Genomic DNA, 112,226 nt, shown 5'->3' with positions numbered 1-112,226 from the left:
ACGCGATGGGTGTCGACCTCGCCCTGCAACCGCACGCGGGTGGTCTCCGAGACAGGCTGGGCGGGAAAGTCGTCATCGTCGATCTCGACCCGGATTTCGCCTGTGTCGTCCGCGAAGAGGTATTCCTCGTCCGCCAGCTTGCGGACGATCCTGCCCTCGATCGTCGCTTTCATATCGTCCTTGGCATCGGCCTTTATGGCTTCGACGGTCATGGCCGGATATTTCGTATCGCCGCCCTGCTGCACGTCGGAAGGGCCGGTGAACTGCGCCAGGGCGGCGCCGGCGGGAAGAACGAGAAGGGTTGCGAGGGTGGCGAAGACGGATTTCGACATTTGCGACTCCTGGGTTTACCGGCAATCGGGCATAATGCCGGGCCGGGCCGTTCGGGTCCATGGCCTTCATGGTTCTGCCGCACATCGGCCGTTGCGTAACGCCGCGCGTCGCGCGAATATGGAAGACTTCGATTCTGTTTTGCGTATGCTCCGGCGATGGGTGCCGGGGGAAGGCCGCAAGTTCCGCGACAGCGCGGAAGACTACACTTCCCTTGATGGTTCGTCTGGTCCGGCGTGGGGTGGGGCACCCCGCAGCCGGGCTTGAAAAAGCGTTGAACGCACTCCACTTGTGGATGGAAAAGATCGCCGGCCCGACGCTTCCCGAGCGCCGATGGGACCGGTTCCCGGAAACGGGACGTTTGAAAGGAAATGACATGACGAAAAAGACGTCTGCGTCGCACGACTCCACGGCCTTCCCGGTCCTGCCCCTGCGCGACATCGTGGTGTTCCCGCACATGATCGTGCCGCTCTTCGTCGGTCGCGAGAAGTCGATCCGCGCGCTGGAAGAGGTCATGGGCACCGACAAGCAGATCATGCTTGCCACCCAGATCAACGCTTCCGACGACGATCCGGAGACCGACGCCATCTACCGCATCGGCACCGTCGCCAATGTTCTCCAGCTCCTGAAGCTCCCCGATGGCACCGTGAAGGTTCTGGTCGAGGGCCGCGCGCGCGCCGAGATCGACGGTTACACGGACCGCGAGGAGTTCTACGAGGCGATGGCCCACGTGCTGGCCGAGCCGGACGAGGACCCGGTGGAGATCGAGGCGCTGTCGCGCTCGGTCGTCTCCGAGTTCGAGAACTATGTGAAGCTCAACAAGAAGATTTCGCCCGAAGTCGTCGGCGCCGCGAGCCAGATCGAGGACTACTCGAAGCTCGCCGACACCGTCGCCTCGCACCTGTCCATCAAGATCGTCGAGAAGCAGGAAATGCTCGAGACGACCAGCGTCAAGCTGCGCCTCGAAAAGGCGCTCGGCTTCATGGAAGGCGAGATCTCGGTCCTGCAGGTCGAAAAGCGCATCCGCTCGCGCGTCAAGCGCCAGATGGAGAAGACCCAGCGCGAATACTACCTCAACGAACAGATGAAGGCGATCCAGAAGGAGCTCGGCGACGGCGAGGACGGCCGCGACGAGATGGCAGAGCTGGAAGAGAAGATCGCCAAGGTCAAGCTCTCCAAGGAGGCCCGCGAGAAGGCGGATGCCGAATTGAAGAAGCTGCGCCAGATGAGCCCGATGTCGGCGGAAGCCACCGTCGTGCGCAACTATCTCGACTGGCTGACGGGCATTCCGTGGGGCAAGAAGTCGAAGATCAAGACCGACCTAAACGCCGCCGAGAAGATCCTCGACGAGGATCATTTCGGCCTCGACAAGGTCAAGGAGCGCATCGTCGAATACCTCGCCGTACAGGCCCGCTCGACCAAGATCAAGGGTCCGATCCTGTGCCTCGTCGGCCCTCCGGGCGTCGGCAAGACCTCGCTCGCGAAATCGATCGCCAAGGCGACCGGCCGCGAATATATCCGCATGGCGCTCGGCGGCGTGCGTGACGAGGCCGAGATCCGCGGCCACCGCCGCACCTATATCGGCTCGATGCCCGGCAAGGTCATCCAGTCGATGAAGAAGGCGAAGAAGTCCAACCCGCTCTTCCTGCTCGACGAGATCGACAAGATGGGCATGGACTTCCGCGGCGACCCGTCCTCGGCTTTGCTCGAGGTGCTGGACCCGGAACAGAACTCGACCTTCATGGACCACTACCTGGAAGTCGAATACGACCTGTCCAACGTCATGTTCGTGACGACGGCGAACACGCTGAACATTCCCGCGCCCCTGATGGACCGCATGGAAGTGATCCGCATTGCCGGCTACACGGAAGAAGAGAAGCTGGAAATCGCCAAAAGGCACCTGCTGCCCAAGGCGATCCGCGACCACGCGCTGCAGCCGAAGGAATTCTCGGTCACCGACGGCGCGCTGATGGCGGTCATCCAGCAGTACACCCGCGAGGCGGGCGTCAGAAACTTCGAGCGTGAACTGATGAAGCTCGCCCGCAAGGCGGTCACCGAGATCATCAAGGGCAAGGCGACGAAGGTCGAGGTCACGGCGGAGAACATCCACGACTTCCTCGGCGTTCCGCGCTTCCGCCACGGCGAAGCCGAGCGCGAGGACCAGGTGGGCGTCGTCACGGGCCTTGCCTGGACGGAAGTCGGCGGCGAGCTGCTCACCATCGAAGGCGTCAGCCTGCCGGGTGGCAAGGGCCGCATGACGGTCACCGGCAACCTGAAGGATGTGATGAAGGAATCGATCTCGGCGGCGGCCTCCTATGTCCGCTCGCGCGCCGTCGATTTCGGCATCGAGCCGCCGCGCTTCGACAAGACGGACATCCACGTGCACGTTCCGGAAGGCGCAACGCCCAAGGACGGCCCGTCGGCCGGCATCGCCATGGCGACCGCCATCGTGTCCATCATGACCGGCATCCCGGTCTCGAAGGACATCGCGATGACGGGCGAGGTGACGCTGCGCGGCCGGGTGCTGCCGATCGGCGGCCTCAAGGAAAAGCTGCTCGCGGCGCTTCGCGGCGGCATCAAGAAGGTGCTGATCCCGGAAGAGAACGCCAAGGACCTGGCGGACATTCCGGATAACGTGAAGAACAACATGGAGATCGTTCCCGTCTCCCGCATGGGCGAGGTGATCGAACATGCGCTGATCCGCAAGCCCGAGCCGATCGAGTGGGATGCCACGGTCGCGGCAGCCAGCGTTTCCGCTGTCGAATCGACCGACGAAGGCACCGGCGCCGTGGCGCATTGAGCCCGCGCGCGGGGCCGGTTCCCGGCTCCGCGAATGGAAAAAACATGAAAGACCGGCCCCTCGGCCGGTCTTTTTCGTCGAAAATCGTGTGTAAACCCCGGATTCTCAGGGGATTGCGACGAAATATTCTTGCGGGGCGAGGGGCGATGCGTATTCTGCCCCCGACTTGTATGAGTCGTTTCAAACCGTAAGAAAGGGGTGGAAACATGAACAAGAATGAACTCGTATCCGCAGTGGCTGAAAAGTCTGGCCTGTCCAAGACGGATGCTGCTTCCGCGGTTGACGCCGTTTTCGAGACCATCCAGGGCGAACTCAAGAACGGCGGCGACGTTCGTCTCGTCGGTTTCGGCAATTTCTCCGTCTCGCGCCGTGAAGCTTCGAAGGGCCGCAACCTTTCGACCGGCGCCGAAATCGAGATCCCGGCACGCAACGTACCGAAGTTCTCGGCAGGCAAGGGCCTGAAGGACGCCGTCAACGGCTGATCCTCTGCTCGGGCAGAGCGGTTATCCACTCCGCCGCCAAACCTGAAAATCAGGATCGGGGTCCGGTTTGTCCGGGCCCCCTTTTATTTGCGGGGATGGGTGCGCGCCTGCGGCCGGATTGTCATCGGCCTGTAACAGGCAGGACGCAGAACCGCCGGGTTCCTTTCAACCGGAGTCCGGAGGATTTCATGAAGACCCGTTCGCTCACCGCCGCGCTCGCGGCGGTCCTCGCCGCATCGGTGGCCCCGGCCGCCGGCGCCGAGCCCGTGTTCAATCGCATCGCGTCCTTCGCCGTCGCCGACAATCTGCCCGAGGGCGTGGACACGGCGACGCCGACCTCGTCCGAAATCGTCGCCGCCTCCGAGGACGGCAACACGCTCGTCTATTCCGACAGCCCGAACAAGGCGATCGGCTTGATCGACATCACCGATGCGAAGGCCCCGAAGGCCGGCGGCTCTGTCGCCCTGGAGGGCGAGCCGACATCCGTGGCCATCGCGGCCGGCAAGGCGCTGGTCGCCATCAACACGCGCGAAAGCTTCGTCAAGCCGTCGGGCGTCCTTGCCCAGGTCGATCTGGCCGGAAAGAAGGTCGAGGCGACCTGCGACCTCGGCGGCCAGCCGGACTCCATCGCCCTCAACAAGGACAAGACGCTCGCCGCCATCGCCATCGAGAACGAGCGCGACGAGGAGGTCAACGACGGCGCGCTCCCGCAGATGCCGGCCGGCGACCTCGTGCTGCTCTCGCTCAAGGACGGCGTCGTCGATTGCGGCTCGATCAGGCATGTGGCCCTGACCGGCCTTGCCGACATTGCCGGAGAGGACCCGGAACCCGAATTCGTCTCCTTCAACGGCCTCGACGAGGTTGCCGTCACGCTGCAGGAGAACAACCACATCGTCATCGTCGACGGCAGGACCGGCGCGGTGAAGAGCCACTTCTCCGCCGGCACCGTCAGCCTCGAAGGGATCGACACGAAGAAGGACGGCGCGCTGAAATTCACCGGCAAGATGGAGGACGTTGCCCGCGAACCCGACGCCGTGAAGTGGCTGGACGACAACCGCCTCGTCATTGCCAACGAAGGCGACTGGAAGGGCGGCGCCCGCGGCTTCACCATCTTCGACAAGGAGGGCAAGGTCCTCTACGAGAACGGCGCGGCCTTCGAGCGCGAGATCGCGAAGATCGGCCATTATCCCGACAAGCGCAACAAGAAGGGCGTCGAGCCGGAAGGCCTGGAAGCCGCGAAATTCGGCGAGGACAACCTGTTCTTCGTGCTGGCCGAGCGCGCCTCCATCGTCGGCGTCTACAAGGATACGGGCGCGGAGCCAGAGCTTCTCCAGCTCCTGCCGTCCGGCATCGGCCCGGAAGGCGCGGTCGCCATCCCGCAACGCAACCTCCTCGTGACGGCCAACGAGACCGATCTCGTCGAGGACGGCGGCGCGCGCTCGCATGTCATGATCTACGAGCGGGCGGAAGGCGAGGCGGCCTATCCGCAGCTCGTCTCCACCGAGAAGGACGGCGAACTGATCGGCTTCGGCGCATTGTCGGGCCTCGCACCGATGAAGGACAAGCCCGGCATGCTCTACGCCGTGAACGATTCCTTCTATGCGTCGCAGCCGACGATCTTCACGATCGACGCGACGGCCAAGCCGGCGAAGATCGTCGACGCCCTGCGCATCACGCGCAACGGCGCCCCCGCCCAGAAGCTCGACAGCGAGGGCCTGACACCGGACGGCGAGGGTGGTTTCTGGCTCGCCAACGAGGGCAACGCCGACAAGCTCTATGCCCACGCCATCATCCATGTGAACGGCAAGGGCGAGATCGACAAGGAGATCGCCATTCCCGCCGAGTTGCGCGCCGGAGAGACGCGCTTCGGTTTCGAAGGCATCACCAGCATCGGCGAAGGCGACGACAAGGTGCTCTGGATGGCCGTGCAGCGCGAATGGGGTGACGACGAGAAGGGCTTCGTGAAGCTCGTCTCCTACAAGCCGTCCTCCGAGGAGTGGGGCGCTGTCCGCTATCCGCTAGAGAAGACGGAGAGCGGCTGGGTCGGCCTCTCGGAGATCACGGTGAGCGGCGACCACGCCTATATCATCGAGCGGGACAACCTGATCGGCGATGCCGCCAGGCTGAAGAAGCTCTACCGCGTCGCGCTGGCCGACCTGAAGCCGGCAAAGCTTGGCGGGGAACTCCCGGTCGTGAAGAAGCAGGAGGTCCGCGACTTCATCCCCGACCTCAAGGCCACGAACGGCTACGTCGTCGACAAGGTGGAAGGCTTTGCCATCGATGCCGCCGGCAACGGCTATGTCGTGACCGACAATGACGGCGTCGACGGCTCCTCCGGCGAGACGCTGTTCTTCGGCATCGGCCCGCTCAACGCGATGTAAACGCGCGGCCGGCGCCCTCTCTTTGTTTGGGAGGGCGTTGGTCTCCAAAGGCCACAAACGAAAAGGCCGGGATGCTGCGATCCCGGCCTTTTCCGTTTTCCTGCCGTCCGGTCTAGCCGACGGCCTGCAGGGAGGGAACCGGCGCCGCCTGGGCACCGCCTTCGGTCTTGTCTCTTTCCCGTTGCAACTCTTCGGTCTTCTCGCTGAGACAGCGGATGATTTCCTTCAAGTGCTGCTTCTGCTCTTCCGTCAGCACGTTGAAGATCGCCTCGATCGTCTTGTGCTGCGGCTGCTGGGCGGCCGAAATGACGGTGCGGCCCATATCCGTGATCGAAACGATCTTGGCGCGGCGGTCCTTCGGGTCGGGCTCGCGCTTGACGAGCTTGTCACGTTCGAGACCGTCGATGGCTTCCGTCACCGTACGGGGGGCGAAACCAAGAGCGCAGGCGATGTCCGTCGACCGCTGCGGGCCCTGGCATTCCAGAAGAAGCAGGAACTTGCTGCGGGCGAGCGAAACGCCTTCGTCCATCATGCACTCATTCACCAGGCGACTCACCTGATGGTAGAGTTTGAACATGCCTTGGGAGATTTCTATCGTGCTATTCATGAGGTGAAATATAGGTATTATGAGGGACCATGTCAAATGATCGCGAAGATTTTCGCTCTATTTGATCATAGATATTGAACGATGCCTGTAAATGCGAACGGTCAGGCGGTGGGCGCTTTTCCTTGCCTCTTCTCCGGCTTTTTCGGGGAGGGTCGATTTCTTTCCTGCATAACGCGCTGCGCGTTGCTGCAAGCATTGACCCGGAGGGTGGCGGGCGCGATTGTCCGGCCATGCCTTTCCGCTTCATCCACACCGCCGACCTGCATCTCGATTCTCCGCTGACGTCCCTCGCATTGCGCAATGCCGACCTTGGCGACCTCGTGCGCGGGGCGACGCGCAAGGCGCTGGAGCGCATCGTCGACCTTGCCATGACCGAGGCGGTGGATGCCGTGATCATCGCCGGCGACCTCTATGACGGCTCGCAGACCTCCATGGCGACCGCGCTCTTCCTGATGGGGCAGATGCGGCGGCTGGAGGCGGCCGGCATCCGCGTCTTCATCATCCGCGGCAATCACGATGCGCAGTCGCAGATCACCCGCGAGCTGACCTTTCCGCCGAACGTGCACGTCTTCGACGGCCGCGGCAAACCGGTGCGGGCGGGCGTGCTGTCGAACGGCCGCGAGATCCACGTCCATGGCGTCAGCTTCGCCAACCCGCACGCACCCGCCTCGCTCCTGCCCACCTACCGCGTGCCCGTGCCGGATGCGGTCAATATCGGCCTCATGCACACCAGCCTTGCCGGCGCGAGCCGCCACGATCCCTATGCGCCCGTCGGCATCGCCGACCTTGCCGCGCACGGTTTCGACTATTGGGCGCTCGGCCATATCCACCAGCGGCGGGTGCATCTGGAAAGGCCCTGGATCGTCATGCCCGGCAACCCGCAGGGCCGCGACATCAACGAGGGCGGGCCGAAGGGCGTGATGCTCGCCACCGTCGCCGAAGACGGCACGATCGCCTGCGAGGAGCGCACCGTCGCCGTCGCCGTCTTCGAGCGGCTGCCGCTCGATCTCTCGGGCATCGACGACTGGCGCGCCATGCTCGACCGTGCCGAAAGCGTGCTTTCGGCGGCGCGCGCGGCTGCCGGCGGCGCCCATCTTGTCGCGCGGCTTGTCGTGACGGGCGCAACGCCGCTCGCCTGGCGCCTGCGCCGCGACGAGGACCTTCTGCTCGCCGAATTGCAGAACCTTGCCGCCTCCCTCGGCGAATGCTGGATCGAGGCGGTGGAGCTTGCCGTTTCCGCGCCGGCTGCGGCGGCGGGGGCCGATGCCGGGCCGGTCACGGAACTGGCGCGGCTGATGCGCGAGGACGTCGTGGAAAACCATGCCTACCGCGAGGAATTGCGCGAGGCGCTCGGCGATCTCCTGCGCCAGCTTCCCAGGGAAGCGCGCAGCCTGCTGGCCGCAGACGAGGCGGCGGAGGAGACGCTGCTTTCCGAACTCGCCATGCAGGGCTCCGATACCGTGCTCGCCCGCCTCGGCGGAACGGGCGAGGGGGCCTGATACATGCGCCTCGACCGACTGGACCTCGTCCGCTACGGCAAGTTCACCGACCGCAGCCTCGATTTCGGCGTGGCGCAGCCGGGCAGGCCCGATTTCCACCTCGTCCACGGCCCCAACGAGGCCGGCAAGTCGACGCTGTTTTCCGCCTATCTCGACCTGCTCTTCGGCATCGAGAAGTCGAGCGCCTACGGCTTCCTCCATCCCTACGCGCTGATGCGCGTTGGCGGGCGGCTGTCCCTCGGCCCGGAACGGCACGAGGCCTACCGCCTCAAGCGCAACCAGGGCTCGCTCGTCACGGCGGACGACAGGACGCTGCCGGACGCGCTCTTCGCGTCGGTCCTCGGCGGCATGGATCGCAATGCCTATCGCACCATGTTCTCGCTCGACGACGAGAGCATCGAGAAGGGCGGCGAGGACATCCTCAAGAGCGAGGGCGAGCTCGGCGCGATGCTGTTTTCCGCCAGTTCCGGCCTCTCCGACATGGCGACGGGCCTTGCCGCGCTGAAGGCCGAGGCGGATGAATTCTACCGTCCCGCGGGCCGCAAGCACGGCCTGTCGATCCTGAAGGCGGAAATCGAGGCCCTCGCCGCCGAGCGCAAGGCGCTGGACGTCGCCGCCCGCGACTACGGTCTTCTGGTCCGCGAGCGCGATGCCGCCGCCGAGCGCCACGAAGAGGCGGCCGCCGCCCGCGCCGAGGCCCGTTCCGCGCTCGCCGAGGCCGAGCGCAGCCTTTCCGCGCTGCCGTCTCTGCGCCGCCTGCGGGCCCTCCGCACCGAACTCGGCGCCTTCGAACTCGGCGATTCCCCGCCTGCGGCCTGGCGCGCCCTTCTCGGCGAGCTCGCCCGGCAGGAGGCGGAGATCGGCGCACGCGGCACGCGGGTGGTCATGGAGCGCGAGCGGCATGCCGAGGAGCGCGCCGCACTCGCCGAGGACGACGCCGTGCTTTCGGCCGAGCCGGATATTGCGGCGCTTTCGGGCTCCGCGCTGGAAGCACGCTTCCGCACCGCAGCCATGGACCTTTCGGGCCGCGAGGCCGACCGCGACCGGCTGGCCGCGACGATAGCAGCCGGCCTGGCAACGCTCGGCCTTCCGGTGGAGACCGATCCGGCGGAGATACTGCTGCCGGAGGGCCTTGCCGACCGGCTCACCGCGCTCCTGTCGCGGCGGGCGGCGCTGGCCGAGCGCTCCGCCGCGACCATCCGGGAACGGATCGAAGCGGAAAAGGCGCTGGCGGCGACGGACACGAGGGTCGGCGAGGCCCCGGACGCGGAGGCGGAAGAGAACGCCCGGTCCGCGCTCGGCGCGATCCTGCGCGCCACTCGCTCCGGCGACCTTCCCGCCCGCCTGCGCGAAGCCCGGCGCCTTCTCGTGCTGGCCCGGCAGGAAGCCGATGGAGCAACGGCAAGGCTGGCACCGTGGACGGGCGCGACGGCGGCGCTCGTGGCCATGGCCGTTCCGGCGCCCGACGAGCTGGAGAGCCTGCGCAAGCGATACGATGCATCGGCCGAGGCCCTCCACCGCCAGCGCGAGCAGGTTGCGGCGCAGGAAACGGACGTCGCCGCCGCGAAGGCAACGCTCGATGCGCTCCGGACGACGACGGGCGCGGCCGGCGAGGAGCAGGCGGCATCCTTGCGCGCCGTGCGTGACGCGGCCTGGCAGGATCATCGGAGCACGTTGGACGAAAAATCCGCCTCCCTCTTCGAGAACGCCATGCGCGAGGACGACCGCGCGACCGATGCGCGGCTGCGCAATGCAGACCGGCTTTCGGAAATCCGCATCCTCGAGCGGACGGTCGCCGAGGGCTCGGCGCGCCTTCAAGCCCTCTGCGGCGACACGGTGCGGCTGGAACAGGCGAAGGCGGGCATCGAAACGCAGGTATCCGTCATCGCCGCGCGCCTCGGGCTTCCCGCGGAAACGCCGCTGGCGGAGATCGCTTCCTGGCTCGAACGGCGCTCCGCGGCGCTGGAAAAATCTGCCCTGCTTGCCCGGCAGGAGACCGAGGCGGCCCTCGTCGAACAGGATGCGCGGGACGTGCTGGCGCGGCTGTCGTCTCTCGTTCCCTTCGGCCTTGCCGAGGGGGCGACCCTCGACGAGGCGCTTTTCCTCGCGGAGGACCGGCTGGAGGCACTGAAGACCGCCCACGCCGAGCGGCTTGCCGCGGCCGAGCATCTGGCCCGCGCGAAACGCGATGCAGAGACGCGCGCCAGGGCGGCCGAGGATGCCGCATCGGCGCTCGCCGCATGGCATGCGGACTGGCAGGATGCGATCGCCGGCACCTGGCTTGCGGCCGGCGATGCACCGGGCGAGCCCGAACGGCTCGCGGCCCTGCTGCCGGCCCTCCAGACGCTCGCCGGCAATGTCGAGCGCCGGCGCGAGCTGGACCACCGCATCGATGCCATGCACCGCGACCAGCGGGATTACGCCGGCCACGCCCGCCGTCTCGCCGAACGCCTTGCCGAACCCTTCGATGCGGATGATCCGCTTTCCACCGTCGCGGCCCTTGCCGGCCGCCTTGCCGCGGCCCGCTCGGTCCGCGAACGCTGCGCGGCCATCGACAAGGCCCTCGTGCGGCTCGACGAGGAGGAAAGGGAGCTGGCGGAACGACGCGCGGTCCTTGCCGCGCGGCAGTCGGAAATCTTCGCCTTCCTCGGTTGCGACACGCTCGCGGAAGCCGAAATCCTGCTGGACGCCTACCGCAGGCGGGACGACGTGCTCTCCCGTGTCGGGGAGGCGGCGCGCGATCTCGTGCAGCAGATGCGGGCGGAGACGGTCGAGGAGGCCGAGGCGTTGCTTGCGGCGGTCGACGAGGACCAGCTTGCCGCGGAAAAGGGCGACCTCTCGGCACGTCTCGACGAGCTCGACCGTTCGGTGCAGGAACAGCACCTGGCAAGGGCGAGGGCCGAGGAGGCGCTGTCGCGGATCGCCGGCAGCGACGAGGCGGCGGCGCTGGAGGAGCGGCGGCGCACGGCGCTGGTCGAGCTTGCGGAGCGGTCGCGGCGCTATCTTTCGACGCGCGCCGGCATCCTGGCGGCCGAGCAGGCCCTGCGGCTCTACCGTGAGCGCCACCGCAGCGCGATGATGGAGCGCGCCTCGCGGACCTTCCGCGACATCACCGGCGGGGAATATGCCGGCCTGTCGACGGTGCTGGAAAAGGATGGCGAGTTCCTCGTCGTCAACGCCGCCTCCGGCGGCTCGAAGCTTGCGAGGGACCTTTCCAAGGGAACGCGCTTCCAGCTCTACCTCGCGCTGCGCGTCGCGGGTTATCACGAGATCGCCGCAAGCCGCGAGATCGTGCCCTTCATCGCCGACGACATCATGGAGACCTTCGACGACCGCCGGGCGCTGAACGCGCTTCGCGTCATGGGCGAGATGGCACGCGGCGGGCAGGTGATCTACCTGACGCACCACCAGCACCTGAAAGCGCTCGCACGGCAGGCATGCCCGGACGTGACGATCCATGAATTGTGACGGGCGGACGGCCGATGCCGGCCAGGCTTTGACGCCCTGAACTTGACTTGCGGGGGGTTAAGTGTTTCTTGGCGCACCATCGGCACCGCCCGCATGAACTGCTTCGCGCGGCGCGCCGCTCTGGCAATTCCGGAAACGCTCCGGGCAAACGGACAGGCATGAACATCAGGACCGGCAAAGAGACGGCGATCTGGGAGCGGGGCTTTGCGCCCGTCGGCTTCCTCGTGCTGCTCGTTACGCTGTTCCTCTCGCAGTTCGCGCTGCCGGGCGATACGGGCGCGGCGGGCCATCCGCAGCGCACGGCCGCCGAAGGCGGCGTCGCCCCGTCGCCGCTTTCCGCCGCGGGCGACGAGCTCTGGTTTCCGGCCGGCAGCCATGCGGAGCGGCGAATTGCCAAGGCCAAGACCGGCCTGCCGGAAGGCGATGCCGGCGGCAAGGCGCTCGTTGCGGGCGCGGGCGCGCTGCTCTATCCCTTCGAAACGGCCTCGTGCGAGGCTTTTCCCGCCGCTGGCGATGCGGCGACGGCCTCTGCCGGCCATGCCGCGTTCCGCAGCCGCGCGCCTCCGGCTTCCGCCGCCTAGGCCCTGTGGCGTCTGCGACGCCGCGCCATTCGATTGAAATCCCGATCCCAGCGGACGGCGCCGACTTCACCCGTCGCGTCCGTCCGGCAGTTGAAGTGGAACGACCCCATGAAAACCTCCAAATGGGCATTGTTTGTCTCCGCCGCCATCATCCTCTTCGGGATGCTCGCGGCCGTGCCCAACGTGCTGACGCCTGAGCAGCAGGCGAAATACGGGCGCTACCTGCCCGCCAATCCCGTGACCCTCGGCCTCGACCTCAAGGGCGGCTCGCACCTCGTGCTGGAGGTGGATTCGGCCGCGCTCCGCAAGGCGCGCATGGACGCGCTCCTCAACGACGCGCGCGCCATCCTGCGCACCGCCGGCGAGCGCGCCTCCGCCGCCCGCCTCAACGGCACGACGCTGACGATCACGCCGTCCGACCAGGCGGCGCTCGACAAGGTGCTGCCGGAAGTGCGCAAGCTCGCCACGCCCACCTCCACGCTCGGTTTCGGCGCCGGTTCCTCCGACATCGACGTCGCCACCAGCGGCAACACGATCAACGTGACCCTGACGGAAGCCGGCATCAGCGAGCGCATGTCGGCCGCCGTCGAGCAGAGCCTCGAGATCATCCGCCGCCGCGTCGACCAGGTCGGCGTTGCCGAACCGCTCATCCAGCGCGTCGGCGGCGACCGCATCCTCGTCCAGCTTCCCGGCCTGCAGGACCCGACGCGCCTGCGCCAGCTCCTCGGCTCGACCGCGCAGATGAGCTTCCACATGGTCGACCAGACCGTGGACCCGAACGGCGTCGCCCCGCGCGGCGTGCTGATCCTGCCGGGCGCGAACGACAACAACAAATATGCCGTGGAAGAGCGCGTCGCCATCTCCGGCGACCGCCTGTCGGACGCCAAGGCCGGCTTCGACCAGCGCACGAACGAGCCGATCGTCTCGTTCAGCTTCGATTCCACCGGCGCGCGCCAGTTCGCCGAGATCACGCAGGCCAATGTCGGCAAGCCCTTCGCCATCGTCCTCGACGGCAAGGTGCTGACGGCGCCGGTCATCCGCGAGCCGATCATCGGCGGCCAGGGCCAGATCTCGGGCAACTTCAACCCGCAGGAAGCGACCGTCCTGTCGGCGCTGCTGCGCTCGGGTGCCCTGCCGGCGCCGCTCACCATCATCGAGGAGCGCACCGTCGGCCCGAACCTCGGCTCGGACTCGATCCGAATGGGCCTTTATACGGGCTTCGCCGGCCTTCTCGCCGTCGTCATCCTCATGCAGGTGCTTTACGGCTCCTGGGGCCTCATCGCCAATCTCGGCCTCGTGCTGCACACGATCCTGACGATCGGCACGCTGGGCCTGCTCGGCTCGACGCTGACGCTGCCCGGCATCGCCGGCATCATCCTCGGCATCGGCATGGCGGTGGACGCCAACATCCTGATCAACGCGCGTATCCGTGAAGAGACGGCGGGCGGGGCAGGGGCCATGAAGGCGCTCGACGTCGGCTTCAACAAGGCCTACGCCACCATCGTCGACGGCAACATGACGACCATGGTCGGCATGATCCTGCTCTTCATGTTCGGCTCGGGCCCGGTGCGCGGCTTCGCCATCACCATGATCATCGGCCTTGCGATCTCGATGTTCACCTCGATCACCTTCGTTCGCTTCCTGATGCGCGAGGCGGTGATCGTCCGCAAGATGAAGAAGATCGAGATCCATTCGATCTTCGGCAAGACCTGGAGCATGCCGACCTTCTCCTTCATGCGCGGCCGCTACATCGCGATCGCCATGTCGGCCTTCATCTCCACGAGCTCGATCATCCTGTTCTTCACGCCGGGCCTCAACTACGGCATCGACTTCGTCGGCGGCATCCAGGTCGAGGCGACGTCCAAGACGCCCATCGACCTTGCGACGCTGCGCAAGAAGATGGAGGATCTCAACCTCGGCGAAGTGGCGCTGCAGGAATTCGGCCAGGGCACGTCCGTCCTCGTGCGCGTCCAGCGCCAGCCGGGCGGCGAGGCCGAGCAGACCGCCGCGCTTCAGGAGATCCGCAACGGCGTCGCGGAGATGATCCCGGACGCCAATTTCGAGCGCACGGAAGTGGTCGGCCCGACGGTCAGCACCGAGCTGGCCCGCTCCGGCTTCCTCGCCGTCGGCCTCGGCATGGTGGCGATCCTGCTCTACATCTGGTGGCGCTTCGAATGGCACTTCGCGGTGGGCGCCATCGTGACGCTGATCCTCGACATCACCAAGATGATCGGCTTCTTCTCGCTCCTGCAGATCGACTTCAACCTCACGGCCATCGCCGCCGTGCTGACGCTGATCGGCTACTCGGTCAACGACAAGGTGGTGGTGTACGACCGAATGCGCGAGAACCTTCGCAAGTACAAGTCGATGCCGTTCTCCGACCTGATCGACCTGTCGATCAACCAGGTGGTCATGCGATGCATCTTCACCTCGGTCGCCGTTGCCGCGTCCCTGCTGCCGATGGCCATCTGGGGCGGCGACACGGTCAAGCCCTTCGCCTGGCCGATGCTGTTCGGCGTCGTCGTCGCGACGACCTCGTCGATCTATATCGGCGGTCCGATCCTGCTCTTCCTCAGCCGCTGGTGGCGGGATCGCGACAGCGCCCGCGCCGCCGGCTCGGCCGGCACGCCGGCCGCGGAAGCGTAAAATGGAACGGGCGCCCACTGGGCGCCCGTTTCGTTTCAGGGGAAGCGCGCGGGGCTGAAGGTCCCGGCCCCGATGCCCTCGCGGGCGAGCGGCTCCGGCACCGGGCTTTCCGTGAGGAGCGCGGCGGCGAGGCTGCCGAGGGCGGGCGAGGTGAGGATGCCGTAGCCGCCCTGGCCGGCGAGCCAGAAGAAGGACGGCTCGTCCGTCGCCGGCCCGACGACGGGCAGGCGGTCGGCGGAGAAGCTGCGCATGCCGGCCCAACTGCGGAAGACGCGGCGCACGCTGAGTGTCGTCGCCTCCTCGACATAATGGGCGGCATAGGCGACGTCGATTTCCTCCGGCTGCACGTCGGCGGGCTCGCAGGGCGTGGCGTCGGCCGGCGAGGCGAGCAGGCGGCCGCCCTCCGGCTTGAAATAGAAGCTGTCCTCGATCTCGTTCATTTCCGGCAGGCTGCCCGCATCCACGCCCTCCGGCAGGTCGACCGTGACGGCGGTGCGCCGGTGCGGCACGATGCCGAGGGGCCTGACGCCGGACAGGCTGGCGACCGTATCCCCCCAGCCGCCCGCCGCATTGACCAGCACGCCGGCGCAAAGGGTTTCGCCACCAGCCTCGATCAGCCACTGGCCGTCCTCCCGGCGGGCGCCGGTGAAGGGGCGCCTTTCGAGGACCTGCGCGCCGTTGTGCCGGGCATGGCGTGCATAGGCCTGCAGGAGCGCGTCCACCTCGATGTCCCAGTAATCGGGGTCGAAATAGGCGGCCGCGACATAGGCCGGGTTCATGATGGGTGCGCGGGCAAGAAGCGCGGCCTCGTCCAGCCATTCGACGGCGACGCCGAGCGCCTTCGTCTGCTCAAAGCGTTCGCGCACCAGCGCCGCCTTGTCATCGGCCCCGAACATGATGCTGCCACGCGCAACGAGAAGCGGCACGGCGGCGAAACCTTCCGGCGGGTTCGACATGAAGGCATGGCTGGCGCGGGCCAGCGCGTTCACGAGGGGGGCGTTGTCGCGCAGGGTGAATTCGGCGGCCGAGCGGCCGGTGCTGTGGTAGCCGAGCGCTTCCTCCCGCTCCAGCACCACGACGGAGCGGTGCGGGCTGAGGAAATAGGCGAGCGACAGGCCGGCAATGCCGCCGCCGATGATCGCGATGTCGAAAGTCTGCATGGCCGCCTCCGTCTGTCAGGAGAGAAAGGCCTACGAAAGCTGCCGATATTCTTCAAATTTATAGTGCTGAAGGTGGGTATCATCAGGATTGATGCGGTTCGCCCCAGCGCCAGGCAGGCACGCCAGCGATATGGGCGAGGAAGGCGCGTTCGGCCGGGTTGAGCGCGGAGCCGGGATTGGTGATGCGGAAGGTCTCCGTTACCGGCAGGTCGTCATAGGGCGGCAATTGCCAGAGCTCGCCGGCGGCCAGCGCCGGCCCGGTGAGATGCGCCGGCAGCATGCCGATGCCGGCATTGGCGACGACGAGGCGCAGCACCTCCTCGACGTTGAAGGCCAGCGCGCGCACCTGCTGGCCGAAGGAGCCGACGGCGCGCACGGCCGTCACCGGCCCCATATGCGGGCCGCCGAGCACGTCGGCGAGGAAGCTCACATACGGTTCGCCCCGCAGGTCCTCCAGCCGCGCGTCGCGCCTGCCGAACAGCCGGTGCCCGCGGCCGCAATAGAGCGCATAGCGCTCGTAGCAGAAGGGCACCTTGTCCAGCCCCTCGGGAATGATGCCGTCCGAAAGGCCGAGCGTCGCCACGCCCCGCTCGACCGAGCGGATGACGTCCGTCGTCGTCTCGACCGTCACGCCGACGGTGACGCGCGGATGCAGCCGGAAGAAATCGGCGATCGCCCGGTCCCATTCCGGGTTCATGGCGTGGCTGACGGCGTGGATGGTGATGTGCCCGGCAATGTCCTCGCCGGAGGGCTCCATCGCCTCCGGCAGGCGCACGATGGCGGTGAAGATGTCGCGGCAGAGCGCATGCAGCCGCTCGCCGGCCTCCGTCAGCTCGAAGCGGCCGGGGCTGCGGTCGATCAGCCGGTGGCCGACCGATTGCTCCAGCCGTTTCAGCGCCATGCTGACGGCCGGCTGTTGCAGCAGCAGCCGGTTCGCCGCCCGCGTGATCGAGCCTTCCTCCACCACGACGACGAAGGTGCGCAGGAGGTTCCAGTCGAGATTGTGGGCGAAGCGTTCGAGGCGGTTGATCGGCATGTCCCTAGCTAGGACGGCGGGGCGGGGGAAGGCAAGGGCTCTTGCCCTGTGCGGCCGGGCTGCCCCTCATCCCGCTGCCGCGACCTTCGCCCCGCAATCGGGGAGAAGGGGGATGGTGCACTGCTTTCCCAAGCAACTCCGGCAGAGAGGAAGGAAAGCGGTTCCGCTTGTTTCCTTCTCCCCGCTTGCGGGGAGAAGGTGGCCGGCAGGCCGGATGAGGGGCGCGCTACGCCCCCACGCTCACTTCATCGTATAGATATCGATCGAGAAGTACTTGTCGTTGATCTTCTGATACGTCCCGTCCTCGCGGATGGCCTTCAGCGCGGCATTCAGCTTCTCGCGCAGGTCGTTGTCGTCCTGTCGCACGGCGATGCCGACGCCTTCGCCGACGAATTTCGGATCGGTGATGGGCTTGCCGATCAGTTCGCAGCAGGCCTTGCCGTCGTCGTTCTTGGTGACCCAGTCGAGCAGCGGGATCATGTCGCCGACCTGAAGGTCGAGGCGGCCGTTGGCCATGTCGAGGTTCACCTCGTCCTGCGTCGGGTAGAGCTTGATGTCGGCGTCGGGATAGACGGCGGCGGCGTAGTCCGCCTGCGTGGTGCCGGACTGGGCGCCGATGGTCTTGCCCTTCATGCCCTCATTGGTGAAATCAGTGATGCCGGAATTCTTCGGTGCGGCATGGGTCATGGCGGCGAGATAGTAGGGGTCGGTGAAGGCGACCTGCTTCTTGCGCTCCTCGGTGATGAACATCGAGGCGATGATCATGTCGTATTTCTTGGCGATGAGGCCCGGAATGATGCCGTCCCAGTCCTGGCCGACGACATCGCATTCGACCTTCATCTTCTCGCAGAGCGCAAGGCCGATCTCCACGTCGAAGCCGCCGAGATTGCCGGCCGAATCCTGGAAGTTGAAGGGCGGGTAGGCGCCCTCCGTGCCGATCTTCAGCGTCTCGGCGGATGCGGCGGCCGAAAGCAGGGTGGAGCTTGCGAGAGCCAGCGCAAGAAGCATTCTTTTCATGGTTGTTCCCCAGTTGTGATTGCGAGCAATGGGGAACGGTAGCGCGGGGCCGTGCATAAACGAAATAGATAGCCATGATGTCAGCTATCATTTCAGTTTATGCGCTTTGCCGGGTTTACCAGCGATGATGGACATGCGGCGCGACGAGGCGCTCATAGACCTCGCGCGTCGCTTCCATCACGTTTTCCGGGATGGGCGGCAGGCTCGCGGCGGCGGCATTGGCCTTCGCCTGCCCGGCGTTGCGTGCGCCCGGAATGACGACGCTGACGGCATCCGCCATCAGGATCCAGCGCAGCGCGAAGGCCGCCATGGTCTCGCCCGCCGGCACCAGCGCACGGATCTCCTCGACGGCCTGCAACCCCGTCTCGAACGGCACGCCCGCGAAGGTCTCGCCCACGTCGAAGGCGTCGCCATGGCGATTGAAATTGCGGTGGTCGTCGGCGGCAAAGGCGGTGTCCCGCGTGATCTTGCCGGAGAGCAGGCCGCTTGCCAGCGGCACGCGGGCGATGACTGCGACCTTGCGGCGCGCGGCTTCCTGGAAGAAGAGCCGCGCCGGGCGCTGGCGGAAGATGTTGTAGATGATCTGCACGCTGACGACGCCGGGATATTCGATAGCCTTCAGCGCTTCCTCGACCTTCTCGACGCTGACGCCGTAATCGGCGATCTTGCCGGCGGCCTTGATCTCCTCCAGCGCCTGGAACACCTCGGGGCGGTAGTAGACCTCGGTCGGCGGGCAATGCAACTGCACGAGGTCGAGGCGCTCGACGCCGAGATTCTTCAGGCTCCGGTCGATGAAGCCTTCGAGGTTCTCTTTGTTGTAGCCATCGGCGACATGCGGCGAGAGCCGGCGGCCGGCCTTGGTCGCCACCATCGGGCGCGCGCCGCCGCGTTCCTTCAGCACGTCGGCGATGATCTTCTCCGAACGGCCGTCGCCATAGACGTCGGCAGTGTCGATGAAGGTCATGCCGGCGTCGAGCGCGGCGTGAAGGGCGGCGCGGCCGTCTGCCTCGCTGACGTCACCCCAGGCGCCGCCGATCTGCCAGGCGCCGAAACCGATATCCGTGGTGGTGAAGCCCGTGCGGCCGAATGTGCGATGTCTCATGAAAATGTCTCCCGGCAAATTGATTGCGCCGGGAGGTAGCACTCAGAAGGCAGGCCGACAAGGAAATCGCTTCCGCCAATGGCTTAGGCGGGAGTGATTTCTACCAGATAGAAGGCGGCGCGGTTTCCTGCCGACACGACCTCGACCGTCTCGGAACCGTCGAGCACGAGCGCGTCGAGCGGCTGGAGCCCGGCGAGCCCATCCGGCGTGGAAACGCCGAGCGGGTCGAGCGCCAGCAGCAGGCGCCCGCCCGGGGAGGCCGGAAGCGCCTTCGTATCTTCGACGACGTGGCGGACGAGCGTGTGCCGGAAGGCGCCGCGCCGCGTCATCACGTTGAGGTCGGTGATCGGCCCGCCGGGAAGACGCGCCGAGGTCGGTGCATCGGCCGGGAAGGCGAGCGGCGTGGATTGCGGCGTCAGCAGCCTTTCGCCGAGCCCTTCGATGGAAAGTTCCATGCCGTCGCCCGAGAGCACCGCCAGCGTGCGGTCGATACCGGGGAAGACGGAGAAGGGACCGTCGCTCGCAACCGTTGCCATGCTGACGCGCCAGCCGAAATCCGAAAGGCCCGCGCCTTCCGGATGGACGATCACCTCGACCGTCTCGCCGCCGCCGTTCTTCCACGGCATGCGGCGATGGTCGCTATTGCGCAGCAACCGGCTCATCAGTTGCCGAGGATGCCGGGCAGCCGCAGGCCCTTTTCCTTCGCGCATTCGATGGCGATGTCGTAGCCCGCATCGGCATGGCGCATGACGCCGGTCGCCGGGTCGTTCCAGAGCACGCGGCCGATGCGCTCGGCGGCCTCGTCCGTGCCGTCGCAGCAGATGACGACGCCCGAATGCTGCGAGAAGCCCATGCCGACGCCGCCGCCGTGATGGAGCGAGACCCAGGTCGCACCCGAGGCGGTGTTGAGCAGGGCATTGAGCAGCGGCCAGTCGGACACGGCGTCCGAACCGTCCTTCATCGCTTCCGTCTCGCGGTTCGGCGAGGCGACGGAGCCCGAATCGAGGTGGTCGCGGCCGATGACGACCGGGGCCTTCAGCTCGCCGTTCTTCACCATCTCGTTGAAGGCGAGGCCGAGGCGATGGCGATCGCCGAGGCCGACCCAGCAGATGCGCGCCGGCAGGCCCTGGAAGGAGATGCGCTCGCGCGCCATGTCCAGCCAGTTGTGCAGGTGCTTGTTGTCGGGCAAGAGCTCCTTCACCTTGGCGTCGGTCTTGTAGATGTCTTCCGGGTCGCCCGAAAGAGCGGCCCAGCGGAAGGGACCGATGCCCTTGCAGAACAGCGGGCGGATATAGGCCGGCACGAAGCCCGGGAAGGCGAATGCGTTTTCCAGGCCCTCGTCCTTGGCGACCTGGCGGATGTTGTTGCCGTAATCGAAGGTCGGGATGCCCATGTCCTGGAAGGCGATCATCGCCTCGACATGCTCGCGCATGGAGGCGCGGGCGGCCTTCTCGACTGCCTTCGGGTCGCTCTCGCGTTTGGCCTTCCATTCGGCCATCGTCCAGCCCTTCGGCAGGTAGCCGTTGATCGGGTCGTGGGCGGAGGTCTGGTCGGTGACCATGTCGGGGCGGATGCCGCGGCGGACCATTTCGGGCAGGATCTCGGCGCAGTTGCCGAGAAGGCCGACGGACTTGGCTTCGCCCGCCTTCGTCCAGCGGTCGATCATCTCCATGGCTTCATCGAGCGTTTCGGCCTTGGCGTCGACATAGCGGGTGCGCAGGCGGAAATCGATGGAGTCAGGGTTGCACTCGACCGCAAGGCAGGAGGCGCCGGCCATGACGGCAGCGAGCGGCTGGGCGCCGCCCATGCCGCCGAGGCCGCCGGTCAACACCCACTTGCCCTTGAGGTCGCCGTTATAGTGCTGGCGGCCGGCTTCCACGAAAGTCTCGTAGGTGCCCTGCACGATGCCCTGCGAGCCGATATAGATCCACGAGCCGGCCGTCATCTGGCCGTACATGGCAAGGCCCTTCTTATCCAGCTCGTTGAAATGATCCCAGGTGGCCCAGTGCGGCACGAGGTTGGAATTGGCGATGAGGACGCGCGGGGCGTCCTTGTGCGTGCGAAAGATGCCGACCGGCTTGCCAGACTGCACGATCAGCGTCTCGTTGTCCTCCAGGTCGCGCAGCGAGGCGACAATCCTGTCGAAATCCGTCCAGGTGCGGGCGGCGCGGCCGATGCCGCCATAGACGACCAGCTCGTGCGGGTTTTCCGCGACATTGGGGTCGAGATTGTTCATCAGCATGCGCAGCGGCGCTTCGGTCAGCCAGCTCTTGGCGGTGCGCTCGGTGCCGGTGGCGGCGCGCACCTCGCGGATATTGTGGCGGGGATTGTCGGTCATGGCTGTTCTCCCGGATCAGCGTGTGAGGGTGGAGGCAAGCGCCTCGATACGATGCAGGATGTCTTTCAGATGGACGCGGAGCCGTGCGGCCTTTTCCGCATCCAGGGCGAAGGGCGGCGCCTCGGTGGAAAGATGGCTCGACTGTGCGAGCTCCATCTGGATGGCATGCACGCCGGTTTCCGGCCTGCCATAGTGTCGGGTGGTCCAGCCACCCTTGAAGCGGCCATTGAGGATGCTGGTGTAGCCATCGGCCTTGGCGCAGACCTCGAACGTCGCCGTCTCGATTGCCTTCGCGCAGGTGCGGCCCATGTCGGTGCCGACGTTGAAATCCGGCAGCCTGCCCCCGAAGAGGAAGGGGATCCGCGAGCGGATCGAGTGGCAATCGTAGAGGATCGCCACGCCATGGATCGCCTTCACCCGCTCGATCTCGGCCGCAAGGGCCGCGTGGTAGGGCGCATGGAAATTGGCGAGCCGGTGGGCGATGTCCGCCTCGGTCGGGGCCTCGCCCTCCTTCCAGATCGGCTTGCCGTCGAAATCCGTTTCCGGAACGAGGCCCGTCGTGTTCTGGCCGGGATAGAGGCTGACGCCGGCCGGATCCCGGTTGGCGTCGATGACATAGCGGTGGAACGTGGCGCGCACCGTCGTCACGTCGGGCAGCAGGCCGTCATAGAGACGCTCGATATGCCAGTCCGTATCCGCGAGGATGCGGCCGTTGTCGTTCAGGCGCTCCCATATATCGGCTGGAACCTCCGTGCCGGTATGCGGGAAGGCGAGAATGACGGGCGAGGTGCCCTGATGGGTTTCGAAGAGCGCCATGTCAGGCCTCCAGCACCGGCAGGATACCCTTGGTGACCGAGGCGGCCAGCGCGCCCGAGGAGACGAACGACCCGGCGGCGGCGAGGTCCGGCGCCATGTAGCGGTCTTCCTCCAGCGTCGGCACGACGGTGCGCAGCGCGGCGACGACCTTCTGCAGCTCCGGGCTGGTGACGAGCGGGGCGCGGAACTCGATGCCCTGCGCGGCCGTCAGCGCCTCGATGCCGATGATGGCGGCAAGGTTCTCCGTCATGCGCAGCAGGCGGCGGGCGCCGTGGCAGGCCATGGAGACATGGTCCTCCTGGTTGGCGGAGGTCGGGGTCGAATCGACCGAGGCCGGGTGCGCCATCTGCTTGTTCTCGCTCATCAGCGCGGCCGAGGTGACTTCCGCGATCATCAGGCCCGAATTGAGCCCCGGCTTTTTCGCGAGAAAGGCCGGCAGGCCGAAGGAGAGGGCGGGGTCGACCAGCAGCGCGATGCGGCGCTGGGCGATGGCACCGATCTCGCAGGTCGCGATGGCGATCTGGTCGGCGGCGAAGGCGACCGGTTCGGCATGGAAGTTGCCGCCGGAAACGACGCTGTTGTCCGAAAGGACGAGCGGGTTGTCGGTCACGGCATTGGCTTCGATTTCGAGCGTGCGGGCGGCCGAGCGCAGGAGATCGAGGCAGGCGCCGTCGACCTGCGGCTGGCAACGGATGCAATAGGGGTCCTGCACCCGCTCGTCGCCGGTGATGTGGCTTTCGCGGATGACGGAGCCGGCCAGCAGCGCGCGGAGCGCGGCGGCGGCGTCGATCTGGCCCTTGTGGCCGCGCAGCGTGTGGATGTCCGGATGGAACGGCGCGGAGGAGCCCATGGCGGCGTCGGTGGAGAGCGCGCCGGTGACGAGCGCGGCCTGCGCGGCGCGGTGGGCGCGGAAGAGGCCGGCCAGCGCAAGGCCGGTGGAGACCTGCGTGCCGTTGATCAGCGCAAGGCCTTCCTTGGCGGCGAGAACGACCGGCTTCAGGCCGGCCTTTTCCAGCGCCTTGCCGCCCGGCAGGCGCTCGCCGACATAAATGGCTTCGCCCTCGCCGATCATCACGGCCGTCATGTGGGCGAGCGGGGCGAGGTCGCCCGAGGCGCCGACGGAACCCTGTTCCGGGATGACCGGGATGACGCCCCTGGCCTGCATGGCTTCCAGAAGACGGACGATCTCGATGCGCACGCCGGAGGCGCCGCGGCCGAGCGAGATGAGCTTCAGCGCCATGATGAGGCGCACGATGTTCTCGGCAAGCGGCTTGCCGACGCCGCAGCAGTGCGACAGGATCAGGTTGCGCTGGAGCGTCGCGACGTCCGCCGGGGCGATCTTGATGGAGGCGAGTTTGCCGAAGCCGGTATTGATGCCGTAGACCGGTTCGTCGCCGGCGGCGATTTCCGCGATGCGCGCGGCGGCCTTCTCGATGCCGGCGTCGAAGGATGCGTCGAGCCGGGTGGCCTCGCCGGTCCAGTAGATGGTTTCAAGGGTTTTCAGGGGCACGGAGCCCGGGTGAAGCGTGATCGTCATGTTCATTCCCCATGCAGCAAAGGCTGCGACTTGACTTGATTCAGTGTCCGCTGCGGATACGGGCATGCATGGGATTGAAGCCCATGCGGTAGACCAGTTCCGCCGGCCGGCCGATGTCCCAGAGGACGAAATCGGCCCATTTCCCGGCCTCCAGCGTCCCCACTTCGTCGACAAGGCCAAGCGCCCGGGCGGCTTCGCGCGTCACGCCGGCAATGCATTCTTCGACGGTCATGCCGAAGAGGGTCGCGGCCATGTTCATGGTGAGGAGAAGGGAGGTGAGCGGCGAGGTGCCGGGATTGGCATCGGTGGCGACGGCCATCTTCACGCCGTGCTTGCGGAAGAGGTCGACCGGCGGCTTCTTCGTCTCGCGGATGAAGTAGAAGGCACCCGGCAGGATGACGGCGACGGTGCCGGCCTTCGCCATCGCGGCCGCGCCCGCATAGTCGGTATATTCGAGGTGATCGGCGGAAAGCGCACTATGGCGGGCGGCAAGCTCGGCGCCGTGCAGGTTGGAAAGCTGGTCGGCATGCAGCTTGACCGGCAGGCCATGCGCCTTCGCGGCCTCGAAGACCTCGGCCATCTCGGCCTTGGAGAAGGCGATGCCCTCGCAGAAGCCGTCCACGGCGTCGGCAAGCCCTTCGGCCGCGACGGCCGGCAGCATCTCGTTCACGACCTTCCCGATATAAGCCGTCTTGTCGCCGTTCATCTCGGGCGGCAGCGCATGGGCGCCGAGGAAGGTGGTGCGCACGGTGACGTCGCGCTCCTCCGCGATGCGGCGCGCGGCGCGCAGCGACTTCAGTTCGTTTTCCGTATCGAGGCCGTAGCCGGACTTGATCTCTACCGTCGTCACGCCCTCGGCGATCAGCGCGTCGAGGCGGGGCAGGGTCTCCCGCACCAGATCGTCCTCGCTCGCCGCACGCAGCGCCTTCACCGAGGAGACGATGCCGCCGCCGGCCCGCGCGATTTCCTCATAGGAAGCGCCGGCAAGGCGAAGCTCGAATTCATGGGCGCGGTCGCCGGCATGCACGAGATGGGTATGGCAATCGATGAGGCCCGGCGTGATCCAGCGCCCTTCGCAATCCACGATCTCGGCACCGGCGAATTCTACGGGAAGCTCGGCTTCCGGCCCGGCAAAGGCGATGCGGCCGTCGCGGACGGCGATCGCGCCGTCTTCCACGATGCCGAGGCCCGGCAGGCTTTCCTCAAGCGTCGCAAGCCGGGCGTTGCGCCAGACCCGAGGGCTGTCCTTTTCCTGTACCGTCATGGTGATTGCCTCTTCCCTGTGGTGGATATAATGTATATACATAATAACCGAGGGCGCAAGAGCCAATTTCGGGCTTCGCGCCGAGGCAAATCGCAAGAGGGAGGGATGGCCATGGCCGTCATTCATGCAAGGCAGGCGCTGCTGGCGGGCGGCTGGGCGAACGACGTCCGTATAAGCATCGAGGACGGCCGGATCGCCGCCGTGGAAAAAAATGCCGCCGCAGCCCCCGGTGACGAGCGCCACGACACCCTTGTCGCCGGCATGCCGAACCTGCACAGCCACGCCTTCCAGCGCGGCATGGCGGGCCTTGCCGAAACGCGGGGCCCCGGCAGCGACAGCTTCTGGAGCTGGCGCAACGTCATGTACCGCTTCGCGCTGTCCATGACGCCCGACGATGTCGAGGCCGTCGCAGCCCAGCTCTATGTCGAAATGCTGGAGGCCGGCTTCACCCGCGTCGGCGAGTTCCATTACCTGCATCACGACAAGGACGGCGGGCACTATGGCGATATCGCCGAAATGGCCGCCCGGATCGCTGCGGCTGCCTCCGAGACGGGCATCGCCCTGACGTTGCTTCCCGTCTTCTACGCCCATGCCGGCTTCGGCGGCACCACGCCGGGCGAGGGCCAGCGCCGCTTCATCAACGACCGCGATTCCTACGCCGCCCTGGTGGAACGCTGCCGCGCCCTGACGGATGCGCTGCCGGACGGCGTCACCGGCGTCGCCCCGCACAGCCTGCGCGCCGTCACGCCGGAAGAGCTGACAGCCGTCGTCGCCATGGCCGGCGACAGGCCGATCCATATTCATATCGCCGAGCAGGTGAAGGAAGTGGAGGACAGCATCGCCTGGTCCGGCCACCGCCCGGTGGAATGGTTGCTCGACAACCAGAAGGTCGACGGCCGCTGGTGCTTCATCCACGCCACCCACATGACGGAGGCCGAGACGCGGGACATGGCGAAGGCCGGCGCCATCGCCGGCCTCTGCCCGGTGACGGAAGCCAATCTCGGCGACGGCACCTTCCCGGCGCCCAATTTTCTCGCCGCCGGCGGCCGCTACGGCGTCGGCTCCGATTCGAACGTGCTGATCGGCCTGCCGGACGAACTGCGCCAGCTCGAATATTCCCAGCGCCTCCTCCATCGCGCCCGTAACGTGCTCGCCGCGCCCGGCGGCTCGACGGGCCGCGCGCTCTTCGAAGGCGCGCTGGCCGGCGGCGCGGCGGCACTCGGCGCCGGGTCGGGCATTGCCGTGGGCAACGCGGCCGATTTCGTCAGCCTCAAGGCCCGCCACGGCCTTAACCTTGCCGGCGACGGCCTGCTCGACGGCTGGATCTTCGCCAACGGCGCCGAGGTCGATTGCGTCTGGGTGAACGGCCGCAGGCAGGTCGAGGGCGGCCGCCATGTCGCCCGCGAGGCGGTCGGCCGCCGCTTCACCGCGGCCATGCAGGCGCTTGCCATGGCCTGAGGGCGTATTGAAAGCCGTCCGGGCCTTTCCTATGACTTTCCCAGGACCGGGCGAATCCGCGCCCGGAGCGGAGGCGACCATTTCCATCGACGGGGACAGAACAGAGGTCGAGGCCAAGGAGCCTTCGCTGCACCGGCGCATCCTCGAGGATGTCGAAGGCAAGATCCTGTCGGGCGAATGGCCGCCCGGCCACCGCATTCCCTTCGAGCACGAGCTGACCGAGCAGTATCAATGCTCGCGCATGACCGTGAACAAGGCGATCACCGATCTCGTCAAGCGCGGCCTCATCGAGCGCCGCCGCAAGTCCGGCAGCTACGTCACCCATCCGCACGCCCAGTCCGCCGTCCTCGAAATCCACGATATCCGCCTGGAGGTCGAATCGCTCGGGCTTCCCTATCGCTACGAGTGCCGCACCCGCCTCGACCGCGCGGCCAAGGCCGCCGACCGCCGCCTGATGGAGCTTCCCGAATCGGCCCGGCTGACGGAAATCTCGGCGCTTCACTTCGCCGGTGCGCAGCCCTTCTGCCTGGAAGACCGCCTCATCAGCCTAGAAGCCGTGCCCGAGGCCGCCGGGGAGGCGTTCGAGGACGTCGCCCCTGGCGCCTGGCTGATCAGCCGCGTCCCCTGGAGCGCCGCCGAGCACCGCATCCGCGCCGTCGGCGCCGATGCCCGCGCCGCCGAGCTGCTGGCGATCGCCCCCGGCACGCCCTGCCTCGTCGTCGAGCGCCGCACCTGGAGCGGCGGCCTCTACATCACCCATGTGCGCCTGACCTATCCCGGCGAAAAGCACGAGCTCGTCGCCGAATTCGCCCCGACGCATCCAAGCAGCCGGCCTGACGTGTAAGGGTGGACGGATACCGTCCGCTCTGTCACAAGGGATTCTGGAACGCGACTGCCGATAGTTCTAGATCGGGGTCGGGCGACCGATTGACGTCACGTCGCTGCCGCGAGATCACGCTGGCCGTTCCGATTTCACCATTTCGACCCTGCCGGATCCCGAATCCGGCCAGATGCCCGCAGGATCGCCGTCATGAACAAGAAGCCCAAACTGGAGCATTCCGAGCTTTCGGGAGAATTCACGGAAGACGGCGTCACCGTGCTCGTCGATATCTCCCGCCCCGCCGGCACGCAGAACGACTGGAAACTGGAGGTCGTCACCCAGAACGAAGACCTCTTCGAATGGGACGAGCCCTTCGCCACGGACCGCGAGGCCTTCGACGAATTCCTGGCGACGATCGCAAGGGACGGCATCCATTCGTTCCTGGAAGACGACGAGGAAGAAGAGCCGCCGACAACGCATTGACGAGGCGCCCCGGACCGGCCCGCACCAGCCGGTCCGGTTACGGCAGGGAAGGGCAGCGACAAAACGAAAAAAGCCCCGTTTTTACGGGGCCTGCGTGCAAATTCCGGAGGAAGAATGGTGGGCGATGAGAGACTCGAACTCCCGACATCCTCGGTGTAAACGAGGCGCTCTACCAACTGAGCTAATCGCCCGCCGCGTTGGTGGCTGTGATCTATGCGGAACCGGATCGAACCGCAAGAGGCAATCGCAAAGTTTTTCGCATTTTTTTGAACGGCCCCATGGCGATGGACAGGGGCGTGGAAACATTTCGCGACGCGTCATTCTTTTGTCTTGAAACCTGCTTGACACCCAAACCCGAACCCCGTAGTTAGCCGCTCATCGAACGGCTCAGGTCGCTCGGGACGGATGCTTCGTCATCCGGTCGCTTTCGAGGAATGCGGGTGTAGCTCAGTCGGTTAGAGTGCCGGCCTGTCACGCCGGAGGTCGCGGGTTCGAGCCCCGTCACTCGCGCCACTCGAAAGGCCGGACGACCATTCGGGGCCGCAAGGCCATCAAGATGCGCGGGTGTAGCTCAGTCGGTTAGAGTGCCGGCCTGTCACGCCGGAGGTCGCGGGTTCGAGCCCCGTCACTCGCGCCATTTCTTTCTTTCCAGATCGTTATCGGTTTTTCTTCACGCGGTGCGTGAAGTGCGTTTCGGTGAAAATTCTTCACCCTCGCGCCGAATGTTTCTCGCCGTTTTCCCGTCTTCGTATAGCCTGCCGATCGAAGAGGGGGATTCGCATGCGTTACGTCACGATGGCTTTGACCGGTTTTGCCGCGCTCGTCGCGCTCAGCATTCTGTTCGGTTCGTGGTTCACCATCGATCAGGGCGAGCGCGGGGTCATCCTGCGCTACGGCGCGGTCGCGGGCACCGCCGAGCCGGGGCTCGGCTTCAAGCTGCCGCTGATCGATTCGGTCGTGCGCATCTCCGTCCAGTCCAAGGCCGTCGTCTACGAGAAGATGGAGGCCTACAGCCGCGACCAGCAGCCGGCCGATATCCGCCTGTCCGTGAACTACCGCATTCCGGCCGATCGCGTGCAGGACGTCTATGCCATCTACGGGGGCGAGGACGGGCTGATGTCACGCCTCATCGAGCGCAAGGTCTTCGAGGAGACGAAGACGGTCTTCGGCCGCTTCAACGCGGTAACAGCCATCCAGGAGCGCGGGCGGCTCAATGCCGAGGTCGCGACGGCGATCCAGGAGGGCGTCTCCGGCCCCGTCATCATCGATAGCGTGCAGATCGAGAACATCGACTTCTCCGATGCCTACGAGGCGAGCATCGAACAGCGCATGCTGGCGGAGGTCGAGGTGCAGCGCCTGCGCCAGAACGCCGAGCGTGAGAAGGTGCAGGCGGAGATCACCGTGACGCAGGCGCGTGCCCAGGCGGACGCCCGCCGCGCCGAAGCGCAGGCGCAGGCCGACGCCGTGCGGCTGGCCGCGCAGGCCGAAGCGGAGGCGATCAAGCTGCGCGGGGAGGCGGAGGCCGGCGCCATCAAGCTGCGCGGCGATGCGCTGCGCGACAATCCCGGTCTCGTCTCGCTGACGCAGGCGGAAAAATGGGACGGGCAGCTGCCGCGCACCATGCTGCCGGGCGGCTCGATCCCCATGCTCAATCTCAATGCGAACTGAGGGAAGGGCGGGGCCGCGGCGGGCTTTTCCGCCGCGCCTGCGGCGAAACGTCCCGCACGCCGCCTTTCATCGAATCGTAACGATTTAAAGAGGCCTGTCCCCGGCCTTCGGGGCGACAGGGAAAAGAACACAATGATTGCGGCGAAAGCCGGACAAAGCCTTGCGCGGGGACGCTCACTGCGCTAACGACGTGGGCGTTGCAACATACTTTATCGGCTTGCAGGTCTTCGACCATCAGGCGTCTCTCTGGCGCCCCGAGCAGGCAGGATGGACGCCAATGACTGAACTTCTCGGTTCCTATATCCCGATCGCCATCTTCATCGGTATCGCACTCGTGATCGGCATTGCCTTGCTGGTCGCGCCGTTTGCCGTCGCATACAAGGCCCCCGATTCGGAAAAGCTTTCCGCTTACGAGTGCGGCTTCAATGCGTTCGACGATGCGCGCATGAAATTCGATATCCGCTTCTACCTGGTGTCGATCCTCTTCATCATCTTCGACCTGGAAGTCGCCTTCCTCTTCCCCTGGGCCGTCTCCTTCGGCGATATGGGCTGGTTCGGCTTCTGGTCCATGATGGTCTTCCTCGGTGTCCTGACCATCGGCTTCATCTATGAATGGAAGAAGGGAGCACTCGAATGGGAGTAGCTCATACGAACAACACGCTCGTCGCGCCGCAGCCCAAGGGGATCATCGATCCCAGCACGGGCAAGCCCGTCGGCAGCAACGACGCCTTCTTCGGCGAGATCAACAACGAACTCGCCGACAAGGGCTTTCTGGTCACGTCCACGGATGAACTCATCACTTGGGCCCGTACCGGCTCGCTGATGTGGATGACCTTTGGCCTTGCCTGCTGCGCCGTCGAGATGATGCAGCTCTCGATGCCGCGCTACGACGTCGAGCGCTTCGGCTTCGCGCCGCGCGCCAGCCCACGCCAGTCCGACGTCATGATCGTCGCCGGCACGCTGACCAACAAGATGGCCCCCGCGCTCCGCAAGGTCTACGACCAGATGCCCGAGCCGCGCTACGTCATCTCGATGGGCTCCTGCGCGAACGGCGGCGGCTACTATCACTATTCCTATTCGGTGGTGCGCGGCTGTGACCGCGTGGTGCCGGTCGACATCTATGTACCAGGCTGTCCTCCCACGGCGGAAGCGCTCCTCTACGGCGTGCTCCTGCTGCAGAAGAAGATCCGCCGGACCGGTACGATCGAACGTTAAGGGCAGGGGACTGACACGATGAGCGAAGCCCTCCAGGAGCTTTCCTCCCATATCGGCGAAGCGGCCGGCGGTCTCGTCGCTTCCGCCGATATCGCCTTTGGCGAACTCACCCTGAAGACGGACGGCGCCCGCGTCGTCGAGCTTCTGACCTTCCTGCGCGACGACGTGCAGTGCGGCTTCGTCAACCTCATCGACATCTGCGGTGTGGACTGGCCGGCGCGCGCCGAGCGCTTCGACGTGGTCTATCACCTGCTGTCACCGCGCCAGAACCTGCGCATCCGCGTCAAGGTCGCGACCGGCGAGGACCAGCCCGTTCCGTCCGCCTGCGCGGTCTATCCGGGCGCCGACTGGTTCGAGCGCGAAGCCTACGACATGTACGGCATCCTCTTTACCGGCCACCCGGACCTGCGCCGCATCCTCACCGACTACGGTTTCGAGGGGCATCCGTTGCGCAAGGACTTCCCGACGACCGGCTTCGTGGAAGTGCGTTATGACGACGAGGTCAAGCGCGTCGTGTACGAGCCTGTCGAGCTGAAGCAGGAATTCCGCAACTTCGACTTCCTCTCTCCCTGGGAAGGCACGGACTACGTGCTGCCGGGCGACGAGAAGGCGAAGCAGTAATTAGGCAGTAGGCCGTAGCCAATAGGCAGTGGAAGGAGCAGGCGGACGACGATCAACTCTTATCAGGATCTGAAGGTTTGGCAGCGTGCCATGGACTTGGCGGTCGAATGCTATGAACTGACGCGGCAATTTCCCCGCGAAGAGGTTTATGGAATGGTATCGCAGATACGCCGGTCGGCGGCTTCTATCGCCGCCAACATTGCGGAAGGTCATGGTCGAGATGCTACAGGACATTATGTCCAACATCTCAAGTTTGCTCAGGGTTCACTGAAAGAGTTGGAAACGCATCTGATACTTTCATCTCGTGTCGGCATCGCTTCACCCCAAAGGGTGCAGGTTTTGATGAAGTCGAGCGAGGAGGTCGGCAAGATGCTCAGGTCGCTGATCCGCAGTTTGCAGGATGGACGAAATGAACGCACAGAATGAAATAACCCCTACTGCCTACTGTCTATTGGCTAATTCCTTCCAGCGCGGAGCGCGCCAATGAACGAGCACAACGTTCGCAACTTCAACATCAACTTCGGCCCGCAGCACCCTGCGGCGCACGGGGTTCTGCGTCTCGTCCTCGAACTCGACGGCGAGATCGTCGAGCGCGTCGACCCGCATATCGGCCTCCTGCACCGCGGCACCGAGAAGCTGATAGAGACGAAGACCTATCTTCAGGCCGTGCCCTATTTCGACCGTCTCGACTACGTGGCGCCGATGAACCAGGAACATGCCTTCGCACTCGCCGTCGAGAAGCTGACGGGTACGGAAGTTCCGATCCGCGGCCAGCTCATCCGCGTGCTCTATTCCGAGATCGGCCGCATCCTCTCGCACCTCCTCAACGTGACGACCCAGGCCATGGACGTCGGCGCGCTGACACCGCCGCTCTGGGGCTTCGAGGAGCGCGAGAAGCTTATGGTGTTCTATGAGCGCGCCTGCGGCGCGCGCATGCACTCGGCCTATATCCGTCCGGGCGGCATCCACCAGGACCTGCCGCACGAGCTGGTGGAAGACATCGGCAAGTGGATCGACCCGTTCCTGAAGACCGTCGACGACATCGACGAGCTGCTTACCGGCAACCGCATCTTCAAGCAGCGCAACGTCGATATCGGCGTGGTGAAGCTGGAAGACTGCTGGGCCTGGGGCTTCTCGGGCGTCATGGTGCGCGGTTCGGGCGCTGCCTGGGACCTGCGCCGCTCGCAGCCCTACGAGTGCTATTCCGATCTCGACTTCGACATCCCGATCGGCAAGAACGGCGACTGCTACGACCGTTATGTCATCCGCATGATCGAGATGCGCGAATCCGCCAAGATCATGCGCCAGTGCGTTAACCGCCTGCTCGGCGACGCCAAGGTCGGCCCGGTCTCCTCCATCGACGGCAAGATGGTGCCGCCGAAGCGTGGCCAGATGAAGCGCTCGATGGAAGCGCTCATCCATCACTTCAAGCTCTACACGGAAGGCTACCATGTGCCGGCCGGCGAAGTGTACGCGGCCGTGGAAGCGCCGAAGGGCGAGTTCGGCGTCTACCTCGTCGCCGACGGCACCAACAAGCCCTACCGCTGCAAGATCCGCGCGCCGGGCTATGCCCACCTTCAGGCCATGGACTTCATCTGTCGCGGCCACCAGCTTGCCGACGTCTCGGCGATCCTGGGCTCCCTCGACATCGTGTTCGGCGAGGTTGACCGCTGATGCCGAACGCAGCCCCTGCCGTGACCGCCGCGATCCCGACCGCCGCCTTCGCGAAGGCCGCCGCTCGGGCGCATGCGTCCGCGGGCTGCGCACTCGTATTCCTTCAGAAAGACACGCCGGCCCATGCCCGCGTCTCCGCCGGCAAGGCGGACGCGCAGCGCCGGCAAATTAACTGAGACAAGGCGTTACAGAATGTCCGTTCGTCGACTAGCCGATGACAATGTCCAGCCCGCCAGCTTCGCCTTCTCCAAGGAGAATGCGGCCTGGGCGAAGGCCACGATCAACAAGTATCCGAAGGGCCGCCAGCAATCGGCGGTCATTCCGCTGCTGATGCGGGCGCAGGAACAGGACGGCTGGGTCACCAAGGCGGCCATCGAATATGTCGCCGACATGCTCGACATGGCCTATATCCGCGTTCTGGAAGTCGCGACCTTCTACACGCAGTTCCAGCTTCTGCCGATCGGCACGCGCGCCCATGTGCAGGTCTGCGGCACGACGCCCTGCATGCTGCGCGGCGCGGAAGAGCTGATCAACGTCTGCAAGAAGCGCATCCACCCGGAGCCCTTCCACCGCAACGAGAGCGGCACGCTTTCCTGGGAAGAGGTCGAGTGTCAGGGCGCCTGCGTCAACGCACCGATGATCATGATCTTCAAGGACAGCTACGAGGACCTGACGCCGACGCAGCTCGAGCACATCATCGACCGTTTCGACGCCGGCAAGGGCGCCGACGTCAAGCCGGGCACGCAGATCGACCGCATCTATTCGGCCCCGGCCGGCGGCCTTACCAGCCTCAACGAGCTGGAACCGGCTGCGAAGAAGACGACCCGCGCCCGCAAGAGCGAAGACGAGAGCGTCAGCGTTCCCCCGTCGAACGCCGCCCGTGCCAAGACGGATGCCGACGAGACCGATCCCAAGCTGAAGACGCCCGCGACCGACAAGGCGCAAGCCGCGGCCAATGCCGAGGTGAAGGGCGAGACGCGCGCCGAGGGCGGCGATGCGGCGGCCAGGCAGCCGCTCGCCGGCAAGCCGTCGCTGGAGGACAAGAACCGTCCGGCCGGCATCGAGCGCCCGGCAACGCCCGACGACCTCAAGCTCATCTCCGGCGTCGGCCCGAAGATCGAGGGCATCCTGCACGAGCTCGGCATCTTCACCTTCGCCCAGATCGCATCCTGGAAGAAGGCGGAGCGCGAATGGGTCGACGGATATCTGAATTTCAAGGGCCGCATCGAGCGCGACGACTGGGTCAAGCAGGCCAAGGCGCTCGCCAAGGGCGGCGAAGCGGAATACATCCGCGTCTTCGGCAAGAAGCCGCGGTAAAGGGGTGAATCATGCTTAAGGACCAGGATCGCATCTTCACCAATATCTACGGCACCAAGGACAAGTCGCTGAAGGGCGCCATGGCCCGCGGCCATTGGGACGGCACCAAGCAGCTTCTCGAAAAGGGCCGTGACTGGATCATCAACGAGGTCAAGGCCTCGGGCCTGCGCGGCCGCGGCGGCGCCGGCTTCCCGACCGGCCTCAAGTGGTCCTTCATGCCGAAGGAGAGCGACGGCCGTCCGCACTACCTCGTCGTCAACGCCGACGAATCCGAGCCCGGCACCTGCAAGGATCGCGACATCCTGCGCCACGATCCGCACACGCTGATCGAAGGCTGCGTGATCGCCTCCTTCGCCATGGGTGCGCATGCGGCCTATATCTACGTGCGCGGCGAGTTCATCCGCGAGCGTGAAGCCCTCCAGGCCGCCATCGACGAATGCTACGAGGCCGGCCTTCTCGGCAAGAACAACAAGCTCGGCTACGACATCGACGTCTTCGTCCATCACGGCGCCGGCGCCTATATCTGCGGCGAGGAAACCGCGCTGCTCGAAAGCCTCGAAGGCAAGAAGGGCCAGCCGCGCCTGAAGCCGCCGTTCCCGGCGAACATGGGCCTCTACGGCTGCCCGACGACCGTCAACAACGTCGAGTCCATCGCCGTCACGCCGACGATCCTGCGCCGCGGCGCAAGCTGGTTCTCCAGCTTCGGCCGCCCGAACAATGTCGGCACCAAGCTGTTCATGATGTCCGGCCACGTCAACAGGCCCTGCACGGTCGAGGAGAGCATGGGCATCTCCTTCAAGGAGATGGTCGAGAAGCACGGCGGCGGCATTCGCGGCGGCTGGGACAATCTGCTCGCCGTCATTCCCGGCGGCGCATCGTGCCCGGTCGTCAAGGCCGAGGACATGATGAACGTCACGCTCGACTTCGACGGCCTGCGCGAGGTGAAGTCCTCCTTCGGCACCGGCGGCATGATCGTCATGGATCGCTCGACGGACATCATCAAGGCGATCTGGCGCATCTCGGCCTTCTTCAAGCACGAGAGCTGCGGCCAGTGCACGCCCTGCCGCGAAGGCACGGGCTGGATGATGCGCGTCATGGAGCGCATGGTGCGCGGCAACGCGCAGAAGCGCGAGATCGACATGCTTTTCGACGTGACGAAGCAGATCGAGGGCCACACGATCTGCGCGCTCGGCGACGCCGCGGCCTGGCCGATCCAGGGCCTCATCCGCAACTTCCGCCCCGAGATCGAGGCGCGCATCGACCAGTACACCGCCAATGCCATGGCGCATGGCGCGGTACTGGAAGCAGCGGAGTAGGACGATGACGAAGCCGGTTGGACAGGATGCGAATGCGACCCACGTCCCGCCGGCTGAAGCTGCCGGCGACGACCTGTTCGGGCTGTCGCCGTGGCTGAAGCAGATGCCGGATGTGCCGCTGCATCCGCTGATGGCGCATCCGATGGCGGCGATGGCCGCCACGACCGCGATCGGCTTCGCCATTGCGGGCCAGATGGCCGGGGCGATGCTGGGCGTGATGCAGAGCGCGGCGGAGCGGACGAAGGCGATGCTGGACGAGGCGGCGGAACTGACCGCCAGGGCCGAAGCCGCGAAAGAGACGGCAGCGCCCGTGAAGGCGAAGCCGGAGCTGCGGGTGGTTCCGAAGACGGAAACGCCAGCGGCGGAACCGAAGGTCAAGGTGGCGCGCGAAAGGAGCGCGACGCCGAAGACGACGGAAGCGAGGCCGGCGCGCAAGGCGCCGGCGGCGAAAGCCGGGAAGGCCGATGACCTGAAGGTGATTTCGGGCATCGGGCCGAAGCTGGAGCAGGTGCTGAACGGCATGGGGCTCAAGCGCTACGCCGACATCGCGGCCCTGACGGACGCGGATGCGGCACGGATCGAAGCCGAGCTCGGCCTCGGCGGGCGCATCGCCCGCGACGGCTGGGTGGAGCAGGCAAGGACGCTGGCGAAGGGCAGGGGCTAGGGCCCGCCGGAACCGGCAGATGGAACAAAGGCCGAAGGGAAGGGCGAAGGCCCGGAGCGGAAGCCGGAGAATGGCGCTGGCAGGGCGGGGTTTCCCCGCGTCAGAAGCGGGATTGAGATATGGCAAAGCTGATAGTCGACGGAAAAGAAATTGAAGTCCCGGATCACTTCACGCTGCTTCAGGCGTGCGAGGAGGCGGGTGCCGAAGTTCCGCGCTTCTGTTTCCACGAGCGGCTGTCGGTTGCCGGCAACTGCCGCATGTGCCTCGTCGAGGTGAAGGGCGGCCCGCCGAAGCCGGCGGCCTCCTGCGCCATGGGCGTGCGCGACCTGCGTCCCGGCCCGAACGGCGAACCGCCGGAAGTCTTCACGACCACGCCGATGGTCAAGAAGGCGCGCGAAGGCGTGATGGAATTCCTGCTCATCAACCATCCGCTCGATTGCCCGATCTGCGACCAGGGCGGCGAATGCGACCTGCAGGACCAGGCGATGGCCTTCGGCATCGACAGTTCGCGCTACGCCGAGAACAAGCGCGCGGTCGAGGACAAGTATATCGGCCCGCTCGTCAAGACGGTCATGACGCGCTGCATCCACTGCACGCGCTGCGTCCGCTTCACCACGGAAGTCGCCGGCATCAGCGAACTCGGCCTCATCGGCCGTGGCGAGGACGCCGAGATCACAACCTATCTCGAACAGGCGATGACCTCCGAGCTGCAGGGCAACGTGGTCGACCTCTGCCCGGTCGGCGCGCTGACCTCCAAGCCCTTCGCCTTCACGGCCCGTCCGTGGGAACTGAACAAGACGGAATCCATCGACGTCATGGATGCCGTCGGCTCGGCCATCCGCGTCGATACGCGCGGCCGTGAAGTCATGCGCATCCTGCCGCGCGTCAACGAAGAGATCAACGAGGAGTGGATCTCCGACAAGACCCGCTACATCTGGGACGGCCTGAAGACCCAGCGTCTCGACCGCCCCTATGTCCGCAGTAACGGCCGTCTCCAGCCGGCAAGCTGGGCCGGGGCCTTCGGCGCCGTCAAGGCCGCCGTCGCCGGCAAGGCGGGCGAGCGCATCGGCGCCATCGCCGGTGATCTTGCCTCCGTCGAGGAAATCTTCGCGCTGCGCGAACTGATGACCGCGCTCGGCTCTGTCAACGTCGACTGCCGCCAGGACGGCTCGGTACTCGACCCGTCGCTCGGCCGCGCCAGCTACATCTTCAACCCGACCATCGAAGGCATCGAAGAGGCCGACGCGCTGCTGATCGTCGGCTCCAACCCGCGCCTGGAAGCGGCCGTGCTCAACGCCCGCATCCGCAAGCGCTGGCGCATGGACAACTTCCCGATCGGCGTGATCGGCGCAGACGGCGATTTGCGCTATGGCTACGAATATCTCGGCGCCGGCGCGGATACGCTCTCCGGCCTCCTCGACGGCTCGGTCAAGTTCGCCGCCAAGCTGAAGAAGGCCGAGCGCCCGATGATCATCGTCGGCCAGGGCGCGCTGTCGCGTCCCGATGGCCTCGCCGTCCTTTCGGCCGTTTCCGCCCTTGCGGAAAAGGTCGGCGCGGTGAAAGCGGGCTGGAACGGCCTTGCCGTGCTGCATACCGCGGCCGCGCGCGTCGGCGGCCTCGACCTTGGCTTCGTGCCGGGCGAGGGCGGCAAGACGGCAGCGGAGATGCTGACGGGCACGGACGTGCTGTTCCTGCTCGGCGCCGACGAGATGGACTTCGCGCAGAAGACCGCCTTCACGGTCTATATCGGCTCGCACGGCGACAACGCCGCCCATGTCGCCGACGTCATCCTGCCGGGTGCGGCCTATACAGAGAAGTCGGGCCTCTGGGTCAACACCGAAGGCCGCGTCCAGATGGGCAACCGCGCCGGCTTCGCTCCGGGCGACGCCCGCGAGGACTGGGCGATCCTGCGCGCTCTCTCCGACGTTCTCGGCAAGAAGCTGCCGTTCGATTCGCTCGCCCAGCTTCGCGAGAAGCTCTATGCCGCGCACCCGCATTTCGCCGCGATCGACGAGATTTCGCCCGGCGATATCGCCGATCTGTCCGCCCTTGCGAAAAAAGGCGGGACGATGGCGAATTCCGGGTTTGCGTCTCCGATCAAAGACTTCTATTTGACGAACCCGATAGCGCGCGCTTCCGCGGTCATGGCCGAATGCTCGGCTCTGGCCCGCAACAATTTCAAAGTCGCGGCGGAATGAGCGCGAAGGGATAAAGCATTATGGACGCTTTCGTTTCGACCTATGTCTGGCCCGCGGTGATCATGATCGCCCAGTCGCTTCTGCTGCTGGTCGCGCTTCTGGTCTTCATCGCCTACGTACTCCTTGCCGACCGCAAGATCTGGGCCGCCGTGCAGCTTCGCCGCGGCCCGAACGTCGTCGGTCCCTGGGGGCTCTTCCAGTCCTTCGCCGACCTTCTGAAGTTCGTCTTCAAGGAGCCGGTCATCCCGGCCGGCGCCAACAAGGCGATCTTCCTGCTCGCCCCGCTCGTCTCCGTGACGCTGGCGCTCGCCACCTGGGCGGTGGTGCCGCTCAACAACGGCTGGGTGATCGCCAACATCAATGTCGGCATCCTCTACATCTTCGCGATCTCCTCGCTCGAAGTGTACGGCATCATCATGGGCGGCTGGGCTTCGAACTCGAAGTACCCGTTCCTCGGCGCGCTGCGCTCGGCCGCGCAGATGGTCTCCTACGAAGTGTCGATCGGTTTCGTCATCGTCACGGTGCTGCTGTGCGTCGGCTCGCTGAACCTGACGGACATCGTCACGGCGCAGAGCGACGGCCTCGGTACGCGTCTCGGCCTGCCGCCGTCCTTCCTCGACTGGCACTGGCTGTCGCTGTTCCCGATGTTCGTGGTGTTCTTCATCTCGGCGCTCGCCGAGACGAACCGCCCGCCCTTCGACCTTCCCGAAGCCGAATCCGAACTCGTCGCCGGCTTCATGGTCGAATACGGCTCGACCCCGTACATGATGTTCATGCTCGGCGAATATGCCGCCATCTGCCTGATGTGCGCGCTGACCACGATCCTCTTCCTCGGCGGCTGGCTGCCTCCGGTCGACGTCTGGTTCCTCAACTGGGTCCCGGGCATCGTCTGGTTCGTCCTGAAGGCATCCTTCGTCTTCTTCATGTTCGCGATGGTGAAGGCCTTCGTGCCGCGCTATCGCTACGACCAGCTCATGCGTCTCGGCTGGAAGGTCTTCCTTCCGATCTCGCTGGCCATGGTCGTCATCGTTGCATTCGTGCTGAAGCTCACGGGTTGGTCCGCATGAGGACCGCCCTGATCTCCGGCAGCATTGGAGCTTGAAATGGCTAGTCTTTCGCAAGCCGTGAATTCGCTGTTCCTCAAGGAATTCGTCGGCGCGTTCTTCCTGTCGATGCGCTACTTCTTCCGCGCCAAGGCGACGGTGAACTATCCCTTCGAAAAGGGCCCGGTCTCCCCGCGCTTCCGCGGCGAGCACGCATTGCGCCGCTATCCCAACGGCGAAGAGCGCTGCATCGCCTGCAAGCTGTGCGAGGCCATCTGTCCGGCCCAGGCCATCACCATCGAGGCGGGCCCGCGGCGCAACGACGGCACGCGCCGCACCGTTCGCTACGACATCGACATGGTGAAGTGCATCTATTGCGGCTTCTGCCAGGAAGCCTGCCCGGTCGACGCCATCGTCGAAGGTCCGAACTTCGAGTTCTCGACCGAGACGCGCGAGGAGCTCTACTACGACAAGCAGAAGCTTCTGGAGAACGGCGACCGCTGGGAGCGGGAAATCGCCCGCAACATCGCTATGGACTCGCCTTACCGCTGATATGCAGCGGAAAGGTAAAATGAAAGCATGTGCCTGACGAAGGGTCGTCAGGCTTCGACGGGGCAGGGGGAACCTTCTCCGGGGAAGACGAAAAGGCACCAAAATGGGTCTGCAGGCTCTATTCTTCTATCTGTTCGCCTTCGTGGCGGTGGCGTCCGCCTTCATGGTGATCGCGTCGAGGAACCCGGTCTATTCCGTGCTGTTCCTGATCCTCACCTTCTTCAACGCGGCCGGCCTGTTCCTCCTGACGGGCGCCGAGTTCCTGGCGATGATCCTGCTGGTCGTCTATGTCGGCGCCGTCGCGGTCCTCTTCCTCTTCGTCGTGATGATGCTCGACATCGACTTCGCCGAGTTGCGCGCGGGTGCCCTCGACTATGCCCCGGTCGGCGCGCTGATCGGCGTGATCCTCGCGATCGAGCTTCTGGTGGTCGCCGGCGGCTGGGCCATGTCGCCCGAGATCGCCAAGACCGCCTCCATGCCGATCCCGCCCATCAGCGAGCGCACGAACACGGCCGCCCTCGGCGACGTGCTCTATACGAACTACGTCTACTTCTTCCAGATCGCCGGCCTTGTGCTGCTGGTCGCCATGATCGGTGCGATCGTGCTGACGCTGCGCCACAAGCCGCATATCAAGCGCCAGAACATCCCGCAGCAGGTCGCCCGTACGCCGGCAACCGCCGTCGAGGTGGTCAAGGTAAAGCCGGGGCAGGGCATCTGAGGCCGCGCGGACAAGGAAAAGCATCATGGAAATCGGTATTTCCCACTATCTCACCGTCAGCGCCATCCTCTTCATGCTCGGCGTTTTCGGCATCTTCCTGAACAGGAAGAACGTCATCGTCATCCTGATGTCGATCGAGCTCATCCTGCTGTCGGTCAACATCAACATGGTCGCATTCTCGCACTTCCTGAACGACATCGTCGGCCAGGTCTTCGCGCTGTTCATTCTGACCGTCGCGGCAGCGGAAGCGGCCATCGGTCTTGCAATTCTCGTCGTCTTCTACCGTAACCGCGGTTCGATCGCCGTCGAAGACGTCAATATGATGAAGGGCTGATCGGGTCATGGATACCATCATCAAGGCAATCGTCTTCCTCCCGCTGATCGGCTTCCTGATCGCCGGTCTTGGCGGCAACGCCATCGGCGCCAAGGCGTCGGAATACATCACGTCCGGCTTCATGATCGTCGCGGCCGTACTCTCCTGGATCGTCTTCTTCAACGTCGCCATGGGCGAGACGGAGATGATCAAGGTCAGCGTGCTCACCTGGATCCAGTCCGGCAGCCTCGACGTCGAATGGGCGTTCCGCGTCGACACGCTGACGGCCGTCATGCTCGTCGTCGTCAATTCGGTCTCGACGCTCGTGCACGTCTATTCGATCGGCTACATGCACCACGACCCGCATCGGCCGCGCTTCTTCGCCTATCTCTCGCTCTTCACCTTCGCCATGCTCATGCTGGTGACGTCGGACAACCTGCTGCAGATGTTCTTCGGCTGGGAAGGCGTCGGCCTGGCGTCCTATCTCCTGATCGGCTTCTGGTACAAGAAGCCCTCGGCCTGCGCCGCCGCCATGAAGGCCTTCATCGTCAACCGCGTCGGCGACTTCGGCTTCGCGCTCGGCATCTTCTCGGTCTTCGTGCTCTTCGGCTCGATCAACTTCGAGACGATCTTCGCGACGGCCGCGACCTATCTTCCGGCCGAAGGCGCCGCGGATGCCGCAGAGCCCGTCATCAACCTCTTCGGCATGAGCCTCGACAAGTCGCAGGCGCTCACCGCCACCTGCCTCCTGCTCTTCATGGGCGCGATGGGCAAGTCGGCGCAGTTCCTGCTGCACACCTGGCTGCCGGACGCCATGGAAGGCCCGACCCCGGTTTCGGCGCTCATCCATGCCGCCACCATGGTCACCGCCGGCGTCTTCCTGGTCGCCCGCATGTCGCCGATCTTCGAACTCTCGCATGACGCCCTGATGGTCGTCACGCTGATCGGCGCCATCACCGCCTTCTTCGCGGCGACGGTCGGCCTTGTGCAGAACGACATCAAGCGCGTCATCGCCTATTCGACCTGCTCGCAGCTCGGCTACATGTTCGTGGCCCTCGGCATCGGCGCATACGGCGCGGCGATCTTCCACCTCTTCACGCACGCCTTCTTCAAGGCCCTCCTGTTCCTCGGCGCCGGCTCCGTCATCCACGCCGTCGACGGCGAGCAGGACATGCGCTACATGGGTGGCCTGAGGAAGCACATACCGATCACCTTCTGGATGATGACGATCGGTACACTGGCGCTGACGGGCGTCGGCATCCCGGGCACCGTTATCGGCTTTGCGGGCTTCTTCTCGAAGGATGCGATCATCGAGAGTACCTTCGCCTCGCACAGCCCGGTCGCCGGCTTCGCCTTCGCGCTCCTGGTGATCGCCGCGCTCTTCACGAGCTTCTATTCCTGGCGCCTGGCATTCATGACCTTCTTCGGCAAGCCGCGCGCTTCCGCAGACGTCATGCACCACGTCCATGAATCGCCTGCCGTCATGCTGGTCCCGCTCTTCATCCTGGGCGCCGGCGCGATCTTCGCGGGCGTGCTGTTCGTCGAGTATTTCTACGGCCACCACTATGTCGAGTTCTGGCAGGGCGCGCTCTTCACGCTGCCGGAGAATGACCTGGTCAACGAGTACCACCACGTTCCGCTCTGGGTGAAGTGGAGCCCGTTCGCCGCCATGGCCATCGGCTTCGTCACCGCCTGGTACATGTACATCCGCTCGCCGGAGACCCCGAAGTACCTCGCCGAGCAGCACCGCGGCCTCTACCAGTTCCTGCTCAACAAGTGGTACTTCGACGAGCTCTACGACGCCATCTTCGTCCGTCCGGCGAAGGCGCTCGGCACGTTCCTCTGGAAGAAGGGTGACGGCACCGTCATCGACGGCTTCGGCCCGAACGGCATCGCCGCCCGCGTCGTCGACGTCACCAACCGCGTCGTCCGCCTCCAGACCGGTTACCTCTATCACTACGCATTCGCGATGCTGCTCGGTATAGCGGCACTCGTCACATGGATGATGCTCGGGAGTTCCCTCTGATGACCGATTGGCCCATTCTTTCAGCGGTCACCTTCCTCCCGCTCGTCGGCGTGGCGCTCCTGCTGCTGACCCGCGAGGACAGCCCGTACGGCCGCCGCAACATCCTCAACGTGGCGCTGCTGACGACGGTCTTCACCTTCGTACTCTCGCTCTTCATCTGGGTCGGCTTCGATTATTCGAACCCCGGCTTCCAGATGGTCGAGAAGCATGAATGGCTCGGCACCGGCATTTCCTACCATCTCGGCGTCGACGGCATCTCCATGCTGTTCGTCATCCTGTCGACCTTCCTGATGCCGTTCTGCGTGCTCGCGAGCTGGAACACCATCGAGAAGCGCCTGAAGGAATACATGATCGCCTTCCTGCTTCTGGAAGTGTTCATGGTCGGCGTGTTCGTCTCGCTCGACATCGTCCTCTTCTACGTCTTCTTCGAAGCGGGCCTCATTCCGATGTTCATCATCATCGGCGTGTGGGGCGGCAAGGATCGCGTCTACGCATCCTACAAGTTCTTCCTCTACACGCTGCTCGGCTCGGTGCTGATGCTGCTCGCCATCATGGCGATGTACTGGCAGGCCGGCACGACGGACATCACGGAACTGCTCGCCTACAACTTCCCGGCCCATATGCAGACCTGGCTGTGGCTCGCCTTCTTCGCCTCCTTCGCGGTGAAGATGCCGATGTGGCCGGTCCACACCTGGCTTCCCGACGCACACGTGCAGGCGCCGACGGCGGGCTCGGTGATCCTGGCGGGCGTCCTCCTGAAGCTCGGCGGCTACGGTTTCATCCGCTTCTCGCTGGCCATGTTCCCGCTCGCGTCGGACTATTTCGCGCCCTTCGTCTTCGCGCTGTCGGTCATCGCCATCATCTACACCTCGCTGGTGGCGATGATGCAGGACGACATCAAGAAGCTGATCGCCTATTCGTCGATCGCGCACATGGGCTATGTCACCATGGGCATCTTCGCGGCGAACACGCAGGGCCTCCAGGGCGCCATCTTCCAGATGCTCTCGCACGGCATCGTCTCCGGCGCGCTGTTCCTGTGCGTCGGCGTCGTCTACGACCGGCTGCACACCCGCGAGATCTCCGCCTATGGCGGCCTCGTCAACAACATGCCGAAATATGCCGTCGCCTTCATGGTCTTCACCATGGCGAATGTCGGCCTGCCGGGCACCTCCGGCTTCGTCGGCGAAATCATGACCCTGCTGGGCGCCTTCCGCGCCAATACCTGGGTCGCGTTCTTCGCCACGACCGGCGTCATCCTCTCGGCCTCCTACGCGCTGTGGCTCTACCGCCGCGTGATCTTCGGCGCGCTCGAGAAGGAAAGCCTGAAATCGCTGCTCGACCTTTCGGGCCGCGAGAAGCTGCTGCTCTATCCGCTCGTGATCCTGACGATCTTCTTCGGCGTCTATCCGGCACCGGTGTTCAATGTGACGGCGGCCTCGGTCGACGCGCTTCTCAACCAATATTCCGCGGCTCTGCAGGCGGCGCAGCAATCCGTTGCGCTCCTGGCGAACTGAGGACGGGACCCAAGACATGACTGCTGATACAATCCTTGCCAGCCTTCAGCTCTCGACGCCGGAGATCATCCTCGCCGTCGGCGGTCTGGTCCTGCTGATGATCGGTGTCTTCTCGGGCGAACGGTCGGGCACGACCGTGACCGGTCTCGCCGTCGCCGTGCTCATCATCGCCGGTCTCTGGCTGGTGCTGGCGACGGGCGAGGGGCAGGCCTATGGCGGCGCCTTCGTCTCGGACGCCTTCGCCAAGTTCATGAAGGTGCTGGCGCTGATCGGCTCCATCACCGCCATGGTGATGACGGTCGGCCATGCCCGCTCGGAGCAGCTCGACCGCTTCGAGTTCCCGGTTCTCGTCGTGCTGTCGACGCTCGGCATGCTGCTGATGATCTCCGCCAACAGCCTGCTGTCGCTCTATCTCGCACTCGAACTCCAGTCGCTCGCCCTCTACGTGCTCGCCGCGATCAACCGCGAGAGCCTGCGCTCGACGGAAGCCGGCCTGAAATATTTCGTTCTCGGCGCGCTGTCGTCGGGCATGCTGCTCTACGGCATGTCGCTGGTCTACGGCTTCACCGGCCATATCGGCTTCCAGGAGATCGCCGCGGCCCTGACCGCCGAAGGCCGTTCGCTCGGCCTCGTCTTCGGCCTGGTGTTCATCCTCGCCGGCCTTGCCTTCAAGATCTCGGCCGTGCCGTTCCACATGTGGACGCCGGATGTCTATGAAGGCGCGCCGACCCCGGTCACGGCCTTCTTCGCCGCCGCCCCGAAGGTCGCCGCCATGGCCATGCTGGTGCGCATCGTCATCGATGCCTTCCAGCCCGTCGTCGCCGACTGGCAGCAGGTCGTGGTCTTCATCTCCATCGCCTCGATGCTGCTCGGTTCCTTCGCCGCCATCGGCCAGCGCAACATCAAGCGCCTGATGGCCTATTCGTCGATCGGCCACATGGGCTATGCGCTCGTCGGCCTTGCCTCCGGCTCCATGGCCGGCGTTCGCGGCGTGGCGCTCTACATGCTCATCTACATGGTCATGACGCTCGGCACCTTCGCCTGCATCCTCGCCATGCGCCGCAAGGAAGGCGGCAATGTCGAGAACATCGACGACCTCGCCGGCCTTTCCTCGACCAACCCGTTCATGGCGACGGCGATGACGGTGCTGATGTTCTCGCTGGCCGGCATTCCGCCGCTGGCAGGCTTCTTCGCCAAGTACTTCGTCTTCATGGCGGCCATCGAGGCCCAGCTTTATGCGCTCGCCATCATCGGCGTGCTCTCCTCGGTCGTCGGCGCCTACTATTACCTGCGCGTCATCAAGGTGATGTGGTTCGACGAGCCGACCGGCGAGTTCGCCCGGACCTCGGGCGAACTGAAGCTGGTCTTCGGCCTTTCCGGCCTCTTCATGCTCGGCTACGTGCTGATCGGCGGGCCGATCGGCAATGCGGCCGAAGCCGCGGCGCGGACGTTCTTTTGAGCGGGTCCGCCAGTCCTCGCCGGATGTCGCTCGACGACTTCCGGCACGAGGCGCTCGCCGAAGTGGGCTCCACCAATACGGAATGCCTGGAGCGCGCCCGAAAGGGCGCGCTTTCCGGTCTCTGGATCACCGCCGGCCGGCAGACCGGCGGGCGCGGCCGGCGCGGGCGCGCCTGGTTCTCCGAGCCGGGCAATCTCTATGCCTCGCTGCTGCTGATCGACGCGGCACCGATGGACCGGCTCGGCTCGCTGCCGCTCGCCGTCGCCGTCGCCGTGCAGGACGCCATCCGCCGCATCATGCCGCTCGATGCGCCCGACGTCCTGATCAAATGGCCGAACGACATCCTTATCGACCGGCGAAAGGTCTGCGGCATCCTTGTCGAGGGCGAAAGCCTGCCCGATGGCCGGCACGGCCTGGTGATCGGCATCGGCATCAACGTCGCCGTGGCGCCTGACGCAGGGCTCTACCCCGTCGCGACGCTGCGCGACTTCGGTGCCACGGCCGCACCCGAGGAACTCTTCGCCTGGCTCTTCCAGTCCATGGCGCAGACGCTCTCGCTCTGGAACCGCGGCCGCGGCATCGCGGCGATCATGGAGCGCTGGAAGCAGGTCGCCGGCGGCATCGGCGAGACCATAACGGTCAATCTGCCCGACCGTTCGATTTCCGGGCGCTTTGCCGGAATTGATGATACAGGTCTCCTGAAACTGGAGACGGATGACGGCGGTACGCGACTGATCGCGGCCGGCGACGTGTTTTTTGGATAGGATTATTTGAACCCGATGGCAAAAGAAGACGAACTGGTGTTCCTGCCGCTTGGCGGCGTCGGCGAGATCGGCATGAACCTCGCACTCTACGGCTATGGGCCGAAGACGAACCGCCAGTGGATCATGGTCGATTGCGGCGTCACCTTCCCGGGGCCGGACCTGCCGGGCGTCGACCTCGTGCTGCCCGACATCCGCTTTCTCGCCGGCGAGCGCAAGAACCTCAAGGGCATCGTCATCACCCACGCCCACGAGGACCATTACGGCGCGCTGAACGAGCTGTGGCCGGGCCTCAACGTGCCGGTCTACGCCTCGCCGTTTACGGCCGGCATGCTGGAGGCCAAGCGCGACTACGAGCGCAGCCGCGTCGAGATCCCGGTGACGATCTTCAAGCAGGGCGACAGGATCAATCTCGGCCCGTTCGAGATCGAGGCCATCGGCGTCAACCACTCCATTCCCGAGCCGATGTCGCTGGCGATCAAGACCCCGCTCGGCACCGTCATCCACACGGGCGACTGGAAGATCGACCTCGATCCCTCACTCGGGCCGCTGACGGACGAGGCACGCTTCCGCAAGCTCGGCGACGAGGGCGTCCTCGCGCTGATCTGCGACAGCACCAATGCCGTGCGCGACGGCATTTCCCCGTCCGAGCACGAGGTCTCGGAAAGCCTGACGAAGATCATCGAGAGCGCCGAGGGCAGGGTGGGCATCACCACCTTCTCCTCGAATGTGGGGCGTATCCGCTCCATCGCCCAGGCCGCGGAAGCCGCCGGCCGCGAGGTGCTGCTGCTCGGCAGCTCCATGAAGCGCGTGGCGGACGTGGCGCGCGACATCGGCCTGATGGAGGGCCTGAAGCCCTTTATCGCCGAGGACGAATTCGGCTATATCCCGCGCGACAAGGTGGTCGTCATCCTGACGGGCAGCCAGGGCGAGCCGCGCGCGGCGCTCGCCAAGATCGCGCGCGACGAGATGCGCAACGTCGCCTTCACCGCCGGCGACACGATCATCTTCTCCTCGCGCGCCATTCCCGGCAACGAGAAGGCGATCAACGACATCAAGAACGGCCTGGTCGAGCAGGGCATCCATATCATCACCGACGCCGAGGCGCTGGTGCACGTTTCCGGCCATCCGCGCCGCAACGAGCTCCAGCAGATGTACGGCTGGGTGCGCCCCAAGATGGTCGTGCCCGTCCACGGCGAGGCGGTGCATCTGACCGCCCATGCCGAGCTTGCCGGACAGTCCGGCATCGCCGAGGTGCCGCGCGTGCGCAACGGCGACGTGCTGAAGCTCGCCCCCGGCATGCCCGAGGTCGTCGACCACGCCCCCTACGGCCGCATCTTCAAGGACGGCAATCTCATCGGCGATTACGAGGAGATGGGCATCGGCGACCGCCGCAAGCTCGCCTTCGTCGGCCACGTCGCCGTCAGCGTCCTGCTCGACAGCCGCTACGACTTCATGGGCGACCCGGAAGTCGAGCCCTTCGGCCTGCCGCAGTTCGACGACGAGGGCGAGGATATGGGCGACACGCTCTATGACGCCGTGCTCGGCGCCGTCGAAAGCATCCCGCGCGCCCGCCGCAAGGATCTCGAAATGGTGCGCGAGGCGGTGCGCCGCGCCGTGCGCTCCACCGCGAACGAGATCTGGGGCAAGAAGCCCGTCGTCACGGTGTTCCTGACGAAGGTCTGATTTGCGTTCCGGGGCTCGGGTGATATGGGGATGGCGTCCCCTTCATCCGGCCCGTCCGGGCCACCTTCTCCCATCCGGGGCGACCAAAGGAGAGAATGCATGCTCGGAAAGGTCAACCATATCGCCATCGCCGTGCCGGACCTTTCCGCTGCCATCGCGACCTACCGCGACACGCTCGGCGCGACGGTCTCCGCCGCCGAGGCGCTGCCGGAGCATGGCGTGACGGTGGCCTTCGTCGAGCTGCCGAACACCAAGGTGGAATTGCTGGAACCCCTGGGCGAAGCCTCGCCGATTGCCGCCTTCCTGGAAAAGTCGCCCGCCGGCGGCATGCATCATATCTGCTACGAGGTGGACGATATCCTCGCCGCCCGCGACAAGCTGGTGGCGAGCGGCGCGCGTGTCCTTGGCGACGGAAACCCGAAGACCGGCGCCCATGGCAAGCCGGTGCTCTTCCTCCATCCCAAGGATTTCCTCGGCACGCTGGTGGAGCTGGAAGAGGTGTGACAGCACGCCGCCCATTGTCTGTTTGAACTTCCGCGCCGACGGGCGTAAAAGGGCCGCTGCCGCACGAGGGACCGTCCATGCAGTTCTTTTCCTATTTCGCCGTCTATTTCATCGTCTGGTGGATCACGCTCTTCGCCGTCCTGCCCGTCGGGCTGAAGACGCAGGCGGAGGCGAACGACGTGGTGCCCGGCACGGTGGAAAGCGCACCTGCGCGCTTTCGCGGCGGCCGCGTCGTGTTGATGACGACGCTCGTCTCCGCCGTCATCTATGGCGCCTATATTTTCGCCATGCAGCTCGGCTACGGCATCGACGCCATCCCCCAGCTCGTCCCGATCCACGAATAGACGGCCGCCACAAAGGTTAACGAGCGTTAGCAGGCAGGAAGCAAGGCATTTCATTCCCGCCGGGACGCGGCGAAAAAGTCTTCCATTTGCCTCTTGTCAGATTCTGCGTCGGAAAAACGGTTATGCGGGCCCGCCGGGCGCCGGTGACGTAGCGTCAGCCATCGCCTGTCCGACCGTGCGTAAGCGTGGTGCCGCAATGCCTCATGTGGTGTGCGGCTTTGACGCATGGAATCCGCGGCCGAATTTTGCGAAGGGAGGAGGGCAAGTGAAAAAGGCAAAAAAAAACAAGGCCGAAAGCCTTGTTTTACAGGTATCGCGTGATCTTTATCCGTTGTGCGGTGGCAGCGTCTGCGCGCGCCAAAGATCTGATCCTCCCAAGACTTGACCGCGAAATTGGCTGGAATTTGTACTTCCTGCCTGTTTTGTAAGCCGAAACTAGCCCAAAGCTTGGGCGTTGTCATCCGCTTTTTTTGCATTTTTGCTACACTGGAATAAAATTTTTCCGTTGACAAGCTACGCGCAATTTCCGTTATAGGCGCCCCCATTTTTCTGCCACATTTGTCCGGGCCGCCGAGTCCGGTGGACAGTGCTTCGCGCCGACGCCCCCGTTCGGCCCTGCCGGGTTCCCTTCCTCCCGCGAAGCGTTTATGAACGCGTGAAAATCAACGTCATTTTGCCCGATTCCCGAAATAGGGCGGATCAGTCACTCCGGAACCCGATATGCGCCTTTCCCGCTTCTTCCTGCCCATCCTCAAGGAAAACCCCAAGGAGGCCGAGATCGTCTCCCACCGGCTCATGCTGCGTGCGGGCATGATCAAGCAGCAGTCCCAGGGCATCTATACCTGGCTGCCGCTGGGCAAGCGCGTCCTCGACAAGGTCAACGCCATCATCCGCGAGGAGCAGAACCGCTCCGGCGCAGTCGAACTGCTGATGCCGACGCTGCAGTCGGCCGAGCTCTGGCAGGAAAGCGGCCGCTACGACGCCTATGGCAAGGAGATGCTGCGCATCAAGGACCGCCAGGAGCGCCCGATGCTCTACGGCCCGACCAACGAGGAGATGATCACGGACGTCTTCCGCTCGTTCGTGAAGTCCTACAAGGACCTGCCGCTCAACCTTTACCACATCCAGCTCAAGTTCCGCGACGAGATCCGTCCGCGCTTCGGCACCATGCGCTCGCGTGAGTTCCTGATGAAGGACGCCTATTCCTTCGACCTCAACCGCGAGGGCGCCGTGCATGCCTATAACCGCATGTTCGCCGCCTATCTGCGCACCTTCTCGCGCATGGGCCTGCGCGCCATCCCGATGCGCGCCGATACCGGCCCGATCGGCGGCGATCTCAGCCATGAGTTCATCATCCTGGCCGATACGGGCGAATCCGAAGTCTTCTGCCACAAGGACTTCCTGAACCTCGACGTGCCCGCCGAAGACACCAACTTCGAGGACGTCGCGGGCCTGCGCGCCATCTTCGAGAAGTGGACCTCGCGCTATGCCGCGACCTCGGAAATGCACGACGCGCCCGCCTTCGAGGCGATCCCGGAAGGCGAGCGCCTGTCCGCCCGTGGCATCGAGGTCGGCCATATCTTCTATTTCGGCACGAAATATTCCGAAGCCATGGGCGCCAAGGTGCAGGGCCCCGACGGCAAGGAGCATACCGTGCACATGGGCTCCTACGGCATCGGCCCGACGCGCCTCGTGCCCGCGATCATCGAAGCCTCGCACGACGAGAACGGCATCATCTGGCCGAAGGCCGTCGCGCCCTTCGAGGCCATCGTCATCAACATGAAGTCGGGCGATGCGGCCTGCGACGCGGCCTGCGAGACGATTTACGGTGCGCTGCTGAAGGCCGGCGTCGACGTGCTCTACGACGACAAGGACGAGCGTGCGGGCGCCAAGTTCGCCACCGCCGACCTCATCGGCGCGCCGGTGCAGGTCATCGCCGGCCCGCGCGGCGTGGCGAACGGCGAGGTCGAGATCAAGGATCGCAAGACCGGCGAGCGAGAGACGCTGACCATCGAGGCGGCCATCAACCGCCTGACGTCCGGCAACTGACGCATGGCCGGCGGTAACGGGAGGAAACATGGCTGACGCAGCGAGCGGTGCATCCGCAACCGAGGCTCAGGCCTTCAAGAAAAGCCGCCCGTTCTCCGCTTTCGAGCGGATGGTCGCCTGGCGCTACCTGCGCTCGCGGCGCAAGGAAGCCTTCATCTCCGTCATCGCCGGCTTTTCCTTCATCGGCATCATGCTCGGCGTGGCCACCCTCATCATCGTCATGGCGGTCATGAACGGCTTCCGCACCGAGCTCATTTCCCGAATCCTCGGCGTCAACGGCCACATGATCGTCCAGCCGATCGACAGCCCGCTGAACGACTATTCCAAGCTGGCCGAGCGCCTTGCCGCGGTGCCGGGCGTGACGATGGCGATCCCGCTCGTCGAGGGCCAGACGCTTGCGCAGGGAACGGCGGGCGGCGGGACGGGCGCGCTGGTGCGCGGCGTGCGCGCCGACGACCTCGCCAGGATGAAGGCCGTCTCCGATCACATCAAGGAAGGCGACCTCGTCGGCTTTGCCACCGGCGGCGGCGTCGCCATCGGCGCGCGCATGGCCGAATCCCTCGGCCTCAGTGCCGGCGGCCAGATCACGCTCGTCGCGCCCGAGGGCGACGTCACGCCGCTCGGCGTGAACCCGCGCGTGAAGACCTATACGGTCTCCGCCGTCTTCGAGATCGGCATGTCGGAATACGACGCCTCGATCATCTACATGCCGCTGGAGGAAGCCCAGCTCTACTTCAATTCCGAGGGTGTCGTGCAGTCGATCGAGCTGTACGTCTCCAATCCGGACGCCGTCGACCAGCTTCGCCAGCCGCTGGAGGCCGCCGCCGAGCGGCAGATCTTCATCACCGACTGGCGCCAGCGCAACCGCACCTTCTTCTCGGCGCTGGAAGTCGAGCGAAACGTCATGTTCATGATCCTGACGCTGATCGTGCTCGTCGCCGCGCTCAACATCATCTCCGGCCTCATCATGCTGGTGAAGGACAAGGGCAGCGACATCGCGATCCTGCGCACCATGGGCGCGACATCGGGCGCCATCATGCGGATCTTCTTCATGACGGGGGCGGCGATCGGCACGGTCGGCACCTTTGCCGGCGTGCTGCTCGGCGTCGTCGTCTGCCTCAATGTCGAATCGATCCGCCAGTTCTTCTCCTGGATCTCGGGCACGACGCTGTTCAACCCCGAGCTCTACTTCCTCAGCCAGCTTCCGGCCGACATGAATGCCGGCGAGACGGTCTCGGTCATCCTCATGGCGCTGGCGCTCTCGTTCCTCGCGACGATCTTCCCCGCCTGGCGTGCCTCCAGGCTCGATCCCGTCCAGGCCCTCCGGTACGAATAGGAACAGAACGCATGACTGCGCGCGCGGCTTTGGAACTCAAGGGCATCGAACGGCACTACGGCCAGGGCGAGACGGTGCTGGCCATCCTCAAGGGGGCGGACTTCACGCTGAAAAGCGGCGAGACGGTCGCGCTGGTCGCCCCGTCGGGCACCGGCAAGTCGACGCTGCTGCACATCGCCGGCCTGCTCGAAAAGCCCGATGCCGGCGAGGTCATCGTCAACGGCCATTCCTGCGCCGAACTTTCCGACGACCAGCGCACGGCGATCCGTCGCGGCGAGATCGGCTTCGTCTACCAGTTCCACCATCTGCTGCCGGAATTCACGGCGCTCGAAAACATCATGATGCCGCAGCTCATCGGCGGCCTCTCCAAGGCGGAGGCGCGCGAGCGCGCCGCCCAGCTTCTCGACTACATGCGCATCGGCCACCGCGCCGACCATCGCCCGTCCGAGCTCTCCGGCGGCGAGCAGCAGCGCGTCGCCATTGCAAGGGCCGTCGCCAATGCGCCGCTCGTCCTGCTCGCCGACGAGCCGACCGGCAACCTCGATCCGGAGACCGCCGGCTACGTTTTCGAGGCGCTGGAAGCGCTCGCCCGCCAGTCCGGCCTTGCCTCGCTGATCGCGACCCACAACCACGAACTCGCCGGCCTCATGGATCGCCGCGTGACGATCGAGGACGGCCTCGTGCGCGAGCTTGCCTGATTAGCGGCCGGCTCCGCGCATCGCGCGGTCGCTCTCGCCCTTCCAGTCCATGAACCGTAGGAACCGCGCCTTTCCGGCGACAAGGCGGCCTTCGCCCTTGCGCTTGCCGGCCGGTGCGCCGAGGTCGCGGAACACCATGTTGTTTCCTCATCATCCTTCCTGATCGCGTCCTGGGAGAAATCCTCCGGCATCGCTCCAGATTGGCTGCGAAAAGCTGTTGACACGGGAACAAAAATCGAACAAATTAAAAACATAACAGGAAAGGTAGCCACATGACCGATTTTCTTCGCGATCTTGCTGCATTCACCTCCGTCGCCATGTTCGTCGCCAGCTTCTCCGTCATCCTCTTCGGCATCTGACGGCGGAATGTCGTCCGCCGCCATGGCGTCGATATGAACCATGCGTGGAAACCGGGTGCAAAGCCAAGAACCTTCTGGACGGGACGGGGTCGAATCCGCTTAAGCTCTCCATCTGATCGGAAGGAAGATGCGGATGGCCGGCGAAGCACCAGGGACGGATGACGAGAAGATCGCGCAGACGCCGGAATTCGTGCATCTGCGCGTGCATTCGGCCTTCTCGCTGCTGGAAGGCGCCCTGCCGATCAAGAAGATCATCGGCAAGGCCATATCGGACCGGCAGCCGGCGATCGCCATCACCGACACCAACAATCTCTTCGCGGCCCTCGAATTCTCGCAGAAGGCGATCGGCGACGGCATCCAGCCGCTGATCGGCTGCCAGCTGTCGATCGACATGGAGGACGAAGGCGAGGGGGAGCGGCGCGGCCCGCAGGCGCAGCTCCAGAAGCTGCCCTCGATCGTCCTGCTCGCGGCGAGCGACGCCGGCTATGTGCGGCTCGTCGATCTCGTCAGCCGCGCCTATCTCGGCGGTGAGGGCAACCAGTCGACCCGCATCGCCTTCAACTGGCTGGAGGAGGGCGCCGAAGGGCTGATCGCGCTTACCGGCGCGCGCGGCGGGCCGGTCGACATGGCCTTCCTCGCCGGCCAGCCGGCTGTCGCCAAGGCGCGGCTCGATGCATTGAAGCGCGTCTTCGGCGACCGGCTCTATATCGAGCTGCAGCGCCACGGGCGCTACGACCGGCAGCACGAGCGGCGCATGGTCGAGCTTGCCTATGCCGAGGACATGCCGCTGGTCGCCACCAACGAGCCCTTCTTCCCCGCGCCGGACGACTACGACGCGCACGACGCGCTGATGGCGGTGGCGCACAATGCGATGGTCTCGGACGACAACCGCTTCCGCCTGTCGCCGGACCACTATCTCAAGAGCCGCAAGGACATGGCGAAGCTCTTCGCCGACCTGCCGGAGGCCCTGGAGAACACGGTGGAGATCGCCCGGCGCTGCTCCTTCGTGCTGAAGACCCGCGGGCCGATCCTGCCGCGCTTCACCGGCGCGACGGACGATCCGGAAGAGGCGGAGCGCGCCGAAACGGCCGAGCTGCGCCGCCAGGCCGTCGAGGGCCTCGAGAGCCGCATGGCCTTGCTCGGCCTGACGCCTGGCTATGCCGAACAGGATTACCGGGAGCGGCTGGACTTCGAGCTCGGCGTCATCGAGCGCATGAAGTTCCCCGGCTACTTCCTCATCGTTTCCGACTTCATCAAGTGGGCCAAGCAGCACAACATTCCCGTCGGTCCCGGCCGCGGTTCCGGCGCGGGCTCGCTCGTCGCCTATGCGCTCACCATCACCGACGTCGATCCCTTGCGCTTCTCGCTGCTCTTCGAGCGCTTCCTCAACCCGGAACGCGTCTCGATGCCCGACTTCGACATCGACTTCTGCCAGGACCGCCGCGAAGAGGTGATCCGCTACGTCCAGCAGAAGTACGGCCGCGAGCAGGTGGCGCAGATCATCACCTTCGGTTCGCTGCAGGCCCGCGCGGCGCTGCGCGACGTCGGGCGCGTGCTTGAGATGCCCTATGGCCAGGTCGACAAGATCTGCAAGCTCGTGCCGAACAACCCGGCCAACCCGACGCCGCTTTACAAGGCGATCGAGGAGGAGCCGAAGCTGCAGGAGGAGGCGGAGAAGGAGCCGGTCGTCGCCCGCCTGCTCGACATCGCCCAGAAGATCGAGGGCCTCTACCGCCACGCCTCGACCCACGCCGCCGGCATCGTGATCGGCGACCGGCCGCTCTCCCAGCTCGTGCCGATGTACCGCGATCCGCGCTCCGACATGCCGGTCACCCAGTTCAACATGAAATGGGTGGAGCAGGCCGGCCTCGTGAAGTTCGACTTCCTCGGCCTCAAGACGCTGACCGTCCTCAAGACCGCCGTCGACTTCATCCGCAAGCGCAATATCGAGGTGAAGCTCGAAAGCCTGCCCCTCGACGATCCGCCGACCTACGAGATGCTCTCGCGCGGCGAGACGGTCGGCGTGTTCCAGGTGGAAAGCGCGGGCATGCGCAAGGCGCTGATCGGCATGCGGCCCGACTGCATCGAGGACATCATCGCGCTCGTGGCGCTCTACCGCCCCGGCCCGATGGAGAACATTCCGGTCTACAACGCCCGCAAGCACGGCGAGGAGGAGATCGAGTCGATCCACCCGAAGATCGACCATCTGCTCAAGGAGACGCAGGGCGTCATTGTCTACCAGGAGCAGGTGATGCAGATCGCCCAGGTCCTGTCCGGCTACTCCCTCGGCGAGGCCGACCTTCTGCGCCGCGCCATGGGCAAGAAGATCAAGGAGGAGATGGACAAGCAGCGTGCCCGCTTCGTCGACGGCGCGGTGAAGAACGGCGTCTTCAAGCCCCAGGCCGACCTGATCTTCGACCTGCTCGCCAAGTTCGCCAACTACGGCTTCAACAAGTCGCACGCCGCCGCCTACGCCATCGTCTCCTACCAGACGGCCTATCTGAAGGCGCATTACCCGGTCGAGTTCCTCGCCGCGTCGATGACCTACGACATGTCCAACACGGACAAGCTGAACGATTTCCGGCAGGATGCCGCGCGGCTCGGCATCGAGGTCGTCCCGCCCTCGGTGCAGACGTCGTTCGCCCATTTCGAGACGGGCGAGAACCGCATCTACTACGCGCTTGCCGCCATCAAGGGCGTCGGCGAGGCGGCCGTGCAGCACATCGTCGAGGTCCGCGGCGATGCGCCGTTCAGGAACCTGGAGGATTTCTGCGCGCGCATCGATCCGAAATTCGTCAACCGCCGCGTCTTCGAAAGCCTGATCGTCGCCGGCGCCTTCGATTGCTTCGGCCATGACCGGGCTGCCATGATCGCCGGCCTCGACCGCCTGCTCGGCGCGGCCCAGCGCGCCCAGGAGAACAAGACGAGCGGGCAGGGCGACATCTTCGGCATGGGGGCGGCGACCGGGCCGGAGGTCATCACGCTGCCGCCCTATACGCCCTGGCTCGCCTCGGAGAAGCTGCACCGCGAGTTCCAGGTGCTCGGCTTCTTCCTGTCGGCGCACCCGCTCGATACCTATGCCCCCATCCTGGCGAAGATGCGCGTGCAGACCTTCGGCGATTTCTCAGCCGCGGTGAAGCGCGGCGCCACTGCCGGCCGTCTTGCCGGCACGGTGACCTCCAGGCAGGAGCGCAAGACCCGCACCGGCAACAAGATGGGCATCGTCGCCTTCTCGGATTCCTCCGGCCAGTTCGAGGCGGTGCTGTTCTCGGAAATGCTGAACCAGTACCGCGATCTTCTGGAGCCCGGCAAGTCTCTGGTCATGACGGTGCAGGCGGAGGAACGCCCGGAGGGCATCGGCCTTCGCATCCAGACCCTGCGCTCGCTGGAGGAGGAATCGCTCCACACCCAGAAGGCGATGCGCGTCTATGTGCGTGATTCCGGCCCGCTCCGCTCCATCGCCGCCCATCTCAATACGAAGGGCGACGGCCTCGTGTCCTTCATCGTCATCAAGGACAACGGCCAGCGCGAGATCGAGGTGGAGCTCAACGACCGCTTCCGCATCTCCCCCGAAATCGCCGCCGCCATGCGTTCGACCCCGGGGGTTCTGGACGTGGAACTGGTATAGCGGGACATCCGGCTCAAGCCTTAGGCCGCCGGCTTTGCTCCGAGAGTGCGCCGTGACGGCTCGCGCCGATGAAGGTAGACGGCGAAGGTGTCCCAGGGCGGGGTGACGGAAGCCTGCGACAGCAGGCGGCCGGCTTCCCCGCGGTGGTAGCCTGCATGAAGCGCCACATGGAGCAGCATTTCCGCCCGCGTCATCGCGCCGTCGTCGCCATCGGTAAAGGTGAAGGCGATGGTCTCGGAGAGGTCCGGCGCCGGCATGCCGTGAAGATAGTCGAGATACCACCGGTCGGAGGCGGCGACCGCGGCGCGCAGGGCATCGAGCGTCGGCGTCTCGGCCGTGTTGTCGGAGAGATAGCCGTGCGGCCTGCCGGAAAGGTGGCCTGCGAATATCCGGGCGACGACATGGGAATGGTTGATCAGCCGGAGGGCGTCGTGAAGCGTGGCGGCCTGCCGCTCCGTATCGAGCGTTTCCAGCTTGTCGAAAAGATCGCCGTTCGCCCAGGCGTTATAGCCGAAGAGTTCCCTTAGCATTGCCGTCATCGTGCATCTCCTTCCAGGGCTTTGCGAATGCGAGTAAACTGCTCACATTCTGGCAGGGAGGAAGTCGATGTCTACTCGCATTGCGAACAGGAGCCTGGCGATGCGCAAGGAGCCGCGCCAGTCGCGCTCGCGGGTGACGGTCGAGGCGATCCTCGATGCGGGCGCTCGCATTTTGAGCGACGAAGGCTGGGCCGCCTTTACGACGAACAGGGTCGCCGAGGTCGCGGGCGTGAGCATCGGCTCGCTCTACCAGTATTTTCCCGACAAGCTTTCCCTGGTCGATGCGATCCGCAGCCGCCACCTGGGGGATAGCATGGCGGTCCTGCGCGGGGCGCAGGCGGATGCCCTTTCGCCGTCCGCCTTCGCGGTTTCCGTCGTGCGCGGGATGATCGCCGCGCACAGCCGCTATCCTGGCCTCCATCGGGTGCTTCTCGACGAAGCGCCCGCGACGGACGATTATCGCGATCCGGACAGCGAATTCGAAGTCGCATTCCTCGGCCTCTACGCGAAGGCTATTGCCTCATGCCGCAAGGGCGCGGTCACGACGAAAGATCGCGAGGCCGCGCGCATCCTGTCGGATGCCATCGACGGGGTCATCCACAACGCGGCCCGGCGGGGCACGTTGGGCGATCCCGCCGTCGCGAGCGGATTGGTGCGGCTCGTCAGCCTCTATCTCGGCGATGCGTCGGCATCGCCGCCCGGGCCGGTCGTCAATTGACGAGCGTGATCGACGATCTCTTTTTCTTCTTCTTGCCCTGCATGACCGAGGCATCCGCCTTCTGCACCTTGCGGGTCACGGTGATGAAGTCCGTGCCGTCGCCGGTTTCCGGACCGAGGCCGGTATCGGAGATGGACAGGGACGCGCCTTCGCTCATCAGGCCGGAAATGCGCATGCGCATCTCCTCGGGAATGTCGAGGCGGTCGAGGGTCTTCGCGGTGGCGTCGGGCGCCGACGCATCGGCCTCCGTGGTGATGCCGAGGCGCTTCATGGTGGCCTTCGGGAGCTGGTTGTCCATGCTCACGCCGTACCATTCGGCCGTGCCCTTGTCGGCATCGACATCGCGGGCGATGAGGAAATGCGTGCCGAGCGCGATCTCCGCGTCGCGGATGGTGATCGGCTCCTCGATGAGCGGCTTGAACTTCTGGCGCACCAGTATCCGGCCGTTCGGCGGCGTGCCCTTTCCGGCCTTCGCATAGACGGCGGCAAGCAGATCGGGTGTCGCCATGCCGTCCTCCTTGAGGCCTTCGGCAAGCTGGAAGGCGCGGATGGCCGAGACGGTCTGCCTGCCGTGGCGCCCGTCCGGCGTGCCGGCGTCGTAGCCGAGGGCGGTCAGCGCCGCCTGAAGGTCCATCAGCAATTCGCGTTCGCCGCGGCGGGTGACGAGGATGCGGATCGGGTCCTGCTCGGTCTTCTGGATGATGGGCTCGGCGATCGACGGCTTCGGATCGGTCATCGCCACCTCGACGCTCCTGCCGCCGGCCTCGATGAGGGCGGGGCGAAGGTCGGCGTCGGAAAGGAGCGGCGTATCCGGCACCACGACCGAGGGCCTGAACAGCGCGGCATGCGCGATGGGCTGCGGCGCGGTCTCGCGGTCGGTGATCAGCACATGGCCGCCGCGCCGGGTAAGGGAGAACAGCGTCTTGGCAAAATCGTTCGGCAGGCGCACGCAGCCATGCGAGGCGGGAAAGGACGGCACGCTGTTGGAAGCGTGCAGGGCGATGCCCGACCAGGTGAGCCGCTGCATGAAGGGCATCGGCGCGCTGTCGTAGATGTTGGAGAAATGCGTGCGTTTCTTTTCGAGGATGGAGAAGATGCCGGTCGGCGTCGAATGGCCGGCCTTGCCGGTGGAAACGCGCGAGGTGGCCACGACGACACCGCCGTCGTAGATCTTCAACTCCTGCAGGTCCTTCGAAACCATGATCTGGAGCGGACCCTCCAGCGTTCCACCGAGCACCGTGGTGCAGCTCAGCATCAGGCCCAGAACGCTCATGCCGGTGGCGAGGCGAAACTTCATGTAACCCATCCATACGCAATACAAACCGGCGGAAAGCGTACGGCATCGGGTTTAAGGAAGGCTTGATGCGCCGGGAAGCGGCCTCCGATCCGCGCCGTCCCGATGCATCGGGAAAGGCCGGCCGGCCGGGCGTTCAGTCGCCGGGCTCGCCGATTTTCCCCGCTGTCTTGACGGTCAATTTTCCGTGAAAACGCTCGGGGCCGGATCTGCCGAAGGTATAGCCGGTCTCCACGCTCTCCTTGCCGAACTTGTCGCGCAGCGCGTTCATCGCTGCTTCCGCGGCGGCGCGGCGTGCGGCGGCCGGGTCGACGAGGTCGGGCGGATCGGCCCGTTCGGGATCGGTAAGGTCGCTGACGCCGATGCCGATCAGCCGGTACTTCGTGCCGTCCGCCTCCTTGCGCAGAAGCTCCATGCCCGTGCGGAAGATCCGGTCGGCGAGCATGGTCGGGTCTTCGAGCTTGCGGTTGCGCGTGCGGCTCCTGAAGTCCGCCGTCTTCAGCTTGAGGACGACCGTCTGGCCGGCGATGCCGGATTTGCGCAGCCGCGTGGCGACCTTCTCGCTCAGCCGGCGCAGATGCGAGACGAGCTCGTCATAGCGCGCGATATCGTCGAAAAAGGTGGTTTCGGCCGAAACGCTCTTGGCCGGGTCGTTCGGGTGCACCTCGCGGTCGTCCTGGCCGCGCGACAGGTTGAAGAGCCGCTTGCCCATGATGCCGTAGCGCCGCATCAGGTCGGTTTCCTCCATCGTCTGGAGCTGGCCGACGCTGCGGATGCCGTCGCGCTCCAGCGTCTGCGCAAAGGCCTTGCCGACGCCCCAGATCAGCCGCACCGGCTTGTCACGCAGGAAATCCAGCGCCTCGGCCTCGCCGATGATGGAAAAGCCGCGCGGCTTGTTGAGGTCCGAGGCGACCTTGGCGAGGAACTTGCAGTAGGAAAGGCCGATGGAGATGGTGATCCCGACCTCCTTCTCCACGCGCTGGGCGAAGCGCGCCAGCACGCGGGCGGGAGGATCGTGATGCAGCCGCTCGGTGCCCTTCAGTTCCAGGAACGCCTCGTCGATGGAGATCGGCTGCACGAGCGGCGTGAGCTCTTGCATCATCGTGCGCACCTGGCGGCCGACGCGCACGTATTTCTCCATGTCGGGCTTGATCACGACGGCGTTCGGGCAGGCTTCCAAGGCCTTGAACATCGGCATGGCGGACCGCACGCCGTTGATCCGCGCGATGTAGCAGGCGGTGGAGACCACGCCGCGCTTGCCGCCGCCGATGATGACCGGCTTGTCGGCTAGCTCCGGATTGTCGCGCTTCTCGATGGCCGCATAGAAGGCGTCGCAGTCGATATGGGCGAGCGTCAGGCCGTAGAGCTCGTCATGATAGACGAGACGGGGGCTGCCGCAGGCCCGGCAACGGCGCAGGCCCGCAGGCTGCCCGGCAAGGCAGTCGCGACAGAAGCCCGGAAAATTCACGGCGATGCTCATGGTCTGGAACAAATGTTGAACATCGCGACATTACCGCTTAAACTCGCGAGTCTCAATAGTTGCGAGGGGCTCGACGCATGACCGTGAACAGCCATGCGAATGGCGGTCCGCCCGGGAAGGACGCTCAGACGTCGCCGCCGCCGAACGGTCCGGAAATGATCGAATGGGCGTTGACGACGGCCTCCGGCGCAATGCCCGTCGCCTCGCTGAAGGCGATGAGCGTTGGCTCGTGGCTCATCAGGAAGTCGAGGAGGCCGGCAAGGAAGCCGGGATCGTTCACGGCGTTGCGAACCTCGGCCGGCGAAACGCCGGTAAGCGCAAGGAAGCGCGAGAGCAGTTCCGGCTCGCCGGCGAGCCAGCCGAGGATGGCGACGGCGGTCGCATCCGCGTCCTGTCCCGCGGCTGTATCTTTTTGGCTTTTCATCGTCTTCCCTCGGGAAATTTACCTTTTAATCAACCAACTGACGCTAATGTGGCTGCGGTCGGGCTGGGTGATAACGGCTTTGCCGCAACTTATCTATCTCCCGGAAGCTTGCAAGGCCGGTGAGAGGAACAGGGACGCACGATGCCCAAGCAGGTCATGATTGTCGAGGACAACGAGCTGAACATGAAGCTCTTCCGGGACCTCATCGAGGCGTCCGGCTATACGACCATCCAGACCAGGAACGGGATGGAGGCCCTTGATCTCGCGCGCAAGCACCGCCCGGACCTGATCCTGATGGACATCCAGCTTCCCGAGGTTTCCGGCCTGGAGGTCACCAAGTGGCTCAAGGAGGACGACGAGCTTCACGTCATCCCCGTGATCGCCGTCACTGCCTTTGCGATGAAGGGCGACGAGGAGCGCATCCGCCAGGGCGGCTGCGAGGCCTATGTCTCCAAGCCGATCTCCGTCCCGAAGTTCATCGAGACCATCAAGACCTATCTGGGCGACGCGTGAGGCGGAGGGCAGCAGCATGACGGCACGAATCCTCGTCGTCGACGACATCCCGGCCAATGTGAAGCTGCTCGAGGCGCGGCTTCTGGCCGAGTATTTCGACGTGCTGACGGCCGAGAACGGCTACGATGCCCTGTCCATCTGCGAACGCACCCAGGTCGACCTCATCCTGCTCGACGTCATGATGCCGGGCATCGACGGGTTCGAGGTCTGCGAGCGGCTGAAGGCCAATCCGCGCACCGCCCACATTCCCGTCGTCATGGTCACGGCCCTCGACCAGCCGTCCGACCGCGTGCGCGGCCTGAAAGCCGGTGCCGACGATTTCCTCACCAAGCCGGTCAACGACCTGCAGCTCATGGCGCGGGTCAAGAGCCTCGTGCGCCTGAAGACGCTGACGGACGAATTGCGCCTGCGCGCGGCGACCGCCCATGCCATCTCCATGGAAGAAGGGCTCGACAGCAATCTCGGCGACGAGCCGGGCGACGTGCTGCTCGTCGATGCCCGCGCGTCCTCGCAGGAGCGCATCGCGCGTGCATTGAAGCCGGTCGCGGACGTTACCTGCATGTCCGATCCGCAGGCCGCGCTCTTCCAGGCGGCCGAAAGCAATTTCGAGCTCGTCATCGTCAACGCCAATTTCAACGACTACGACCCGCTGCGCCTGTGCTCGCAGCTCCGCTCGCTGGAGCGCACCCGCTTCCTGCCGATCCTGCTCATCACGGAGCAGGGGGACGACGACATCGTCGTGCGCGCCCTGGACCTCGGCGTGACCGATTACCTGATACGTCCGATCGACCCGAACGAGCTGATCGCCCGCAGCCTCACGCAGATCCGCCGCAAGCGCTGCAACGACCGCCTGCGCGCCAGCGTGCGCCAGACGATCGAGCTCGCCGTCACCGATGGCCTGACGGGCCTGCACAACCGCCGCTACCTCGACAACCACATGAAGCTCTTGATCGACCGCGCGACGGCCCGGGGCCGCCCGCTCTCGATCTGCATGACGGACATAGACCGCTTCAAGCTGGTCAACGATACCTATGGCCACGATGCGGGCGATGCCGTGCTGCGCCAGTTCGCCAACCGCGTCCGCTCCGCCGTGCGCGGCGCCGACCTTGCCTGCCGCTATGGCGGGGAGGAGTTCGTGCTGGTCATGCCGGACACGTCCCGCGACATGGCGGCCGGCGTCGCCGAGCGCCTGCGCACCATCGTCGAGCGCGAACCGTTCCGCATCCCCGGTACGGATGTCGTGCTGCCGATCACGGCCTCTCTCGGCCTCGCCTCCATCCTGCCCGAAGGCGACAGCCCCGAGGCGTTGCTGAAGCGCGCCGACGCCGCGCTCTACGAGGCCAAGCGTTCCGGGCGCAACCGGGTCGTCGCCGCGGCCGCCTGACCGGCGCGCGAAAAGGCATTGTCCACAGGCTTTTTCATATTTCGGACATTTGCTTTTGATTCCAGCCGCTTGCCTTCCGTTGAAGGTGTCCCGTCATTCCATGGGGCGCGGGACCGGATTCGGCGTCGAATCGTACTTTTCATTTTTGATGTTACTAATCAACGGCTTGCCTGGCGCGCAATCATTCCGTGTGCCTGTCGGGGAATTTCCTGGGTTGCAATGAGATCGCGTCTGGGTTGAGGAAGGGCGCGGCCGCGCCGTTGCCTTCCAGGACGCAAGCGCCGTCCGATGGAACAAAGCGGGACCCGGCGGTTAACTATGAGACAACGAGCCGGCGCGGGAGCGTTAAGAATTCGTTGATTTTTTTTCTTTTTAGCGCGATGCTCAACTCATGGGCGGGAAACGTTCCCGCACAACCGGTTACCCCATGATGCTAGGTCCGCCGCATCTCCTGGGTCGTGGGGTCGGTCGGTCAGCTACGACAAATACGGAATCCTCGTGCCGTCGTCGTATCTGGCCGACCCCAGTTCAACGCCGCTCCCGGAAACGGGGGCGGCGTTTCGATTCGCCCGGTTGCAGAAAGTTGCAGGGCCTGGCGCAAAAGAAAAGGCGCCGGACGTTTCCGTCCAGCGCCTTTGCGAACCTCAAAGGGCTCCCAGGATCACTTGATCTTGGTTTCCTTGAATTCGACGTGCTTCTTGGCGACCGGGTCATACTTGGTCTTGGTCATCTTGTCCGTCATCGTACGGCTGTTCTTCGTGGTCACGTAGAAGAAACCGGTGTCGGCCGTCGACAGCAGCTTGATCTTGATGGTGGTAGCCTTGGCCATGGTCGTCCTGCCTTTATGAAAAACGAAGCCGCGGACAGCCAGTCTGCTCCACGGCTTTAAATCTGGGCGGAAACTACAAATCGCGCCCGAAAAGTCAAGCCTGTTTCGGCCGGAAAACCATCCGGAGCAGAGAAAGTACGAGGTAAAAGCCGAAGAAGGCGACGATCGCCCAGGCAAAACCGTCATTGCCGGAGACGTCCATCGCCGCGCCGATCGCCTGCGGGCCGATCACCGTGCCGACCGCATAGCAGAAGATGAAGGCGGCATTGGCGGCGGCAAGGTCCGCCCCGACGAGTCGCGAGCCGAGGTGGCTGAGGCCGATCGTATAAAGGCCCGCAACGCAGCCGCCCCACACGAGCAGCACCCCGGCCATCAGCAGCCAGGTGTGCGAGATGACCGGCAGGGAGAGCGAGCCGGCAAGGCCGATGGCGGCCATGATCGTCAGCAGGCTCCGGCGGTCGCGCATGCGGTCGGACAGGAGGCCGAGCGGAATCTGGAAGGCCATGTTGCCGACACCCATGACGGTGAGCAGCAGCGCGGCCTGCGCCTCGGAAAAGCCGGCGCGGGTGGCGTAGATCGGCAGGAGCGAGAGACCGCCCACCTGCACCGCACCGAAGATGAAGACGGCCGCGGTCGCCGTCGGCACGAGAAGGATGTAGCGCATGAAATGCAGTTCCGGCTTCTCGTCGATGACGGGGCTCTCGCCGCGGGCGAGGAAGATGGGCACGGCGGCAAGCAGGATGATCATCGCGCCGAGCGCGAAGGGCAGCACGCCCTCGCTGCCGATCAGCGAGAAGAGGAGGGGGCCGGTGGCGAAGCCGAGCGAGAGCACCGTCGCGTAGATGCCGAGCACCAGCCCGCGCCGGCTCGGCGGCGCTGCCGCGTTGATCCAGAATTCCGAGAGGATGAAGAGCATGGTGGTCGCGCCGTGGAAGACGAGGCGCAGGGGAAACCACAGCCAGAAATTCTCGATGTAGTAGAAGCCGAGGCCGGAGATCGCGGCGAGCAGGATGGCGGCCAGCATCGTCGTCGAGGTGCCCCAGGCATGGGCGAGGCGCGTCGTGAAGGGCGCGGCGACCATGGCGGCGACGCCGGCCATCGCCGAGTTGATGCCGATCATCGTGGAGGAGATGCCGCGCTTTTCCATGATGATGGAGAGCAGCGGCAGGCCCAGCCCCATGGCGATGCCGACGGCGGAAATGGCGGCGATGGCTGCAACGAGAGACCGCCGGCGAATGTGTTCCCCCGGGCCGGCGGTACCGGATTGCGGCTGCGTCATATGCGATCGATCCTCAAAGCAGATCCCGGTGGAAGCGCCCGCGCCGGGCGTAGTAGAGCGGGGCGGTTCTTCCGAAGGGCAGAGATTCGTCTTCCTGAATGCTTTTTTGAAGCTCTTCAAGGATCAACACGGTTATGTCGGGCATCTGGATGCCCTTATGGTCGAAAATATCCACCCAGCGCAGGTCCTCCAGCTCGTGGCTGGCGGTGGCGCCCGAGGGATCGACGCGCGCCTCGTCGGCAAAAAGCGTGAAGAAGCGCGTATCGAAGCGCCGCACCATGCCGGCGGGCGTGATGGCCCGCGCGAGGAAGCGCAGGCTGGAGAGGTCGGGCCGGAAAGACAGCGCGCCTTCGCCGGGCTCGGCAAGCGGCGCTCCCACCGTGATGCCCGCCTCCTCGTGGAGCTCGCGAAGCGCCGCAACGCCAAGGGCGCGCAGGCGCGAATCGGAACATCGCGTGCCCGCGCGCATCGCAAGCCGCTCGCGGGCGAGCGGGTTCAGGGATCCCGCGACAGGCACCAGGCGATCGCCCGCATCCCGCCGTCCGCCGGGGAAGACGTAGAGATCCGGCATGAAGACATGTTTGCTGCTGCGCCGGCCGACCAGAACGCGAATGCTGCCTCCCGACCGATCGAGAAGCAGGATCGAGGCTGCGTCGACGGGCCGGATTGCGGTCATGCGCTTCTGTCGCCGTAGGCGGCTTCTTCTTCCGGCTCGTCGGGCTTGTCGCCGAAGCCGTGCATCTTCAGGGCCCATTGCAGGCCGATCGTGCCGCCCTTGACGGGCTGCAGCAGCAGGAGCGACAGGATGAGCGTGATCGGCGTCCATATGGCGAGATGCTGCCAGTTGGCAAGCGGCCAGACGAGGTCCGTCGCCATGTAGCCGCCAAGCACGATATGTCCCACGATGGTGATGACGAGATAGGGCGGCAGGTCGTCGGCCCGCTGGGGCGTGTAGTCTTCGCCGCAGGCGGCGCAGTGATCGACCGGCTTGACATAGGCGCGGAAGAGGCGGCCGGAGCCGCAGGCCGGGCAGCGGCTCAGCATGCCCCGCTTGATGGAGCGGCCGACCGGGCGTTCCGCCGGCGTCGCGGCCGCGGCGTCTCCGAAATGCACCGTGCTGCCCTCGTTCTCGTTCGCCTGCATCCTGTTTCCTTCCTGCGGTATCGACCTAGAGCATTTCCGCTTTTCTTCGAATCGCGAAAACGCTCTATCCTTTTGTTTCTACGCAATTCCGGACGCAAAACCGCTGCGCACTTTTGCTGGAATTGCTCTAGCGTCTTCCACGCGGTGGGCGCGTGCCCGGCTGGTGTCGCGGCGCGCCGCCCTTGCGCCGGCCCGACTTGTGGAAGGAGCGGACCGCCGTCGGCATCTTGCGTCCTTCGCTGATCATGTCGAACCGGAGCGAGCCGGCGAGCGGCACCGCTTCGGCGAGCCGCACGCGCACTTCGTCCCCGAGACGGTAGCCGAGACCGGTCTTTTCACCGGAAAGCGCCTGGTGGGCCTCGTCATAGATATAGTAGTCGCGCCCGAGCATCGATATAGGCACGAAACCGTCGGCACCATACTCCGGCAGGGTGACAAAAAGTCCCGCCTTGGTGACGCCCGAAACGCGGCCGTCGAATTCCTCGCCGACACGGCCGGCGAGGTGATGGGCGATCAGCCGGTCCACCGTGTCGCGCTCGGCCGCCATGGCGCGGCGCTCGAAGGTCGAGATTTCCGCCGCGATGTCGTCGAGCGCCGCTTCCTCGTCCGGCGTGATGCCGCCTTCGCCGAGGCCGAGCGAACCCACCAGCGCCCGGTGCACGATCAGGTCGGCATAGCGGCGGATCGGCGAGGTGAAGTGGGCGTATTTCATCAGGTTCAGGCCGAAGTGGCCGATATTCTCCGGGCTGTAGATCGCCTGGCTCTGCGAGCGCAGCACCATCTCGCTGACCATCTGCTCGAACGGCTTGTCCTTGGCCTTGGCGAGGATGCCGTTGAAATGGTTGGAGCGCATGTTGCCGCCCTTGACGAGCGAGATGTCGAGCGTCTGCAGGAATTCGCGCAGCACCTCCTGCTTGGCGAGCGAGGGCGCGTCGTGCACGCGGTAGACGAGGACCTGCTTCTTCTTCTCCAGCGTCTCGGCGGCCGAAACGTTCGCCTGGATCATCATCTCCTCGATGAGCTTGTGCGCATCGAGCCGCGGCGGCACGAAGACCCGGTCGACGGTGCCGTCCTCCTTCAGGAGGATCTTGCGCTCCGGCATGTCGAGTTCGAGCGGCTGGCGGCGGTTCCGGCCGACCGTCAGGATGCGGTAGGCCTGCCAGAGCGGCTTCAGGATCGTCTCGAGGATCGGGCCGGTCTTGTCATCAGGCGCGCCGTCGATGGCGGCCTGCGCCTGCTGGTAGGAGAGCTTGGCCGCGCTTTTCATCATGATGCGGTGGAAGGTGTGGCCCGCCTTGCGGCCCTCATGCGAGAAGACCATGCGCACGGCGAGCGCCGGGCGGTCGACGCCTTCCTTCAGCGAGCAGAGGTCGTTGGAGATGCGCTCCGGCAGCATGGGCACCACGCGGTCGGGGAAATAGACCGAGTTGCCGCGCTTCAGCGCCTCGCGGTCGAGCGCCGATTTCGGGCGGACATAGTAGCTGACATCGGCGATGGCGACGGTGACGATCACGCCGCCCGGATTGTCGGGCGAGGGGTCCGGCTCGGCATAGACCGCGTCGTCGTGGTCCTTGGCGTCGGCCGGGTCGATGGTGATGAGCGGCAGGCTGCGCCAGTCCTCGCGATGCGACATGGTGGCCGGGCCGGCAGCCTCCGCCTCGCGGATGACGGCGTCGGGGAAGACATGGGGAATCCCGTGGGCGTGGATGGCGATCATCGAGATCGCCTTTTCCGAGGCGACCGAGCCGACCACGCCCTTGATCTGCGCGCGCGGCAGGCCGTAGCGGCCCATGCGCACGACGTCGATCTCCACGAGGTCGCCGTCCTTGGCGCCCGCCGTGAATTCCGGGTCGACCTCCATCTCCTCGCCGCGCCGGTCGATGGGCATGATGCGCCCGCCGCCGGTCGTGGAGCGGAAGACGCCCATGCCGGAATTCTTCTTCTTGTCGAGAACCTTGATGACGCGGCCGGTATAGGCCGGCCCGCCGCGCTCCTTCGCCGGGAAGATCTTCGCCAGGATCCGGTCGCCGAGCCCGGCCACCGGCGCCTTGTCCTTGCGCACGCCGCCCGATTGGCGGATGAGCACGGCGGGGGCGACGCCCGCATCGTCTAGCCATTCGGCCGGGCGGCCGATGAGCTCGCCGTCGACGTCTCGCGTCGTGATGTCGAGCACGACGACGGGCGGCAGCGCGCCGGGGCGCACCAGCGACTTGCGGCGCTTTTCCAGCAGCCCGTCTTCCTCGAAGGATTTCAGGAGCGCCTTCAGTTCGACGCGCGCCTCGCCCTTGAGGCCGAAGGCCTTGGCGATCTCGCGCTTGGAGGCCTGTTCCGGATTATCGGCGATGAAGCGCAGGAGAACGTCGCGCGGCGGGATGACGCCGTGGATGATCGGGGTGTCGTCGGCGGGCGGCAGGTCACGGCCCGCGCGGCCGGACCGCCTCGTGTGTCCTGCCCGGCTGCGTGGTTCCTTCGTCATGGCAAAGCGATCCGATGGGAAATGAGACGTGAGCCGCATGCTCCCTTTTCCCCTCGGGGAGAAGGTGCCGGCAGGCGGATGAGGGGGCGTGAGGGTCGGGTTTGGTCGGAGAGCGCCGCGGCTTTCCCCCTCATCCGACCCTTCGGGCCACCTTCTCCCCGAGGGGAGAAGGAGAGCGGCGCCGTCTTGGCCGTCCACGCGAACCCTTGGCGAGCCATGGCGTCAGGCCTTCTTCGCCTTCGCGGCAGCCTTGGGCTTGGCTGCGGCCTTGGCTTTCGGCTTTGCCGCCTTGGTTTCGTCGGACTTGGCCTTCGTGGCCTTCGCCGTCTTCGCCTTGCCCTTGGCGGGCGTCTTGCCGGCCTTCTCGGCGATCAGCACCAGCGCTTCCTCCAGCGTCACGCTATCGGCGGCCTTGGCCTTCGGCAGGGTGGCGTTGACCTTGCCCCAGTTGACATAGGGACCGTATTTCCCGTCGCGCACCGTGATGGCGCCGCCGTCGGGATGGTCGCCGAGCGTCTTCAGCGCCGCCGGCGCGGAACGTCCGCGGCCCGGACCCTTGGACTGCTTTTCGGCGATCACGGTCACGGCGCGGTTGAGGCCGATGGAGAACACGTCCTCGACGGTTTCGAGGTTGGCATAGCTGCCGTCATGCAGCAGGAACGGCCCGTAGCGGCCGATGCCGGCCGAGATCATCTTGCCTGTCTCGGGATGCTGGCCGATGTCGCGCGGCAGCGAGAGCAGGGCGAGCGCCTTCTCGTGGTCGATGCTCGCCGGCGTCCAGCCCTTGGGCAGGCTGGCGCGCTTGGCCTCCTTGCCGTCGCCGCGCTGGACATAGGGGCCGAAGCGGCCGGAACGAAGGGTGATCTCCTCGCCGGTATGCGGATCCTTGCCGAGGCTCTGCGGCTCGTTGGAGGCCGAGGCTTCCGCGTCCGAGCCGCCATCGGCGGAAAGCTGGCGCGTGTAGTTGCATTCCGGATAGTTCGAGCAGCCGACGAAGGCGCCGAACTTGCCGAGCTTCAGCGAAAGCTTGCCGGTGCCGCAGACCTGGCAGATGCGCGGATCGCTGCCGTCCTCGCGCTTGGGGAAGACGAGCGGGGCGAGCTCCTCGTTCAGCGCGTCGAGCACATTGGTGACGCGCAGTTCCTTGGTGTCCTCGATCTGGGCGAAGAAGTCCTTCCAGAAATCGCGGAGAACCTGCTTCCAGTCGAGCTCGCCGGCCGAGATCTTGTCGAGCTTCTCTTCGAGGTCCGCCGTGAAGTCGTATTCGACATAGCGGGTGAAGAAGCTTTCGAGGAACGCGGTGACGAGCCGGCCCTTGGCTTCCGGGATCAGCTTGCGCTTGTCGATGACGATATATTCGCGGTCGCGCAGCGTGGCGAGCGTCGCGGCATAGGTCGACGGGCGGCCGATGCCGAGCTCTTCCATCTTCTTGATGAGGGAGGCTTCGGAATAACGCGGCGGCGGCTCGGTGAAGTGCTGCGTGGCGTTCACCTTCTGCTTGTCGAGTTTTTCCTGAGCATTGATCTCCGGCAGGCGGCCGTCGTCTTCGCCCTCGTCCGGCTGCTCGCCGTCTTCCTTCTGGTCCGTATAGGCGGCGATGAAGCCGTCGAAGCGGATGACCGAGCCGGTGGCGCGAAGGCCCGCCTTGCGGCCGCCGTTGTCGGCCTCGATCTCCACCGTCGTGCGCTCGATCTCGGCGGACGCCATCTGGCTGGCGATGCCGCGCTTCCAGACGAGGTCGTAGAGCCGGAGCTGGTCGGGATCGAGATAGCGCTTCACCTGGTCGGGCGTGCGGTCGAAGGAGGTCGGGCGGATCGCCTCGTGGGCCTCCTGCGCGTTCTTGGCCTTGGTGGAATAGAGACGGGGCTTTTCCGGCACGTAACGCGCGCCGAACTGCTCGCCCACGGCCTTGCGGGCCGCGTCGATCGCCTCGGGCGCCATCTGCACGCCGTCGGTACGCATATAGGTAATGAGACCGACCGTTTCGCCGCCGATATCGATGCCCTCATAGAGCCGCTGCGCCACCTGCATGGTGCGCGAGGCCGAGAAGCCGAGCTTGGAGGAGGCGGCCTGCTGGAGCGTGGAGGTGGTGAAGGGCGGGGCCGGGTTGCGCTTCGTCGGCTTGGCCTCGACGCTCTCGACGCGGTAGGCCGCGCCCTCGAGCAAGGCCTTGAGGCCGTTCGCCTCCTCGCCGTTGCCGATCGACCGCGCCTGCAGCCGCTTGCCTTCGGCCGAGACGAGGCGCGCCTCGAACTCGTCGCCGCGCGGCGTCTTCAGGAGCGCGGAGAGGTTCCAGTATTCTTCCGAGACGAAGCGCTCGATCTCGGATTCGCGGTCGCAGACGAGGCGCAGCGCGACCGACTGCACGCGGCCGGCCGAGCGGGCGCCCGGCAGCTTGCGCCACAGCACCGGCGAAAGGTTGAAGCCGACGAGATAATCGAGCGCGCGGCGGGCAAGATAGGCATCGACGAGAGCGATGTCGATGTCGCGCGGGTTGCGCATCGCATCGAGCACGGCCGACTTGGTGATGGCGTTGAAGACGACGCGCTGGACCGGCTTGTCGCCGATCACCCGCTTCTTCTTGAGCACGTCGAGCACATGCCAGGAAATGGCTTCCCCTTCGCGATCCGGGTCGGTCGCGAGGATGAGGCCGTCGGAGGATTTCACCGCGTCGGCGATGTCCTTCATGCGCTTGGCCGATGCGCTGTCGACTTCCCAGGACATTTCGAAGTCCTCGTCCGGGCGCACGGAGCCGTCCTTGGCCGGCAGGTCGCGCACATGGCCGAAGGAGGCGAGCACCTTGTAGCCGGGCCCGAGATACTTGTTGATCGTCTTGGCCTTGGCGGGCGATTCCACAACTACAACATTCATCGTCATTTCTCTGATACCGGGCGCCGCAGGGTTGGATGCGCGGCGAAAGGGCGTATATCCGCCGGAAAAGTCGTGTCTCGACATGAACAGGGAAAGCGTTCGGGTCAAGAGGTAGGGTTGAAATTAGTCGAATGCAACGCGATGCAACCAATGCGAGATTATTCAACTGTTGCAATTATAAATAATCGTTGTATCGTTTTCTGGGTATAGGAATTGCAACCTATTGGTGATTCTGAAAAATCGATGCAACGGAAAAGCCATGCACTCCAAACCGACCAAGCCCCCGCTCCCGCCCCATACGGCAGAGGAGAATATCGCCTACACCCGGCAGATGCTGGGAGAGCTGCGCGCGGTCGCGGATAATGAAGGCGCCGAGATGCTGCGCTACTTCATCGAGATGGCCTATGTCGAGGCAGGGGATATCCTTGCCGGGTTGCGCCCGCTCTCACTCCGGGGTCGCCGAGACCCCGCCACCGGCATGCCGCTGAAGCCGGCCGGCAAGGTCAAGTTCTAGGAGGACGAGATAAACCGTCGCCGCCGCGATGCCGGTGTGGCGGATGATCTCGTCGATTTCGGCCGGCACCTGGCTCAGCGCGTCCGCGATCCGCTCGCGCTCGCCATCGCTCGGTGGCAGCCGCAGGCCGGGCGGCACGTCTTCCGGCGGCTCTCCCGCGCCCGGGCGGGGCGTGAAGAGGTCCGGCTCCGAAAGCGGCCGCAGCGCCTCCAGCACGTCCTCCGCCGTCGTGGTGATCGTGGCCCCGTCCTTGAGCAGGCCGTTGGTGCCCTCGCAGCGCGGATCGAGCGGCGAGCCCGGTACCGCAAAGACCAGCCGGCCGAAATCGGCCGCATTGCGCGCCGTGATCAGCGAGCCGGAACGCACCGCGGCCTCCACCACCACAAGGCCCAGCGACATGCCGGCGATCAGCCGGTTGCGGCGGGGAAAGTCCCGCGCGCGCGGCTCCCAGCCGAAGGGCATTTCGCTGACGGCAAGGCCCTCTCCTTCGGTGAGTTCGGCGAGCAGGCCGATGTTTTCGGGCGGGTAGGGCTTGTCGAGCCCGCCCGCCATGGCGGCGATGGTGCCGGTATCGAGGCTGGCGCGATGGGCGGCCGTGTCGATGCCGCGCGCAAGGCCGGAGACGATGGAATAGCCGGTGCGGCCGATATCCCGCGCGAGCAGCCCCGCGAACTTCATGCCGGAGATCGAGGCGTTGCGCGCCCCGACGATGCCGACCGCCGGTGCCGCGGCGACCTTGCGGTTGCCCTTGACGGCAAGGAGCGGCGGCGCGCCGTCGATCTGGCGCAGGAGCGGCGGATAGTCCGGCTCGCCGATGCCGACGAAGCCGGCGCCGTGCCGCTCGGCGATCTCCAGCTCGCGTTCCGCATCCGCCCGGCTGGCGACGCGGATGCTGCGCGAAGCGCCGCCGCGCCGGGAGAGTTCCGGCAGCATCTCCAGCGCCGTCTCGGCGCTGCCGAAATGGTTGATGAGCTCGCGGAAGGTGACCGGCCCGACATTGTCGCTGCGGATCAGCCGCAGCCAGGCGATCCTCTGTCGTTCCGTCAGCGCAATTCCCCGTGTCCCTGCGCTGCCGTCGTCCATGGCTATCCCTTGCTGCCGATCCTGCTTTCGGTGCCGTTCATCAGGCGGCCGATATTGGCCCGATGCTTCCACCAGGTGATCACGGTGAGGACGGCGAAGAGCAGCGCCACCTTCTCGTGACCGAGGAACCACAATACAACCGGAGATACGATTGTTGCAACCAGGGCCGAGAGCGACGAATAGCGGGTGAGATAGGCCATGCCGATCCAGACGGCGGCGAAGACCGCGACCATGACCGGCACGAGGCCGAGCAGCACGCCGACATAGGTCGCGACGCCCTTGCCGCCCTTGAAGCCGAGCCAGACGGGAAAGAGATGGCCGAGAAAGGCGGCAAGGCCCGCCGCGATGCCGGCATCGAGCCCCCAGCGCGAGGCGATGGCCGCCGCCGCCGTGCCCTTCAGCGCGTCGAGCAGCAGCGTTGCGGCGGCGAGCTTCTTGTTGCCGGTGCGAAGCACGTTCGTCGCGCCGATATTGCCGGAGCCGATCGCGCGCACGTCGCCGAGCCCCGCCATGCGGGTGAGGATCAGGCCGAAGGGGATGGAGCCGAGAAGATAGCCGAAGGCGAGGGCGGCCAGCGTCGGCAGGGCGCCGAGCTGCCAGGTGAAGATGTCGGACACGTCGGTTTTCCCCCGTTCATATAGTCGCGTTCGCGGCCGTGGATCCTTGGGTCGAGCCCGAGGATGACGATGGAAGGGAGGTGAATGGACTTCGGGAAACCTTGCCGCATGCCGCATCGGTCGATGGACTCGGCAGCATTTCCTCCCCTACGTCATCCTCGGGGCCCCGCCCGAGGATCCACCATCCCCCCGGCCGCGTCCCGTCAGCCGAGCGAATGCACCCGTTCGCCGGCAACATAGGTGCTAACGGCGCGCCCCGTAAAGCGGGCATCTTCGAACGGCGTGTTCTTCGAGCGCGAAACGAAGCCGTCCTTGACGGCGAGCCACGGCTCGTCCGGATCGATCAGCACGATGTCGGCACGGGCGCCCGGCGCCAGCGTGCCGGCATCGAGGCCGAAGATCTTTGCCGGGCGCGTCGAGAGCGCGTCGATGAGGCGCATCAGCGGAACCTCGCCGCTATGGTGCAGCCGAAGCGCCGCCGCAAGCATGGTTTCGAGGCCGATGGCGCCGTCCGCTGCATCCGCGAAGGGCAGGCGCTTGGTGTCGACGTCCTGCGGGTCGTGGGAGGAGACGATGATGTCGATCTCGCCCCGGGCCAGCGCATCCACCATCGCCTTGCGGTCGTCCTCGCCGCGCAGCGGCGGGGAGAGCTTGAAGAAAGTGCGGTATTCGCCGATGTCGTTCTCGTTCAGCGTCAGGTGGTTGATCGAGGCGGCGCAGGTGACGTTCGCGCCGCGCTCGCGGGCGATCTTCACGGCCTCCGCCGATTCCGGCACGGAAATCTGCGCGGCATGGTATTTCGCGCGGGTGAGGCCGGCGATGCGCAGGTCCCGTTCGAGCGGGATGAGTTCGGCCTCGCGCGGCGTGCCGGAAAGGCCGAGCCAGCTTGCCAGAAGCCCCTCGTTCATGACGCCGCCGGCGCCGAGATGCCTGTCGCGGGTCTCCAGCGAAATGACGCTGCCGAATTCGCGGGCATAGGTCATGGCGCGGCGCAGCACCTGCGCATTGTGCATCGGGTTGCGGCCATTGGTGAAGGCGACGGCGCCGGCCGCCTTGAGCAGGCCGAATTCCGTCATCTCCTCGCCGGCGAGATGCTTGGTGAGCGCGGCCGCCGCGTGGATGTTCACAACAGCCTTGTCGCGCGCCGTCTTCAGCACGAATTCGACGAGCGCGATGTCGTCGATGACGGGATCGGTGTCCGGCATCATGATGAAGGTGGTGACGCCGCCGGCCGCCGCCGCACGGGAGGCCGATTCGATGGTCTCGCGGTGCTCCGCGCCGGGCTCGCCGACGAAGACCCGGGCGTCGACGAGGCCGGGAGCGGCGATCATGCCGCGCCCGTCGACGATCCCGGCGCCTTCCGGCGCGCCCTGGTTCTGCGCGCCGCTGCCGACGGCGGCGATCCTGCCGTTCTCGATGACGATAGAGCCCGTCTCATCCAGGTCGCGGGAGGGGTCGACGATGCGGAGATTCTTGAGGACGGTCGTGCGGGTCATGCGCGGGGTCCCTGGTTTTGCGAAAGAAGAAGCGTTTCCATCACGGCCATGCGGACGGCGACGCCCATCTCGACCTGTTGCTCGATCACGCTCTGCGGCCCGTCGGCGATCTCCGAGGCGATCTCGACGCCGCGGTTCATCGGCCCGGGATGCATGACGAGCGCATCCTCCTTCGCCGCCTTCAGCTTCTCGGCATCGAGGCCGAAATAGTGGAAGTATTCGCGCACGGAGGGCACGAAGGCGCCGGACATGCGCTCGCGCTGGAGGCGCAGCATCATCACGACGTCGGCGTCCTTCAGGCCCTCTTCCATGGAGTGGTAGACCTCCGCGCCCATCTCCGCGATGCCGGAGGGCAGCAGCGTTGCCGGCGCGACGACGCGCACCCGCGCGCCCATGGCGTTGAGGAGCAGGATGTTCGAGCGGGCGACCCGCGAATGCAGCACGTCGCCGCAGATGGCGACGATGATGCGCGAGAGCTTGCCCTTGGCGCGGCGGATGGTCAGCGCGTCGAGAAGGGCCTGCGTCGGATGCTCGTGCTGGCCGTCACCGGCATTCACCACCGAGCAGGAGACCTTCTGCGCCAGCAGCGCGGCGGCGCCGGCGGAGGAGTGGCGCACCACCAGCACGTCGGGATGCATGGCGTTCAGCGTCATCGCCGTGTCGATGAGCGTCTCGCCCTTCTTCACCGAGGAATTGCCGACCGACATGTTCATTACGTCGGCGCCGAGGCGTTTGCCGGCAAGCTCGAAGGAGGATTGCGTGCGGGTGGAGGCCTCGAAGAAGAGATTGATCTGCGTCAGGCCCCGAAGGGTCGACGTCTTCTTCTCCCGCTGGCGGGAGATCTTCACGGCCTCGTCGGCGCGGTCGAGCAGGAGGGTGATTTCCTGCTCGGTCAAACCCTTGATGCCGAGAAGGTGGCGATGCGGAAAGAAGTCCATGGGGGCTCCGCCTCAACTGTCGTGGATACGCGGGGTCTATAGAGCCTCGATCCGGCCCCGGCAAGGCGGAGCGGCCACGGCTTTGCGCATTCCCACGCTTTTGTGCGCGCAACCGCGCCTGCGGCCGCAAGGCCCCGTTTCGCACCGCCCCGACTTGGGATAGAACCCGCTCATGACTCGCGACACCGAACAGAAACTTGCCGATCTCAACCAGCCGCCGCTCTGGTCGGGTATCAACGCCTATCGCTCCGATCCGCTGCTGGTCGATGCCACCGATGCCATGCCGAAGCCTTTGCGCGACGAGTTCGACGCGATCGGCCGCTACGTGACCGCGCCGGAGGCGCAGGAGCTCGCCCGCATGGCGAACGAAGGCGTGCCGCAGCTTCGCACGCACGGTCCGCGCGGCGAACGGCTCGATGTCGTGGATTTCCATCCGGCCTGGCACGCGCTGATGCGCCGCTCCATGGCGAGCGGCCTGCATTCCTCGCTCTGGGAAAACGTGCCCGACGAGCAGGGCAGGGCGCACAAGGCGCGCGCCGTGCGCTTCTACCTGACGGCGCAGCTCGAATGCGGCCATCTCTGCCCGCTGACGATGACGAGCGCCTCGGTCGCCGCGCTTTCCGCCTCGCCGCAGGTGCAGCGCGAATGGGGCCGCAAGATCCTGTCGCGCAAATACGATTCCACCAACAAACCCGCCATGCAGAAGAGCGCCGTCACCATCGGCATGGGCATGACGGAAAAGCAGGGCGGCACGGATGTGCGCGCCAACACCTCGCGCGCCGAGCGCGTCGGCGAGGGCATCTACCGGCTGACCGGCCACAAGTGGTTCATGTCCGCGCCGATGAGCGACGGCTTCGTCATGCTGGCGCAGACCCGCGAGGGCATCGGCTGCTTCCTCGTGCCGCGCCTGCTGGAGGACGGCTCCAGCAACGGCCTGCGCTTCCAGCGCCTCAAGGACAAGCTCGGTAACCGCTCGAACGCCTCCTCGGAGGTCGAGTTCTCCGAGACCTTCGGCTTCCTGCTCGGCGCGCCCGATGCCGGCATCCGCACCATCCTCGACATGGTGACGCTGACGCGGCTCGACTGCGCGCTGGCCTCTTCCGGCATCATGCGCGCCTCGCTGGCCGAGGCCGTGCACCATACCCGCGGCCGCCATGTCTTCGGCAAGCCGCTCGTCGCCCAGCCGATCATGACGCGCGTCCTTGCCGACATGGCGCTCGACGTCGCGGCCGCGACCGCGCTTTCCCTGCGCCTTGCCGAAGCTTTCGACAAGGCGCGCGACAGTGCGGAAGACGCCGCCTATGCCCGCATCATGACGCCGGTCACCAAATACTGGTGCTGCAAGATCGCGCCCGCCCTCATCTACGAGGCGATGGAATGCATCGGCGGCAGCGGCTACGTCGAAGAGCGGCCCATCGCCCGGCATTACCGCGAGGCGCCGGTCAACGCGATCTGGGAAGGCTCCGGCAACGTCATGGCGCTCGACCTGATGCGCGTGATCGGCCGCGGCAAGGATCTTTTCGAGATGCTCTTTGCCGGCCTTGCGCGCGACCTCGGCCCGGCCGGCCGCAAGACGGTGGAGGTGCTGCGCGCCTGCCTGTCGCTCTGCGAGCGCGACGAGGGCGCGGCCCGCATGCTCATCGAGCAGCTGGCGCTTGCCGCCGCCGCCGCCGAACTCTACCGCGCCGGTGCCGGCCGCATCGCCGATGCGTTCCTCGAAACGCGCCTTGCATCCGGCTGGCGCGCGACCTACGGCATGCTCGATTCCCGCTTCGATTCGACCTATATCGTCGACCTGCTCTATCCGCCGGCCAGATAGGCCGTCGTCGCCAGCACCATCGGAATGGTGAAGAAGGAGGCGATCGTCTGGAGCGTCGCGACGGCGGCGTAGAAGGGCGCGTCGCCGCCCATCTGCTTGGCCAGCACATAGCCGTTCATCGCGGTCGGCACGCTCGCGCCCATGGCGATGGTGAGAAGCTGCTCGCCGCGCATGCCGAGCGCATAGGCCGCCCCCGTCATGACCAGCGGCATGAAGAGAAGCTTCAGCACGACGGGCAGCAGGGCGAGAGGGCGGGGCCGCAGGGCATCGGCAAGCTTCAGCCCGGCCCCCACCATGATGAGGCCGAGGCTGAGCGAGGTGTCGGCGACGAACTCCACCGTCTGCATCAGCGGCGCGTAGATATGGATTCCCGACAGGTTGACGAGAACGCCGAGCACCGAGCCGATGATCATCGGGTTGGTCAGGATCTTCTGCGCGAAGGTCTTCAGGCTGCGCGTGCCGCCGCCGAACCAGACGAGAACCGCGATATTGTAGAAATTGAGGGGAATGATGATCAGCGTCGCCACGAGCGCGACGAGGGCGAGGCTGTCCGTCCCGTAGAGCTTTTCGCCGATCGCCAGCGCGATGAAGGCATTCCAGCGCGTCGACGTCTGGAAGACGGATGTATACGAAGCGCCCGAAACGCCGGCCGCGCGAAAAAGCGGCCAGGAGAGGATCAATAGCAGGGCGATGAACGTTACCGAGCCGATGGACCCGAGCGCGATCGCGCCGGCCGCGATACCCGAGAACGTCGCATTGGCGAGCGTGGTGAAGAGGAGGGAAGGAAACAGCACGAAGAAGCCGAGCTGCTCCAGTCCGGTCCACATGTCGCGGTCGATCAGCCGCCAGCGCTTGAGCAAGGCGCCCAGCACCACGAGCAGGAAGACGGGCAGGATGCTTTCGAAGATGGCAGGCATGAGACCGGATATGCAGGGAAGGGATTGCAGCTCATTTCATGCCTTGCCAAGCCTTGCAAGGCCCCGGCGCGCGGGCAGCCATGTGGAAATTAACCTTAACGAAGGGTTTGCGTTGCGGCGGGAAGGTTAACGGGCAAGAGTGGCATTTACCTGGTGTTAACCATGCAAGCGAGTACCCACATGGCCAGAACGGCCCGGATTTCGGTCATGGCGACCGTGTTTTCATGTGCGGCGGTGGATATCGTCGTGCCGATGCTCGTGCTGGTCGCGGGCGTGGCGGTCAGCGAGATGATCTTCGCGGCCGGCGATCTTCTCGCGGTGAAGAGGAGGGCGGCATGAAGTGGTTCCTGATCCTGTGGGCCGGTCCCATCGCGCTGCTCGGAAGCTGGTACGGGCTTTCCTATTACGACATGAACTTCGGCATCTTCATGCTGACGCGCGATGCGCATGACCTCGTCTTCCGCATCTACGGCCATATCCTCGGCATTCCGCCGGAGAACCTGCCGCCGCTCGTGCTGCGCGCCATCGTCTTCGACAGTTTCCTCGTGCTCGGCCTCGTCGCCTTCCGCCGCCGCCGGCAGATCGCCGCCTGGTGGCGCGCGCGCCGTCAGGCGTCGGCAGCCCTTGCCAGCGACGAGAGCCTGTCCAGCGCCCCCTGAAGGATGAAGGAAGCGGCGGCCGAATCGATCCGCTCGGCCCGCTTCTTGCGCGACACGTCCATCTCGATCAGCGTGCGCTCCGCCGCGACCGTCGACAGCCGCTCGTCCCAGAAGACGAAGGGGATGTCGGTCTTGTCGGCCATCGAGCGCACGAAGGCGCGCGTCGCCTGCACGCGCGGACCGGCGCTGCCGTCCATGTTGACAGGCAGGCCGATGACGAAGGCGGCGACCTTCTCCTTCCCGGCAAAGGCGAGCAGCACCTCGGCATCCTGCGTGAACTTCACCCGTTTCAGCACCGGCCGCGGCGTCGCCAGCCGCCGGCCGAGGTCCGAGACGGAAAGGCCGATGGTCTTGGTGCCGAGGTCGAGGCCGGCGATGGGCTGGCCGGGGCCGAGGACCGCCGCCAGTTCTTCGAGGGTGAGCGTCGCCATGAAAAGCCCTCAGCGCTTGCGGACGAATTCGGTGCGCAGCACCAGCCCCTTGATGGCGTCATGCCGGCAGTCGATCTCTTCCGGGTTGTCGGTGAGGCGGATCGACTTGATGACGGTGCCCTGTTTCAGCGTCTGGCCGGCACCCTTCACCTTCAGGTCCTTGATCAGCACGACCGAATCGCCGTCCGCAAGCACATTGCCGCTGGCGTCGTGCACCACGCTCGTGGTGGCCTTTTCGGCTGCGATCTCGGAGGCCGGACGCCATTCTCCGGTGGCTTCGTCATAGATGTAGTCGTCGTCGCTCATGGCGGGGTTCCTTTCATTATGGTGTAAGCCACGCTTATAACGTTCGCGCTGCGGATGGAAACGGCCTTCGCGGTTTCTATATTGCCGGCAGGCAATCAATCGGGAGAACATGCATGAAAATCACCTGGCTCGGCCACTCCGCCTTTCGCATCGAGACGGCGAAGGCCAGAATCCTCATCGATCCGTTCTTCACCGGCAATCCCGCCTTCGACGAATCGACCCGCAAGGACGCCGTCGCAGGCCTCACCCATGTCCTCTTGACCCACGGCCACGGCGACCACGTCGGCGATACGATCGGGATCGCCAGGGAAACCGGCGCGACGGTTCTCGCCAATGCGGACCTAGCCGCCTGGCTCGGCGCGAAGGGCGTGGAGAAGGTCGACATGGGAAACACCGGCGGCACCGTGCATTTCGACGGCTTCTCGACCACCTTCGTCAATGCGCTCCATTCCTCCGCGCAGATCACCGAGGACGGCGTTTCCCATTCGCTCGGCAATGCCAACGGCCTCGTCCTCCATTTCGAGGACGAACCGACGCTCTATCACATGGGCGACACCGACATCTTCTCCGACATGGCGCTGGTCAATGAACTGCACCAGCCGGAAATCGGCCTGGTGCCGATCGGCGACCGCTTCACCATGGGCGGTGCCGTGGCGGCGCTCGCCTGCCAGCGCTTCTTCAAGTTCGACACCGTCCTTCCCTGCCACTACGGCTCCTTCGGCATCATCGACCAGACGGCCGACCTCTTCGTGCAGGCGATGGACGGCGCGTCGGCGAAGATCGAGGTGCCGAAGGTCGGCGGTTCGGTCTCGCGGTAAGACCCCTCCCAACCCCTCCCCACAAGGGGGAGGGACTTAACGGGCCGCGCCCTCTGCATTCCATTTCGAACGATGAGCAAGCCTCCTTCTTCTCCCCCCTTGTGGGGGAGATGCCGGCAGGCGGAGGGGGGCTTGTCGGAGATTGACCGCATTCCCCGTTGCGCCCCTTGGGCTTGGTCAGTATAGCGGGGAGGAAATTTCCTGTCGGAGACCACCCATGTCCGTAGATCTAGCCACCGTGAAGCGCGTCGCGCGCCTTGCCCGCATCGCCGTCAGCGAGGAAGAGGCAAGCCGCATGATGGGCGAGCTGAACGGCATCCTCGGCTTCGTCGAGCAGCTTTCCGAGGTTGACGTCGAGGGCGTCGAGCCGATGACGTCAGTCACGCCCATGGAGATGCGCAAGCGCGAAGACGTCGTCAACGACGGCAACAAGGCGGACGATATCGTCGCCAATGCCCCGGCGTCCGACCGCAACTTCTTCCAGGTGCCCAAGGTCGTCGAATAGCGCCCTTCGCCGCCAGAGCCGTCCGCTTCCGAAAGTAGTCCTCCATGACCGAACTCACCCGCCTCACCATTGCCGAAGCCCGCGAAAAGCTCGGCGCCAAGGAGATCACCGCCGTCGAGCTGACGGACGCCTATCTCGGCGCGATCGAGGCCGCGAACGGCGCGCTCAACGCCTATGTCACGGTCACGCCGGAAAAGGCGCGCGAGATGGCGAAGGCCTCCGACGCCCGCATCGCCGAAGGCAAGGCGGGTGCGCTGGAAGGTATCCCCCTCGGCATCAAGGACCTCTTCGCGACCGAAGGCGTGCACACGCAGGCCTGCAGCCACATCCTCGACGGCTTCAAGCCGAAATACGAATCGACCGTCACGCAGAACCTGTGGAACGACGGCGCCGTCATGCTCGGCAAGCTGAACATGGACGAGTTCGCCATGGGCTCCTCCAACGAGTCCTCCTATTACGGCCCGGTGAAGAACCCGTGGCGCGCGGCCGGCTCCAATGCCGATCTCGTGCCGGGCGGCTCCTCGGGCGGTTCGGCCGCCGCCGTCGCCGCGTTCCTGTGCGCCGGCGCGACCGCGACGGACACCGGCGGCTCGATCCGCCAGCCCGCCGCCTTCACCGGCACGGTCGGCATCAAGCCGACCTATGGCCGCTGCTCGCGCTGGGGCATCGTCGCCTTCGCCTCCTCGCTCGACCAGGCAGGCCCCATCGCCCGCGATGTCCGCGACGCGGCGATCCTCCTCAAATCCATGGCCAGCGTCGACGCCAAGGACACGACCTCGGTCGACCTGCCGGTGCCGGATTACGAGGCCTCGCTCGGCCAGTCGCTGAAGGGCATGCGCATCGGCATTCCGCGCGAATACCGCGTCGACGGCATGCCTGAAGAGATCGAGGCGCTCTGGCAGCAGGGCATCGCCTGGCTGAAGGATGCCGGCGCCGATGTTATCGACATCTCCCTGCCGCACACCAAATACGCCCTGCCGGCCTATTATATCGTCGCCCCGGCGGAAGCTTCCTCGAACCTCGCCCGCTACGACGGCGTGCGCTACGGCCTGCGCGTCGACGGCAAGGATATCGTCGACATGTACGAGAAGACCCGCGCGGCCGGCTTCGGCACCGAGGTCAAGCGCCGCATCATGATCGGCACCTATGTGCTGTCGGCCGGCTACTACGACGCCTATTACCTGCAGGCCCAGAAGGTGCGCACGCTGATCAAGCGCGACTTCGAGCTGGCCTTCAACGCCGGCGTCGACGCCATCCTGACGCCCGCCACCCCGTCGTCGGCCTTCGGCATCGCCGACGAGGACCTCGCCTCCGATCCGGTGAAGATGTATCTCAACGACATCTTCACGGTGACGGTGAACATGGCCGGCCTGCCGGGCCTGTCCGTTCCCGCCGGCCTCGATCACAAGGGCCTGCCGCTCGGCCTCCAGCTCATCGGCAAGCCCTTCGAGGAGGAAACCCTCTTCAGGACGGCCCATGTCATCGAGAAGGCCGCCGGCCGCTTTGCGCCGACGTGCTGGTGGTAAGGGGGCGTCCGGCCCCTTATCGGCTTCCGCCGCTTCATCATCTCCGTGGATAGCGGCCGGCGTCTCTCGCCAATCGCGCCGCGCGGTGCTTTGATGGCGGCGGAGAGAGCCGCATGATCACAGTTCGCAATGCCCTGGAGGAAGATGTACCGGCGCTGATCGACATCGGCGTCAGGGCCTGGGAACAGGCCGTCATCGGCGTGGCCGACCTTCAGGTGCGGCGCGATCATGCCCGCAATGCCTTCCAGCAGTTCCTTGCCGCCCATTGGCTGCGCGCCAGCGTCGCCGAATTCGGCGGCGTCCTTGCGGGCTGGGCCTCGCGCGAGGCGCTGGACGACGAGATCACCGATCTCTGGATCGATCCACCGCAGCAGAGGAAGGGGCTCGGCTCCGCCCTGCTTGCCGCCATGGAAAACGAGATCGTCGCGGCCGGATTGGAGGCCGCGCGCCTCCAGACGCATGCGCGCAACACCGCCGCCGTCGGCTTCTTCCAAAAGCACGGCTATTCGGTGAGCTGGCTGTCGGTGGATTATTCGCCGCGGCTCGACCGCAACGTCGAATCCATCGGCCTGCGCCGGCAGCTCGTTGCGGACGAGCCGATCAGCTACGGGCCGGGCGGTTTTTGAGGGAGGCGGGCCTTCGCCGCGCCTCCCGTCGAATCACTGCCCGTCGAATCACTGGTTGTCGAGCTGCGCGCGCACCAGTTCCAGGCCCCGCTGCGTGATGCGGTAGGGCCTGCCGCCGGAAGACGCGATGCAGCGCCGGCGTTTCAGCTTGCGGAAGAGTTCGAGGTCGAGGCCGCCCGCCCGCCAGCCGTCCCGCGTGATGCAGGCGACCGTCACGATCTTCCTGTTGTCGTCGTCTTTTTCGATATCGATCCTGCCGCCCTGGGCGAGCAGATGGAGGATGCGCTGTTCGGCGCGTGAAATGTCCATTGTCCTGAGAATCCGTCCGGCGTTCGAATGAACGCGAAAAAACGTTCCGCCACCGAAGGGTGGCAGGGCTCGTCGTTTTTCCGACCCTGCGCGCAAGCTTTCGCGGGCAGGGTCCTCAGCGGGCCTCAGAGCTAGACATCAAAACTCCATTGCGGATGCCCCGAAATAGCCGGGGCATCCATAAAGGTCAATGCGCGGGCCAGATCAGCGAATGGTGCAGGAAGACGCCGGTCTTCACGCCATTGGCCGAGGCGAGCGAGATATTGGCGGCGCCGAGCGCGATGTCGCCGGCGGCATAGAGGCCGGGCAGGGAGGTCTGGCCGGTATCGTCGGTTTCGAGGATGCTGCCGACGGGCGTCTCCTTCAGCTTCAAGCCGCGGTCGGCCGGAATGGCGCTGCGCACCCGCGCCTCCGGCATGACGAACAGCGCCTTGACCAGCGTCGGAATGCCGGGGCCGGTCTCGACGGCGAGCATGCCGTCAGGCCCATCCGAAATGGCCGTGACGCGGCCCGGCCGCAGCTTCACATCGCGCGCGGCGAGAACGGCAAGGGCCTCCTCGTCCGGCTCCGGCGCCTGATTGGTGAAGAGCGTGACATTGCCCCAGTCGGCGACCACCGCCGCAAAGCGCGCGGCCTCCGCCGTGCGCGCGAGCACCCCGACCGGCCCGCCGCCCACTTCATAGCCATGGCAATAGGGGCAATGCAGCACCGTCTTGCCCCAGCGCTCCGCAAGGCCCGGGATGGCGGGCAGCCGATCCTCGAAACCCGTCGCGAGCAGCACGCGCCGCGCCGCGATCCGCCCGCCGTCGCCGGTGACCACGGAGAAGGCGTCCCTTTCCCCTTCCAGCCGCTCGGCCGGCGCGTCGCGGAAGGTCACGGTCTCGTAGGCGGCAAGCTGGCGGCGGGCATCGGCGAGAATCTCGCCGCCCGGCCTTCCGTCCTGCGCGAGGAAGCCGTGCGAATGGGCCGCGAAGCGGTTGCGCGGCTCGCCGGTGTCGATGATGGTGATGCGGCGGCGGGCACGGGCGAGCTGCATGGCTGCGGAAAGGCCGGCAAAGCCCCCGCCGATGATGATGGCATCTTCGGTCATGGTTCATCCTTTCTATGGAGCGAGCGGCACCGTTCGGCCGGCCGGTGCCGCCCGCTCGATGCAGGTCTTGGGAATTGGTTGCCTTCAGCCGGTATCGGCCCGGCAGTGTTTCGCCGCCACCCGGAAATCGGCCGCGAGGTCGGCCAGCGTCGTGCCGGCGAAGCGCGCCATCAGGATCGCCTCGGCATCCTTCAGCGCGTCGCCGATCACCCGGTTGACGGATTGCTCGACCACGCAGCCCGGCATTTCCGTCGCCGGGCCGATCTGGAAGAGGATCGGCTCGCCGAGCGCATTGTAGATGTCGAGCAGCGAGATTTCGGCGAGCGGCCGGGCGAAATGCCAGCCGCCGCCATGGCCACGGCCGGATTGCACGATGTCGGCCTCGCGCAGCCCGGCCATGGTGCGCCGGACGACGACGGCATTGGTGTCGAGGCAGAGCGCGAGATCGTCCGAGGTCATCGGCTCCTCGCGCTCGGCCATGTGCATGAGTGCATGGAGCACGGCGGAAAGGCGGCTGTTTCTTTTCATGTAACAATAATAGTTACGAATCCTGCCGCATGTCAACACATGCCGGCAGGAGGCCGCTCAGCCGGCACGCAGCATATCGAGGAGGGCAGGGCCGAAGATCAGCGCCGCCGGCACGAGCGCCACATGCAGCACGAGGATCGCCATGAGCTGCGTGCGGAACGGCTCCTTGCGCGTCTTGTGCCGCAGCAGCCGTTGGGCGGCGACGGCGCCGAGACTGCCGCCGAGGAAGGCGAACTGCAGCAGCCGCGCTTCGGAAACGCGCCAGGTGCCATCGCGCGCCGCTTCCTTGTCCCACCAGTAGAGGCAGAACGTGATGACGTTGAAGAGAAGGAAGATGACGAAAAGCGTTGTTGTCGTGCCCATGGCATGCTTTTAGCCGATCATCCTTGCGGCTTGGCTAACGAGGGTGGACGGCACCCGCTGAAAACCTTGCGCCGCCTGCCCATATGTTCTACCGAGACAGCACCGAAGACACCACAAAAAGAGCCTGCAATGACCCTCGTCGACGTCCGCACCCCCGATCCGAAACGCTTGATCCCCGGCGCCACCGGCGACTGGGAAGTCATCATCGGCATGGAGGTGCACGCGCAGGTCCTTTCCAATTCCAAGCTCTTCTCCGGCGCATCGACCGAATTCGGCAAGGCGCCGAACGCCAACGTCTCGCTGGTCGACGCGGCCATGCCGGGCATGCTGCCGGTCATCAACATCGAATGCGTCAGGCAGGCGGTGCGCACGGGCCTCGGCCTGAAGGCGCAGATCAACCACCGCTCGATCTTCGACCGCAAGAACTACTTCTATCCGGACCTGCCGCAGGGCTACCAGATCTCGCAGTTCAAGGATCCGATCGTCGGCGAGGGCAAGATCACCATCTCGCTCGGCCCGGACCGCCAGGGCAATTTCGAGGATATCGAGATCGGCATCGAGCGCCTGCATCTGGAGCAGGACGCCGGCAAGTCGATGCACGACCAGCATCCGACCATGTCCTATGTCGACCTCAACCGCTCGGGCGTCGCGCTGATGGAGATCGTCTCCAAGCCGGACATGCGCTCCTCGGACGAGGCCAAGGCCTATATGACGAAGCTGCGCTCCATCGTGCGCTATCTCGGCACCTGCGACGGCAACATGGACGAAGGCTCGATGCGCGCCGACGTCAACGTGTCCGTGCGCCGCCCGGGCGAGCCCTTCGGCACGCGCTGCGAGATCAAGAACGTCAACTCCATCCGCTTCATCGGCCAGGCCATCGAATATGAGGCCCGCCGCCAGATCGGCATCCTGGAGGACGGCGGCAGTATCGACCAGGAAACCCGCCTCTTCGATCCCGGCAAGGGCGAGACGCGCTCCATGCGCTCGAAGGAAGACGCGCACGACTACCGCTATTTCCCCGACCCGGACCTCCTGCCGCTGGAATTCGACAACGAATTCGTCGGTGCGCTGCTCGCCGACCTGCCGGAACTGCCGGACGACAAGAAGATCCGTTTCGTCAAGGATCTCGGCCTTTCCGTCTACGATGCCTCGGTGCTCGTCTCGGAAAAGGCGATCGCCGACTATTACGAGGCCGTGGCCGCCGGCCGCGACGGCAAGATCGCCGCGAACTGGGTCATCAACGACTTGCTGGGCGCCTTGAACAAGGACGGCAAAGCCATTGAAGAGACTCCGGTTTCGCCCGCCCAGCTCGGCGGCATCATCGATCTCATCAAGGACGGCACCATCTCCGGCAAGATCGCCAAGGACCTCTTCGAGATCGTCTGGAACGAGGGCGGCAACCCGGCCGAGATCGTCGAGGCGCGCGGCCTCAAGCAGGTGACCGATACCGGCGCCATCGAGAAGGCCGTGGACGAGATCATCGCCGCGAACCCCGACCAGGTCGAGAAGGTCAAGGCGAAGCCGACACTCGCCGGCTGGTTCGTCGGCCAGGTCATGAAGGCAACGGGCGGCAAGGCCAACCCGCAGGCCGTCCAGGCCCTCGTCAAGGCCAAGCTCGGCATCGAGGAGTAACCCGGTGTTTTTTGTCCGCACGGCCACCGAACGCGATCTGGCCAAGGTCAGCACGCTTCTGGCCGAGACGTGGCACGCGACCTATGACGCGCTCTACGGCGCCGAGAAGGTCAGCGAGATCACCGCGCGCTGGCATTCCGTGCCGGCGCTGAAGGCCCGGCTGGAGCGCAAGGACAGCGAATTCGTCGTCGCCGACGACGGCAGGGAACTGGCCGGCATGGGCTATGTCGCCATGTCGAAGGACCGGCCGAAGGCGGCGCTCCTGCACCAGCTCTACGTGCTGCCGCGCTACCAGCGCCAGGGCATCGGCCGCGACATGTTCGCCGAGCTCGAGACCTGCTTTCCCGATGCCGATGCCATGCTGCTGGAGGTCGATCCGCGCAACGACGCGGCCGTCGCCTTCTATCTCGCGCACGGTTTCGTCAAGGTCGGGGATGCGAAGCATACGGCGGATGACGTCTCGGGCGTGCCGCTTCACGTCTACGAGAAGCCGCTTCACGCCTGACCGCGGCGAAAAGCCGTGTGCGAAGGCGCGGGAATCGCTGGACATTCCGGCGCTGCCGCGCCATAAGCGGAAGAAAATATCACCCGCGGCATGCGGGCAAACCAACAGTCTCGGGCCACGCTTCCCGCATGGCCCTGCCAAGGACGCCGGCCCATGAACCTTCTCAAGCAGATTTTCACCTGGTGGAACGGTCAGACGATCGGCACCCGCTTTCACACTTGGCGCTTCGGCACCAAGGTGGGCGAGGACGAGCTCGGCAACGTCTACTACCAGGGCGGCGCGAAGGATTCCGAGGGCCGCACGCGCCGCTGGGTGATCTACAACGGTTATGCCGACGCCTCGGCGATCCCGCCCGGCTGGCACGGCTGGATGCACCACCGCACCGATGTCTCGCCGGCCGACGAGGAATATCGCGCGCGCGAATGGCAGAAGCCGCACCGCCCGAACCCGACCGGCACGTCCCAGGCCTACCGTCCGCCGGGCTCGATTGCCGCTGCCGGCGAGCGTCCGCGCGTGACGGGCGACTACGACGCCTGGACGCCGGGCAACTGATACCGATTTGGCCACATTTCGCCGGTAGCCCGAAGCGCCCGGCGAAGGCCGGTTCGGATTGCAGGAGACGGCTTCGATGAAATCTCGGTTCTCACGGAAAAGCGCCGCAGGGCGGTTCCTCCCGGTCGCGCTTGCAGCGGCGGCCGCTGGCCTCGCCATGGCGCCCGTCGCGGCCAAGGCGGCGCGCATCGAAAACCCTGTCGCCGTCTTCTCCGGCATCGACAAGATCACCGGCCGCATCACCAGCTTCGACGTCTATATCGGCGAGACCGTGCAGTTCGGCGCGCTCCAGGTGACGCCGAAGGTCTGCTACAGCCGCGACGATACGGAAGCGCAGAGCATCACCTCTTTCGTCGAGGTCGACGAGATCACCCTCGACCGCAAGATCCGCCGCATCTTCACCGGCTGGATGTTCGCCGACAGCCCCGGCCTCAACGCCGTGGAGCACCCCGTCTATGACGTCTGGCTCACCGAGTGCAAGACGAAGTCGGACGTCCCGCCGCCGGAAGACGGCGAGGCGAAGGCGCAGTAAGGCGTTCTTTCTCGAAGATTGCATTTGCCGCCGTGGATCCTCCGGTCAGGCCAGAGGATGACGGAGGGCAGGAGAGGGGTTCCACCTCTCTGACGGCGCGACATGTCGAGCGGTTGCTTCGACGGTGCGGCATATCGAAGAGTTGCTTTGGATACGAACTCTTCTTCCTGCGTCATCCTCGGGCTTGGCCCGGGAATCCACCTACGCCGCCGTCCCCGGCCTAAAACGGCAGGTGCGGCGAGGCCAGCGCGTTCGCCAGCATGTCCTCATACTCGATCTTCGGCACGTCGATCGCTCCGAAAGACTTCAGGTGCTCGGTGGTGAACTGCGTATCGAGCAGGCGGAAGCCGCGCTCGCGCAGGCGTTCCACAAGGGCGACCAGACAGATCTTCGAGGCATCCGCGCGACGCGAGAACATGCTTTCGCCGAAGAAGGCGGCGCCGAGCGAGACGCCGTAGAGGCCGCCGACGAGCTGGTCGCCCTCCCAGGCCTCGACGGAATGGGCGTGGCCCATGCGGTGCAGGGTGCCGTAGAGCGACTTGATCTTCGCGTTGATCCATGTCGACGGCCGGTCCGGCGCGGCCTCGGCGCAGGATTTGACCACCGCGTCGAAAGCGGTATCGAAACGGATGTCGAAGGGGGCCTTGCGGATCGTCTTGGCGAGGCTGCGCGAGACGTGGAATTCATCGAGCGGGATGACGCCCCGAAGCTCCGGCTCGACCCAGAAGAGCTCCGGGTCATCGGCCGAATCGGCCATCGGGAAGAGCCCGATGGAATAGGCGCGCAGGAGCAGTTCCGGGGTGATCTCCGGGTGCTTTCTGCGACGCCCTGCCATCAGCGCGACGCCCCTCAGGCGTCGGTCTTGCTGGCCAGGTAGTCTTCCAGCCAGTGGATGTCGTAATCGCCGTTGGCGATGTCCTGGTTGCCGATCAGGTCCTGGAAGAGCGGCAGCGTCGTCTTGATGCCGTCGATGACGAACTCGTCCAGCACGCGGCGCAGGCGCATCATGCATTCGACGCGGGTGCGCCCGTGCACGATGAGCTTGCCGATCAGGCTGTCGTAATAGGGCGGGATGCGGTAGCCCTGATAGGCGCCCGAATCGACGCGAACGCCGAGGCCGCCCGGCGCATGGAAATGCGTGATCGTTCCCGGCGAGGGAACGAAGGTGCGCGGGTCCTCGGCATTGATGCGGCACTCGATGGCGTGGCCGGAAAAGACGATGTCTTCCTGGCGGACCGACAGGCCTGCGCCGGAAGCGACGCGGATCTGCTCGTGCACGAGGTCGATCCCGGTGATCGCCTCGGTGATCGGATGCTCCACCTGGAGGCGGGTGTTCATCTCGATGAAATAGAACTCGCCGTTCTCGTAGAGGAACTCGACCGTGCCGGCGCCGCGGTACTTCAGCTTCTTCATGGCGTCGGCGCAGATCTGGCCGATCTTCATGCGCTGCTCGACATTGAGGGCGGGGGAATTGGCTTCTTCCCAGACCTTCTGGTGGCGGCGCTGCAGGGAGCAGTCGCGCTCGCCGAGATGCACCGCGTTGCCCATGCCGTCGCCGACGACCTGGATTTCGATGTGGCGCGGCTTGCCGAGGTACTTTTCCATGTAGACGGCGTCGTTGCCGAAGGCGGCGAGCGCCTCGGAACGGGCGGTCGAGACCGCCTCATCGAGGTCCGCCTCGGTCTTGGCGACCTTCATGCCGCGGCCGCCGCCGCCGGCGGTGGCCTTGATGAGCACGGGAAAGCCGATCTTGCGGGCGACGTCCAGCGCGTTCTCCGGCTTCACCTCGCCCTCGGAGCCCGGAACGACGGGAATGCCGAGTTCCTGCGCGGTCTGCTTGGCGGTGATCTTGTCGCCCATGATGCGGATATGTTCCGCCGTCGGGCCGATGAAGGTGATGCCGTGCGCGTCGAGGATCTCCGCGAACTTGGCGTTTTCCGACAGGAAGCCGTAGCCCGGATGCACGGCGTCGGCGCCGGTGATCTCGCAGGCGGCGACGATCTGGTGGATGTTCAGGTAGCTTTCGCGCGACGGCGGCGGGCCGATGCACACGCTCTCGTCGGCAAGGCGCACATGCATGGCGTCGGCGTCGGCCGTCGAATGCACGGCGACCGTGGCGATGCCGAGCTCCTTGCAGGCCCGGAGGACCCGGAGGGCGATTTCGCCGCGGTTGGCGATGAGGACTTTGGAGATCATGGGATCCGCCTTATTCGATGACGATCAGCGGTTCGCCATATTCGACCGGGCTTGCATCCGAGACGAGGATTTCGGTGACCTTGCCCGAACGCGGTGCCGGAATCTGGTTCATCGTCTTCATGGCTTCGATGATGAGGATGGTCTGGCCTTCCTTGACGGTTGCGCCGACTTCCACGAAGGGACGAGAGCCCGGCGCCGGCGAAAGATAGGCGGTGCCCACCATCGGCGCCGTCACGGCGTTCTTGTTGTTGCGGGCGTCGGCGACGGGAGCGGCAGCGGCGGGCGCGGCGCTGGCGGCGGCGACTGTGGGCGCGGCGATCGGCGCCTGGACATATTGCGGCGTGCCGGCGCGCGAGACGCGGATGCGCAGGTCGTCCTGCTCCACTTCGATCTCGGTGAGGTCCGTCTCGTTGAGGATGTTGGCGAGATCGCGGATCAGAACCTGATCGATGCCGTGTTTCTTTTCAGCCATGGAAGTGAGCCTCTGGTTCTTTTTATTTCGTGATGGATGACAGCGCATGGAGCGCGAGGACATAGCTATATGCGCCGAAACCGCAGATGACGCCCTTCACGGCGGGCGCGATCATCGACGTGTGGCGGAATTCCTCGCGGGCATGCACGTTGGAAAGGTGCAGTTCGACGACCGGGATGTTCACGGCGCGGATGGCGTCGTGCAGCGCGATCGAGGTGTGGGTATAGGCACCGGCGTTGATGGCGATGCCGGCGGCGACATCGCCGGCCTCGTGGATCCAGTCGACCAGATCGCCCTCGTGGTTGGATTGGCGGAAATCGACGGCAAAGCCCAGCGTCTCGCCCTCGGCCTCGCAGAGCGCTTCGATGTCGGCGAGCGTCTGGCCGCCATAGATGCCGGGCTCGCGCTTGCCGAGTGCGTTCAGGTTGGGGCCGTTGAGCACGAAAAGGGGTAGAGCCATTCGCAATTCCGCATGCTGGATAGAGATTTACCTATAGACCGGCGGTTTCCGCAGGGAAAGCCCCAAGGGCAGGGGCTTCCCGGTCGAAAGGGGCATGTCCACAAGCCAAAGGCTCAACACGGCCAGCATGGCGAGAAGATGGCGGTTCTCAGCAGGTCGCCTTGCCGCAGGAGCGCACGTTGGCGATCTTCTCGCGAAGGTCGTCCGCGCCGACCGCGCCGAAGACCATTTCCTGGCCGAGCACGTAGGACGGGGTGCCGGTGATGCCGAGGTCGTTGGCCAGCGAATAGGCCTCGCGCACGGCGTCGTCATGCGGCTTTTCCGTCATGGTCTTGCGGATGTCCGCCTCGGAAACGCCAAGGCCGGAGGCGACGGCGATGGCGCTTTCCTCCGTGGCGCGGCCTTCGGCGCCGAGCAGCGCGCGGTGGAACTCGCCGTATTTTTCCGGCGCCAGGTCACGGAACGCGGCGCTCACCTTGTGGGCGGCAAGCGAATCGGGGCCGAGGATCGGCAGTTCCTTGAGGACGAAGCGGACGTTCTTGTCGTCCTTCAGGATCTCGTCCATGTCGGAGAGCGCGCGCTTGCAGTAGCCGCAATTGTAGTCGAAGAACTCGACGATGGTGACGTCGCCCTTGGGATTGCCGAGCGCGATGTCGTAGGGCGAGGTGAAGATCGTCTTCTCGTTGTCGGTGATGGCCGACTGGGCCTTGGCCTGCTGCTGTTCTTCCTGCTTCTTCTGCAGGGCTTCCTGCACCTCGATCAGGATTTCCGGATTCTCGACGAGGTATTCCTTGATATACGCGCCGATTTCCTTCTTCTGCGCGTCGTCGAGGGCAAGGGCAGGAAGGGGGGCTGCGACCGTGATGGCAAGGGCGATGGCGGCCGCGAGCTTCGTCTTGAATGTCATGTCTGTTCTGTCCTGTCCTCGTCCGTTATGCGGGGGAGAAGTGCCATTTGCGGCACCCGCGCGTCAATGCGCGCGAAACGCTTTCAACGACCTTATGGCTCGCCGGGTGCAAACGATAGGGCAAAAGCGGCGGATTTTCGGCCCTCGCGGGATTGTGAATGCCGGCATCTTGCGGCAGGAAGGCGGCATCCCAGGAACCGGCCAGGAACCGAAAGGCAAGCCCATGAAACTCTCCCGCCGCGGCGCCGTCGAACCCTTTCACGCCATGGACGTGCTGGCCGAGGCGACCAGGCGCCGTGCGAGCGGCCGCCCGGTGATCTCCATGGCCGTCGGCCAGCCGGTGCACCCGGCGCCCGAGGCCGCGCGCGCGGCGGCGCGCCGGGCGCTCGACATCGGCCGCATCGGCTATACCGACGCGCTCGGCCTCCTTTCGCTTCGCACCGCCATTTCGGATTTCTACGAGGCCCGCCACGGCGTTTCGGTCGATCCCGGCCGCATCGCCATCACCACGGGCTCGTCCGCCGGCTTCAACCTTGCCTTCCTCGCGCTGTTCGACGCCGGCGACCGCGTCGCCATCGCGCGTCCCGGCTATCCTGCCTACCGCAACATCCTCGCCGCGCTCGGCATCGAGACGGTGGAGATCGAGGTGAATGCGGAAAACGGCTTCACGCTGACGCCCGAGGCGCTGGCGGCGGCGGGACGCATCGACGGCGTGCTGCTGGCAAGCCCGGCCAACCCGACCGGCACCGTGACGGGCCGGGCGAACCTTGCGGCGCTCTCGGCCTATTGCCGGGATAATGGCATCGCCTTCATCTCGGACGAGATCTATCACGGCCTCACCTTCGTCGGCGAGGAGGCGACGGCGCTGGAATTCGGCGAGGAGGCGGTGATCATCAACTCCTTCTCCAAATACTATTGCATGACCGGCTGGCGGATCGGCTGGATGGTGCTGCCGGAAACGCTGGTGCGCCCGGTCGAGCGCATCGCCCAGAGCCTCTACATCTCCGCGCCGGAACTCTCGCAGATTGCCGCCGAAGCGGCCCTCGGCGCCGAGGCGGAACTGAACGTCTATCGCGACGCCTATCGCGTGAACCGCGATTTCCTGGTGAAGCGCCTGCCGGAACTCGGCTTCTCCATCGCCTCGCCGATGGACGGCGCCTTCTACGCCTATGTCGATGTCGGCCGCTTCACCAATGACAGCATGGCGTTTGCCCGCCGCATGCTGGCAGAGACGGATGTGGCCGCGACGCCCGGCATCGATTTCGATCCGCGCGACGGCCATCACACCATGCGCTTTTCCTATGCCGGCTCCTTCGAGGAGATGAGCGAGGCGGTCGACCGCCTCGCGCGCTGGCTCGCCTGAGGCCGGAAAGCGATTCCGCTTCAGCGGCTTGCGGCCGGAAGCGGAATCGATTCTTCAGGCATGTGATTCACTTTCTCAGGCCCGGTTGATCGAGACGCCGCCGTCGACGAGCATCGCCGTGCCGGTCGTGAAGCTGGAGGCCGGCGAGCAGAGGAACAGCGCGGCCTGTGCGATCTCCTCGGGCTCGGCGATGCGCTTGAAGGCGTTGAGGCCCGCGACGAACTGCAAGGCCTCCGGCGTATTTGCGACGTGGCGGCCCATCGGCGTATCCGTTGCGCCGGGCAGCAGCGCATTGACGCGAATGCCCCTCGCGCCGTATTCGCAGGCCAGCACCTGCACGAGCCCGACGAGGCCGGATTTCGACGCCGCATAGGCGGCAAGCCCCGGAAAGCCGGCCGTGTAGCCGACGAAGGTCGACGTGAAGACGATGCTGCCGCCGCCGCGCGCCTCCATGGCGGGGAGCTGGTACTTCGCGGCAAGGAAGCCGCTTGTCAGGTTGACGGCGAGCACGCTTTGCCACGCCGCCATGGAAAGCTCGGGGAGGGCGCCGACCGGCCCGGTGGTGCCGGCATTGTTGAAGGCGATGTCGAGGCCGCCGAATTCCGCCTGCGCGGCATCGACCAGCGCCGTATGATGCGCCTCCTCGCTGACGTTGCCCGGGACGGCCAGGGCCGCCCCGCCGGCCGCGCGGATCTCCTCGGCGACCGCCTCCAGCCGGTCGCGCCCGCGTGCCGAAAGCACGACGCTGGCCCCCTGCCGGGCGAAGAGCAGCGCGGCGGCGCGGCCGATGCCGGAACTTGCGCCGGTGATGATGGCGACCTTGGTATCGAGGCGTGTCATTGGTGGCTCCCTGCTGGTTTCTGACGACCGCGGGTGTCGCAGAAGGCCAGGGACGCAGCCACCCGATTCCGGCGCGCACGAAAAAGGCCCGGCGAAAACCGGGCCTCGTTCAATCCGACGATGCAGAGCCTCTCAGAAGAAGCCGCGGCGCTGCCACCAGCCGCCCTTCTTGGGCTTTTCGGCGTCCTCGTCCGTGGCCGCCTCCTTCGTCGAAGACGACTTGATCACCGGCTCCGAGGCGATCCTGGAGATATCGCGATTGGCCCGGGCGGGCTTGGCCGGCTCTTCGAGATCGGCGGACGCCTCGGCGACCTCCGGTTCGGCAGGCGCTGCCTCCGCCGCGGCGACGACCGGGGCCGGCTGTGCCTCGATCTCGCTGCGGGCGGCCTCGTCGGTCGTGGCGTCTTCGACGGCCTTGGCGCGGCTGCGGCGCGCGCGCTTCGGCTTTGCCGGCGGTTCTTCGGCAACGGGCTCGGCCGGGATTTCCTCGGCTGCAACCGCCACGTCCGTTTCGGCGACCTCCACCTCGTCGGCATCGCCGCCTTCGGCGTCATTCTCGCCATCGGCGTCGTCCGCTTCGGCGCCGGCTTCGAGCGAGCCGTCCTCGGGACGGTTGCGACGGCCGCCACGCTTGCCGCGGCGACGGCGCTTGCGGCGCTGCTCGGGCGTCTCGTCGGCCTGCGCCTGAGAGGCTTCCGCGCCCTCTTCGCCGTCCACCTCGTCGTCGTCGAGCACATCCTCGTCGCCGGCCTGTTCGCCGCCGAAGGATGCGGTATCGGTGCCTTCGCCGTTCTCGCGGCCACGGCCACGACGGCGACGACGGCGCTTGCGCTTGTTGCGGCCGTTCTCGTCCGAGGAGGTCGACGCGGAGCCCTGCGCGGCCGCAGCCGGACGGGCATCGTCCTCTTCCTCGTCGATCTCGTCCTCGATCACCACATCGTCATCTTCTTCCGGTTCCGGCTCGAAATGCAGGATCTGGTCGATCTTGACCGGGGTCTCGACAGGCTCGCCGCGGTCGATCGCGAAGTGCTGCGCGCCGACATGGGCATCCGCCTCGATGATGATGGCGACGCCGAAGCGGGCTTCGTAATCGATGATGGTGCCGCGCTTGTGGTTGAGCAGGTAGAGCGCGATGTCGGGCGTCGCGCGGACGGTGATGTTGTGCGTCGTGTTCTTGAGGAGATATTCCTCGATGCCGCGCAGGACATGCAGCGCGACCGACGACTGCGAGCGGATATGGCCCGTGCCGTTGCAGTGCGGGCAGGTCTGCATCGTCGATTCGAGAACAGAGGCGCGGATGCGCTGGCGCGACATTTCCAGCAGGCCGAAATGCGAGATGCGGCCGACCTGGATGCGTGCGCGGTCGTTCTTGAGATGATCCTTCAGGCGCTTCTCGACGGCCCGGTTGTTGCGCTTCTCCTCCATGTCGATGAAGTCGATGACGACGAGGCCGGCAAGGTCGCGCAGGCGAAGCTGGCGCGCCACTTCCTCGGCCGCTTCCAGGTTCGTCTGGAGCGCGGTCTCCTCGATGGAGTGCTCGCGCGTCGAGCGGCCGGAGTTGACGTCGATCGAGACGAGCGCCTCGGTCTGGTTGATGATGATGTAGCCGCCGGACTTCAGCGTCACCTGCGGCTGCAGCATGCGGTCGAGCTGGGCCTCGATGCCCGAGCGCGAGAAGATCGGATGCACGTCGCGGTAGGGCTGGACGACCTTCGCGTGGCTCGGCATCAGCATCTTCATGAAGGCTTTCGCCTCGCGGTAGCCTTCCTCGCCGGCAACGACGATCTCGCTGATGTCCTTGTTGTAGAGGTCGCGGATCGAGCGCTTGATGAGCGAGCCTTCCTCATAGACGAGGCAGGGGGCCGTGGAGGCGAGCGTCAGCGTGCGGACGTTCTCCCACAGGCGCATCAGGTATTCGAAGTCGCGCTTGACCTCGACGCGGGTGCGGTTCGCCCCGGCGGTGCGCAGAATGACGCCCATGCCCTGCGGAACTTCCAGATCGCGGGCGATCTCCTTCAGGCGCTTGCGGTCCTGCAGGTTGGTGATCTTGCGGGAAATGCCGCCGCCGCGCGCCGTGTTCGGCATCAGCACGGAGTAGCGGCCGGCAAGCGACAGGTAGGTGGTGAGCGCCGCGCCCTTGTTGCCGCGCTCTTCCTTGGCGACCTGCACGAGCAGGATCTGCCGGCGCTTGATGACTTCCTGGATGCGGTACTGCTTGCGCGGCTTGCGCTGCACGCGGTCCGGAACCTCTTCCATGGCGTCTTCGGCGCCGACGGACTCGATGATTTCCTTTTCCTCGCCGCCCTGGTCGTCGTCATCGTCGTCGTCATCGCGGCGGCGACGGCCACGCTTGCGCTCGGCCGGCTCGGAGATCTCGTCGGTGTCGACGGCCATGGCCATCGCGCCGCCGGGCGTCTCGTCGTCGCTGCCCTCGGTGGCGGCGGCGGCTTCTTCGGCGGCCAGCGCTTCTTCCTCGGTCTTCGCCTTGGCCTTGCGGGGGCGGCGCGGCTTCTTCGGCTTTTCGGCCGGGGCCTCTTCGGCGGCGAGATCGGCGGAGGCTTCGACGACTTCCGCCTCGGCGGGCGCTTCCGCCGGGGTCTCCTCGACGGCGGCTGCGGCTTCAGCCTCGCTCTCGCCTGAGGAGCGCGTGCCCGTCTCGATCGGCTCGATGTCGTCGTCGCGGCGGTGCTCCTCGGCCTCGGCCCTCAGGAGCGCCTGACGGTCGGCGAGGGGGATCTGGTAGTAATCCGGGTGGATTTCGGCGAAGGCCAGGAAGCCGTGGCGATTGCCGCCGTAATCGACGAAGGCCGCCTGGAGCGACGGCTCGACGCGCGTGACCTTGGCAAGGTAGATATTGCCGCGGATCTGCTTCTTGTATTGGGATTCGAAGTCGAATTCTTCTATGCGGTTCCCGCGTACGACGACAACCCGCGTCTCCTCAGCGTGAGACGCATCGATGAGCATTTTCTCTGCCATTTAATTTGAGCTCCTCGGCGCAGCCGCAATCCTGGCGGCGAGCCGGTCCCTGAAAGGGACGTGCCGGGGGAGGAGAGGGATGCGCCGGATAAGTAAGTTCCCGTCGGGCCCCGGTGAGGGGTGAGCGGACGGAGGGAGGCCGGAACGCATGCGCTCCAGTGCCGGTTACCCTCTGATAGAATCCGCCGTGACAACATCAACGTCCAACGAGAATGCCAGTGCCATAGACCTGATCGGTCCGATGAAATGCCCTTGGAAAGGGCGTGCGGTGGAAACCCACCTTGACTGTTCCGGCCACCGCCGGTTTACGCGATCTAATCGGCCGGGAAAAAGCAGTGCGACGGCGGATGAAGGCCCGGTTTGGCGCCAAGATCCCGAAGGGGTGGCTGCCTGCTCCAGACGATTCTATCCCGTCTATTCTTTTTCCCTGATTTTGCTTTTATGGCGGATATGTCACAATGGCAAGGGAAAAGCCGAAAGCGTCATAATGTCGTTGGATTTGCCGCTATGTGTGCGGCTGCTGCCGGGCATGCGCCCGCCAGCAAGCTTTGGTTAACCATATGGGGGCATCTATGGGCCGTGTCCAGCACCGCATCGCGCGGTTTCCACGCGTTTGAACGGACTGCCAGTGGTGATGCTACGCCTTCCGACCGACAATCCGCTTCGCCGCCTCGGGCGTGCGCTGTTTCTCGTCCTTTGTCTTGCGGCGGGCACGCCCGCTTGCGCGGCGGCCGCTTCCCCGGCGCCGCTGCTCGCCTTCGGCGCGCGCATTGCCGGTGACGATGCCCGCACGCGCATCATCATCGACTTCGACCGCAAGCCGGATTTCGCGGTCCATTACGTCGCCAATCCCTACCGCGTGCTGATCGACCTGCCGGAGACCGATTTCGGCATCAAGGCGGAGGAACTGGAGGCGCGCGGCATCTTCTCCGAGATCCGCTACGGCACGATGGCGGCCGGCCGCTCCCGCATCGTCCTGACGGCCACGCGCCCGGTCGGAGTGGTGCTTGCCGAAGTGCAGGAAGAGCAGGGCGCGGCAAGCTACCGCCTCGTGATCGACACGGCGATCGTCACCGGCGAGGTCTTTCAGGCCCAGATGGAAAAGCAGAGCTGGCAGGAGGCCGCGGTCCCGGCGGGCGGCGAGCAGCCCGCCGTCATGCTGCCCGGCGGCAAGGCGGACGGGCCCTTCGTCATCGCGGTCGACGCGGGCCATGGCGGCATCGACAACGGCGCGCGCGGCGGCGTCACCAAGACGGAGGAAAAGCACGTCACGCTCGCCTTCGCCCGAGAGCTTGCCGCCGAGCTGAACAGGCTGCCCGGCACGCGCGCGATCCTGACGCGCGACAAGGACGAGTTCCTTTCCCTCTCCCAGCGCGTGCAGCTCGCCCGCAGCGAAGGCGCGAACCTGCTGATTTCCATCCATGCCGATACCTTGAAGCAGAAGGACATCCGCGGCGCGACGATCTACACCATCTCCGACAAGGCCTCCGACAGCCTTGCCGCCAGCCTTGCCGAGCGCGAGAACCTTTCCGACCAGATCGCCGGCGTCGCCTTCGTCGACGAGCCCGCCGAGGTCGCCGACATCCTGCTGGACCTCACCCGCCGCGAGACCCAGGCCTTCTCCATCAATCTCGCCCAGAACGTGGTCGACAAGTTCAAGGACGAGGTGCTGCTGATCAACAACCCGCACCGCCATGCCGGCTTCCGCGTGCTGACCGCGCCGGACGTGCCGTCGATCCTGCTCGAACTCGGCTTCCTGTCGAACAAGGACGACGAGCAGTTGCTGGTCGACCCGGCCTGGCAGAAGAAGGTCGCGGGCCTCATCGCGGGGGCCGTGGAGCAATATCGGACCGCCATCGTCGCGAACGGCGGTTGAGGCGGGCCTGGCGGACGGCCGACAGGTTGTGCCGGCGTCTGCTGTGCCGGAAAAGTGACAGCGGCCGCCATTGTGCGGTGGCGAAGCCGCAACACATGCTGTAAGCCCTATTTTCCTCACATTCCGATCGCTAGACGGGGCGGGAAAACAGGACGACTCGTCTTCGACACGAAGGCGCAAAGGCCGGCTAGGCCGGGCGGCAGGTCCGCCCGATGAAAATTATAAGACATAGGGCATCGGTAACTGGCTCATGATCAGACTGATTGGATATTTCTTCGGGATTGGCGCCGTGTTCTTTCTCGGCGTGGCGGGGGCGGTCGCCCTCTATCTCGGAAGTGTGGCCAAGGATCTTCCCGATTATGAGGTCTTGAACAACTACGCGCCGCCGGTGACGACCCGCGTCCATGCCGGCAACGGCGCGCTGATGGGCGAATATGCCCGCGAACGCCGCCTTTACCTGCCCATCCAGGCGATCCCGGACCGCGTCAAGGCCGCCTTCCTCTCTGCGGAAGACAAGAACTTCTACCAGCATCCCGGCGTCGACGTGACCGGCCTTTTCCGCGCCATCGTGGTCAACCTGCAGAACATGGGCTCGGGCCGCCGTCCGGTCGGCGCATCGACCATCACCCAGCAGGTCGCCAAGAACTTCCTGCTCTCCTCGGACCAGACCATCGACCGCAAGGTCAAGGAAGCGATCCTTTCCTTCCGCATCGAGCAGGCCTATTCGAAGGACCGCATCCTCGAACTCTACCTCAACGAGATCTTCTTCGGCCTGAACTCCTACGGCATCGCCGGCGCCGCGCTCACCTATTTCGACAAGTCCGTCACGGAACTGTCGATCGCCGAGACCGCCTATCTCGCCGCCCTGCCGAAGGGACCGTCGAACTACCATCCCTTCCGCCGCACCGAGGCCGCCATCGAGCGCCGCAACTGGGTCATCGACCGCATGGTCGAGAACGGCTATGTCAGCCAGAGCGACGGCGCGGACGCCAAGGCACAGCCGCTCGGCGTCACGCCGCGCCACCGCGGCACCTCGCTCTTCGCCTCGGAATATTTCTCGGAAGAGGTCCGCCGCCAGATCATCGAGCGCTACGGCGACAACGCGCTCTACGAAGGCGGCCTGTCGGTCCGCACCTCGCTCGATCCGCGCATCCAGGTCGCCGCCCGCAAGGCGCTGCAGCACGGCCTGCTGAGCTATGACGAGCGCCGCGGCTTCCACGGTCCGGTCAAGTCCATCGAGATCGGCGGCGACTGGGGCGTCGAACTCGCCAAGATCGATTCGCTTGCCGATGTGCCGGAATGGAAGCTCGCCGTCGTGCTCGCCGTCGACGACGGCGGCGCCGACATCGGCCTGCAGCCGAGCAAGGATGCCTCCGGCAAGGTCGTCGCCGAGCGCGTGACCGGCCGCATCGAGGCCAAGAGCATGAGCTGGGCCTATCGCTCGGCCAAGGGCGACCGCAAGACGGCCAGGTCTCCCGCCGGCGTCTTCGGGGCCGGCGACGTCGTCTATGTCGAACCGATGGAAGGCGGCACCTACCGGCTGCGCCAGCCGCCGAAGGTGCAGGGCGGTCTCGTCGCCATGGACCCGCACACCGGCCGCGTGCTCGCCATGGTCGGCGGCTTCTCCTACGGCCAGTCCGAATTCAACCGCGCCACGCAGGCGATGCGCCAGCCGGGCTCGTCCTTCAAGCCCTTCGTCTATGCCGCGGCCCTCGACAACGGCTATACGCCCGCCTCGGTGATCCTGGACGCGCCGATCGAGATCGTCGCCGGCGGCCAGGTCTGGCGCCCGCAGAACTACGGCGGCGGCTCGGCCGGCCCCTCGACGCTGCGCCTCGGCATCGAGCGCTCGCGCAACCTCATGACGGTGCGCCTCGCCAACGACATGGGCATGAACCTCGTCGCCGAATATGCCGAGCGCTTCGGCATCTACGACAAGATGCTGCCCGTTCTCGCCATGTCGCTCGGCTCCGGCGAGACGACCGTGCTGCGCATGGTCTCGGCCTATGCGGTGCTCGCCAATGGCGGCAAGCAGATCAAGCCGTCGCTGATCGACCGCATCCAGGACCGCTACGGCAAGACGATCTTCCGCCACGAGGAGCGGACCTGCGAGAACTGCAACGCCAGCGACTGGGAAAACCAGGAGGAGCCGACGCTGGTCGACAACCGCGAGCAGGTGCTCGACCCGATGACCGCCTACCAGATCACCTCCATGATGGAAGGCGTCGTCACCCGCGGCACCGCCGCCGGCAAGATCAAGCTCGACCGCCCGACGGCCGGCAAGACCGGCACCACCAATGACGAGAAGGACGCCTGGTTCGTCGGTTATACGCCCGATCTCGTCGCCGGCCTCTATATCGGTTTCGACAACCCGGCCCCGCTTGGCCGCGGCGCGACCGGCGGCTCGCTCTCCGCGCCGATCTTCAACGAATTCATGCAGGCCGCCCTCGAAGGCACGCGCCCGACGAAGTTCATCGTGCCCGAGGGCATGAAATTCATCGCCGTCAACCGCAAGACCGGCATGCAGGCCTATGAAGGCGACCCGGACACGATCATGGAAGCTTTCAAGCCCGGCACTGGCCCGGCCGACGTCTTCTCCGTCATCGGCGGCGACGAATATGCCACGCCCGAGGAGATCCTGAAGAGCTCGCCGCAGGCCAACCAGGCGGTGACGGGCGGCAGCGGCGGCCTGTTCTGATCCAGCGGGATCCTTTTGCGGGCGGGCGCGGGCTTTACATCCGCGCCCGCCCTCTCTATTTCGGGGCCACCGAAACCTGAAGCATCGAAGAAACGGACATGCGCGCGGAAATCGAGAATATCGTCGACGAAATCAAGCAGGCCATAAGCCTGCTGAGGAGGCATCTTTGACTGGGATCAGGCAATAAGACGTCTGGACTGGTTGAACAACAAGGCGGAGGACCCCACCCTCTGGAACGACGCCCAGGAAGCCCAGAAGCTGATGCGCGAGCGCCAGCAGCTCGATGAGGGCATCAATGGCGTCAAGGCCATCGAGCAGCAGCTCAGGGACAATGTCGAGCTGATCGAGCTCGGCGAGGAGGAGGGTGACGATTCCGTCGTCAAGGACGCCGAGGCCGCGCTGAAGACGCTTGCCGGCGAGGCCGCGCGCAAGCAGGTGGAAGCCATGCTCTCCGGCGAGGCCGACGGCAACGACACCTATCTCGAAGTGCATTCCGGCGCCGGCGGCACGGAAAGCCAGGACTGGGCGAACATGCTCCTGCGCATGTACACCCGCTGGGCGGAGCGCTCGGGCTACAAGGTCGAGCTGCTCGAAGTCCACGACGGCGAAGAGGCCGGCATCAAGTCCGCGACCATCCTCGTCAAGGGCCACAACGCCTATGGCTGGCTCAAGACGGAATCGGGCGTGCACCGGCTGGTGCGCATCTCGCCCTATGACAGCAATGCGCGGCGGCACACCTCGTTCTCGTCGATCTGGGTCTATCCCGTCGTCGACGACACGATCAACATCGAGGTGAACGAGAGCGACTGCCGCATCGACACCTATCGTTCGTCGGGCGCCGGCGGCCAGCACGTCAACACGACGGACTCGGCCGTGCGAATCACCCATATCCCGACCGGCATCGTGGTCGCCTGCCAGCAGGAGCGCTCGCAGCACAAGAACCGCGCCAAGGCCTGGGACATGCTGCGTGCCCGCCTCTACGAGGCGGAGCTGAAGAAGCGCGAGGAGGCCGCCAACGCCGAATCCGCCTCCAAGACGGACATCGGCTGGGGTCACCAGATCCGTTCCTACGTCCTGCAGCCCTACCAGCTCGTCAAGGACCTGCGCACCGGCGTCGAAAGCTCGGCCCCGTCGGATGTCCTCGACGGCGAGCTCAACGAGTTCATGGAGGCCGCGCTCGCGCATCGCGTCAACGGCGGCGCGGATGCGGTCGTCGACGACCTGAACTGAGCCTAGCCGGATAGGATATGGTGAACGGGCGCTTCGGCGCCCGTTTTCAGTTCGTCGCCCGCTCGACCTTGATCTCGCCGAGATCGTCGATCAGCACGGTCCAGCTTTCGGGCTCGGCGACATTCGGATCGGTCTTCAGGTAGACGGTGGCGAAGAGGCCTGGCTGCGTGGTGATGCCGGAAGAGTTCTCCGGGCGGATGTCGGTCACATAGGGCTTCATGGCCGAGAACTCGTCCAGCACGGTGGAGGAGGCGACCTTCGGGCCACCGTCGGTCGCCTCGATCTGCTGCAGGTGGACCTGCGCCGTGCCATCGGGCTGGCGCACGGCGGCCAGCTTGTAATAGCCGCGGCGCATGGCGGCCTGCTGGCCGCTGTCCGGCCTGGCGCTCGCGTCGGTGTCGTCCTCGGCCGGTTCCTCCCAGAATCCGGTGCTCACCACGAAGGTCACCGTTTCCGGGACGGGCGATTCGTCCGCGGCCCTGACCGGAGAGCCGGCGAGGAGAAGGAAGGCGAGGGCGCTGGCAAGCATGTGCCGTTTCATGGCGAAGTCCTGTCCCGTTGCTGTCGCACCGTCAATAATCGAATTGTTCGGCGAGAATCCGGTCGGACCAGGAATGATCCGGGTCGGAGAGGATGCGCGCCGAAAGGCCGGCCGATTCGGCGATCCGCACCGTGGTGACGGACTTCACCTCGGTGTTGTCGGCGACCGCATTGACCGGCCGCTTCTCCGCCTCCAGCACCTCGATCTCCACCGTCACCTTGTTGGGCAGCAGCGCGCCGCGCCAGCGGCGCGGCCGGAAGGCGCTGACCGGCGTCAGCGCGAGAAGCGGCGCCTCGAGCGGCAGGATGGGCCCGTGGGCGGAAAGGTTGTAGGCCGTGGAGCCGGCGGGCGTGGCGAGCAGCAGGCCGTCGCAGATCAGCTCCTCCAGCCGCACGCGCCCGTCCACGCTGACGCGCAGCTTGGCGGCCTGGTAGGACTGGCGGAACAGATAGACCTCGTTGATGGCAAGCGCCCGGCGCTCCTGGCCGCTCGCATCGCCCGTCACCATCTCCAGCGGGCGGAAGGCGTTCTCCACGGCCTTCTCGATGCGGGCCGGCAGGTCCTTCGCATCGTAGCGGTTCATCAGGAAGCCGATCGAGCCGCGGTTCATGCCGTAGACCCGCTTGCCGGTATTCATCGTCGTGTGCAGCGTCTGCAGCATGAAGCCATCGCCGCCGAGCGCGACGATCACGTCGGCCTCTTCCGGATCCGTATTGCCGTAGATGGCGATCAGTTCGTCGCGCGCTTCCTGCGCTTCGGACGCCTGCGAGGCGACGAAGGAGAGGGATGTGAAATTACGCGTCATGCCCTGATCCGCATCCTCGCTGCAAAGCCTTGCCCGAACCGGTGCGTTCCACGCGCCGTTCGCCTCTGCGCTCCCGCTCCCTGTTTCCACGCAACGTTCGCGCTTCTGCCGGAATTGCGCCAGGCCGGTCTTTGTCGCATGCCTTTACGGCATGCGCACCTGAAAAATATGACGGCGATGGAAAGGGGAAGGCGGCTGCTCGCCTCTGCTCAGGATTTCCCGCCGCCGGCCTGCGCTTCGAGCTTCTTGAGCACGGCCTGCCCCGCGGCGGCCGCCTGGAGCGGATTGGGGAACGGGCCGTTCACCGGATAGGTGACGCCGCGATAGGTCAGCGCGAAGAAATAGCGCCCCTTGCTGTCCTTCTCCACCGTGACCTTGGAAACCGGGTCCTTGTCTGCCGCCACGTCCGTTCCTCCGCATGATCGTTTCGCACAGGCCCCATCGGCGGAGCCGAACCCGAAACGGGAATGATGGTGCCGCAAGGCACCGGTTTCGAGCTACAGACGCCTATAGGACAGTCGGCCGCGCGCGGCAATGGATCGATGCGGGAGGAACGGGCGGGCACGCCCTGGATGCCCGGCAACGTGACTGCTGATGATCACGAATTCCGGCCACGGTCCCGCTGCGGGAACGCATATCTGCGCGCCATGCCCAGCGTGGCGACCGCCAGCCGTTCCTCGACCGCGTCACGTTCGGCGATCATGGTGCGAAGGGCCTCCAGCGCATCGCCATTGTGAAGCGCGAGAATCTCGACCGCTTCCTCGCGGCCGGCAGGTTGCGTGCGGCGGCCGGACAATGTCATTGCAGTCGAAGCTCCAACTGCTTCTTGCTCTTCAGGACATAGAGCGGCTTTGCGACTGCCGCTGCCTTGCGCTGAAGCTCGAGGCGGTTCTGCATTTGCCGCTCCCTCAGAGACCGGCAGGCTTCCAGGATGGCATTTCCGCGTTCCAGCGTATCGTTCTGCATGGTCGCATCCTCCAAATGTTCTCATTATGTTCTTTTTCCGGATGAAGTCAAGCGCCGGGCGTGACAGCTTCAAAGCGTGGTGCGAACGAAATGGGACATGCTTCGAACCGTCTCCTGCGTGTAGGAGGCGTGATTTTGCGTGAAATCCCAGGCGATCGCGCAGACAAGTGCGAAAATGGCGATGACGTATCTCATTGGCACCCCGGACGACGAAGGAATGCACTGGTTAAGCGAGTACGAAAGCGCAGGCGGTCGAAGTGAACGGCGGACTGCGAGGATATGGTGGGCCTCGCCCCGGACTATGTCTAACGAATTTTAGATTTGCTGCATAAACACTGCAGGGATAGCTAGCGCGCGGTTAAGGCAGGGGCGGGAGTGTAACGAAATGCGTCACAGGCCGGCGAATGGATCGTTTCGGACCCATGCAGCCGCCTGACGGCGTGAGCTTGCGACCCTCGCACCGAACGCCCCGCACAAAGGCGGAGCGACGTTAACAAAGCCGTCACGGGATGGCTAACTCTGCCGGGCCGGGTTGTTCTGACGCCCTCAGATCGCGTGGAACATTTGCCAGATGGAGGGGTTGTTGGATCATGCGGATCAACCGCCGAAAGAGGAGATACAGATGTTTTTGAAACTGGCAACGGTCACGGCTACGGCCGCACTTATCAGCTTTTCCGCTTACGCCCAGACCCAAAGCGGCGACACGAATAATACCCAGGGCGGTGAAGCCGATCATTCCGCGGTGAACCAGGAAGCTGGCGATATGCACCAGGTCTGGTCCGGTGCGTCGGGTGACGTGTTCTTCAGCGACACCAGCACCCGCAAGATGCGCTCGGAAGCCGAATGGCCGGATCGCTGGTCCAAACTGTCGGACGACCAGCGCGCTGAAATCAAGCGCAACTGCGACGCCGCATCGCAGACCAACCGGGACGAAGCTGAAACCGGCGCCATCTGCACTTTCGTCGGCAAGAATTGATCCGACCGGTCATGAAAGAACAGCCGCGCCATGTGCGCGGCTGTTTCTTTTTGTGCACGTCCCCGAAGCACCTGGCACGCCGTCACATCGCCGAATCGGCGCACGTCATGGCGAACCGGCGAAACGCTCGCCCGCTTCCCAAAATCACGATTGAGAGAATAAGTGGTGCCCCCAGCAAGACTCGAACTCGCGACCCCCTGATTACAAATCAGGTGCTCTACCAACTGAGCTATAAGGGCACTCCGCGAGGGAGTTAGCATATTCTCCGCCGCTGTAAAGCAAAAAGGCCGGTCAGATCGACCAGTTGCCGTCGGAAGCGGCCCTCGGCACGATTTCCTGGCAGCGCTGCATGGAGTGCGGCAGGTTCTCCGCAAGGTGGTCGAGGAGGGCGCGCACGGCCGGCAACATGCCGTGACGCGAGGTGAAGACGGCGTGCACGGCAGACTCCGCGCTCGTCCATTCCGGCAGCACCGGCGTCAGCACGCCGGTGCGGAACCCGCGCTCGACGATCATGTCCGGCAGCAGGCCGAGGCCGACCCCTTCGATCGTCGCCCGCTCCAGCACGCTGAAATCCGAGCAGGCGAGCACGGGCGAGTGGGCGACGTCGCGCATCTCGCCATCGGCGTGGAAAAGCGTCCAGATGGCGCGCGGCGTGTTTTCCTGCATGGAGAGGGTGGGCACGCGGGCGATGTCGTCAAGGCCAATGGGCCCGTGACGCTCCAGGAAGCGCGGGCTCGCCGCGAGGTAGCGCCGCGTGCCGCCAAACCGGCGCACGATCAGCGACTGGTCTGTATCGTAGGTGTCGCGCACGCGCAGCGCGACGTCGATCCGCTCCTCGATGAGATCCACCGGCCGCCCGGTGGTGAGGATGGACAGGCGCACCCGCGGATAGCGCTTCATGAAGCCGGGAAGGATGTCGGCCACGAGAGGCGCAAAGCCTGGCGGCATCGACATGCGCACGGTCCCCGCCGGCTCGGCCTTGGCAACGGCGACCACGGCCTCGGCGGCCTCCACGCCGGAGAGCACCGCCTCGCAGCGCTCGTAGAAGGATTGGCCGATGTCGGTGACGGCGAGCTTGCGGGTGGACCGCTCGATCAGCCGCACGCCGAGCTGCTCCTCCAGCGCCGCGATGCGCTTGCTGATCTTCGATTTCGGCACCGAAAGCGCATTGGCGGCCGCGGTGAAGCCCTTGTGCCGCACCACGGCGGCGTAAAGCGCGAGATCGTTCAGGTCCTGCATGGCGTCATCTCCAGTGGTCGCCCGATTTATTGTTTCTCATTTGAAACGGTCAATTGGATTTTTGCCGTCTAATCATGCGATTGTTTTCGGAACATATGTCCTGCACCCCATTTCAACAAAGGTGCTGCCCCATGAACGTCCTCCATATCGATTCCGGCATTCTCGGAGACCATTCCGTATCCCGCCGCCTGACGGCCGCCGTCGTCGCCCAGATCAAGGCTGAACAGCCCGCCGTCGCCGTCACCTATCGCGACCTCGTCGCCAGCCCGTTGCCGCACCTTTCCGGCGCCCACCTGATGGCCGCGAATGCCAGGCCGGAAGAGATCGACGCCCAGATCGCGTCGGATGTCGAGGACAGCAAGACCGTGCTGGAGGAGTTCCTCGCCGCCGATACCGTCGTCCTCGGCGCCCCCATGTACAATTTCTCCCTGCCGAGCCAGCTCAAGGCCTGGATCGACCGCATCGCCGTCGCCGGCAAGACGTTCCGCTACACGGCGGAAGGTCCTGAAGGCCTTGCCAACGGCAAGAAGGTCGTCATCGTTTCCACCCGCGGCGGTCACTACAGCGCCGGCCCGGCGGCGGTGATGGATCACCAGGAAAGCTACCTGAAGGCCGTGCTCGGCTTCATCGGCATCACGGATGTCGAGATCGTCCGCGCGGAGGGCCTGAACCTCAGCGCCGATTCGAAGATCGAGGCCATTTCCGAGGCCGAGCGCGTCATTTCCGACCGCGGCGGCCTGAAGATCGCCAGCTAACGATCCTTCCCGGATTGAAAGGCCCGCCGGAAACGGCGGGCTTTTTGTGTTTTCACGCAGGCATTCAGCCGAACAGGTGCCGATGCGTCGCATAGAGCGCGATGGCGGCGGCGTTCGAAACGTTGAGCGACTTGATTGCGCCGGGCATGTCGAGACGGGCGAGCGCCTTGCAGGTGGCGCGCGTCTTCTGCCGCAGCCCCTTGCCCTCCGAGCCCATGACGAGCGCGATGCGCTGGCCGGAAAGCGTGCCTTCCAGCGGCGCCGGGCCTTCCGAATCCAGGCCGACCGTCAGGAAGCCGAGCTTGTGCAGCTCCTCCAGCGCGTCCGACAGGTTGGTGATCTGGATATAGGGAATGAGCTCCAGCGCGCCGGAGGCGGTCTTGGCCAGCACGCCCGATTCGGTTGGCGAGTGGCGCTGCGTGGTGATGACGGCGCCGGCGTTGAAGGCGACGGCCGAGCGCATGATGGCGCCCACATTGTGCGGGTCGGTGACCTGGTCGAGGACGAGGAGCAGGGGCGAATCCTTCAGCGCCTCGAGGCGCCGCACCGGCAGCGGGCGCGTTTCCAGCATCACGCCCTGGTGGATCGCCTCCGGCCCCAGCACCTTGTCGAGATCGGACGGAAGCACGGTCTCGACCGGATAGGGCAGGGTCGAAGGGTCCGGCAGATCCAGCCGCTGGGCGGCATTCTGGCTGACGGAGAGCTTGACGATCCGCCGCTCGGGATTGTCGAGCGCCGCGCGCACCGTGTGCAGGCCGTAGAGATAGACCTGGTCGGGCGCGACGGCCGGCGCCTTCCAGCCCTCCGCCTGCTTGCGGCGGCGGTCGTCCTTGGGTGTCGGGATCTCGCCGCGCTCGCGCCGCTGGTCGCGGTGCGCCCGGCGGAGTTTGGCATAGTGGGTGTCTTTTGCGGACTTGCCGCCGGTATCGTCCTTGCTCATGCGGCCTCTATAAAGCATGTCGCGCAAAAGTGTGCAGCGTTTTGCACGGCGCATGAAAAATCCGGCGCCCGGGGAAGAGGGCAGCGCCAATGGCCGCTCCGGGCACAGGCGTGGGGACGGCGGAAATTTTCGCAATTTTTTCCGGGACGTCGTGTTGACAGGATGAATTGTGCCCGTCATATACCGCGCCAGATCGAAGGCGCCGCCGCAAGGCACTGCCGAACGGTCGACACTGGTCGCTTGATCCCGACGGAATATGGAGGGATGCCCGAGTGGTTAAAGGGGACGGACTGTAAATCCGTTGGCTCAGCCTACGTTGGTTCAAATCCAACTCCCTCCACCATTCCGTTGCTTCGGATCATGACCCCGCGGGTATAGCTCAATGGTAGAGCAGCAGCCTTCCAAGCTGAATACGCGGGTTCGATTCCCGCTACCCGCTCCATTTTCCGCCTTCAAGCAGAGAATCAGCAGCTCGCCATAAGGCTTTGCCTTGAAAAAGCGATTCCGCATCACGATTTAGAGTAAATCTGGCCTGCCTCAGCCCGTTTCCGGCGGATTTCACCCATGCATTTAACGCTTGCGCATTCGTTGCGAAAGCCTTAAACGCCTGCCAAACCGGAAGGGCCGGTTAGCCCAACTTTCGATCAGTAGGAAAGAAGACATGGCAAAAGGTAAGTTTGAGCGCAACAAGCCTCACGTAAACATCGGCACGATCGGCCACGTTGACCATGGCAAGACGTCGACGACGGCAGCGATCACGAAGTATTTCGGCGAGTTCAAGG

Annotated in this window: 105 protein-coding genes and 6 tRNA genes (1 of these 111 running past the window's edge); 62 read left to right on the top strand and 49 right to left on the bottom strand. The window is 65.6% G+C overall.

The genetic code is table 11. The features are described 5' to 3' along the window. On the bottom strand, positions 1–332 hold the 5' portion of the coding sequence (locus tag L0976_RS22665) for a NirD/YgiW/YdeI family stress tolerance protein (protein ID WP_203318599.1). The gene continues 46 nt to the left of window position 1, outside the view; only the first 332 of its 378 coding nucleotides appear in the window; the start codon lies at positions 330–332; the stop codon falls past the left edge of the window. Between the two features lie 374 nt (positions 333–706). Here L0976_RS22665 and lon point away from each other — a divergent pair, with 374 nt between their 5' ends. The 3 genes from lon (at position 707) to L0976_RS22650 (ending at position 5,993) form a co-directional block, all read left to right on the top strand. Further along, positions 707–3,130: an endopeptidase La gene (lon, locus tag L0976_RS22660; protein WP_203318600.1), complete on the top strand. Its 2,424-nt coding sequence runs from the start codon at positions 707–709 to the stop codon at positions 3,128–3,130. 206 nt (positions 3,131–3,336) lie between these two features. Beyond that, positions 3,337–3,612, top strand: a complete 276-nt coding sequence (hupB, locus tag L0976_RS22655; protein WP_023516583.1) for a DNA-binding protein HupB — start codon at positions 3,337–3,339, stop codon at positions 3,610–3,612. A 188-nt stretch (positions 3,613–3,800) separates the two neighbouring features. Continuing rightward, positions 3,801–5,993, top strand: coding sequence for an esterase-like activity of phytase family protein (locus L0976_RS22650; RefSeq protein WP_234189381.1), 2,193 nt, complete (start codon positions 3,801–3,803; stop codon positions 5,991–5,993). A 112-nt stretch (positions 5,994–6,105) separates the two neighbouring features. Here the strand turns inward: L0976_RS22650 and L0976_RS22645 are convergent, their stop codons facing one another. After that, on the bottom strand, positions 6,106–6,525 hold the full coding sequence (locus L0976_RS22645) for a MarR family winged helix-turn-helix transcriptional regulator (protein WP_233290741.1): 420 nt from the start codon (positions 6,523–6,525) through the stop codon (positions 6,106–6,108). Positions 6,526–6,830: 305 nt separating this feature from the next. Between L0976_RS22645 and L0976_RS22640 the strand changes: the two genes are divergently transcribed. The 4 genes from L0976_RS22640 (at position 6,831) to secD (ending at position 14,794) form a co-directional block, all read left to right on the top strand. Then, entirely contained in the window at positions 6,831–8,099 is a 1,269-nt protein-coding gene (locus tag L0976_RS22640; protein ID WP_234189380.1) for a DNA repair exonuclease, read from the top strand. Between the two features lie 3 nt (positions 8,100–8,102). Beyond that, on the top strand, positions 8,103–11,567 hold the full coding sequence (locus tag L0976_RS22635; RefSeq protein WP_234189379.1) for an AAA family ATPase: 3,465 nt from the start codon (positions 8,103–8,105) through the stop codon (positions 11,565–11,567). A gap of 158 nt (positions 11,568–11,725) precedes the next feature. Continuing rightward, complete coding sequence (locus L0976_RS22630; protein ID WP_234189378.1) at positions 11,726–12,148, top strand: hypothetical protein; 423 nt, start codon at positions 11,726–11,728, stop codon at positions 12,146–12,148. Positions 12,149–12,256: 108 nt separating this feature from the next. Continuing rightward, positions 12,257–14,794 (top strand): protein translocase subunit SecD, encoded by a 2,538-nt coding sequence (secD, locus tag L0976_RS22625; RefSeq protein WP_203318606.1) that lies wholly within the window; start codon positions 12,257–12,259, stop codon positions 14,792–14,794. A 35-nt stretch (positions 14,795–14,829) separates the two neighbouring features. On the opposite strand, the gene L0976_RS22620 is transcribed toward secD, so the two are convergent. From L0976_RS22620 to hutI, 9 genes are all read right to left on the bottom strand, one after another. Further along, a complete protein-coding gene (locus tag L0976_RS22620; RefSeq protein WP_234189377.1) occupies positions 14,830–15,954 on the bottom strand; it encodes an FAD-binding oxidoreductase in 1,125 nt (374 codons plus the stop codon). Between the two features lie 82 nt (positions 15,955–16,036). Beyond that, the gene (locus tag L0976_RS22615) at positions 16,037–16,990 is read right to left on the bottom strand and encodes a LysR family transcriptional regulator (protein WP_234189376.1); all 954 of its coding nucleotides are present in this window, start codon (positions 16,988–16,990) and stop codon (positions 16,037–16,039) included. A gap of 240 nt (positions 16,991–17,230) precedes the next feature. Beyond that, entirely contained in the window at positions 17,231–18,007 is a 777-nt protein-coding gene (locus L0976_RS22610) for an ABC transporter substrate-binding protein (protein ID WP_234189375.1), read from the bottom strand. Positions 18,008–18,122: 115 nt separating this feature from the next. Further along, complete coding sequence (locus tag L0976_RS22605) at positions 18,123–19,109, bottom strand: aldo/keto reductase (RefSeq protein ID WP_234189374.1); 987 nt, start codon at positions 19,107–19,109, stop codon at positions 18,123–18,125. A gap of 83 nt (positions 19,110–19,192) precedes the next feature. Then, positions 19,193–19,771: a HutD family protein gene (locus L0976_RS22600; RefSeq protein ID WP_234189373.1), complete on the bottom strand. Its 579-nt coding sequence runs from the start codon at positions 19,769–19,771 to the stop codon at positions 19,193–19,195. Further along, complete coding sequence (hutU, locus tag L0976_RS22595; RefSeq protein WP_234189372.1) at positions 19,771–21,447, bottom strand: urocanate hydratase; 1,677 nt, start codon at positions 21,445–21,447, stop codon at positions 19,771–19,773. Before hutU ends, L0976_RS22600 begins: the two co-directional genes overlap by 1 nt. Before the next feature lie 15 nt (positions 21,448–21,462). After that, the gene (gene hutG / locus L0976_RS22590; protein WP_234189371.1) at positions 21,463–22,263 is read right to left on the bottom strand and encodes an N-formylglutamate deformylase; all 801 of its coding nucleotides are present in this window, start codon (positions 22,261–22,263) and stop codon (positions 21,463–21,465) included. A gap of 1 nt (position 22,264) precedes the next feature. Beyond that, entirely contained in the window at positions 22,265–23,800 is a 1,536-nt protein-coding gene (gene hutH / locus L0976_RS22585; RefSeq protein ID WP_234189370.1) for a histidine ammonia-lyase, read from the bottom strand. 40 nt (positions 23,801–23,840) lie between these two features. Beyond that, positions 23,841–25,064 carry an imidazolonepropionase gene (hutI, locus tag L0976_RS22580; protein WP_234189369.1) on the bottom strand — a complete coding sequence of 408 codons (1,224 nt, stop codon included), beginning with the start codon at positions 25,062–25,064 and terminating at the stop codon, positions 23,841–23,843. A 111-nt stretch (positions 25,065–25,175) separates the two neighbouring features. On the opposite strand from hutI, the gene L0976_RS22575 reads away from it, so the two are divergent. The 3 genes from L0976_RS22575 to L0976_RS22565 all read left to right on the top strand — a co-directional run bounded on the left by L0976_RS22575 (position 25,176) and on the right by L0976_RS22565 (position 27,825). Next, positions 25,176–26,522: a formimidoylglutamate deiminase gene (locus L0976_RS22575; protein WP_234189368.1), complete on the top strand. Its 1,347-nt coding sequence runs from the start codon at positions 25,176–25,178 to the stop codon at positions 26,520–26,522. A gap of 31 nt (positions 26,523–26,553) precedes the next feature. After that, positions 26,554–27,366 (top strand): histidine utilization repressor, encoded by an 813-nt coding sequence (hutC, locus tag L0976_RS22570; protein WP_234189367.1) that lies wholly within the window; start codon positions 26,554–26,556, stop codon positions 27,364–27,366. Positions 27,367–27,552: 186 nt separating this feature from the next. Continuing rightward, positions 27,553–27,825 carry a hypothetical protein gene (locus L0976_RS22565; RefSeq protein ID WP_234189366.1) on the top strand — a complete coding sequence of 91 codons (273 nt, stop codon included), beginning with the start codon at positions 27,553–27,555 and terminating at the stop codon, positions 27,823–27,825. 115 nt (positions 27,826–27,940) lie between these two features. Here the strand turns inward: L0976_RS22565 and L0976_RS22560 are convergent. Further along, a tRNA-Val gene (locus L0976_RS22560) sits at positions 27,941–28,016 on the bottom strand. Between the two features lie 245 nt (positions 28,017–28,261). On the opposite strand from L0976_RS22560, the gene L0976_RS22555 reads away from it, so the two are divergent. The 27 genes from L0976_RS22555 (at position 28,262) to L0976_RS22425 (ending at position 53,501) form a co-directional block, all read left to right on the top strand. Continuing rightward, positions 28,262–28,338, top strand: a tRNA-Asp gene (locus tag L0976_RS22555). 47 nt (positions 28,339–28,385) lie between these two features. Then, positions 28,386–28,462 (top strand) — tRNA-Asp (locus L0976_RS22550). 143 nt (positions 28,463–28,605) lie between these two features. Further along, positions 28,606–29,493 carry a prohibitin family protein gene (locus L0976_RS22545; RefSeq protein ID WP_234189365.1) on the top strand — a complete coding sequence of 296 codons (888 nt, stop codon included), beginning with the start codon at positions 28,606–28,608 and terminating at the stop codon, positions 29,491–29,493. A gap of 277 nt (positions 29,494–29,770) precedes the next feature. Continuing rightward, the gene (locus tag L0976_RS22540; RefSeq protein ID WP_119258712.1) at positions 29,771–30,136 is read left to right on the top strand and encodes an NADH-quinone oxidoreductase subunit A; all 366 of its coding nucleotides are present in this window, start codon (positions 29,771–29,773) and stop codon (positions 30,134–30,136) included. Then, positions 30,127–30,708 carry an NADH-quinone oxidoreductase subunit B family protein gene (locus tag L0976_RS22535; protein ID WP_234189364.1) on the top strand — a complete coding sequence of 194 codons (582 nt, stop codon included), beginning with the start codon at positions 30,127–30,129 and terminating at the stop codon, positions 30,706–30,708. The genes L0976_RS22540 and L0976_RS22535 overlap by 10 nt, the downstream gene beginning before the upstream one ends. 18 nt (positions 30,709–30,726) lie before the next feature. After that, positions 30,727–31,329, top strand: a complete 603-nt coding sequence (locus L0976_RS22530; protein WP_234189363.1) for an NADH-quinone oxidoreductase subunit C — start codon at positions 30,727–30,729, stop codon at positions 31,327–31,329. Positions 31,330–31,380: 51 nt separating this feature from the next. Further along, entirely contained in the window at positions 31,381–31,755 is a 375-nt protein-coding gene (locus tag L0976_RS22525; RefSeq protein WP_370643777.1) for a four helix bundle protein, read from the top strand. A 57-nt stretch (positions 31,756–31,812) separates the two neighbouring features. Continuing rightward, entirely contained in the window at positions 31,813–33,003 is a 1,191-nt protein-coding gene (locus L0976_RS22520) for an NADH-quinone oxidoreductase subunit D (protein WP_234189361.1), read from the top strand. Continuing rightward, on the top strand, positions 33,003–33,179 hold the full coding sequence (locus L0976_RS22515) for a hypothetical protein (RefSeq protein ID WP_234189360.1): 177 nt from the start codon (positions 33,003–33,005) through the stop codon (positions 33,177–33,179). The genes L0976_RS22520 and L0976_RS22515 overlap by 1 nt, the downstream gene beginning before the upstream one ends. 16 nt (positions 33,180–33,195) lie before the next feature. Continuing rightward, positions 33,196–34,320 (top strand): NADH-quinone oxidoreductase subunit E, encoded by a 1,125-nt coding sequence (locus tag L0976_RS22510; protein WP_234189359.1) that lies wholly within the window; start codon positions 33,196–33,198, stop codon positions 34,318–34,320. Positions 34,321–34,331: 11 nt separating this feature from the next. Next, positions 34,332–35,636, top strand: a complete 1,305-nt coding sequence (gene nuoF, locus L0976_RS22505) for an NADH-quinone oxidoreductase subunit NuoF (RefSeq protein WP_234189358.1) — start codon at positions 34,332–34,334, stop codon at positions 35,634–35,636. Positions 35,637–35,640: 4 nt separating this feature from the next. Beyond that, positions 35,641–36,300, top strand: coding sequence for an NADH:ubiquinone oxidoreductase (locus L0976_RS22500; protein WP_234189357.1), 660 nt, complete (start codon positions 35,641–35,643; stop codon positions 36,298–36,300). 119 nt (positions 36,301–36,419) lie between these two features. Beyond that, on the top strand, positions 36,420–38,498 hold the full coding sequence (gene nuoG, locus L0976_RS22495) for an NADH-quinone oxidoreductase subunit NuoG (protein WP_234189356.1): 2,079 nt from the start codon (positions 36,420–36,422) through the stop codon (positions 38,496–38,498). 20 nt (positions 38,499–38,518) lie between these two features. Beyond that, positions 38,519–39,565 carry an NADH-quinone oxidoreductase subunit NuoH gene (gene nuoH / locus L0976_RS22490; protein ID WP_203318625.1) on the top strand — a complete coding sequence of 349 codons (1,047 nt, stop codon included), beginning with the start codon at positions 38,519–38,521 and terminating at the stop codon, positions 39,563–39,565. Positions 39,566–39,601: 36 nt separating this feature from the next. Continuing rightward, positions 39,602–40,093 (top strand): NADH-quinone oxidoreductase subunit NuoI, encoded by a 492-nt coding sequence (gene nuoI, locus L0976_RS22485; RefSeq protein WP_203318626.1) that lies wholly within the window; start codon positions 39,602–39,604, stop codon positions 40,091–40,093. 103 nt (positions 40,094–40,196) lie between these two features. Further along, the gene (locus L0976_RS22480) at positions 40,197–40,811 is read left to right on the top strand and encodes an NADH-quinone oxidoreductase subunit J (protein WP_234189355.1); all 615 of its coding nucleotides are present in this window, start codon (positions 40,197–40,199) and stop codon (positions 40,809–40,811) included. Positions 40,812–40,836: 25 nt separating this feature from the next. Continuing rightward, positions 40,837–41,145 carry an NADH-quinone oxidoreductase subunit NuoK gene (gene nuoK / locus L0976_RS22475; protein WP_203318628.1) on the top strand — a complete coding sequence of 103 codons (309 nt, stop codon included), beginning with the start codon at positions 40,837–40,839 and terminating at the stop codon, positions 41,143–41,145. Between the two features lie 7 nt (positions 41,146–41,152). Further along, on the top strand, positions 41,153–43,150 hold the full coding sequence (gene nuoL, locus L0976_RS22470; protein WP_234189354.1) for an NADH-quinone oxidoreductase subunit L: 1,998 nt from the start codon (positions 41,153–41,155) through the stop codon (positions 43,148–43,150). Next, entirely contained in the window at positions 43,150–44,664 is a 1,515-nt protein-coding gene (locus L0976_RS22465; RefSeq protein WP_203318630.1) for an NADH-quinone oxidoreductase subunit M, read from the top strand. The genes nuoL and L0976_RS22465 overlap by 1 nt, the downstream gene beginning before the upstream one ends. A gap of 16 nt (positions 44,665–44,680) precedes the next feature. Next, a complete protein-coding gene (gene nuoN, locus L0976_RS22460) occupies positions 44,681–46,123 on the top strand; it encodes an NADH-quinone oxidoreductase subunit NuoN (RefSeq protein WP_203318631.1) in 1,443 nt (480 codons plus the stop codon). Between the two features lie 23 nt (positions 46,124–46,146). Continuing rightward, a complete protein-coding gene (locus tag L0976_RS22455) occupies positions 46,147–46,887 on the top strand; it encodes a biotin--[acetyl-CoA-carboxylase] ligase (protein ID WP_234189393.1) in 741 nt (246 codons plus the stop codon). A 15-nt stretch (positions 46,888–46,902) separates the two neighbouring features. Then, on the top strand, positions 46,903–48,570 hold the full coding sequence (locus tag L0976_RS22450; protein WP_234189353.1) for a ribonuclease J: 1,668 nt from the start codon (positions 46,903–46,905) through the stop codon (positions 48,568–48,570). A gap of 99 nt (positions 48,571–48,669) precedes the next feature. Next, positions 48,670–49,074, top strand: coding sequence for a methylmalonyl-CoA epimerase (gene mce, locus L0976_RS22445; protein WP_234189352.1), 405 nt, complete (start codon positions 48,670–48,672; stop codon positions 49,072–49,074). A 77-nt stretch (positions 49,075–49,151) separates the two neighbouring features. Further along, complete coding sequence (locus L0976_RS22440) at positions 49,152–49,418, top strand: DUF1467 family protein (RefSeq protein ID WP_234189351.1); 267 nt, start codon at positions 49,152–49,154, stop codon at positions 49,416–49,418. A gap of 720 nt (positions 49,419–50,138) precedes the next feature. Then, positions 50,139–51,467 (top strand): proline--tRNA ligase, encoded by a 1,329-nt coding sequence (gene proS / locus L0976_RS22435; protein ID WP_234189350.1) that lies wholly within the window; start codon positions 50,139–50,141, stop codon positions 51,465–51,467. A 28-nt stretch (positions 51,468–51,495) separates the two neighbouring features. Next, entirely contained in the window at positions 51,496–52,803 is a 1,308-nt protein-coding gene (locus tag L0976_RS22430; protein ID WP_234189349.1) for a lipoprotein-releasing ABC transporter permease subunit, read from the top strand. 11 nt (positions 52,804–52,814) lie between these two features. Beyond that, the gene (locus tag L0976_RS22425) at positions 52,815–53,501 is read left to right on the top strand and encodes an ABC transporter ATP-binding protein (RefSeq protein ID WP_203318637.1); all 687 of its coding nucleotides are present in this window, start codon (positions 52,815–52,817) and stop codon (positions 53,499–53,501) included. On the opposite strand, the gene L0976_RS22420 is transcribed toward L0976_RS22425, so the two are convergent. Next, positions 53,502–53,639 (bottom strand): hypothetical protein, encoded by a 138-nt coding sequence (locus L0976_RS22420; protein WP_234189348.1) that lies wholly within the window; start codon positions 53,637–53,639, stop codon positions 53,502–53,504. A gap of 354 nt (positions 53,640–53,993) precedes the next feature. Here L0976_RS22420 and dnaE point away from each other — a divergent pair, with 354 nt between their 5' ends. Continuing rightward, the gene (gene dnaE / locus L0976_RS22415; protein ID WP_234189347.1) at positions 53,994–57,488 is read left to right on the top strand and encodes a DNA polymerase III subunit alpha; all 3,495 of its coding nucleotides are present in this window, start codon (positions 53,994–53,996) and stop codon (positions 57,486–57,488) included. Positions 57,489–57,508: 20 nt separating this feature from the next. Here dnaE and L0976_RS22410 read toward each other — a convergent pair whose 3' ends face one another. Then, complete coding sequence (locus L0976_RS22410) at positions 57,509–58,027, bottom strand: DinB family protein (protein WP_234189346.1); 519 nt, start codon at positions 58,025–58,027, stop codon at positions 57,509–57,511. Positions 58,028–58,094: 67 nt separating this feature from the next. Between L0976_RS22410 and L0976_RS22405 the strand changes: the two genes are divergently transcribed. Further along, on the top strand, positions 58,095–58,745 hold the full coding sequence (locus L0976_RS22405; RefSeq protein WP_234189345.1) for a TetR/AcrR family transcriptional regulator: 651 nt from the start codon (positions 58,095–58,097) through the stop codon (positions 58,743–58,745). Here L0976_RS22405 and L0976_RS22400 read toward each other — a convergent pair. The 3 genes from L0976_RS22400 to L0976_RS22390 form a co-directional block, all read right to left on the bottom strand. After that, complete coding sequence (locus L0976_RS22400) at positions 58,738–60,042, bottom strand: L,D-transpeptidase family protein (RefSeq protein ID WP_234189344.1); 1,305 nt, start codon at positions 60,040–60,042, stop codon at positions 58,738–58,740. The genes L0976_RS22405 and L0976_RS22400 overlap by 8 nt on opposite strands. Before the next feature lie 133 nt (positions 60,043–60,175). Next, entirely contained in the window at positions 60,176–61,519 is a 1,344-nt protein-coding gene (locus L0976_RS22395) for a DNA polymerase IV (protein ID WP_234189343.1), read from the bottom strand. A 124-nt stretch (positions 61,520–61,643) separates the two neighbouring features. Further along, entirely contained in the window at positions 61,644–61,943 is a 300-nt protein-coding gene (locus L0976_RS22390; protein WP_234189342.1) for a DUF3572 domain-containing protein, read from the bottom strand. Between the two features lie 141 nt (positions 61,944–62,084). On the opposite strand from L0976_RS22390, the gene L0976_RS22385 reads away from it, so the two are divergent. Both L0976_RS22385 and L0976_RS22380 read left to right on the top strand, forming a co-directional pair. Continuing rightward, the gene (locus tag L0976_RS22385; RefSeq protein ID WP_003547430.1) at positions 62,085–62,456 is read left to right on the top strand and encodes a response regulator; all 372 of its coding nucleotides are present in this window, start codon (positions 62,085–62,087) and stop codon (positions 62,454–62,456) included. 16 nt (positions 62,457–62,472) lie between these two features. Next, a complete protein-coding gene (locus tag L0976_RS22380) occupies positions 62,473–63,840 on the top strand; it encodes a PleD family two-component system response regulator (RefSeq protein ID WP_203318644.1) in 1,368 nt (455 codons plus the stop codon). 661 nt (positions 63,841–64,501) lie between these two features. Here L0976_RS22380 and rpmG read toward each other — a convergent pair. The 6 genes from rpmG to topA form a co-directional block, all read right to left on the bottom strand. Further along, on the bottom strand, positions 64,502–64,669 hold the full coding sequence (gene rpmG / locus L0976_RS22375; protein WP_003547442.1) for a 50S ribosomal protein L33: 168 nt from the start codon (positions 64,667–64,669) through the stop codon (positions 64,502–64,504). Between the two features lie 94 nt (positions 64,670–64,763). Continuing rightward, positions 64,764–65,948, bottom strand: a complete 1,185-nt coding sequence (locus L0976_RS22370; protein ID WP_203318645.1) for an MFS transporter — start codon at positions 65,946–65,948, stop codon at positions 64,764–64,766. A gap of 13 nt (positions 65,949–65,961) precedes the next feature. Continuing rightward, positions 65,962–66,624, bottom strand: coding sequence for a hydrolase (locus tag L0976_RS22365; protein WP_234189341.1), 663 nt, complete (start codon positions 66,622–66,624; stop codon positions 65,962–65,964). Beyond that, positions 66,621–67,091, bottom strand: coding sequence for a DUF983 domain-containing protein (locus L0976_RS22360; RefSeq protein WP_203318646.1), 471 nt, complete (start codon positions 67,089–67,091; stop codon positions 66,621–66,623). The genes L0976_RS22365 and L0976_RS22360 overlap by 4 nt, the downstream gene beginning before the upstream one ends. 127 nt (positions 67,092–67,218) lie before the next feature. Next, a complete protein-coding gene (rnr, locus tag L0976_RS22355; RefSeq protein WP_234189340.1) occupies positions 67,219–69,567 on the bottom strand; it encodes a ribonuclease R in 2,349 nt (782 codons plus the stop codon). Positions 69,568–69,789: 222 nt separating this feature from the next. Next, positions 69,790–72,438 carry a type I DNA topoisomerase gene (gene topA, locus L0976_RS22350; RefSeq protein ID WP_234189339.1) on the bottom strand — a complete coding sequence of 883 codons (2,649 nt, stop codon included), beginning with the start codon at positions 72,436–72,438 and terminating at the stop codon, positions 69,790–69,792. A gap of 259 nt (positions 72,439–72,697) precedes the next feature. Here topA and L0976_RS22345 point away from each other — a divergent pair, with 259 nt between their 5' ends. Continuing rightward, on the top strand, positions 72,698–72,952 hold the full coding sequence (locus L0976_RS22345) for a hypothetical protein (protein ID WP_203318649.1): 255 nt from the start codon (positions 72,698–72,700) through the stop codon (positions 72,950–72,952). On the opposite strand, the gene dprA is transcribed toward L0976_RS22345, so the two are convergent. From dprA to L0976_RS22325, 4 genes are all read right to left on the bottom strand, one after another. After that, positions 72,884–74,035, bottom strand: a complete 1,152-nt coding sequence (dprA, locus tag L0976_RS22340) for a DNA-processing protein DprA (RefSeq protein ID WP_234189338.1) — start codon at positions 74,033–74,035, stop codon at positions 72,884–72,886. The genes L0976_RS22345 and dprA overlap by 69 nt on opposite strands. Before the next feature lie 2 nt (positions 74,036–74,037). Further along, a complete protein-coding gene (gene plsY / locus L0976_RS22335) occupies positions 74,038–74,643 on the bottom strand; it encodes a glycerol-3-phosphate 1-O-acyltransferase PlsY (protein ID WP_234189392.1) in 606 nt (201 codons plus the stop codon). Between the two features lie 212 nt (positions 74,644–74,855). Beyond that, entirely contained in the window at positions 74,856–76,148 is a 1,293-nt protein-coding gene (locus L0976_RS22330) for a dihydroorotase (protein WP_234189337.1), read from the bottom strand. Further along, positions 76,145–77,086 carry an aspartate carbamoyltransferase catalytic subunit gene (locus tag L0976_RS22325; protein ID WP_234189336.1) on the bottom strand — a complete coding sequence of 314 codons (942 nt, stop codon included), beginning with the start codon at positions 77,084–77,086 and terminating at the stop codon, positions 76,145–76,147. Before L0976_RS22325 ends, L0976_RS22330 begins: the two co-directional genes overlap by 4 nt. Positions 77,087–77,258: 172 nt before the next feature. On the opposite strand from L0976_RS22325, the gene L0976_RS22320 reads away from it, so the two are divergent. After that, a complete protein-coding gene (locus tag L0976_RS22320; RefSeq protein WP_234189335.1) occupies positions 77,259–78,905 on the top strand; it encodes an acyl-CoA dehydrogenase family protein in 1,647 nt (548 codons plus the stop codon). Here L0976_RS22320 and L0976_RS22315 read toward each other — a convergent pair. Continuing rightward, positions 78,887–79,822, bottom strand: a complete 936-nt coding sequence (locus L0976_RS22315) for an AEC family transporter (RefSeq protein WP_203318654.1) — start codon at positions 79,820–79,822, stop codon at positions 78,887–78,889. The two genes, L0976_RS22320 and L0976_RS22315, sit on opposite strands and share 19 nt — an antisense overlap. A gap of 180 nt (positions 79,823–80,002) precedes the next feature. On the opposite strand from L0976_RS22315, the gene L0976_RS22310 reads away from it, so the two are divergent. Together L0976_RS22310 and L0976_RS22305 are read left to right on the top strand one after the other, a co-directional pair. Beyond that, the gene (locus L0976_RS22310) at positions 80,003–80,161 is read left to right on the top strand and encodes a hypothetical protein (protein WP_234189334.1); all 159 of its coding nucleotides are present in this window, start codon (positions 80,003–80,005) and stop codon (positions 80,159–80,161) included. After that, the gene (locus L0976_RS22305; RefSeq protein WP_203318655.1) at positions 80,158–80,481 is read left to right on the top strand and encodes a DUF6105 family protein; all 324 of its coding nucleotides are present in this window, start codon (positions 80,158–80,160) and stop codon (positions 80,479–80,481) included. The genes L0976_RS22310 and L0976_RS22305 overlap by 4 nt, the downstream gene beginning before the upstream one ends. Here L0976_RS22305 and ruvX read toward each other — a convergent pair. Then, positions 80,430–80,912: a Holliday junction resolvase RuvX gene (gene ruvX / locus L0976_RS22300; protein WP_234189333.1), complete on the bottom strand. Its 483-nt coding sequence runs from the start codon at positions 80,910–80,912 to the stop codon at positions 80,430–80,432. The genes L0976_RS22305 and ruvX overlap by 52 nt on opposite strands. 9 nt (positions 80,913–80,921) lie before the next feature. After that, a complete protein-coding gene (locus L0976_RS22295) occupies positions 80,922–81,218 on the bottom strand; it encodes an alkylphosphonate utilization protein (protein WP_234189332.1) in 297 nt (98 codons plus the stop codon). A gap of 113 nt (positions 81,219–81,331) precedes the next feature. On the opposite strand from L0976_RS22295, the gene L0976_RS22290 reads away from it, so the two are divergent. The 4 genes from L0976_RS22290 to L0976_RS22275 all read left to right on the top strand — a co-directional run bounded on the left by L0976_RS22290 (position 81,332) and on the right by L0976_RS22275 (position 84,693). Next, the gene (locus L0976_RS22290; RefSeq protein WP_234189331.1) at positions 81,332–82,036 is read left to right on the top strand and encodes a metal-dependent hydrolase; all 705 of its coding nucleotides are present in this window, start codon (positions 81,332–81,334) and stop codon (positions 82,034–82,036) included. Positions 82,037–82,253: 217 nt separating this feature from the next. After that, positions 82,254–82,541, top strand: coding sequence for an Asp-tRNA(Asn)/Glu-tRNA(Gln) amidotransferase subunit GatC (gatC, locus tag L0976_RS22285; protein ID WP_203318659.1), 288 nt, complete (start codon positions 82,254–82,256; stop codon positions 82,539–82,541). A 44-nt stretch (positions 82,542–82,585) separates the two neighbouring features. Further along, a complete protein-coding gene (gatA, locus tag L0976_RS22280) occupies positions 82,586–84,067 on the top strand; it encodes an Asp-tRNA(Asn)/Glu-tRNA(Gln) amidotransferase subunit GatA (RefSeq protein ID WP_234189330.1) in 1,482 nt (493 codons plus the stop codon). Between the two features lie 113 nt (positions 84,068–84,180). Then, a complete protein-coding gene (locus tag L0976_RS22275; protein WP_234189329.1) occupies positions 84,181–84,693 on the top strand; it encodes a GNAT family N-acetyltransferase in 513 nt (170 codons plus the stop codon). Between the two features lie 48 nt (positions 84,694–84,741). Here L0976_RS22275 and L0976_RS22270 read toward each other — a convergent pair whose 3' ends face one another. The 4 genes from L0976_RS22270 to L0976_RS22255 form a co-directional block, all read right to left on the bottom strand. Beyond that, positions 84,742–85,002: a YjhX family toxin gene (locus L0976_RS22270; RefSeq protein ID WP_234189328.1), complete on the bottom strand. Its 261-nt coding sequence runs from the start codon at positions 85,000–85,002 to the stop codon at positions 84,742–84,744. A 187-nt stretch (positions 85,003–85,189) separates the two neighbouring features. Then, the gene (locus tag L0976_RS22265) at positions 85,190–86,092 is read right to left on the bottom strand and encodes an NAD(P)/FAD-dependent oxidoreductase (RefSeq protein ID WP_234189327.1); all 903 of its coding nucleotides are present in this window, start codon (positions 86,090–86,092) and stop codon (positions 85,190–85,192) included. A gap of 84 nt (positions 86,093–86,176) precedes the next feature. Next, positions 86,177–86,620 (bottom strand): Rrf2 family transcriptional regulator, encoded by a 444-nt coding sequence (locus tag L0976_RS22260; protein ID WP_234189326.1) that lies wholly within the window; start codon positions 86,618–86,620, stop codon positions 86,177–86,179. Between the two features lie 57 nt (positions 86,621–86,677). After that, positions 86,678–86,983: a DUF1294 domain-containing protein gene (locus L0976_RS22255; RefSeq protein ID WP_234189325.1), complete on the bottom strand. Its 306-nt coding sequence runs from the start codon at positions 86,981–86,983 to the stop codon at positions 86,678–86,680. A gap of 129 nt (positions 86,984–87,112) precedes the next feature. Here L0976_RS22255 and gatB point away from each other — a divergent pair, with 129 nt between their 5' ends. The 4 genes from gatB to L0976_RS22235 all read left to right on the top strand — a co-directional run bounded on the left by gatB (position 87,113) and on the right by L0976_RS22235 (position 90,204). After that, the gene (gatB, locus tag L0976_RS22250) at positions 87,113–88,615 is read left to right on the top strand and encodes an Asp-tRNA(Asn)/Glu-tRNA(Gln) amidotransferase subunit GatB (protein WP_234189324.1); all 1,503 of its coding nucleotides are present in this window, start codon (positions 87,113–87,115) and stop codon (positions 88,613–88,615) included. A 4-nt stretch (positions 88,616–88,619) separates the two neighbouring features. Then, entirely contained in the window at positions 88,620–89,120 is a 501-nt protein-coding gene (locus tag L0976_RS22245; protein WP_234189323.1) for a GNAT family N-acetyltransferase, read from the top strand. A gap of 153 nt (positions 89,121–89,273) precedes the next feature. Next, positions 89,274–89,672, top strand: coding sequence for an NADH:ubiquinone oxidoreductase subunit NDUFA12 (locus L0976_RS22240; protein ID WP_234189322.1), 399 nt, complete (start codon positions 89,274–89,276; stop codon positions 89,670–89,672). A gap of 157 nt (positions 89,673–89,829) precedes the next feature. After that, positions 89,830–90,204, top strand: coding sequence for a DUF2155 domain-containing protein (locus L0976_RS22235; RefSeq protein ID WP_370643775.1), 375 nt, complete (start codon positions 89,830–89,832; stop codon positions 90,202–90,204). A gap of 220 nt (positions 90,205–90,424) precedes the next feature. Here L0976_RS22235 and aat read toward each other — a convergent pair whose 3' ends face one another. The 5 genes from aat to L0976_RS22210 all read right to left on the bottom strand — a co-directional run bounded on the left by aat (position 90,425) and on the right by L0976_RS22210 (position 94,239). Then, on the bottom strand, positions 90,425–91,039 hold the full coding sequence (aat, locus tag L0976_RS22230; RefSeq protein WP_234189320.1) for a leucyl/phenylalanyl-tRNA--protein transferase: 615 nt from the start codon (positions 91,037–91,039) through the stop codon (positions 90,425–90,427). 14 nt (positions 91,040–91,053) lie between these two features. Next, a complete protein-coding gene (accC, locus tag L0976_RS22225) occupies positions 91,054–92,400 on the bottom strand; it encodes an acetyl-CoA carboxylase biotin carboxylase subunit (protein WP_203318671.1) in 1,347 nt (448 codons plus the stop codon). A gap of 10 nt (positions 92,401–92,410) precedes the next feature. Continuing rightward, positions 92,411–92,872 carry an acetyl-CoA carboxylase biotin carboxyl carrier protein gene (accB, locus tag L0976_RS22220; RefSeq protein ID WP_234189319.1) on the bottom strand — a complete coding sequence of 154 codons (462 nt, stop codon included), beginning with the start codon at positions 92,870–92,872 and terminating at the stop codon, positions 92,411–92,413. 22 nt (positions 92,873–92,894) lie between these two features. Continuing rightward, positions 92,895–93,332 carry a type II 3-dehydroquinate dehydratase gene (gene aroQ / locus L0976_RS22215; RefSeq protein WP_234189318.1) on the bottom strand — a complete coding sequence of 146 codons (438 nt, stop codon included), beginning with the start codon at positions 93,330–93,332 and terminating at the stop codon, positions 92,895–92,897. Positions 93,333–93,480: 148 nt separating this feature from the next. Further along, on the bottom strand, positions 93,481–94,239 hold the full coding sequence (locus tag L0976_RS22210; RefSeq protein ID WP_234189317.1) for a DsbA family protein: 759 nt from the start codon (positions 94,237–94,239) through the stop codon (positions 93,481–93,483). A 223-nt stretch (positions 94,240–94,462) separates the two neighbouring features. Between L0976_RS22210 and L0976_RS22205 the strand changes: the two genes are divergently transcribed. After that, positions 94,463–95,602 carry a pyridoxal phosphate-dependent aminotransferase gene (locus L0976_RS22205; protein ID WP_234189316.1) on the top strand — a complete coding sequence of 380 codons (1,140 nt, stop codon included), beginning with the start codon at positions 94,463–94,465 and terminating at the stop codon, positions 95,600–95,602. A gap of 75 nt (positions 95,603–95,677) precedes the next feature. Here the strand turns inward: L0976_RS22205 and L0976_RS22200 are convergent, their stop codons facing one another. Further along, the gene (locus L0976_RS22200) at positions 95,678–96,442 is read right to left on the bottom strand and encodes an SDR family oxidoreductase (protein WP_234189315.1); all 765 of its coding nucleotides are present in this window, start codon (positions 96,440–96,442) and stop codon (positions 95,678–95,680) included. Positions 96,443–96,574: 132 nt separating this feature from the next. Then, positions 96,575–99,418: a ribonuclease E/G gene (locus L0976_RS22195; RefSeq protein ID WP_234189314.1), complete on the bottom strand. Its 2,844-nt coding sequence runs from the start codon at positions 99,416–99,418 to the stop codon at positions 96,575–96,577. A 634-nt stretch (positions 99,419–100,052) separates the two neighbouring features. On the opposite strand from L0976_RS22195, the gene L0976_RS22190 reads away from it, so the two are divergent. From L0976_RS22190 to prfB, 3 genes are all read left to right on the top strand, one after another. Next, the gene (locus tag L0976_RS22190; RefSeq protein WP_234189391.1) at positions 100,053–101,294 is read left to right on the top strand and encodes an N-acetylmuramoyl-L-alanine amidase; all 1,242 of its coding nucleotides are present in this window, start codon (positions 100,053–100,055) and stop codon (positions 101,292–101,294) included. 250 nt (positions 101,295–101,544) lie between these two features. Beyond that, complete coding sequence (locus tag L0976_RS22185) at positions 101,545–103,992, top strand: penicillin-binding protein 1A (protein ID WP_234189313.1); 2,448 nt, start codon at positions 101,545–101,547, stop codon at positions 103,990–103,992. A gap of 98 nt (positions 103,993–104,090) precedes the next feature. Beyond that, positions 104,091–105,222, top strand: a protein-coding gene (gene prfB / locus L0976_RS22180) for a peptide chain release factor 2 (protein WP_203318679.1) whose coding sequence is annotated in 2 segments (ribosomal slippage) — positions 104,091–104,159 and positions 104,161–105,222 — 1,131 coding nt in all. Because the reading frame shifts where the segments join, the coding sequence is not laid out codon by codon here. Between the two features lie 46 nt (positions 105,223–105,268). Here the strand turns inward: prfB and L0976_RS22175 are convergent. From L0976_RS22175 to L0976_RS22155, 5 genes are all read right to left on the bottom strand, one after another. Beyond that, the gene (locus L0976_RS22175; protein WP_203318680.1) at positions 105,269–105,763 is read right to left on the bottom strand and encodes a hypothetical protein; all 495 of its coding nucleotides are present in this window, start codon (positions 105,761–105,763) and stop codon (positions 105,269–105,271) included. A gap of 31 nt (positions 105,764–105,794) precedes the next feature. Next, positions 105,795–106,568 (bottom strand): NAD kinase, encoded by a 774-nt coding sequence (locus L0976_RS22170; RefSeq protein ID WP_203318681.1) that lies wholly within the window; start codon positions 106,566–106,568, stop codon positions 105,795–105,797. A gap of 209 nt (positions 106,569–106,777) precedes the next feature. Further along, a complete protein-coding gene (locus L0976_RS22165) occupies positions 106,778–106,972 on the bottom strand; it encodes a hypothetical protein (protein WP_203318682.1) in 195 nt (64 codons plus the stop codon). 194 nt (positions 106,973–107,166) lie between these two features. Then, positions 107,167–107,370, bottom strand: coding sequence for a hypothetical protein (locus tag L0976_RS22160; protein ID WP_203318683.1), 204 nt, complete (start codon positions 107,368–107,370; stop codon positions 107,167–107,169). Continuing rightward, positions 107,367–107,534 (bottom strand): hypothetical protein, encoded by a 168-nt coding sequence (locus L0976_RS22155; RefSeq protein WP_203318684.1) that lies wholly within the window; start codon positions 107,532–107,534, stop codon positions 107,367–107,369. The genes L0976_RS22160 and L0976_RS22155 overlap by 4 nt, the downstream gene beginning before the upstream one ends. Before the next feature lie 622 nt (positions 107,535–108,156). Here L0976_RS22155 and L0976_RS22150 point away from each other — a divergent pair. Next, on the top strand, positions 108,157–108,510 hold the full coding sequence (locus tag L0976_RS22150; protein WP_234189312.1) for a hypothetical protein: 354 nt from the start codon (positions 108,157–108,159) through the stop codon (positions 108,508–108,510). Between the two features lie 163 nt (positions 108,511–108,673). Here the strand turns inward: L0976_RS22150 and L0976_RS22145 are convergent. Together L0976_RS22145 and L0976_RS22140 are read right to left on the bottom strand one after the other, a co-directional pair. After that, a tRNA-Thr gene (locus L0976_RS22145) sits at positions 108,674–108,749 on the bottom strand. 52 nt (positions 108,750–108,801) lie between these two features. Continuing rightward, positions 108,802–109,749, bottom strand: a complete 948-nt coding sequence (locus L0976_RS22140; protein WP_234189311.1) for a LysR family transcriptional regulator — start codon at positions 109,747–109,749, stop codon at positions 108,802–108,804. Positions 109,750–109,880: 131 nt separating this feature from the next. Between L0976_RS22140 and L0976_RS22135 the strand changes: the two genes are divergently transcribed. Next, entirely contained in the window at positions 109,881–110,504 is a 624-nt protein-coding gene (locus L0976_RS22135; protein ID WP_234189310.1) for an FMN-dependent NADH-azoreductase, read from the top strand. A 64-nt stretch (positions 110,505–110,568) separates the two neighbouring features. Here the strand turns inward: L0976_RS22135 and rlmB are convergent, their stop codons facing one another. Then, on the bottom strand, positions 110,569–111,444 hold the full coding sequence (gene rlmB / locus L0976_RS22130) for a 23S rRNA (guanosine(2251)-2'-O)-methyltransferase RlmB (RefSeq protein ID WP_234189309.1): 876 nt from the start codon (positions 111,442–111,444) through the stop codon (positions 110,569–110,571). Between the two features lie 258 nt (positions 111,445–111,702). On the opposite strand from rlmB, the gene L0976_RS22125 reads away from it, so the two are divergent. The 3 genes from L0976_RS22125 to L0976_RS22115 all read left to right on the top strand — a co-directional run. Then, positions 111,703–111,787 (top strand) — tRNA-Tyr (locus tag L0976_RS22125). Positions 111,788–111,812: 25 nt separating this feature from the next. Continuing rightward, a tRNA-Gly gene (locus tag L0976_RS22120) sits at positions 111,813–111,886 on the top strand. 219 nt (positions 111,887–112,105) lie between these two features. Next, positions 112,106–112,226: GTP-binding protein (locus tag L0976_RS22115; protein WP_234189390.1), on the top strand; the 121-nt coding region annotated here is incomplete at its 3' end.

It is taken from the genome of Shinella sp. NM-101, assembly GCF_021401195.1.
Taxonomy (GTDB): domain Bacteria; phylum Pseudomonadota; class Alphaproteobacteria; order Rhizobiales; family Rhizobiaceae; genus Shinella.
Note: the sequence above shows the minus strand (reverse complement) of the source record. Positions and strands in the feature narration are given on the sequence as shown.

What these genes read in the sequence shown, in the direction of transcription:
- lon (WP_203318600.1), top strand. Translation starts at nt 707, where the DNA reads ATGACGAAAAAGACGTCTGCGTCGCACGACTCCACGGCCTTCCCGGTC.
- hupB (WP_023516583.1), top strand. Translation starts at nt 3,337, where the DNA reads ATGAACAAGAATGAACTCGTATCCGCAGTGGCTGAAAAGTCTGGCCTG.
- L0976_RS22650 (WP_234189381.1), top strand. Translation starts at nt 3,801, where the DNA reads ATGAAGACCCGTTCGCTCACCGCCGCGCTCGCGGCGGTCCTCGCCGCA.
- L0976_RS22645 (WP_233290741.1), bottom strand. Translation starts at nt 6,525, where the DNA reads ATGATGGACGAAGGCGTTTCGCTCGCCCGCAGCAAGTTCCTGCTTCTT.
- L0976_RS22640 (WP_234189380.1), top strand. Translation starts at nt 6,831, where the DNA reads ATGCCTTTCCGCTTCATCCACACCGCCGACCTGCATCTCGATTCTCCG.
- L0976_RS22635 (WP_234189379.1), top strand. Translation starts at nt 8,103, where the DNA reads ATGCGCCTCGACCGACTGGACCTCGTCCGCTACGGCAAGTTCACCGAC.
- L0976_RS22630 (WP_234189378.1), top strand. Translation starts at nt 11,726, where the DNA reads ATGAACATCAGGACCGGCAAAGAGACGGCGATCTGGGAGCGGGGCTTT.
- secD (WP_203318606.1), top strand. Translation starts at nt 12,257, where the DNA reads ATGAAAACCTCCAAATGGGCATTGTTTGTCTCCGCCGCCATCATCCTC.
- L0976_RS22620 (WP_234189377.1), bottom strand. Translation starts at nt 15,954, where the DNA reads ATGCAGACTTTCGACATCGCGATCATCGGCGGCGGCATTGCCGGCCTG.
- L0976_RS22615 (WP_234189376.1), bottom strand. Translation starts at nt 16,990, where the DNA reads ATGCCGATCAACCGCCTCGAACGCTTCGCCCACAATCTCGACTGGAAC.
- L0976_RS22610 (WP_234189375.1), bottom strand. Translation starts at nt 18,007, where the DNA reads ATGAAAAGAATGCTTCTTGCGCTGGCTCTCGCAAGCTCCACCCTGCTT.
- L0976_RS22605 (WP_234189374.1), bottom strand. Translation starts at nt 19,109, where the DNA reads ATGAGACATCGCACATTCGGCCGCACGGGCTTCACCACCACGGATATC.
- L0976_RS22600 (WP_234189373.1), bottom strand. Translation starts at nt 19,771, where the DNA reads ATGAGCCGGTTGCTGCGCAATAGCGACCATCGCCGCATGCCGTGGAAG.
- hutU (WP_234189372.1), bottom strand. Translation starts at nt 21,447, where the DNA reads ATGACCGACAATCCCCGCCACAATATCCGCGAGGTGCGCGCCGCCACC.
- hutG (WP_234189371.1), bottom strand. Translation starts at nt 22,263, where the DNA reads ATGGCGCTCTTCGAAACCCATCAGGGCACCTCGCCCGTCATTCTCGCC.
- hutH (WP_234189370.1), bottom strand. Translation starts at nt 23,800, where the DNA reads ATGACGATCACGCTTCACCCGGGCTCCGTGCCCCTGAAAACCCTTGAA.
- hutI (WP_234189369.1), bottom strand. Translation starts at nt 25,064, where the DNA reads ATGACGGTACAGGAAAAGGACAGCCCTCGGGTCTGGCGCAACGCCCGG.
- L0976_RS22575 (WP_234189368.1), top strand. Translation starts at nt 25,176, where the DNA reads ATGGCCGTCATTCATGCAAGGCAGGCGCTGCTGGCGGGCGGCTGGGCG.
- hutC (WP_234189367.1), top strand. Translation starts at nt 26,554, where the DNA reads ATGACTTTCCCAGGACCGGGCGAATCCGCGCCCGGAGCGGAGGCGACC.
- L0976_RS22565 (WP_234189366.1), top strand. Translation starts at nt 27,553, where the DNA reads ATGAACAAGAAGCCCAAACTGGAGCATTCCGAGCTTTCGGGAGAATTC.
- L0976_RS22545 (WP_234189365.1), top strand. Translation starts at nt 28,606, where the DNA reads ATGCGTTACGTCACGATGGCTTTGACCGGTTTTGCCGCGCTCGTCGCG.
- L0976_RS22540 (WP_119258712.1), top strand. Translation starts at nt 29,771, where the DNA reads ATGACTGAACTTCTCGGTTCCTATATCCCGATCGCCATCTTCATCGGT.
- L0976_RS22535 (WP_234189364.1), top strand. Translation starts at nt 30,127, where the DNA reads ATGGGAGTAGCTCATACGAACAACACGCTCGTCGCGCCGCAGCCCAAG.
- L0976_RS22530 (WP_234189363.1), top strand. Translation starts at nt 30,727, where the DNA reads ATGAGCGAAGCCCTCCAGGAGCTTTCCTCCCATATCGGCGAAGCGGCC.
- L0976_RS22520 (WP_234189361.1), top strand. Translation starts at nt 31,813, where the DNA reads ATGAACGAGCACAACGTTCGCAACTTCAACATCAACTTCGGCCCGCAG.
- L0976_RS22515 (WP_234189360.1), top strand. Translation starts at nt 33,003, where the DNA reads ATGCCGAACGCAGCCCCTGCCGTGACCGCCGCGATCCCGACCGCCGCC.
- L0976_RS22510 (WP_234189359.1), top strand. Translation starts at nt 33,196, where the DNA reads ATGTCCGTTCGTCGACTAGCCGATGACAATGTCCAGCCCGCCAGCTTC.
- nuoF (WP_234189358.1), top strand. Translation starts at nt 34,332, where the DNA reads ATGCTTAAGGACCAGGATCGCATCTTCACCAATATCTACGGCACCAAG.
- L0976_RS22500 (WP_234189357.1), top strand. Translation starts at nt 35,641, where the DNA reads ATGACGAAGCCGGTTGGACAGGATGCGAATGCGACCCACGTCCCGCCG.
- nuoG (WP_234189356.1), top strand. Translation starts at nt 36,420, where the DNA reads ATGGCAAAGCTGATAGTCGACGGAAAAGAAATTGAAGTCCCGGATCAC.
- nuoH (WP_203318625.1), top strand. Translation starts at nt 38,519, where the DNA reads ATGGACGCTTTCGTTTCGACCTATGTCTGGCCCGCGGTGATCATGATC.
- nuoI (WP_203318626.1), top strand. Translation starts at nt 39,602, where the DNA reads ATGGCTAGTCTTTCGCAAGCCGTGAATTCGCTGTTCCTCAAGGAATTC.
- L0976_RS22480 (WP_234189355.1), top strand. Translation starts at nt 40,197, where the DNA reads ATGGGTCTGCAGGCTCTATTCTTCTATCTGTTCGCCTTCGTGGCGGTG.
- nuoK (WP_203318628.1), top strand. Translation starts at nt 40,837, where the DNA reads ATGGAAATCGGTATTTCCCACTATCTCACCGTCAGCGCCATCCTCTTC.
- nuoL (WP_234189354.1), top strand. Translation starts at nt 41,153, where the DNA reads ATGGATACCATCATCAAGGCAATCGTCTTCCTCCCGCTGATCGGCTTC.
- L0976_RS22465 (WP_203318630.1), top strand. Translation starts at nt 43,150, where the DNA reads ATGACCGATTGGCCCATTCTTTCAGCGGTCACCTTCCTCCCGCTCGTC.
- nuoN (WP_203318631.1), top strand. Translation starts at nt 44,681, where the DNA reads ATGACTGCTGATACAATCCTTGCCAGCCTTCAGCTCTCGACGCCGGAG.
- L0976_RS22455 (WP_234189393.1), top strand. Translation starts at nt 46,147, where the DNA reads ATGTCGCTCGACGACTTCCGGCACGAGGCGCTCGCCGAAGTGGGCTCC.
- L0976_RS22450 (WP_234189353.1), top strand. Translation starts at nt 46,903, where the DNA reads ATGGCAAAAGAAGACGAACTGGTGTTCCTGCCGCTTGGCGGCGTCGGC.
- mce (WP_234189352.1), top strand. Translation starts at nt 48,670, where the DNA reads ATGCTCGGAAAGGTCAACCATATCGCCATCGCCGTGCCGGACCTTTCC.
- L0976_RS22440 (WP_234189351.1), top strand. Translation starts at nt 49,152, where the DNA reads ATGCAGTTCTTTTCCTATTTCGCCGTCTATTTCATCGTCTGGTGGATC.
- proS (WP_234189350.1), top strand. Translation starts at nt 50,139, where the DNA reads ATGCGCCTTTCCCGCTTCTTCCTGCCCATCCTCAAGGAAAACCCCAAG.
- L0976_RS22430 (WP_234189349.1), top strand. Translation starts at nt 51,496, where the DNA reads ATGGCTGACGCAGCGAGCGGTGCATCCGCAACCGAGGCTCAGGCCTTC.
- L0976_RS22425 (WP_203318637.1), top strand. Translation starts at nt 52,815, where the DNA reads ATGACTGCGCGCGCGGCTTTGGAACTCAAGGGCATCGAACGGCACTAC.
- L0976_RS22420 (WP_234189348.1), bottom strand. Translation starts at nt 53,639, where the DNA reads ATGGTGTTCCGCGACCTCGGCGCACCGGCCGGCAAGCGCAAGGGCGAA.
- dnaE (WP_234189347.1), top strand. Translation starts at nt 53,994, where the DNA reads ATGGCCGGCGAAGCACCAGGGACGGATGACGAGAAGATCGCGCAGACG.
- L0976_RS22410 (WP_234189346.1), bottom strand. Translation starts at nt 58,027, where the DNA reads ATGACGGCAATGCTAAGGGAACTCTTCGGCTATAACGCCTGGGCGAAC.
- L0976_RS22405 (WP_234189345.1), top strand. Translation starts at nt 58,095, where the DNA reads ATGTCTACTCGCATTGCGAACAGGAGCCTGGCGATGCGCAAGGAGCCG.
- L0976_RS22400 (WP_234189344.1), bottom strand. Translation starts at nt 60,042, where the DNA reads ATGAAGTTTCGCCTCGCCACCGGCATGAGCGTTCTGGGCCTGATGCTG.
- L0976_RS22395 (WP_234189343.1), bottom strand. Translation starts at nt 61,519, where the DNA reads ATGAGCATCGCCGTGAATTTTCCGGGCTTCTGTCGCGACTGCCTTGCC.
- L0976_RS22390 (WP_234189342.1), bottom strand. Translation starts at nt 61,943, where the DNA reads ATGAAAAGCCAAAAAGATACAGCCGCGGGACAGGACGCGGATGCGACC.
- L0976_RS22385 (WP_003547430.1), top strand. Translation starts at nt 62,085, where the DNA reads ATGCCCAAGCAGGTCATGATTGTCGAGGACAACGAGCTGAACATGAAG.
- L0976_RS22380 (WP_203318644.1), top strand. Translation starts at nt 62,473, where the DNA reads ATGACGGCACGAATCCTCGTCGTCGACGACATCCCGGCCAATGTGAAG.
- rpmG (WP_003547442.1), bottom strand. Translation starts at nt 64,669, where the DNA reads ATGGCCAAGGCTACCACCATCAAGATCAAGCTGCTGTCGACGGCCGAC.
- L0976_RS22370 (WP_203318645.1), bottom strand. Translation starts at nt 65,948, where the DNA reads ATGACGCAGCCGCAATCCGGTACCGCCGGCCCGGGGGAACACATTCGC.
- L0976_RS22365 (WP_234189341.1), bottom strand. Translation starts at nt 66,624, where the DNA reads ATGACCGCAATCCGGCCCGTCGACGCAGCCTCGATCCTGCTTCTCGAT.
- L0976_RS22360 (WP_203318646.1), bottom strand. Translation starts at nt 67,091, where the DNA reads ATGCAGGCGAACGAGAACGAGGGCAGCACGGTGCATTTCGGAGACGCC.
- rnr (WP_234189340.1), bottom strand. Translation starts at nt 69,567, where the DNA reads ATGACGAAGGAACCACGCAGCCGGGCAGGACACACGAGGCGGTCCGGC.
- topA (WP_234189339.1), bottom strand. Translation starts at nt 72,438, where the DNA reads ATGAATGTTGTAGTTGTGGAATCGCCCGCCAAGGCCAAGACGATCAAC.
- L0976_RS22345 (WP_203318649.1), top strand. Translation starts at nt 72,698, where the DNA reads ATGCACTCCAAACCGACCAAGCCCCCGCTCCCGCCCCATACGGCAGAG.
- dprA (WP_234189338.1), bottom strand. Translation starts at nt 74,035, where the DNA reads ATGGACGACGGCAGCGCAGGGACACGGGGAATTGCGCTGACGGAACGA.
- L0976_RS22330 (WP_234189337.1), bottom strand. Translation starts at nt 76,148, where the DNA reads ATGACCCGCACGACCGTCCTCAAGAATCTCCGCATCGTCGACCCCTCC.
- L0976_RS22325 (WP_234189336.1), bottom strand. Translation starts at nt 77,086, where the DNA reads ATGGACTTCTTTCCGCATCGCCACCTTCTCGGCATCAAGGGTTTGACC.
- L0976_RS22320 (WP_234189335.1), top strand. Translation starts at nt 77,259, where the DNA reads ATGACTCGCGACACCGAACAGAAACTTGCCGATCTCAACCAGCCGCCG.
- L0976_RS22315 (WP_203318654.1), bottom strand. Translation starts at nt 79,822, where the DNA reads ATGCCTGCCATCTTCGAAAGCATCCTGCCCGTCTTCCTGCTCGTGGTG.
- L0976_RS22310 (WP_234189334.1), top strand. Translation starts at nt 80,003, where the DNA reads ATGGCCAGAACGGCCCGGATTTCGGTCATGGCGACCGTGTTTTCATGT.
- L0976_RS22305 (WP_203318655.1), top strand. Translation starts at nt 80,158, where the DNA reads ATGAAGTGGTTCCTGATCCTGTGGGCCGGTCCCATCGCGCTGCTCGGA.
- ruvX (WP_234189333.1), bottom strand. Translation starts at nt 80,912, where the DNA reads ATGGCGACGCTCACCCTCGAAGAACTGGCGGCGGTCCTCGGCCCCGGC.
- L0976_RS22295 (WP_234189332.1), bottom strand. Translation starts at nt 81,218, where the DNA reads ATGAGCGACGACGACTACATCTATGACGAAGCCACCGGAGAATGGCGT.
- L0976_RS22290 (WP_234189331.1), top strand. Translation starts at nt 81,332, where the DNA reads ATGAAAATCACCTGGCTCGGCCACTCCGCCTTTCGCATCGAGACGGCG.
- gatC (WP_203318659.1), top strand. Translation starts at nt 82,254, where the DNA reads ATGTCCGTAGATCTAGCCACCGTGAAGCGCGTCGCGCGCCTTGCCCGC.
- gatA (WP_234189330.1), top strand. Translation starts at nt 82,586, where the DNA reads ATGACCGAACTCACCCGCCTCACCATTGCCGAAGCCCGCGAAAAGCTC.
- L0976_RS22275 (WP_234189329.1), top strand. Translation starts at nt 84,181, where the DNA reads ATGATCACAGTTCGCAATGCCCTGGAGGAAGATGTACCGGCGCTGATC.
- L0976_RS22270 (WP_234189328.1), bottom strand. Translation starts at nt 85,002, where the DNA reads ATGGACATTTCACGCGCCGAACAGCGCATCCTCCATCTGCTCGCCCAG.
- L0976_RS22265 (WP_234189327.1), bottom strand. Translation starts at nt 86,092, where the DNA reads ATGACCGAAGATGCCATCATCATCGGCGGGGGCTTTGCCGGCCTTTCC.
- L0976_RS22260 (WP_234189326.1), bottom strand. Translation starts at nt 86,620, where the DNA reads ATGAAAAGAAACAGCCGCCTTTCCGCCGTGCTCCATGCACTCATGCAC.
- L0976_RS22255 (WP_234189325.1), bottom strand. Translation starts at nt 86,983, where the DNA reads ATGGGCACGACAACAACGCTTTTCGTCATCTTCCTTCTCTTCAACGTC.
- gatB (WP_234189324.1), top strand. Translation starts at nt 87,113, where the DNA reads ATGACCCTCGTCGACGTCCGCACCCCCGATCCGAAACGCTTGATCCCC.
- L0976_RS22240 (WP_234189322.1), top strand. Translation starts at nt 89,274, where the DNA reads ATGAACCTTCTCAAGCAGATTTTCACCTGGTGGAACGGTCAGACGATC.
- L0976_RS22235 (WP_370643775.1), top strand. Translation starts at nt 89,830, where the DNA reads ATGGCGCCCGTCGCGGCCAAGGCGGCGCGCATCGAAAACCCTGTCGCC.
- aat (WP_234189320.1), bottom strand. Translation starts at nt 91,039, where the DNA reads ATGGCAGGGCGTCGCAGAAAGCACCCGGAGATCACCCCGGAACTGCTC.
- accC (WP_203318671.1), bottom strand. Translation starts at nt 92,400, where the DNA reads ATGATCTCCAAAGTCCTCATCGCCAACCGCGGCGAAATCGCCCTCCGG.
- accB (WP_234189319.1), bottom strand. Translation starts at nt 92,872, where the DNA reads ATGGCTGAAAAGAAACACGGCATCGATCAGGTTCTGATCCGCGATCTC.
- aroQ (WP_234189318.1), bottom strand. Translation starts at nt 93,332, where the DNA reads ATGGCTCTACCCCTTTTCGTGCTCAACGGCCCCAACCTGAACGCACTC.
- L0976_RS22210 (WP_234189317.1), bottom strand. Translation starts at nt 94,239, where the DNA reads ATGACATTCAAGACGAAGCTCGCGGCCGCCATCGCCCTTGCCATCACG.
- L0976_RS22205 (WP_234189316.1), top strand. Translation starts at nt 94,463, where the DNA reads ATGAAACTCTCCCGCCGCGGCGCCGTCGAACCCTTTCACGCCATGGAC.
- L0976_RS22200 (WP_234189315.1), bottom strand. Translation starts at nt 96,442, where the DNA reads ATGACACGCCTCGATACCAAGGTCGCCATCATCACCGGCGCAAGTTCC.
- L0976_RS22195 (WP_234189314.1), bottom strand. Translation starts at nt 99,418, where the DNA reads ATGGCAGAGAAAATGCTCATCGATGCGTCTCACGCTGAGGAGACGCGG.
- L0976_RS22190 (WP_234189391.1), top strand. Translation starts at nt 100,053, where the DNA reads ATGCTACGCCTTCCGACCGACAATCCGCTTCGCCGCCTCGGGCGTGCG.
- L0976_RS22185 (WP_234189313.1), top strand. Translation starts at nt 101,545, where the DNA reads ATGATCAGACTGATTGGATATTTCTTCGGGATTGGCGCCGTGTTCTTT.
- L0976_RS22175 (WP_203318680.1), bottom strand. Translation starts at nt 105,763, where the DNA reads ATGAAACGGCACATGCTTGCCAGCGCCCTCGCCTTCCTTCTCCTCGCC.
- L0976_RS22170 (WP_203318681.1), bottom strand. Translation starts at nt 106,568, where the DNA reads ATGACGCGTAATTTCACATCCCTCTCCTTCGTCGCCTCGCAGGCGTCC.
- L0976_RS22160 (WP_203318683.1), bottom strand. Translation starts at nt 107,370, where the DNA reads ATGACATTGTCCGGCCGCCGCACGCAACCTGCCGGCCGCGAGGAAGCG.
- L0976_RS22155 (WP_203318684.1), bottom strand. Translation starts at nt 107,534, where the DNA reads ATGCAGAACGATACGCTGGAACGCGGAAATGCCATCCTGGAAGCCTGC.
- L0976_RS22150 (WP_234189312.1), top strand. Translation starts at nt 108,157, where the DNA reads ATGTTTTTGAAACTGGCAACGGTCACGGCTACGGCCGCACTTATCAGC.
- L0976_RS22140 (WP_234189311.1), bottom strand. Translation starts at nt 109,749, where the DNA reads ATGCAGGACCTGAACGATCTCGCGCTTTACGCCGCCGTGGTGCGGCAC.
- L0976_RS22135 (WP_234189310.1), top strand. Translation starts at nt 109,881, where the DNA reads ATGAACGTCCTCCATATCGATTCCGGCATTCTCGGAGACCATTCCGTA.
- rlmB (WP_234189309.1), bottom strand. Translation starts at nt 111,444, where the DNA reads ATGAGCAAGGACGATACCGGCGGCAAGTCCGCAAAAGACACCCACTAT.